The organism is Actinomadura coerulea, from assembly GCF_014208105.1.
Classification (GTDB): Bacteria; Actinomycetota; Actinomycetes; order Streptosporangiales; family Streptosporangiaceae; genus Spirillospora; species Spirillospora coerulea.
The window spans coordinates 8,089,946-8,190,213 of record NZ_JACHMQ010000001.1 but is presented as its reverse complement, the minus strand read 5'-3'; the positions used below and the strand labels follow the sequence as shown (position 1 = coordinate 8,190,213).

Below are 100,268 nucleotides of genomic sequence, written 5' to 3'. Positions count from 1 at the left end.
ACTGGTTCAAGACGGCGGTGTTCTACGAGGTGTCGGTCCGGGGCTTCGCCGATTCCAACGACGACGGGTACGGCGATCTGCGCGGGCTGATCTCCAAGCTGGACCATCTGCAATGGCTCGGCGTGGACTGCCTATGGCTGCTGCCCATCTACCAGTCGCCGCTCAAAGACGGCGGCTACGACATCGCCGAATACACGAAGATCCTGCCCGATTTCGGGGAGTTGGGCGATTTTGTCGAGCTGATCGAGCAGGCGCACGCGCGGGGTATCCGGGTCATCGCGGATCTGGTGATGAACCACACCTCCGACCAGCACCCCTGGTTCCAGGCGTCGCGGACCGATCCCGACGGCCCGTTCGGGGACTTCTACATGTGGGCCGACGACGACACCGGCTACCCCGACGCCCGCATCATCTTCGTCGACACCGAGTCCTCCAACTGGACCTACGACCCCGTCCGCGGCCAGTACTACTGGCACCGCTTCTTCGCCCACCAGCCCGACCTCAACTACGACAACCCCGACGTCCAGGACGCCATGCTGGAGAACCTGCGGTTCTGGCTCGACCTGGGCATCGACGGCTTCCGCCTGGACGCCGTCCCCTACCTGTACGCCCGCGAAGGCACCAACTGCGAGAACCTCCCCGAAACCCACGCCTACCTCAAACGCGTCCGCGCCGAGGTCGACCGCCTCTACCCCGACCGCGTCCTGCTCGCCGAGGCCAACCAATGGCCCGCCGACGTCGTGGAGTACTTCGGCGACCCCGCCGCCGGCGGCGACGAATGCCACATGGCCTTCCACTTCCCCGTCATGCCCCGCATCTTCATGGCCGTCCGCCGCGAACAGCGCTACCCCATCTCCGAGATCATGGCCCAGACCCCCAAGATCCCCGACAACTGCCAATGGGGCATCTTCCTCCGCAACCACGACGAACTCACCCTGGAGATGGTCACCGACGAAGAACGCGACTACATGTACACCGAATACGCCAAAGACCCCCGCATGAAAGCCAACATCGGCATCCGCCGACGCCTGGCCCCCCTCCTCGACAACGACCGCAACCAACTGGAGCTGTTCACCGCCCTCCTGCTCTCACTCCCCGGCTCCCCCGTCCTGTACTACGGCGACGAGATCGGCATGGGCGACAACATCTGGCTCGGCGACCGCGACGCCGTCAGAACCCCCATGCAATGGACACCCGACCGCAACGCCGGCTTCTCCACCTGCGACCCCGCCCGCCTCTACCTCCCGGTCATCATGGACCCCATCTACGGCTACCAGGCCGTCAACGTCGAGGCCCAGGCCAACAACCCCGGCTCCCTGCTGCACTGGACCCGCAAAATGATCGAGATCCGGCAGCGCCACCCCGTCTTCGGCGTCGGCTCCTACGTCGAACTGTCCGCCTCCAACCCCTCCGTCCTCGCCTTCACCCGCGAGATCAACGGCGGGGACGCCAACCAGTGGGGCGGCGCGAACACGGTCCTCTGCGTGAACAACCTGTCCCGGTTCCCCCAGCCCGTGGAACTGGATCTGCGGCGTTTCCGGGGCTCGTACCCGATCGAGTGCATGGGCGGCGTCCAGTTCCCCGCCATCGGCGAACTGCCCTACCTGCTGACCCTTCCGGGGCACGGCTTCTACTGGTTCCTGCTCCCGCCGCCGCCGGACGGGCAGGAGCCTGGAGAGGGAGTGATGTGACCGTGGCGCCGTCCGCTCCACAGCCCGACACCTCTCTCGTCCGGCTCCTGGCCGGCTGGCTGCCGCGGCAGCGGTGGTTCGGCGGCAAAGACGGCCCCATCCACGACCTCACCATCGGCACCGCCACCGAACTCCTGCACGGCGACCCCTCCCTGCACCACCTCGTCCTCGACGTCCGCCAGGACGACACCACCGACCACTACCAGCTCCTGCTCGGCGCCCGCCGCGACCTGCCCGAGCATCTCGCGCCGGTAGCGATCGGCCGGTTGGAAAGCCCCGGGCTGGACATCACCGGGTACGTCTACGACGCCGCCCACGACGCGGAGCTGACGCGCCCGCTGCTGGGACTCATGGCGGACGAGCGGACGGTCGGGCCGCTGACCTTCCGTCGCGCGCCCGGCACCGGCATCCGCACGGACCTGGACGCCGCGCCGATCCCGGGCGAGCAGAGCAACACCTCACTGATCTTCGGCGACGCCTACATCTGCAAGCTGTTCCGCCGCCTGTCCCCCGGCGTCAGCCCCGACCTGGAGGTCAACCTCGCGCTCTCCCGGCGGGGCTGCGAGCACGTCCCGAACGTGCACGGATGGATCGAGCTGCAGCCGGGCGCGCTGGGAACCGCGAACGGCTCCGCTCCGGACGCGTCCGCGGGCGGCACGGACTCCGGCGGGGACGAGCCGGTCACGCTCGCGCTGCTGTCGGAGTTCCTGCGCACCGCGACGGACGGCTGGCAGCTCGCGCTCACCAGCGTTCGCGACTGGTTCGCCCAGCCCGCGCCGCCGGGGCCGCCGGAGCCGCCGTCCGCGCCCACCACCCGCGACGCCGGGGCCGCCGGCGGGGACTTCGCCGCCGAGGCCGAGCGGCTCGGCGCGGCCACCGCCGAGGTGCACCGCGACCTCGCCGCCGCGTTCGGCGTGACGCAGGCGCCGCCCGAGCTGCTGCGGGAGATCGTCTTCGCGATGCACGAGCAGCTCGACCAGGTCAGCGCCGCGGTCCCGCAGCTGCGCCCCTACGCGCCCGCGATCCGCGAGGTGTTCGACCGGGTCGCCGCGGAGGCGGCGCCGCTGCCCTTCCAGCGCGTGCACGGCGACTACCACCTCGGCCAGGTCCTGCGCACCGACTCCGGGTGGACGCTGCTGGACTTCGAGGGCGAGCCGGCCCGCACGCCCGCCGAGCGCCGGGCGCCCGCGCACCCGCTGCGCGACGTCGCCGGGATGCTCCGCTCCTTCGAGTACGCCGCGCGGTTCCTGCTGGCCCGGGAGGGCGACCTGCCGCCGGAGGCCTCGGACGAGCTGGAGCTGCGCGCCCAGGCGTGGGCCGAGTGGAACCGGGCGGCGTTCTGCGCCGGCTACGCGGCCGCGGGCGGGCCCGACCCCGCGGCGCACGCGACGCTCGTCCGGGCCTTCGAGTTCGACAAGGCCGTGTACGAGATCCGGTACGAGGCGCGGAACCGTCCGTCGTGGCTGCCCGTGCCGCTGCGGTCCCTGGCCCGGCTGGCGGGCTGACCGGGCCGGGACCGCACCGGCCCGGCTCATACCGGCCCGGCTCGCACCGGCCTCGCTCGCACCGGCCGCGTCACAGGTCGATGGCGTAGTCGAGGACGACCCGGTCGGCGGGCAGCACGATCTCGCGGCAGACCTCCATGACGCCGGCGCGCGACAGCATGCGGCGGGTGATGGCGAGCACCGGCACCCCGCCCGCCATGTTCAGGGTCTCGGCCTCCTCGGGCGTCGGCATGCGGGAGCGGACGGCCTCCTCGACGCGGGTCGGCGGGTACCCGAGGTAGGCCAGCTGCGCGAGCGTCCCGCCGGGCCAGGGCTCGCGCGCCGGGTCGGCGACGGGCGTGTCGCCGACCACGTCCCACGGCAGGTAGTTGACGGAGATCTGCTGCGGCTCCTCGCGCGCGTAGAAGACGAACCGGCGGCGCAGCAGCTCGGTGCCGGACGGCAGCTCGAACAGCGCGCCGAGGTCGTCGTCGGCCCTGACGCGGGAGAACTCCCGGTCCAGCCGGTACTCCTCCCACGCGATCTTCTGGTCGCGGGTGAACGTGGTCTCGGGGACCGCCGCCGGCTCGGCCACCGCGCGGTAGCGCTCCATCGCCACGCGGCGCGCCGGCGGGACGGCCCGGACGAGCGTCCCTCCCCCGCGGCGGGTCTCCACCAGGCCCTCGCCGCGCAGCAGCGCGACGGCCTGCCGCACGACGATCTCCGAGACGCCGTGGAGGTCGCACAGCGCGGCGAGGGTCGGCAGCCGCGTCCCCGGCGGGAGGCTGCCGTCCCGGATCCCTTCTCGCAGGGTGTCGGCGATGCGCAGGTAGGCGGGACGATCCGGCACCGGCGTCACCTCCCTCTCCTCGGGCGCGCCCCCCGGCCTCCTGCCCGCGGCCGTGTTCGAACAGCGTTCGACGCCGCGTTCGATCCTGCTCGTCCCTCCAGTCATCCATACCTTCCAGGCGCTATCCGCGGGGGCACGGTCCGCTTACGGACAGCTTGACACCTCTCAGGCCGAGTAAGACTTTTGTATACAGAAGCGCGGCCGCGGGGAAGGGACGACCTTGATGGGCGACTTCGAGGATCTGAAGGCGGCCATCGAGGGCGAGTTTCCGGGTTGGCAGGTGTGGCGCAGCGACGCGGGCCGCTGGTACGCGACCCGCAGCGGCGACCTCACCGATGCCCAACTCCAGGCGGGATGTGCGATGACGGTGGCCGCGGACGATTCGGAGGGGCTCCGGCGGACGCTGCTCGACCAGGCGCGCGGGGAGTCAGGAGACCGGTGACGGGAGGCGGGGGAGCCAGCGCGGCCCGGTCCGCGCGCGGGGGCGGGCCGGGCTGGGACATTCCGGTACGGAAGGTACCTGTGTCGCTGAGGTGACACAGGAATGGAGCCCAGGGCGGTGGGGTCGGGGTCACCGCTGGGGCGAGGTAGACGTGGCCGCACGGACGGCACATTCGGCGCGACCCCACGACGAAGAGTCGTGCCGGCCGTGCGGCCGCAACATCCGCACCGGAATGCCGGGTTCGCGAAAACAGGTCGGCCCGTCATGTGAGAGCGCCGGTTCTCGGGGCAACCTCATGGGGTAAACGGCTCAGTGACGGGAGGCCATGACGTCATGGCACGGGTGACGCGCGCGGAGATCGATCGACTCGTCGGCGGCGACCACCATGATCCACACGGCGTCCTCGGGGCGCATCCCGGACGGGACGGGGTGACGGTGCGGGCGTTGCGCCCGCTCGCCGAGAAGGTCGAGGTCGTGCTGCCCAGCGGCGACCGGCACCCGCTCCGGCACTTCCACCAGGGGGTGTTCGCCGGGACGCTGCCCGCCGGGTCGTCGCTCGCGGGCACCGAGAAGGACCGGGCGCCCCTCGCCGTCCCCGATTACCGGCTCGCCGTCACCTACGGGGACGGGATCGAGACGATCCAGGACGACCCCTACCGGCACCTGCCGACGCTCGGCGAACTCGACCTGCACCTGATCGGCGAGGGACGGCACGAGGAGCTGTGGCGCGCGCTCGGCGCCCGCGTCCGCTCCTACGCGTCCGCGCTCGGCACGGTGACCGGGACGGCCTTCGCGGTGTGGGCGCCGACGGCGCGGGGCGTGCGGGTCATCGGCGACTTCAACCACTGGGACGGCCGCGCGTACCCCATGCGGTCGCTCGGCTCCACCGGCGTCTGGGAGCTGTTCGTCCCGGGCGTCGGCGACGGCACGTGCTACAAGTACGAGATCCTCGGGGCCGACGGCGTGTGGCGCGCCAAGGCCGATCCGATGGCGCAGGCCACCGAGCGTCCGCCCGCGACGGCGTCCCGCGTCTTCACCTCCTCCTACGAGTGGGAGGACGGCGCCTGGATGGACGCGCGCAAGGAGCACGACTGGCTGCGCGAACCCATGAGCGCCTACGAGGTGCACCTCGGGTCGTGGCGGCCTGGGCTCGGCTACAGGGAACTGGCGGAGGAGCTGACGCAGTACGTCAGCGACATGGGCTTCACCCACGTGGAGTTGCTGCCCGTCACCGAGCACCCCTACGGACCATCCTGGGGCTACCAGGTGACGTCCTACTACGCGCCCACCGCGCGTTTCGGCGACCCCGACGACTTCCGCTACCTCATCGACCGCCTCCACCAGGCCGGTATCGGCGTCATCATGGACTGGGTGCCCGCCCACTTCCCCAAGGACGAGTGGGCGCTGGCCCGGTTCGACGGCACCGCCCTCTACGAGCACGACGATCCGAAGCGCGGCGAGCACCCCGACTGGGGGACGCTCGTGTTCAACTTCGGTCGCGCCGAGGTCCGCAACTTCCTCGTCGCGAACGCGTCGTTCTGGCTGGAGGAGTTCCACATCGACGGGCTGCGCGTGGACGCCGTCGCCTCGATGCTGTACCTCGACTACTCGCGCAAGGAGGGCGAGTGGACGCCCAACATCTACGGCGGGCGGGAGAACCTCGAGGCCATCTCCTTCATCCAGGAGATGAACGCGACGGTCTACAAGCGCAACCCCGGCATCATGACGATCGCGGAGGAGTCGACGGCGTGGCCCGGCGTCTCCCGCCCGACCCATCTCGGCGGGCTCGGGTTCGGGTTCAAGTGGAACATGGGCTGGATGCACGACACGCTCGAATACCTGCGCCACGAGCCGGTGTTCCGGAACTACCACCACAACGAGATCACGTTCTCGCTGGTGTACGCGTTCTCGGAGAACTACGTCCTGCCGCTGTCGCACGACGAGGTCGTCCACGGCAAGGGCTCGCTGCTGAGCAAGATGCCGGGCGACTCCTGGCAGCAGTTCGCCGGGCTGCGGGCGCTGCTGGCCTACATGTGGTCGCATCCCGGCAAGCAACTGCTGTTCATGGGCCAGGAGTTCGGGCAGGGCGCCGAATGGGCCGAGGAGCGCCCGCTGGACTGGTGGCTGCTGGACAACGCCTCCGAGGGGGCCAACCACCTCGGGCTGCAGAAGCTCGTACGCGACCTGAACCACGCCTACCAGGCCGAGCCCGCACTGTGGACGCGCGACAGCGACCACGAGGGGTTCCGCTGGATCGACGGCAACGACGCGGGCGGCAACACCCTCTCCTACCTGCGCTACGGGACCGCGCCGGACGGCGGCGAACCGCCCGTCGTGGCGTGCGTCGTCAACTTCGCCGGGAACCCGCACGAGAACTACCGGGTGGGCCTCCCCCGTGCGGGCCGCTGGCGCGAACTCGTCAACACCGACGCCTACGAGTACGGCGGCAGCGGCGTCGGCAACCTCGGCCGGATCGAGGCGACGCCGGAGCCGTGGCACGGGCTGCCCGCGTCGGCGGAGATGCGCGTCCCTCCCCTGGGGGCGGTGTGGCTCGTTCCTGAATAGGGTGACGGGATGCGCCTGCACATAGTCCCCGGCCAGTTCATGGTGGAGCACCTCCCGCACTCGACGTTCCCGGAGGACGACGAGTGGGTCGCGCTCATCCGGGCCCCCGAGGGACTCACCGTGATCCGGGACGCCTCGCCGTTCGCCGAGACGGACCGGTGGGTCGGCTTCTACGGCGACCCGGGCGACCTCGACACGCCCGGCGTGCTCGCCGGCATTGTGGGGCCGGTGGCCGAGGCCGGCGTGCCCGTCTTCGTCGTCTCGACGTACCACTCCGACCTCGTGCTCGTCCCGGAGCACCGGTCGGAGGTGGCGGCGGGGGCGCTGCGCGACGCCGGCCACCGCGTCGAGAACTGACCCGCGCCCGGAACCGGTCTCCGCCGGTCACCGGCCGCGTGAACGGCTAGAGGCGTTCGAGCAGCCAGCGGGGGCCGGTGATGGCGGCGCCCGCCTCCTCGCAGCGGGCGCGCAGCTCCCGGTCGGCCGTGACCACCAGGTGGGCCTTGCCCGGGTCGCCCCGCCGGACGAGGTCGACGATCGCGTCGTCGCCGCTGCCGGGCGCGGCGACGACCCGCAGGCCGTCGACCGGCTCGTCGGCGACGCCCCGCGCCGCGCCCTCGACGACGAGGACGACCTCCGGGAAGCAGCGGTCATAGGGGAACAGGCCGCCCGGCAGGCCCCGCACGCCGCCGTCGAGGCGCTTCAGGTCGTCGCGGAGCCGCGCGTTCGCGCCCGCCCTGTCCTTCCACCAGCCGTCGGCGCGGGCGCCGACGACGTTCGCCGCGTCCACGACGAGGACGACCCCCCGCATCGCCTCCCGCACGCGGGGCCAGCAGCGCGCGAACGGCTCGAACAGCTTGCGGTCGGTGACCTCTTCCTCGTGCACCCATTCGGCCCCGCGCGTCTCCCGCGACGCGGGCAGCACGGTCTCGCGCTCGGACAAGGAGCCCACGACGGAGGTGAACGACCATCCGCCGTGGTCCTCCACGCTGGTCCCGTGGACGCGGACCGTTCCCGTGTCGAGCGTGCACTCCTCGGACGTCTCGCGCAGCGCCCCGGTGACGACGTCCTCGTGGCTGTGCAGCGCGCCGCCGAACATGCCCCACGTCCCGCCGCCGAGCCCCCACCACGCGCGCTGCTGGAGCAGCACCCACACCTGGCCGGAGGAGTCGCGGTGGTAGGCCAGCAGGCCCGCGGCACCGAACCGTCCCCAGTGCGTGTGCCCCAGGTCGCAGCTCGCCCAGCCGTCGCCGTCTCCCATGCGTCCGACGATAGCGCCGCGGCCCCGCGCCGAAGGGCACAGTGCCCACACCAGGCTCGCCGAATTCCGTTCGGGGTCACCGTGATCAGGGAGAGCGAGGTGAGCGTCGGGGCCCTCGACGTCGACCACCTGCGCGGCGTCCGGGCGGGTCGCCCAGGCGGCGGCCGGCGCGATCCCCCACAAGGCGTTCGCGCGCTGACCCGTCCCGCCCGGCGCGGGTGCGGCCGGGGCGCGGGAACGGCGCCAGGCGAGCGCATAGGCTGGGGCCCATGGTGGATCCCGGCACAGTCGTCAACGTGATCAAACAGGCCCGCGACCGGCGGACGGCCCCGCTGATCCTCGAACTCGACCTCACCGAGGGCATCGTCGAGACCGCGCCGGCCGACCCCGTCTCGGCCTTCCTGTCCATGCGCCGGCCGGGCCTGCGGGACGTCCTGGACGGTCTGCGCCGCGCCCGCTCCGACAGCCGGGTGCGCGCCCTCGTCGTGAAGGTCAGCGGCACCGTCGGGCTGGCGCTCGCCCAGGAGCTCCGCGAGGCCGTGCAGAGCCTGCGGGACGCGGGCAAGCACACCGTCGCCTGGGCCGAGACGTTCGGCGAGGGAGGCCGCGGCACGGTCCCGTTCTACCTGGCCACCGGGTTCGACAAGGTCTACCTCCAGCCCACCGGCGAGGTCGGGCTCACCGGCGTGGCGATCGAGGAGCCGTTCTTCGCCGGCGCGCTGGAGAAGGCGGGCGTCCGGCCGCGGTTCGCCAAGCGCTACGAGTACAAGACCATGGCGAACACGTTTATGGAGAAGACCTACACGCCCGAGCACGAGGAGTCCTCGCAGCGCCTCGTCACCTCGCTCGGCGAGCAGATCACCGCCGGGATCGCCGCCTCCCGCGGCCTGGCGGAGGAGAAGGTCCGCGAGCTCACCGACCGCGGCCCGCTGCTGGCCGCCGAGGCGCTGGAGGAGGGCCTGGTCGACGGCCTCGCCTACCGCGACGAGATCTACGGCGGCCTGCGCGAGGAGTTCGGCGAGGAGGCGCAGCTGCGCTACGTCTCCCGCTACAACCGCGCGCACGGCCTGGCCAACCGGCTCCCGCAGCCCGGAAAGCAGGACGTCGTCGCGTTCATCAACGGGCAGGGCCCGATCCGGCTCGGCCGCAGCGGCCGCGGCGGCCCGCTCCCGAACTCGGGGCCCGCGATGGGGTCGGACACGATCGGCGCCGCGTTCCGCGCCGCCGTGAAGGACGACCGGGTCAAGGCGATCGTGTTCCGCGTCAACAGCCCGGGCGGCTCCGCCGTCGCCTCCGACTCGATCTGGCGCGAGGTCGTCCTCGCCCGCCGCGCCGGCAAGCCCGTGGTCGTCTCCATGGGCAACGTCGCCGCGTCCGGCGGCTACTACGTCTCGATGGCCGCCGACACGATCGTCGCGCAACCCGGGACCATCACCGGCTCGATCGGCGTCGTGGTCGGCAAGGCCGTGGTGAACGACCTGCTGGAGCGGGTCGGCGTCGGCCTCGGCTCGGTCGCCGACGGCGACCACGCCCGCATGTTCAGCGCCACCAAGGACTTCAGCGACTCCGAGTGGGAGCGCGTCAACGCCTCCCTCGACAAGATCTACGACGACTTCACCGCGAAGGTCGCCGAGGGCCGCGAGCTGTCCCGCGAGCGCGTCCACGAGCTGGCCCGGGGCCGGGTCTGGACGGGCGCGGACGCGCGCGAGCGCGGCCTCGTCGACGAGCTCGGCGGCATCGACCTGGCCCTGGACCTCGCCCGCAAGAAGGCGGGCATGGCCTCCGACGCGCCGGTCCGGATCTACCCGCACACCTCGCCGCTGGAGCGGCTGCGCCCGCCGGAGTCCAGCGAGGACCGCACCGCCGCGTCCGCGCGCTTCGACGGCTGGGGCTCCCTCGGCGGGCTCGCCGCGCGGCTCGGCCTGCCCTCCGCCGGCCCGCTCACCCTGCCCGGCGCCTGGGAGATCCGCTGAGCGCCGACTTCGTCGAGGCCGTCGCGGCCTTCGCCACCGGCGTGGTCGTGCTGACCGTCCGCGACGGCCGCGACGACCTCGGCACCACGATCACGTCGTTCATGTCGGTGTCGCTGGACCCCCCGATGGTGCTGGCGAGCGTGGCGTCCTCGTCCTACCTCACCGAGGTGCTCGGCCGGTGCCCGCGCTGGGCCGCGACGATCCTGTCCGCGGACCAGCGCGCCCTGGCGGGCCGGTTCGCCGCCGAGGGGCGCCCGAGCGCGCGCATCCTGCTGGCGAGCGAGCCCCACCACCGCGGTGAGCACTCCGGCGCCCTCGTCCCCGACGCGGGCGTCTCGGCGCTGGAGTGCGAGACGCGCCAGACCGTCGAGGCGGGCGACCACACCCTCTTCGTCGCCGAGGCCGTCTCGACCGACTACGTCAGCGCCGGGCGCGCCCCCCTGGTGAGGGCCGCCCGGCGCTATCTGCCCGGCTAGGGCCGGCTAGGACTTCGGGAAGCGCTCCAGGAAGCCGCGCAGGTCGTCGGCGTGCTCCTCCTCCTGCGCGAGGATCTGCTCGAAGACGCGCTTGGTGGTGGGGTCGCCGTCGCCCAGCCACTGGATGATCTCGGTGTAGGACGCGATGGCGATCCGCTCCGCCACCAGGTCCTCCTTGAGCATCTCGACGAGGTCGAGGCTGGCGTTGTACTCGGCGTGGGCGCGGGTGGTGAGGGTGTCCGGGGAGAAGTCGGGCTCGCCGCCGAGCTGGACGATCCGCTCGGCCAGCATGTCGGCGTGCTGCTGCTCCTCGGCCGCGTGCTGGAGGAACTCGCTCGCGACGGTCTCGGCGTGGATGCCGGTGGCCGTGTAGTAGTGCCGCTTGTACCGCAGCACGCACACGATCTCCGTGGCCAGGGCCTCGTTGCAGACCTGGATCACGCGCTGGACGTCCGCCCCGTACGCCTCGGTGATCGGGCCTTTGTCGATCTCCTGCCGAGCACGCTCGCGCAAGGTCTTGATGTCCGTCAGGAACTCCGCCATCTAGGGGCCTCCACAGTCGACTACAGGAGGCCCTCTACCCGGCGCCCGTGCTTCCACACGGCGTGTGTCTGCGGTACGCCGGGGCGGTATGCGAGGTGGATGTAGGACGGGGCGTCGAGGACGTGGACGTCGGCGCGGGCGCCGGGCGCCAGGTGCCCCACGTCGGTGCGGCGCAGGGCGCGGGCGCCGCCCGCGGTGGCCGCCCACACGGCCTCGGCGGGCGTCATGCGCATGTCGCGGACGGCCACGGCGATGCAGAACGCCATGCTGGAGCTGTAGCAGGACCCGGGGTTGCAGTCGGTGGCGAGGGCGACGGTGGCTCCGGCGTCCAGCAGGCGGCGGGCGTCCGGGTAGGGCTGGCGGGTGGAGAACTCGACGCCGGGCAGGAGCGTCGCGACCGTCCGGGAGGACGCCAGCGCGTCCACGTCGGCGTCGCCGAGGAACGTGCAGTGGTCCGCGGACGCGGCATCCAGCTCGACCGCCAGCCGCACGGCGGGGCCCTGCGTGAGCTGGTTGGCGTGGAGGCGCGGCGACAGGCCCGCCTTGACGCCCGCCGTGAGGACCTCCCGGGCCTGGTCGGCGTCGAAGGCGCCCTCCTCGCAGAAGACGTCCACCCAGCGGGCGTGCGGGGCGCAGGCGGCGAGCATGTCGGTGGCGGCGAGGCGCGCGTACCCGGCGGCGTCGCCCGCGTACTCGGCGGGGACGACATGGGCGCCCAGGTAGGTGACCTCGTCGGCGTACTCGGCGGCGATGCGCACGGCGCGCGCCTCCTGCTCGACCGTGAGGCCGTAGCCGGACTTGCACTCCACGGTCGTGATCCCCTGCCGGGCCATCTCGTCCACGAGGCGGCGCACGTTGGCGCGCAGCTCGTCGTCGGACGCGGCGCGGGTGCGTTCGACGGTCGTGCGGATGCCGCCCGCGGCGTACTTCTCGCCGCTCATCCGGGCGGCGAACTCCTCGGCGCGCTCACCGGCGAAGACGAGGTGGGCGTGGGAGTCCACGAAGCCGGGCAGCACCGCCCGCCCGCCGGCGTCGAAGGACTCGTCGGCGGCGGGGGCCCGGGAGGACGGGCCCGTCCACGCGACCGCGCCGTCCTCGATCACCAGCGCGGCGTCGCGGACGGCGGCCAGGCCGCCGCCCCGCTGGTCGGGCATGGCGGGGTCGTTGGTGACGAGCTCTCCGATGTTGCCGATGACCGTGCTCACCGGCGAAGGATCTCACGGGGAGGCGGTGCGTCGGTGACGGCGGCGATGGAGCGGGCCAGCGCGGCGGGGACGTCCTCGACCAGCAGGTGCCGGCCGTCGTGGACGATCTGGCGGCCGGAGACCACGACGTGCCGCACGTCGGCGGCGGTGGCGGCGAAGACGGCGGCCTCGGCGGCGTGGTCCGGGGCCGCGCCCGCGGTGCGGACCGAGTCGAGGGCGACGGTGACGAGGTCGGCGTAGGCGCCGGGCTCCAGCCGTCCCGCCTCGGGCCAGCCGAGCCCGTAGTGGCCGCTGGAGGTGGCGGCGGCGAGCAGTTCGCCCGCCGTCCAGTGGCCGCGGGCCCGGGTGCGGAGCCGCTCGTCCAGCTCGACCGCGCGGGCCTCCTCGAACAGGTCGACGACGGCGTGCTGGTCGGAGCCGAGGCAGACCGGGGAGCCGGCGTCCGCCAGGTCGCGGGCGGGTCCGATGCCGTCGGCGAGGTCCCGCTCGGTGGTCGGGCACATGCACACGCCGGTCGTCGTCGTCCCGAGGAGGCCGATGTCGTCCTCGGTCAGGTGGGTCGCGTGCACGGCCGTGGTGAGGGCGCCGAGCGCACCGGCCTCGGCGAGCAGGCGGGTCGGCGTCATGCCGTAGGCGTCCTGGCAGTCGCGGTTCTCGGCGGGCTGCTCGGACAGGTGGACGTGCAGCGGCGCGCGGTGCTCCCGCGCCCACGAGGCGACGGCGCGCAGCTGCTCGCGCGGGACGGCCCTGACGGAGTGGATCGCGGCGCCGACGCGGGCGTGGGACCGTCCCGCCTTGCCGGTCTGCTCGTGCAGGCTCTCGACGCGCCGCGCCCAGTTCCCGGCGGTGCCGTCCCCGAACCGCAGCTGCGGCCCGGCGAGCGGCCTGCCGATGCCGCCGGTGAGGTAGCAGGTGTCGAGGAGGGTGATGCGGATGCCCGCGTCGGACGCGGCGTCGACCAGCGCCTCGCCCATCGCGTTCGGGTCCCCGTAGGGGGCGCCGCCCGGACGGTGGTGCAGGTAGTGGAACTCGCCGACGCAGCTGATCCCCGCGAGGGCCATCTCGGCGAACACCGCGGTCGCGAGCGCGCGGTAGGTGTCCGGTTCGAGCCGGTCGGCGACCTGGTACATCTGCTCGCGCCACGTCCAGAACGTCCCGGAGTGCGCCTGGACGCGGGAGCGCAGGGCGCGGTGGAACGCGTGGGAGTGGGCGTTGGCGAGGCCCGGCAGGGTCAGGCCGGGGAGGTGCCGGGCGCCCGGCGCCGCCGGGACTCCGGGGGTGATGCGCGTGATCCGCTCGCCGTCGGCCTCGATGAGCACGTCGGCCGCGACGCCGTCGCCTAGCCAGGCGAACTGGGCATGCCACTGCATAACGGAATCCCTACCCGCGCGCCAGGTCGTCCAGTACCGCGGCGAGGGCCTCGACTCCGGCCAGGCGGTCGGCCGGCTCGGCGAACTCCTCGGGCGCGTGCGACACCCCGGTCGGGTTCCGCACGAACAGCATCGCGGCCGGCAGCCGCGCCGACAGGACGCCCGCGTCGTGGCCCGCGCCCGTCGGCAGGACGGGGACGCCGCCGAGCACCGAGCGGACCCGGTCGCGCAGCGCCAGGTTGAAGTCGACGATCTCGGTGTAGGACTCCTCGGCGAGGTCGACGCTCACGCGGTGCGGGCGCGCCGCGATCCGCGCGGCCTCGTCGACCTCCAGCACGGTCCGGCGGACGGCGTCGTCGGCGGGGCCCCGGGCGTCCAGCCAGGCGGTGACCGCCGACGGGATCGCGTTGACGCCGTTCGGCTCGACGCGGACCTTCCCGACCGTCGCGACGGTCCCGTTGCGCTCGGCGGCCTCCCGCGCGGCGATGACCATGTGCGCGAACGGCAGCATCGGGTCGCGCCGGTCGGGCAGCCCGGTCGTCCCGGCGTGGTTGCCCTCGCCCGCGAAGTCGAACCGCCACCGGCCGTGCGGCACGATCGCGCTCGCGACGCCGACCGGCTCCTCCAGCGCCCGGCCCTGCTCGACGTGGAGCTCGACGTAGCAGGCGATCCGGCCGAGCAGGTCCTCGTCCGGGCCGATCGCGTGCGGGTCCAGCCCCGCGTTGTGGACGACCTCGGCGAAGGTGTGCCCGTCGGCGTCGGTGAGGCCGCGGGCCCGGGCCGGGTCGATCGCCCCGGCCAGCAGCCGGGAGCCGAGGCACGCGACCCCGAACCGCGCGCCCTCCTCCTCGGCGAACGCCCCGATCCCGATCGGGCGGGCCGGCCGGACGCCGCGCTCGCGGAGCAGGTCGACCGCCGCGAACGCCGACACGATGCCGAGCGGCCCGTCGAACGCTCCCCCGCCGGGCACGGAGTCGAGGTGGCTGCCGGTCAGGACGGCGCCCGTGCGGGTTCCGTCCTCCGGGTACCACCAGGCGACCATGTTCCCGTTGGGGTCGTGTTCGAGGCCGAGGCCGCGGCGGCGCGCCTCGTCGGCGAACCAGGCGCGGCACTCCAGCTCCGGCGGCGTCCACGCGAACCGGTGGTAGCCGCCGGTCGCCGCGTCCCGCCCGACGGGCAGCAGCTCGGCCCACATCTCCTCGAAGCTCATGGCCGCATCGGGACGCGCACGCCGCGCTCGTCGGCGACCTCGGCGGCCCGCTCGTAGCCGGCGTCGACGTGCCGCATGACGCCGGTGCCGGGGTCGTTGGTCAGGACGCGCCGCAGCTTCTCCCCGGCGAGGGCCGTCCCGTCGGCGACGCAGACCTGGCCGGCGTGGACGGAGCGTCCGATGCCGACCCCGCCGCCGTGGTGGATGGACACCCACGTCGCGCCGGAGGCGGTGTTGAGCATGGCGTTCAGCAGCGGCCAGTCGGCGATCGCGTCGGACCCGTCCTTCATGCCCTCGGTCTCCCGGTACGGGCTGGCGACCGACCCGCAGTCGAGGTGGTCGCGGCCGAGCACGATCGGCGCGCTGATCTCGCCGCGCGCGACCAGGTCGTTGAACACCTCGCCCGCCCTGTCGCGCTCGCCGTAGCCGAGCCAGCAGATCCGCGACGGCAGGCCCTGGAAGTGGACCTTCTCCTGCGCCATCCGGATCCACCGGGTCAGCGGCTCGTTGTCGGGGAACAGGTCGAGGATCGCCTGGTCGGTGCGGGCGATGTCCTTCGGGTCGCCCGACAGCGCCGCCCACCGGAACGGCCCCTTGCCCTCGCAGAACAGCGGCCGGATGTAGGCGGGCACGAACCCGGGGAACGCGAACGCGCGCGCGTACCCGGCGAGCTGCGCCTCGCCCCGGATGGAGTTGCCGTAGTCGAACACCTCGGCGCCCGCGTCCTGGAAGCCGACCATGGCCTCGACGTGGACGGCCATCGACGCGCGGGCCTTGGCGATGAAACCGTCGCGGTCCTTGTCGCGTTCGGCGGCCATGTCCTCGAACGCGACGCCCTGCGGCAGGTAGGCGAGCGGGTCGTGCGCGCTGGTCTGGTCGGTGACGATGTCGATCGGGGCGCCGCGCCGCAGCAGTTCGGGGACGATGTCGGCGGCGTTGCCCAGCACCGCGATCGACAGCGGCCTGCGTGCGGCCTTCGCCTCCTCGGCGAGCCGCAGCGCCTCGTCCAGCGAGCCGGCCCGCACGTCGCAGTAGCGGTGCTCGACCCGCCGCTCGATCCGGGACGGGTCGCACTCGACGCAGATCGCGACGCCGCCGTTCATCGTGACGGCGAGGGGCTGCGCGCCGCCCATCCCGCCGAGTCCGGCGGTCAGGGTGATCGTCCCGGCGAGGGTGCCGCCGAACCGCTTCTCGGCGACGGCGGCGAACGTCTCGTAGGTGCCCTGGAGGATCCCCTGCGTCCCGATGTAGATCCACGACCCGGCGGTCATCTGCCCGAACATCGTCAGGCCGAGCGACTCCAGGCGGCGGAACTCCTCCCACGTGCCCCACTGCGGGACGAGGTTGGAGTTCGCGATGAGCACGCGCGGCGCCCACTCGTGCGTCTGGAAGATCCCGACCGGCTTGCCGGACTGGACGAGCAGCGTCTCGTCCCCCTCCAGGTCGGACAGCGACCGGATGATGCCGTCGAAGGCGTCCCAGTTCCGGGCCGCCTTCCCGGACCCGCCGTAGACGACCAGCTCGTCCGGGTGCTCGGCGACCTCGGGGTCGAGGTTGTTCTGGATCATGCGCAGGGCGGCCTCCTGCGGCCACCCCTTGGCGGCGGTCAGCGAGGTGCCGCGCGGCGCGCGGACGGGACGGGGACCGGACATGTGGGACTCCTTAGGAGAGCGGGCCGGTGACGGCCTCGGCGGCGGCGACCAGTGAGCCGTCCCGGACCAGCGCGGTCGCGGCGGCGATCTCGGGGGCGAGGTAGCGGTCCGGGCCGGGCGGCGGGACGGCCTCGCGGAGCCGGGCGACCACGGAGGCGGTGGCCGGGCCCGGAAGCAGCGGGGTGCGCAGCTCCAGCGCCCGCGCGGCGGTGAGGATCTCGACGGCGACCACCTGGGCGAGGCCGTCCACGGCGCGGCGCAGCTTGCGGGCCGCGCTCCACCCCATCGAGACGTGGTCCTCCTGCATGGCCGAGCTCGGGATCGAGTCGGCGCTCGCGGGCACGGCGAGGCGCTTGAGCTCCGACACGATCGCGGCCTGCGTGTACTGGGCGATCATGTGGCCGGAGTCGACGCCCGGGTCGTCGGCGAGGAAGGCGGGCAGCCCGGCGGAGCGCCCCTTGTCGAGCATCCGGTCGGTGCGGCGCTCGGACATCGAGGCGACGTCGGCCGCCGGGACGGCGAGGAAGTCCAGCACGTAGGCGACGGGGGCGCCGTGGAAGTTGCCGTTCGACTCGACCCGGCCGTCCGGGAGGACGACGGGGTTGTCCACGGCGGACGCGAGCTCCCGTCCCGCCACGAGCTCGGCGTGCGCGAGCGTGTCGCGGGCGGCGCCGTGCACCTGCGGTGCGCAGCGCAGGGAGTAGGCGTCCTGCACGCGGGTGCAGTCGGGGCCCCGGTGCGACTCCATGATCTGCGAGTCGGCGAGCAGCGCCCGCAGGTTCGCGGCGGAGGCGGCCTGCCCGGGGTGGGGCCGCAGGTTCTGCAGGTCGGCGGCGAAGACGCGGTCGGTGCCGAGCAGCGCCTCGACGCTCATCGCGGCGGCGAGGTCGGCGGCGGTGAGCAGCCTCCGCAGGTCGTTGACGGCCAGGACAAGCATGCCGAGCATCCCGTCCGTGCCGTTCAGCAGGGCGAGCCCCTCCTTGGCGCCGAGCTTCACCGGCGTGATGCCCGCGTCCCGCAGGGCGTCGGCCGCCGGCCTCAGCTCCCCGGAGGCGTCCCGTACCGACCCCTCGCCGATCAGCGCGAGGGCGACGTGGGCGAGCGGCGCCAGGTCGCCGGAGCAGCCGAGGCTCCCGTACTCGAAGACCTGCGGGGTGATGCCGGCGTTGAGCAGGGCGGCCAGGGTCCTGGCGGTGACCGGCTGGACGCCGGTCCGTCCCGTGGCGAGCGTGCGCAGCCGGAGCAGCATCAGCGCCCGGACGACCTCCCGCTCGACCTCGGCCCCCGACCCCGCCGCGTGCGACCGGACGATGTTCAGCTGGAGCTGCGCCCGCAGTTCGGGCGCGATGTGCCGGGTGGCGAGCGCCCCGAAGCCCGTCGAGACGCCGTAGACCGGCGTCGGGCGCGCCGACAGCTCCTCGATGTGGGCCCGCGCCTCACCGATCAGCTTCAGCGCCCCGTCGGACAGCGCGACCTTGGCGCCGTCCCGCGCCACCGCCGCGACCTGCTCCAACGCGAGCGGTTCCGGCCCGACCTCGACCCCTGCGTCCCCCATACCAAAACCCATACCCACCATTGGAGCGCTTCCGGGGCCGCGTCCCCAGCCCCGGACCGCGCTCTGTGTCTCGGATACGAGACACTCGGAGCATGAGCCAGGTCCCCGCCGCCCGCCGCGCCCTCGCGGTGCTGCGCCTCCTGGCGGCCGCGCCCGGCCCCCTGCCCGCCTCGGCGATCGCCCGCGACCTCGGCATTCCCCGCTCCAGCGCGTACCACCTGCTGACCGTGATGGCCGAGGACGGCTTCGTCACCTCCATTCCCGAGGAGCGCCGGTGGGGCCTCGGCGTCGCCGCCTTCGAGATCGGCTCCGCCTACCTGCGCCACGAGCCCCTGGAGCGCCTGGCCCGCCCCCTGCTGCGCCGCCTGGTCGACCGCGTGGGCGAGATCGCGCAGCTCGGCGTCCTGCACGGCGCCGAGACCCTCTACCTGCTGAAGGAGCAGCCGCCCCGGCACGCCACCCTGGTCACCGACGTCGGCGTCCGGATGCCCGCCCAGCTCACCGCGAGCGGCCGCTCGATCCTGGCCTACCTGCCTTCCGCGCAGGTCAGGGCCCTGTTCCCCGGCCGCTTCGTGGACCGCACCGGGCGTGGCCCCTCCACCCTGCGCGACCTGCGCCGCACCCTCGCCGAGGACGCGCGCCGCGGCTGGGCGGTCGAGGACGGCCACATCACCGAGGGCTTCACGAGCATCGCCGCCTGCGCCTTCGACCACACCGGCCGCCCCACCGCCGCGATCACGGTGACGTTCCGCCGCGAGGACCACCCCGAACCGGCGTGGCCCGCGGTGGCGGCCCAGGTGCGCGCCACGGCGGCCGCCCTCACGACCCGCCTGACCGGCCGGCCCCCGTCCTGACCGCTAGGCCCCGAAGCGGTCGGCGACCAGCCGGTCGGCCCAGCGGCGGAGCGCGTCCTCCACCGGCGGATGGCTCAGGCCCGCCTCCTTGGCCAGCGCGTCGGCCGAGGAGGTGTCGTAGCGCTCCTCCGACAGGAAGGAGAGCGTCTCGGGCTCGACCCCCGTGAGCGCGCGCGGCAGCCGCCGCACGAGCCCGACCGGCAGTGTCGCCCGGGGCGGACGCACACCGAGGTGCCGCGCCAGAAGCCCGACCAGCTCGGGCAGGTGGGGCGTCGCATCGTCCAGGACCCAGTGAGCACGGTAGGGCCCCTCGTCGTACTCGGGGACGGCGGCCATGAAGCGGGCAAGGTGGTCGATGGTGACCACGGGCACGAACGTGCGCCGCGACCCGGCCAGCGCGGGCAGGCGCCCGGCCCGGAGATCCCGCACCGTCTCGGCGAGCCCGATGTACTGCCCGGCCTCCCCGGTGACCGAGTGCCCGATCACGGTCGCCGGATGCACCGCGGTGAGAGGCACGCCCTCCTCTTCCGCGACCGCGCGTACGGCGGCGTCACCTTCGAGCTTGGACGCCTCGTACGCGCCGAGCCGCCGGTACAGCGCGTCCAGTTCCCTCGCGGGCGCAGGATGGGCGAGCCTCCCGTCGGAGGCCACCCGATACCCGGACACGTGGACGAGACGCCGCAGCCGGGGAAGCGCGGCGGCCCACCGCACGACGTTCACGGCACCGTCGACGTTCGCCCGCCGCGCCTCCTCCCGTCCCAGGCCGAACCGGAACAGCGCGGCGGCGTTGAAGACGTCCCGCACGGCCTCCAGCCGGTCGCGGTCCTCGTCGTCCAGCCCCAGGTCCGGCCGCGTGATGTCGGCGCCGACGACCAGCAGCCCCTGGTCGTCGACGCCGTGCTCCCGCAGCCATCCCCGCAGCTCACCGCCGCGTCCGCTCCCGCCCCGGACGGCCACGGCGACCGTCCGCCCCCGGTTCAGCAGCTCCGCCGCCAGCCACCGCCCGACGAACCCCGCGCCCCCGACGACCAGGGCACCGCCGGTCTCACCCTCACTGAACGTCATGCGAGAGAAACTAGACCGGTCTACCTATTTTGTCGAGCGCGCGGGTCAGCGCTTCTTCTTGGGGGTGACGCTGAGGCGGTGGTCGAGCTTCCAGAAGTAGAGCGCCTTGCCCTTGCCCACGTACACGTCACGCAGGCCGACGCACTGGCTGCGCCCCATCCCGGACAGGTCGGCCATCCACGTGCCGGTCGGCTCGTACACGTCGAACTGGTAGATCTTGTAGACCCGGCCGATGTCGAGCCGGTAGTGCTTCTTCTCCGGCAACGTCGGCGTGTACCCGAGGCTCCTCTGCCACTGCTTGTTGGCCTGGTACCCGAGGGTGGCGTTGATGCTCTCGGCCGTGGCGCCGTAGGAGATGGTGACCGTGTGCCCCACCGTGTACGAGGTCGCGGCGTTCATGGTGCCGGGGCCCCAGCCCGAGACGGTCCACGGGTCCTGGTTCTCCCAGCGGGTCCAGGTCCCGGCGAAGTGCCGCTTCCCGCGCGCGACCCGTTTGTCGGTGCACTTCTGGCCCTTCTTCTGCGCCGACCCCGTTCCCGGCTGCGCGCCGAATTCCTTCTTCGCCGCGACACTCGTGGTCGACCTGGCGTCCCCGCCGGACGCCCACGTGGTCCCCACCACGGCCGCCGTGCCGAGAACGGCCACACCTGCGAGCGTCAGCCCTGCCTTCTTCATTTAAGAAACCCCTCTGAGACCCGGCCCATCCCTTGGGCCGCACGGGCCATTCTTCGGAGAAAGCCCATCCCGGAATCAGGGCCCTAGGACCCCAACCTCCCAAGGCTCGGGCCCTACCGCCCTCGAAGCCGGCGGGCAGGGCTGAACAGGTCAGCATGTCGCCCCCCGCAGGCGGCACCAAGGCTCGGCAGGGATCACGGTCTGTCATGGAAGCGGCTTCCGGCGAATGATCGTGTCGGGCCACCGGGTCCAGAGGCCGGGGAGTGCCATCATTCCCGGCGGAAATCCTCAGGTCGAGGACTCCTGGCGGCGGGCCCAGTCGGCGCGGAGGAGTTCGTATTCGACCTCGCCGTGGTCGGTGCCGGGAATGGGGTCGTCCCAATGCCGGTGGAAGGTGCGCAGGTAAACCAGGCCGGACTTCTCCATGACGCGGCGGGAGGCGGCGTTGACGGCCATGGTCTGAGCGAAGACGCGGTGGACGCCGAGGTCGGTGAACGCCTTGGCGATCAGGGCGCGGGACGCCTCGGTGGCGTATCCCCGGCCCCAACTGGCCGCGCGCAGGCAGTAGCCGAGTTCGCCCTGCCGGACGTCGCGGCCGTCGCCCGGTTCGAGGGCGAGCCAGCCGATGAAGTCGCCGGTGGAGCGCTCGACCGCGGCCCAGCGGCTGAGCGGTCCCCGCTCGTACCAGTCGAGGATCCTGGCGAGGGTCTGGTCCCTCAGGTGGGCGCGCGGGGTGGGCCTGCCGCCGGTCAGGAACCGCATGACCTCGGGGTCGCCGTCGAGCTCGACCAGGTTCTCCAGGTCGTCCTCGGTGAAGCGCCGCAGCAGCAGCCGATCGGTGGTGAGAAATACCTGCACGGAACCGAGTCCTCCGATTCGCCGGCGAAGACGGCCACGGCGTGGCCGTCCCATCCGATGGGCGTTCCCTCCTTGGAACGGTCCTTATTAGACCGGTAGTCGCGAATGATCGAAATCGTCCGGGTTTCCTCCCTACAATCTCATCCGATCGGATACCCGGACAGGGAGGTCCGTCCGTGAGTGGTGAGCACCGTCCCGAGTGGGGGGTCGATTCCGAGACGCCCAGCGTGGCCCGGATGTACGACTACTACCTCGGTGGCAAGGACAACTTCGCGGCGGATCGCGAGGCCGCCGACCAGGTGGTGGCCGCGATGCCGAACGTGCTGGAGTTCACCCGCGCCAACCGCGGGCTGCTCTCGCGCGCCGTGACGATGATGGCCGACCGCGGCATCCGGCAGTTCCTCGACATCGGCTCCGGGCTCCCGACGCAGGAGAACGTGCACCAGGTGGCCCAGCGCGCGGCCCCCGGCTCCACCGTCATCTACGTCGACAACGACCCGATCGTGCTCACGCACGCGCGGGCGCTGCTGGCCGACAACCCGCTGACCACGGTCATCCAGGCCGACTTACGCGAGCCGGAGAGCATTCTGAACGACCCCGAGGTGAAGGCCCGGATCGACTTCGACCGGCCGGTGGGCCTGCTGTTGCTGGCCATCCTGCACTTCATCCCGGACGAGGCGCGCCCGGCGGAGATCGTGGCGAGGCTCCGCGCGCCGCTGGTCCCCGGCAGCTGCGTGGCCATCACGCACGGCCACCGCGGCGAGGTCCCGGCGCTGGTCGAGGAGCAGGTCCGGGGCGCCTACGGCAGGACGGGGGCGGGCGACATCATTCCGCGCGGGATCGACGAGGTCATGACGTTCTTCGAGGGCACCGAGCTGCTCGGCCCCGGCCTGGTCCAGGTGGCCGACTGGCGGGCGGACGCCGAGCCGTCCCCGCCCGACATGTCGCGGCCGGGCTTCCTCGCCGGCGTCGGAAGGGTGAAGTGATGCTGCCGACCAATCTGCTGTTCGGCCGGGCGTTCAGCGAGGACCCGTACGCCGTGTACGCCGAGCTGCGGGCGGCAGGGCCCGTCCATCGGATCGACTTCCCTCCGGGGGCCGCGGCCTTCCTCGTCGTCGACCACGAGCACGGCCGCGCGGCGCTGAGCGATCCGCGCCTGTCCAAGGACACCGCGTACAGCGCGGTGTCCGTGAACGCCGAGCTGTTCTTCGGCGGCACGATGCTCGGGATGGACCCGCCCGACCACACCCGGATGCGCGGGCTGGTGGCCAGGGCGTTCACCGCCCGGCGGGTGGAGCGGCTGCGCCCCCGCGTCCAGGAGATCGCCGACGGGCTGCTGGACGGCGTCGCGGCCCGCGGCGGGGGCGACCTCATCGAGGACTTCGCCGTCCCGCTGCCGATCCAGGTCATCTGCGAGCTGCTCGGCGTCCCGGCGCGCGACCGGGACCGGTTCCGCGAGTGGACGGCCGTGCTGACCGTGCCGGCGCTCACCGCCGAGGCCCGCGAGCGCCGCCGCGAGGCGGCCAGGGCGTTCAACGACTACCTGCTCGGCGTCATCGCCGAGCGGCGGGCCGAGCCCGAGGACGACCTGGTCAGCGCCCTGATCAGCGCCCGCGACGGGGACGCGGCCCTGACCGGGGCGCAGATGCTCGGCACCATCGCACTGCTGCTCATCGCCGGGCACGAGACCACCGTCAACCTCATCGGCAACGGCGTGCTCGCCCTGCTCCAGGCGCCCGGGCAGCTCGAACTGCTGCGGGCGCGGCCCGAGCTGCTGCCGTCCGCGGTCGAGGAGCTGCTGCGGTTCGACGGCCCGGTGGAACGGGCGAGCCAGCGCATCGCCCTGGAGGACATGGAGATCGCCGGAACGCCCGTCCCCAAGGGCGCCTGGGTGCACGTCTCGCTCGGCGCCGCCGACCGGGACCCCGCCGTCTTCGAGGACCCCGACCGGCTGGAGGTGGCCCGCGCCCCCAAGGGCCACGTCGCCTTCGGCCACGGCCCGCACTTCTGCCTCGGCGCCCCGCTGGCCCGGCTGGAGGGGCAGATCGCCATCGGCGGCCTGCTGGACCGCTTCCCCGATCTCACCCTCGCCGCGCCGGCGGACGAGCTGCGCCACCACCGCACCGGCTCGATCGTCCGCGGCCTGGTCTCGCTGCCCGTGCGCGTCTGAGCGCCGTCCCGTCAGCCGTCGAGCCGGCGGTCGTCCCTGTGCGCGGCGTGGAAGTCGGCCTGGCGGGCCATGATCGTGCGCATCGAGGTGCCGCGGGGGACGCCGTAGACGAGGACGACGGCCCCGCCCCGGACGGCGAACGGCCGAGCCCCGGGGGGACTCGGCCGTCGGCGGCGTGCGGGGGGGTCAGGCGAGGCCGGACTTCTTCAGCCACTCCTCGGCGACCTTCTCCTGGTCGTCCTTGTCGATGGCGACGCGCTTCATCATGTCCAGGAGGTCCTGGGTGGTGAGCTTGGCGGAGACGCCGTTCAGCGCCGCCCTGGCCTTCTCGTCCACCGCCTTCGTGTTGACCAGCGGCGTGACGTTCTGGGCGGAGAAGACGTTCTCCGGGTCCTCCAGGACGACGAGCTTGTTCTGCTGGATCGTCGGGTCGGTGGTGAACAGGTCGGCGGCCTGGACCTTGTTCTCGGTGAGCAGTTTCACCAGGGTGGCCTGGGCGCCGGCGTCGAACGGCTGGAACTTCTTGAAGTCCAGGCCGTAGACCTTCTTGAGGCCGACGAGGCCCTGCTGGCGGGTCTTGAACTCCGAGGGCCCGGCGATGACGAGGTCCTTGGCGACCGGCTTGAGGTCGGCGATGGACTTCAGGTTGTACTTGGCGGCCGTCTGCGGGTTGACGGTGACCGAGTCCTTGTCCTCGGCCTTCGCCGAGTCGAGGATCTCGACGCCGGCGGGCAGCTTGGCCTTGAGCGCGGCGTTGATCTCGTCGGTGGTGGCGGCCGTGCTGGTCTTGTCGACCGAGGTGGTGAGCAGGGCGCCGTTGTACTCGGGCATCACGCTGATGCCGCCCTTGACGACCTGGTCGTAGTAGATCTCGCGGGCGCCGATGTTGAACTTGCGGGTGACCTTGACGCCCTTGGCCTCCAGCGCCTGCGCGTACAGCTCGCCGAGCAGGTTGCTCTCGGGGAAGTTCGCGCCGCCGACGGTGACGGTGCCGTTCCCGCCTCCTCCGGAGAGCGGGTTGCCGTCGTCTCCGGAGTCGCCGCTGCCGCAGGCGGACAGTGACAGGGCGGCCACGAGGCCGACGACCGCGCCCCTGATGAGTTTGTTCATGTGCTCTTCCTTCGGTGTCAGGAGGATCGGGCGGAGCCGAGCAGGCCCGGGGAGAGGAGGAGGCGGCGCAGTGCCGCGAAGGCCGCCTGGACGATCAGCGCGAGCAGCACCACCAGGACGGTGCCCCCGACGACGAGCTGGTAGTCGTTGCGGGCCAGGCCGTCGATGATGTAGCGGCCGAGCCCGCCGAAGCCGGGGTAGGCGGCGATGGTGGCGGTGGCGACGACCTGGATCGCGGACGTGCGCATCCCCAGCAGGATGAGGGGCAGCGCCATCGGCAACTCGACCCGCCACAGTACGCCCCAGCCGGTCATGCCCATGCCGCTGGCCGCGTCCTTGGCGTCGGCGTCGACCCCGCGGATGCCCTCGAAGGTGTTGACCAGGATCGGCGGGACGGCGAGGGCGACGAGCGCGACGAGCACCGGCGTGATGCTGTACTCGATCACCACGACGATCAGCACCAGGCCGAAGGTGGGGACGGCGCGGGCCACGTTCGCCAGGCTGATCGCGAGGAAGCCGCCCCGGCCGGTGTGCCCGACGAGCAGGCCGAGCGCGAGGCCGATGACCGCGGCGCACACCAGAGCCACGCCGCTGTAGTAGACGTGCTGGAGCAGGCGGTGCGGGATGCCGTCGCCGCCGTGCCACTGGGAGGACGTGGTCAGCCACGTCCAGAACAGGTCGATCTGGTTCCACAGCTCGTTCATGAGGTCATCCGGGCTCGGGCCCACGGGGTGAGCAGGCGTTGGACGGTGACCAGGATCGCGTCGGTGACCAAGGCCAGCAGGACGATCAGGACGGTGGCGGCCACGATCTGCGTCTGGAACTGGAGCTGGTAGCCGCGGATGATGTCGTAGCCGAGGCCGCCCTGGCCGATCAGCTGGCCGACGGCGACGAGGCTGATGGAGGAGACGGCGGCGACGCGCGTCCCGGCGATGACGATGGGCACGGCGATCGGCAGCTCGACCTGGAGCAGGCGCCGCAGCGGGCCGAAGCCCATCGCGGTGGCCGCCTGCCGGACGGGGTCGGACACCGACGCCAGCCCGTCCACCACGTTCGGGACGAGCACCGACAGGCTGTACAGGGTCAGCGGGATCATGACCGTGGAGGCGGTCAGCCCGGTGTACTGGATGAAGACCATGAACAGCGCGAGCGACGGGATCGCGTAGAAGATGTTCGAGACCGTCAGCGCCGGCGGGTAGAGCCAGGCCCAGCGGCGGCACAGCATGCCGACCGGCAGCGAGATGACCAGGCCGAACAGCACCGGCAGCAGCGCGAGCCGCAGGTGGATGAGGGCGTGCTCGGTCAGCGTGTCGGTGTGCTCGCCGATCCAGCCCCAGTCGATGTCCATCAGCCGGCGCCTCCGGCGTCGGCCTCCTCGGGCTCGGGCGCGGGCTCGGGCCGCTCACCGGACCCGGCGCCGTGGCGGCCGTGGGTGGGGACGGCGAGCAGGTCGGTCCCGCTGGCGGTCCCGACGACCGCGCCGGTCTCGTCGACGCCGACCGCCAGCCCGGACGGGGACAGCACGGCCGCGTCCAGCGCGGTCCGCACGGAGTCTCCCCCGACCTGGAAGGTGGGTCCGACCGGGGTGAGCTCGGCCTCGCCGAGCTTCCCGGGCGCCTGCGCCGGGCGGGCCCAGCCGAGGGGGCGCCGGTCGTCGTCGACGACGAGCACCCATTCCGTCCCGGCGGCCTCCGCGGCGTCGGTGCCCGCCGCGCGGACCGCGTCGCCGCTCAGCCGCAGGCCGCCCGTCTCGGCGAAGGACAGGGTGCGGATGCCGCGGTTCTGGCCGATGAAGCCGGCGACGAAGTCGTCGGCCGGGTGGGCCAGGATGTTCTCCGGACTGTCGATCTGGACGAGCCTGCCGCCGGTCTGGAACACCGCGATCCGGTCGCCGAGCTTGATGGCCTCGTCGATGTCGTGGGTGACGAACACGATCGTCTTGTGCAGCTCCTCCTGGAGGCGGAGGAACTCGTCCTGCAGCTCGGCGCGCACGACCGGGTCGACGGCGCTGAACGGCTCGTCCATCAGCATGATCGGCGGGTCTGCGGCGAGGGCCCGCGCGACGCCGACGCGCTGCTGCTGGCCGCCCGACAGCTGGAAGGGGTACCGCTTGCCCATCGCGGGGTCGAGCCCGACCCGCTCCATCAGCTCCAGCGCCCGCGCCCGCGCCTTCTTCTTGTTCCAGGACAGCAGGTACGGGACGGTGGCGATGTTGTCGAGGATGGTGCGGTGCGGGAACAGCCCGGCGTGCTGGATCACGTAGCCGATGCCGCGCCGCAGCTCGGCGGGCTTGCGCTCGCGGACGTCCTTCCCGTCGATCAGCACGCGCCCGGACGTCGGCTCGACCATCCGGTTGATGGTCCGCAGCGCGGTGGTCTTGCCGCCGCCGGAGGTGCCGACGAACACGGTGATGCGGCCCGCGGGGCATTCGAGGCTCACGTCGTCGAGCGCGACGGTCCCCCCGGGATAGCGCTTGGTGACACCCTCAAAGGTGATCAACGAATCACGTCCTCGCCGGGCGTCCCGCATGACGCCGATGATCGAATTCCGGTTACGAGCCAACCGTAACCAATGGGTACCGTCATCTCAGTGTCCCGGCATGCCCGGAACGTCGAGCATGAAAGCATATCTACCGGTAATGCAGGGAAAGTAGCGTGTCGCCGTGGAGAACAGCCGAATCGTTATCGACGGGACCTCGCTCACATGCGCTCAGGTGGCCCGCGCGGCCCGCGAGGATGTGACGGTCGCCATAGCCGCGGCCGGCGAACGTCGGGCGGCGGGCGCCTGGCGGGTCGTCCGCGAGGTCACCGAGGCGCAGCCGGTGTACGGGCGGACGACGGGGGTCGGCGCCAACCGCGTCGTGGACGTCGAGTGGGAGGACGCCGACGCCCACGGGCTGCGGCTGCTGCGCAGCCACGCGGCCGGGGCCGGGCCGCTGGTCGCGCCGGAGACCGTCCGGGCGATGCTGGCCGTCCGGCTGAACCAGATCGCGGCGGGCGGCTCGGGCGTGGAGCCGGGCGTGCTGCAGGCCCTGGCGGACGTGCTCAACCTCGGGCTGCTCCCGCCGGTGCCGGTGTACGGGGCGATCGGCACGGGCGATCTGACGGCGCTGGCCTCGACCGCGCTGTGCCTGCTCGGTGAGCGGCCGTGGCTGCCGGGCCCGGACGGCGGGCAGGAGCGCGGCCCCGGCTACCGGCTCCGCTCCGCCGACGCGCTGGCGTTCATCAGCTCCAACGCCGCGACGCTCGGCGAGGCGGCGCTCGCGGTTGCCGACCTGCGGGAGACGCTGCGCGCCTCGACGGTCGTGGCGGCGCTGTCGCACTTCGCCGTCCGGGGCTCGGAGGAGCCGTACGCGCAGCCGGTGCAGGACGCGTGCCCGCATCCGGGCCAGCAGCAGGCCGCGGCGGCGATGCGCGCGCTGCTCGCCTTCGACCGGCCGGCGCCGATGCGCATCCAGGACCCGTACGGCTACCGCGCGTTCCCGCAGGTGCACGGCCCCGCGCTGGAGGCGGCCGGCTACGCCGAGGAGGTCGTCACGCGGGAGATCAACGCCGCCGCGGAGAACCCGCTGGTGGACGTCCCCGGGCGGACGGTCTGGCACAACGGCAACTTCCACACCGCCTACGTCGGGCTCGCCCTGGACGCGGCCCGCGCCGCCCTGTTCCAGACCATGGCGCTGGCCGCCGCCCGCCTCGGCACGCTCGCCGAGCCGGCCTTCACCGGCCTCTACCCGTTCCAGGGGGAGACGGAGGCCTCCTCCGGGATCATGATCCTGGAGTACGTGGCGCACTCGTGCCTGGCCGACGTCAGGCGCCTCGCCACCCCCGCGGCGCTCGGCAGCGCGGTGCTGTCGCGCGGCGTCGAGGAGCACGCCGGCTTCTCGACGCAGTCGGCGCGCGCCAGCACCGACGCGGTCGCCGCCTACCGGCTCGGGCTCGGCTGCGAGCTGGTGGCCGCCGTCCGCGCGCTGCGGATGCAGGGGCGGGCGCCCTCCGGCGGGCCGCTGCGCTCGGCGTGGGACATGGCGGGTGCCGTCCTCGACCCGCGCATCGAGGACCGGCCGCTGGACGCCGACATCGCCGCCGCCGCGGACCTGCTGCCGCACCTGGCCCGGCTCCACCCCTGACCCTCAGCCCGCCGCGGTCTCTCCGGTCGAGGCGCGGACGCGCAGCGACGGCTCGCGGACGACGCGGCGCTTGCGCGGCTTGCCGTCGATGACGTCCACGATCAGCCGGACGGCGGAGTGGACGATGCCGTCGATGTCCCACTCGACGCTGGTGAGCGGCGGGGACAGCAGCGCCGACATCGGATGGTTGTCGTAGCCGCAGACGGCGACGTCGCCGGGGACGTCCAGGCCCAGCTCGCGGGTGGCGGCGTAGACGCCGTAGGCGATGGAGTCGGCGAAGCAGAAGACGGCCGAGGGGCGGTTCGGGCCGCCGAGCACGCGCAGCGCGATCTCGGTGGCCTCGGCGAGGGACTGGGGCACGACCACGACGTCCACCGACAGGCCGAGCCGCTCGGCCTCGGCGTTGACGTACACGTCGGCCGGGCGGTCGGGCGTGCTGGCGAGGGTGGGGGTGAACACGGTGAGGCGCTGGTGGCCGAGCGCCCGCAGGTGTTCCAGCGCGAGCGTCACGCCCCGCCGGTTGTCGAAGACGACCTCGCCCTGCGCCTGGCCGCCGTGCAGGGCGTCACCGATGGAGACCACGGGGATCGCGGCCGCCAGCTCCGACCACAGCGCGGCGGACGGGTCGAGCGGCTGGACGATCAGGCCGTCCACCCGCTGGTCGCGCAGCCGCCGGGCCAGGGCCAGCTCGCGCTCGGGGTCGCCGCCGGCGTCCACGATCAGGGCGTAGCGGCCGCGGGCGAGCAGCGCCCGGCCGATGCCGACCGCGAGGGACTGCTGCCAATAGTCCTCCAGCGAGCCGCACAGCAGGCCGACCTGGTCGGTGCGCCCGCTGGCCAGCGCACGCGCGATCGGGTGGGCCTCGTAGCCGAGCTCGCGCGCCGCGGCGCGGACGCGCTCCTGCGTCTCCTCGGAGGTCTGGATGCCGCGCAGCGCGTAGGAGACGGCCGCCGGCGACAGCCCCGTCGCCTGCGCCACCTCCCGGATGGTCGCGCGCTTGCGCTTCTCCGACATCCCTCCAACCCTAGAGGCCGCCACCGACAGAGCACGGCACCCGCCCTTGACGGGAGCGTCACTGAAGCGGTTCACTGAAACGGTTAACTGATGCGGTTCAGAAGTTCTGGCCTGGCCGTTCGCGCCGGGTCGCGGACGCAACGGACCGCTCCCACCCACGGTTTCGGAGAGGAGCGAACCCCGTGTCTTCCGAGGTCCTGCCCCGCCCCAGCGGCCTGGAGCGCCTGCCCGGCCGCCCCCTCGACAAGCGGGAACTGCGGGAGCTGGTCGACGACCTGGCAGAGCGGCCCGGTCTGTGGCGGCCCCACGTCGCGTTCCCCGAGGGGCGCCGCCACTACGCCTCCCTGCACAGGGACGAGCACGTCGACGTCTGGCTGCTGTGCTGGACGCCCGAGAACGACACCGGCTGGCACGACCACGACGTCTCCTCGGGCGCCGTCCGCGTCGTCGCCGGCGCCATCGAGGAGAACAACCCGCGCATGGGCGGCGAGCCCCTGCGGACCGTCATGCGCGAGGGCGCGTCCTTCTGCTTCGGCCCCGAGCACATCCACCGGCTCACGGGGGTGGAGGACGCCAGCGTCTCGATCCACGCCTACTCGCCGCCGCTGTGGCGGCTCGGCCAGTACTCCGTCGACGAGTCGGGCGTGATGCGCCGGACGCCGGTCAGCTACACCGAGGAGCTCCAGCCGTCGGACGAGGCGGCCTGACCGCCGGCAGAGCGGCCTGAGAGGCCCCGGCGGGCCCGCCCGGGGGTGGCGGGCCCGCCAGAGGCGGCGCGTCCGGTCGATGCCCGCTCACAACGGCCGGACGCCCTGTCCCTTCCAGCGCGGTCGGTCCCGAAAGTGTCACACCGCCGTCCGAAACAGCGGTCGCTGCGCCGCGTGGAACCGGGCAGGGGTCAGGTGTGCGCCGCGTCGACCGGGGCGCGATCGCGGGACTCACCGCCGTCGAGGTCAGCACCGCCCCGTCCGCCCCGATCGCCACCCATCACCGGCGTAGGCGCTTCCTCGGGCGGCCGCATGGGTTTCAACGACGCCATGAGCCGGGCCCGCATCCACGCCGCGCCGGGGCGTTCCACCAGGCGGTGCACGGCGTAGGCGGCCAGCAGCGAGGTCCCGATGACCACCGCCAGCGCCGTCCAGCGGTCGAGGCCCGGATACACCGCGTCCAGCAGGGGGAGCGCGAGCTGGGAGTGGACGAGGTAGAGGGGGTAGGTGAGCGCCCCGAGGACGGACATGCCCCGCCGGCGGAGCCGGCTCAGCCGGCCGGTGGCGACGAGGATCATCACCGCGAAGATGCCCGTGATGACGGCGCCGACCACGGTCTCGTCGGCGCCCCCGAACACGTGCTCCGCGCGCCAGGCCCCCCAGCGCAGGGCGATGAGGTAGGAGGCGGCCACGTACCCCCAGAGCAGCAGCGTCGGGCCGAACCGGTGGATCATGTACAGCGCCATGCCCGCGATGAAGTAGCAGCTCCAGGTCGGGACCAGCATCACCTGGAGGATCCTGTTGTCGGCCTCGTCGGCGAAGACGCCGCCGAGCATCCAGGCCGCCATGAAGACCAGGCACGAGCGGTAGGTGATCCCGATCCCCGCGAGGACGGCGGCGAGCACATAGAAGTGCAGCTCGACCCAGAGCGTCCAGTAGACGGCGTCCACGTTCCGCAGGCCGAGCCCGCCCTGCAGCATCGTCAGGTTGGGGACGATCAGGCCGGGGACGCCGTGCCCCATCCGGAACACCGCGTAGACGGCGGCGCCCAGCAGCACGCTCACCCAGTACGCGGGCATCAGCCGGACGAGCCGGGAGATCCCGAACTCCCCCGGGCCGCGTCCCCACGCGCTCATGAGGATCACGAACCCGCTGATGACGAAGAACAGGTCGACGCCGAGGTACCCGAACCGGGTGACCGGCGCGATCTCGGGGAAGACGTCCTGAGAGGGCGCGGGCCACGCCCCGGCGCCGCCGAAGCCCGTGAAGTGGTAGAGCACCACCGCCAGCGCGGCCGCGAAGCGCAGCAGGTCGAGTTCGCGCAGCCGTTCCCGTCGAGTCACCGCGGAACCCTCCCGCCGCCGGGTGGCCCGGTCCGATCCGCCGGATGAACGGGGGATGTAGGGAAGGACGCGATTCGTCGCCGCGGCCGGTGACGACACGGCCGCGGCGCGGTGACGGGATGGTCGCGGAGTGCGCGCGTGGGAGGCGCGAGGTCAGTAAGATGCGGAGGCGTCCCCCGATCTCGTTGGTGGTACTCCATGACATCTCGCCGCGCCCGACGCGGCGCGGCGACCCGGATGCTGTGCCTGTGCCTGGCGGCGGTCCTGTCGCTCGCCGGAAGTTCCCTGCTCACGGGGTGTTCCCTGCTCGCGGGCTCGGTGCACAAGCCGGCCGCGGCGGACGGACCGAAGGACGGGGCGCGCGGGGCGCCGCCCGTCGTGATGTTCCTCGGCGACAGTTACACGGTCGGCGACCGCGGCGTCGAGCCGGAGTCGACCTACGCCTCCGCGACCGCGCGGCTGCTCGGCTGGCAGGTCGTCGTCGGCGGACGGTCCGGGACGGGGTTCGTCCAGAAGGGCCGCGGCCCGCACGCGTTCCTCGGCCTGTTCGAGAGCCAGCTCGGCTGGCGCCCGGCGCCCGACATGCTGGTCGTGTCCGGCGGCCACAACGACTGGCGGATCCCCCCGCCGCAGGTCGCGGCGGCGGCGCACGTGCTGCTGGCGCGGGCGCGGCAGCGCTGGCCCGGTACCCGCCTGGTGCTGGTGGGCCCGCTCTGGGGGACGGGGACGCCGCTGCCCGGCGCGCTCGCCGTCCGCGACGCGCTGAAGAACCTCGCCCGGCAGCTCGGCGTCCCGTTCGTCGACCCGATCGGCGAGGGCTGGATCACGGGCGACCTGCTGACCGGCCAGGGCAACGCGCCGCGCCTCATCAAGCGGGACCGCACCCACCCGACGCCGGCGGGCCACCTGTACGTGGCGACCCGCCTGGCGGCGGACCTGAAGCGGATGGGCCTCGATCACCCCGCCCGCAAGGGCTGAACGTCAGCGGGACGCGGGGCGCGCGAGGCTGAGGGAGAAGTCGCCCGCCTCGTCCGTCCAGAACTCGGCGAGCTCCATCCCGGCGGCGCCGAGCTCCGCCTCCAGCCGCTCCCGCCGGAACTTGGCGGAGATCTCGGTGCGCGTCTCCTCCCCCTCGGCGAACGACACGTCGAGGTCGAGGCCGCCGACGCGCACGTCCTGGGCGCGCAGCGACCGCAGCCGCATCTCGATCTGCTCCTCGGCCGCGTTCCACACCGCGACGTGCTCGAACGCGCCGATGTCGAAGTCGGCGTCGAGCTCCCGGTTGATGACCGACAGGACGTTGCGGTTGAACTCGGCGGTGACGCCCGCCGCGTCGTCGTAGGCGCGCACGAGCCGCTCGGGGTCCTTGACGAGGTCGGCGCCGAGGAGGAGGAAGTCGCCCTCGTCCATGGTGGCGCGCAGGCCGCCGAGGAACCCGATGCGCTCGGCGGGCGGCATGTTGCCGATCGTCCCGCCGAGGAAGGCGATGAGGCGCCGCTCGCCGCCGGGCAGCAGGGGCAGGTGCTGCTCGTAGTCGGCGGCGACGGCCCGGACGGCCAGACCGGGGTGGTCGGCGGCGATCCCCGCCGCCGCCTGCTCCAGGAAGTCGCCGCTGACGTCCACCGGCACGTAGGTGCGCAGCGTGCCGGTCAGCGCGTCCAGCAGCACCCGGGTCTTCTCCCCCGAGCCCGCGCCGAGCTCCAGCAGCGTCCGGGCACCGGTCGCGGCGGCGATGCCGGGCGCCCGGGCGGCGAGGATCTCCCGCTCCCGCCGGGTCGGGTAGTACTCCTCCAGCCTCGTGATCTCCTCGAAGAGCGCGCTGCCGCGCTCGTCGTAGAACCACTTGGGCGGCAGGGTCTTGGGCGTGCCGGAGAGTCCTTCCCGGACGTCCTTGCGGAGCGTCTTGGCGAGGTCGTCTGCGGTCAGGAACCGGTCCACGTGGTTCTCCTTCGGAGGCTGGGCTGTCTTCGGGGTCTGGCGGTCTCGGGATCTGGCGGTCTCAGAGCGGGGAGATGCGGACGCCGGCGGCGGGCCCGGCGGTGACGAGCGAGCGGTCGGGGACGCGGCGCCACGCGGGGTCGCCGTCCAGCGGCTCGGACGCGATCCGCACCGCGTCGCCGCCCTCGCGCACGAACAGCGAGTCGCCCCAGGTCGTGGCGGCCAGGGACGTCCCGTCCGAGGCGAGCAGGTTGTAGCGGCCGGGGGCCAGCGCGGTGATCGCGGCGACGACGGCGGCGAGGCCCTCGCCGAGCGCCGCGCCCTCCCGCCAGTTCCGGACGGCGAGGGCGAACAGCGGCGCGGAGTCGACGGGAGCGCGGGCGTCGGGGACCTCGGCGACGTCCCCGGCCAGTTCCCGCAGCTTGGACTCAACGCCGCCGTAGCCCTCGACCTTCCCGTTGTGGCTGAACAGCCACGGACCGGCGCGGAAGGGCTGGGCGCACGACTCGTCCACGGGGAACCCGACGGTCGCCGACCGCAGCGCCGCGACCGCGCACGACGCCCGCACGGCTCCGGCGACCTCGCGGAACGACTGGTCGGTCCAGATGGGCTGGGCGCGGCGGAAGCGGACGGCCTCGCCGTCCTGGTACCAGCCGACGCCGTACCCGTCGGCGTTGAGGATGGCGCCCTGCGTCATGCGCGGCGCGTACGACTGGGTCTCCAGCGAGTGCTCCCCCTCGTAGATGAGGGAGTGCAGCGTCCGCTCGGGCCCCAGGTAGCCGAGATGGCGGCACATCTAGCGCGCCACCCCCGTCGCCGTCCCCGACGCCGGCTCCGCCGACCGGGCACAGCGGAACCCGGAGAAGATCTGGCGGCGGATGGGGTAGTCCCAGTTGCGGAACGAGCCGCGTATGGCGAGCGGGTGCGTCGCCCAGGACCCGCCTCTCAGCACCTTGTAGTCGGGCCCGAAGAAGACCTCCGAGTACTCCTTGTAGGGGAACGAGCGGAAGCCGGGGTAGCCGTGGAAGTCCGACGACGTCCATTCCCACACGTCCCCCAGGAGGCGCCTCACCCCGTACGCCGACGCACCGGCCGCGTAGGAGCCGGTCTCGGACGGGCGGAGCGCCCGCTGTCCGAGGTTGGCGCGACCCTCTTCGTAGACGTCGCCCCACGGGTAGCGGCGCGACCGTCCTGCGGCGGGGTCCCAGCGGGCGGCCTTCTCCCACTCGGCCTCGGTCGGCAGCCGCTTCCCGGCCCACCGCGCGTACGCGTCCGCCTCGTACCAGCACACGTGCTGGACGGGTTCGCCAGGCGGAACGGGTTCCGACCGCCCGAATCGGCGCCGCGACCACTGTCCCCCTTCACGCGCCCAGAAGGCCGGGGCGCGTTTGCCGCTGCTGTAGCGCCACTCCCATCCGGCCGGGTCCCACCAGCGGGGGTCGTCGTAGCCACCGGCCTCGATGAACGCGATGTAGGCTGCGTTGGTGACCGGTTCCACGTCGATGTAGTACGCGGGCAGGTCGACCAAATGCACGGGACGTTCGTTGTCGTGCGCCCACGGTTCGTCGGACGTTCCCATCTGGAACGGGCCCGCCTCGACGAGCACCTCTTCGGCGCCGGACGCCTCGCCAGGAACCTGAAGCGGTTCCGCCTTGGGGTCGAGCAGAGCGGGGGCACCACGGCGCAGCTGGTGGGTGGCCAGCATGGTCTCGTCGTGCATGTGCTCGTGCTGAACCACCATCCCGTACACGAATCCGCCCGACGTCAGCGGGTCCGGGGTGTCGAAGCGCACCGACGACAGCGAGTCGAGCACCTTGGAGCGGACCGTGCCGAGGTAGGACCGGGCCTCCTCGGGCTTCAGGAGCGGCAGCGCCGGCCGCTCCGCCCGGGGATGCTCGAACGCGTCGTACAGGTCGTCGATCTCTGGGCGCATCGCCTCCTGCCCGGCGGCCGCGCGCAGCAGCCACAGCTCCTCGTAGTTGCCGACGTGCGCGAGGTCCCACACGAGCGGCGACATCAGCGGCGACACCTGCGCGGTGAGGTCGTCCTCGTCGAGGACGTCGGTGGTGAGGCGCAGGCTGCGGTCGCGCACCGCGCCGAGCTCGTCGGCGATCAGTTCCTTCAGGGCCGCCTCCTCGGCGGACGGGCCGGGCGAGCTCATGTCGGATCCTCCATCGGACGTGTCGGGGGGACGCCGGCGGGCCGGTCGCCGGCGGGCCAGTCGTCGGCGGGAGTGCGGCCCCGCAGGACGTACCGGTGGGCGTACTCCTCGACCAGGGGGGCGAGGCCGGCCGCGCCGAGCCGCGCGAGCGCGTCCAGCGCCGCCGCGAAGCACGCCCGCGCGGCCGCGGCCAGGGCGGGGTCCGACAGGCCGTCGCAGGCCGCCCGCGCCCACCGGTTCGCCACCGGTTCGACCGCAGCCTCGGCGGCGCGGGAGGCGGCCGGGTCGTCCAGCAGGGCGGTGGCGACGGCGACGGGCACCGGCCAGTACGGGCCGGGCAGCGCGTCGATCATACGGAGCTCCAGCCAGCCGCGCGGCCGGACCGGCGGGAACAGCGTGGACAGGTGGTAGGCGAGGTCGTCCTCGCCGGGCTCCCCCTTGGCCAGCCACTCCAGGAAGGACATCCCGGGGGCGGGCACCCATCGGCCGTCCGGGGTGTGGACGAGCATGACCTGGGCGTCGAGCGCGTACCGCGTCCACGCCTCGGCGGGGTCGCCGTCCGCCCCGTCCCGCAGCACCGGCAGGGTGCGGCACGGGTCGAGCTCGGTCCAGATGCCCTGCCGGGACGACCGCATCCCGGTGCGGCGGCCGGCCCGCAGCGGCGAGTTGGCGAACGCGGCGACCAGCACCGGCCCGAGCGCGTGCACGAGCCGCCAGCGGCGGACCGCGTCCGCGTCGTCGGCGCCGATGTCCAGGTTCACCTGGACCGACGCGGTCGAACACATCATGGCCAGCCCCGCGTCGTGGAATCCGCCCGCGCAGAAGTAGTCGCGCATGCACGCGTACCGGGGGTGGTCGGCCTGGAACCGGGGCACGCGGACGGGGTCGACGCCGTGCCCGGCGAGCGCGAGCCCCTCCGGCGCGAGCGCGTCCCGCACGTGCGCGATGTCCCGGCCGAGCGCGGCGGACAGGTCGCCCAGCGTCCCGAACGGGGCGGAGCTGAGTTCGAGCTGGCCGCCCGGCTCGTAGGTCACCTTGCTCCCGCCGGCCGGCGGACCGGCCCCGTCCACGAGGGCCCGCACCCGCTCGGCGGGCACGTGGGCCGCCGGGTCGCCGGAGTCGACCACGAGCCACTCGGTCTCCGCGCCGACCGTCCCGGGCGGACCCGTCTTGAAGCAGACACCGCGTATGTGCTGGTAGACGTCGTCCACTGTGAGCCGGGTCACCATTGACTCCTCGGATGATTCGACAACGGGTTCGAACCTTCCCTGCTGAACCGGATCAGAAATCAGCGGTTTTTCAGGAAGTTTCTTAAATCTCCGTGAACGTCACCGTCCGCAGCACTCACTGCTACCTTCCGTGCTATTCGACGCGATGTCCGATCCCTGGCTTCTCATGGGTCAACCGGAGCCGCTAGAGTCCCCTGGCCAGCGATATGCACGTTTTGCCGGAAGTGAAACCGGACGGAGACGGGGGGCCACATGGGCGGAGACCTGGGCTCGCTCTACGACGCGCACGCCGACCGCCTGTACGCCTACTGCTGGTCGCTCGTGGGCGACCGGCTCGCGGCGGCGGCCGTCGGCGACACCTTCAGCGCGGCCGTCCACCAGCCGCCGCGCGGCGACAGCGTGCTCTGGCTCTACTCGCTCTCCCGGACGGCGTGCGCCGAGCGCGGCGCGTTCACCGGCGAGCCCGCCGTCGGCGCCGCCACGCGCGGCCCGCTGTTCGCCGACACCGACCCGCTGCTGCGCGCCGCCGGGAGCCTGCGCTCCGACCACCGCGAGGTACTGCTGCTGTGGGCGGGCGAGTGGCTCGAACCGCACGACATCGCCCGCGTCCTCGGCCTCGCGCCGGACACCGTCATGCAGCTGCTCAACGCGGCGCGGACGCGGCTGGAGCGCGCCGTCCTCGACACGCTGATGCGCGGCGCCACCGAGGCGCGGCTCGACCTCATCTCCGCGTTCGAGAAGGGACGGCTGCCGCAGCTGCTCGCCCGGCGGGCCCCGGCGCACGCGCCCGGCTGGCTGCGCGAGCAGGTCCTCGCGGCCTGCGAGGAGGAGGCCGCCCGGCCCCTGCCGAGCGTCCTGTCGCCGAGCCCGCTCGTCGTGATCGGCCCCGCGCGGGCGGACCGCCGCAGGCGCGGGGCCTCCGGCTTCGCCGCCAAGGGCCTCGGCGCGGTCGCGGGCGTCGCCGCGTCGGCCGCCGCCGTCATCGGGCTGCTGGTGTCCTGGCCCGCGGCCAAGGGCGGCAGCGCGGCCTCGCTCACGCCGACGGCGAGCAGCGGGCAGACGCACCCGGCGTCCACGTCGAGCCACGGCGTCCCGCAGGACCCGGTGCCCGGCCTGACCGGCTCCGAGCGCGCGGACGGCGGCGGGTCGCGGAACCCGGTGACCAGCGCGTACGGCTCGCCGCCGCAGCAGGCGGGCGGGTCCCCGGCCGGGGGCGCGGCGCCCGCGGCACCGGCCCCGCCCGCGACCTCGCCGTCGGAGGAGCCCGCGCGCGGGAAGCCCCCGGCGTCCAGCACCCCCGCGAAGCCGGAGAAGCCGTCCACGCCCCCGGACGACGCGACGCCGACCACTCCCCCGGACACGCCGTCCGACCCGGCGACCCCGCCGGACGACGGGCCCTCGGACCCGACGACGCCGCCGGACACCCCGTCCGACCCGCCCTCGGACCCGGGGACCCCGAGCCCGAGCCCCACGTCGAACCCGGCCCCGCAGCCGGGCGGGGAGGGCTGACCGGGGTCAGGCCTCCGCGGCTCCGGCCGCCGGAGGGGCGGCGGGCACCGCGCCGAGCGGCGCGGGCCCGCGCCGGCGTTCCAGCAGCAGGAGCAGCCACCCGGCGACCGCGCCGGTGAGCATGGCCACCAGGTGGCCGACGGCGGCGACCTCCAGCGCGAGCAGGCCGTCCAGCAGCACCGGGACGAGCGCGCACCACCAGGCCAGCGCGACCAGCCGGCGGACCCGCCCGTGCCCGTACAGGAAGGCCGCGACGAGCGCCGCGCACAGCACGTAGGACGGGCCGACGTCGGGGATCGTCCGGACGGAGTCCGAGAGCAGGCCCGCCTCCAGCCGCACCAGCGCGATGCCCTGGCTGACGAGCGTGCCGAGCACGTGCGAGGCCGCGATGAGGGCGACGGCCCGCAGGTTCCCGAACCGCCGGGTCACGGGGAACAGCCCGATGGCCGCCGCGACGAGCAGCACGCCCTGCGACCCCTCGGCGACGAACGCCGAGGCGACCATCGTCCCGACCGGGTTGACCGCGAGGTTGGCCAGGTTGGTGCTGGCCCAGGCGATCATCGCCTGCCGCGCGCCCGGAGGCAGGATCAGCACCTGGACCATCCACACGGCCGCGAACAGCCCGAGGAACGCCACCGGCACCGGATAGGACCTGAGGATCCGGCGAAGCCTCGCGAAACCCATCACACCGGCAGCCTAAACCGGGCCCTACGCGACGGCCGCGCCTTCGACCGGAGAGGTCCCCCGCCGCACCAGGAGCGCGGCGAGGACCGCGACGAGCGCGACGGCCCCCGCCACGGTCAGGGACGTCTGGAAGCCGTCCATGAACGCGAGGTGGCTCCCGGTCGTGATGGCGTCGGCCGCCTCCTTCGAGGTGCCGGGCGGGATGGGCGCCACTCCCTGCGAGACGAGCCCGCCCTGCCCTTCGAGCTGGTGAGCCGCCGCCCCGGGAAGGCCCGCGTCGGTGAGCCGCCCGAACAGCACGTCCCCGACCTTGGTCGACAGCAGCACCCCCAGCACCGACGTGCCGAGCACGCCGCCGACCTGGGAGGCGGTCTGCTGGAGGCCGCCCGCGACGCCCGCGAGGTGGGCGGGCGCGTTGCCGACGATGGCCTCGGTGCCGGCCACGATCACCATTCCGAACGCCAGCCCGACCAGCACGAACCACGGCCACAGCTGCACGTACGGGGCGTCCACCCCGATGCGCGACAGGCCGAACATCGCGGCCGCGGTGAACGCCATCCCGAGGACGAGCGGCACCCGCGGCCCGAACCGGCTGGTCAGCGCGCCCGCCACCGGGGAGGCGACGATGAACACGCCGGTCATCGGCAGCATCCGCACGCCCGCGTCCACCGGGCTCATGCCGTGCACCTGCTGCAGGTACAGGGTGATGAAGAAGATCGTCCCGAACATCCCGAAGAAGCCGAGCACGATGAGGCCGGTCGCCGCCGACAGCGACACCGACCGGAACAGCCCGAGCGGCAGCAGCGGGCGCTCCACCCGCAGCTCGTTCCAGACGAACGCGGCGAACAGCACGACGGACGCGGCGAACGACACGAGCGGGACGGTGCCGCCGAACCCGTGCTCGCCGGCCTTGATGAGCCCCCAGACCAGGGCGAACAGCGCGCCGCTGAGCAGGGCGACGCCCGCCACGTCGAACGAGCCGGCGGCCTCCTCGTCCCGGGACTCGCGGATCACCCACAGGCCGACGAGCAGCGCGACCAGCCCGAGCGGGGCGTTCAGGAAGAACACCGACTCCCAGTTGACGTTCTCCACCAGCAGCCCGGCGACGATCGGGCCGCCGGCGATGGAGATGCCGACCGTGGACCCCCAGATGCCGATCGCGGCGTTGAGCCGCTCGGCCGGGAACGTGTTGCGCAGGAGGGCCAGGCTCGCGGGCTGCAGGAGCGCCCCCGCGAACCCCTGCACGACCCGCCAGAAGATCACCATGCCGAGCCCGCCCGAGAGCCCGATCAGCACCGACGACACGGCGAAGCCGACGACGCCCGCGAGGAAGGTGCGCTTGCGGCCGAACCGGTCGGCGATCTTGCCGGCCGGGATCAGCGTGACGGCGAGCGCCAGCAGGTAGGCGTTGGTGACCCACTGCAGGCCGGACAGGCTCGCGCCGAGGTCCTTGGCGATCGCGGGGTTGGCGATGGACACGACGGTCGCGTCCAGCCCGACCATCATCACGCCCAGCGCGACCGCGATGAGCGTGAGCCAGGGATGCCCGTGCCCCGCCCTGGCGGGACGGCCGCGCGCCTGGTCGCGCGGCGGTAGGTGGACGGCGCCCGGTTCGAGGGTCTCGGCGCCACGGGATTGAGTCATCATCGACCTCCGGCTTGGCAGGGGTACAAATTGTCATGGCATGACAGTTGTCGTCAACTGCCCTTGGTCTGTATGCGACATGTTTCACTTCACGACAGAGAGGGGTCGACGGACGATCGCCGGGCGATTACAATGCGCGCATGACCGCGACCGCCCCCGAGACCGGCACGTCCGGCCCCGGTTCCCCGCCCCCGGGCAGGCGCGAACGCAAGAAGCAGCGCACCCGAGAGGCGCTCGTCGACGCCGCGTTCACCCTCTTCGCCGAGAAGGGGTTCGACGCCACCACCGTCGAGGAGATCGCCGACGCCGTGGACGTCTCGTCCCGCACGTTCTTCCGCTACTTCGCCTCGAAAGAGGACGTCGCCCTCACCTTCCAGGAAGAGCAGACCCGCGCCGTGCTGGGCAGGCTCGCCGAACGCCCCCCGGACGAGCCGATCATGACCGCGCTGCGGCACACCGTGGTGGAGATCGCGCACGCCTGCGAAGCGGGCGAGCTCGGCTTCGACCCCGGCCGCTTCGAGTGCATGCTCGCGATGATGAGCGACAGCCCGACGCTGATGGCGGGCAGCCTGGAGCACGCGCAGAAGAAGCAGGCGCTGCTCACCGAGGTCATCGCCGAGCGGATGGGCCTCGACCCCGCCACGGAGCTGCGCCCGCACGTCGTCGCCGCGGCCACCACCTGCGCGTTCCAGGCCGCCGCCGACGCCACCCGCCGCCTCGGCGGGACGTTCGCCACGCTGTCGGAGACCGTCGACCAGGCCTTCGCCATCCTGGAGAACGGCTTCGACGAGCCCGCCCCGCCGCCCGACTGACCTGCGGAGACGCGTCCACGCGTGGTGTGCGCCGCGGCGCGGCGGGTACTTGTCGTGCGGTACCGGGGGACGCCCCGTCCCCGCACGGACGAGGAGGGCGACATGGCTCCGAAGCACCCGTCCCGCCCCGGGCGCGGCGCCCGTGACCTGGAGATCAACCCGATCTTCACCCGGGAGCCGCTGTCGGTCCCGCGGTACCGGCTGCCCGCCGGGGAGATGGAGCCGTCCACCGCCTACCAGGTCGTCCACGACGAGCTGATGCTGGACGGCAACGCGCGGCTGAACCTGGCGACGTTCGTGTCGACGTGGGCCGAGCCGGAGGCGCGGCTGCTGATGGCCGAGTGCGCCGAGAAGAACATGATCGACAAGGACGAGTACCCGCGCACCGCCGAGCTGGAGATGCGCTGCGTGCGCATGCTCGCCCGGCTGTGGAACGCGGAGGACCCGCACCACGCGGTGGGCTGCTCCACCACCGGGTCGAGCGAGGCCGCGATGCTCGGCGGCCTCGCGCTCAAGCGCCGCTGGCGGGAGCGGCGGCGGGCCGCGGGCGGGACGGCGGACCGCCCGAACCTCGTCATGGGCGTCAACGTGCAGATCTGCTGGGAGAAGTTCGCGAACTACTTCGAGGTCGAGCCCCGCTACGTGCCGATGGAGGGCGGCCGCTACCACCTCGGCGCGCGGGAGGCCGTGGAGCTGTGCGACGAGAACACCATCGGCGTCGTCGCCGTCCTCGGCTCCACCTTCGACGGGAGCTACGAGCCGGTGGCCGCCATCGCGGCCGCGCTCGACGACCTCCAGGCCCGCACCGGGCTCGACGTCCCGATCCACGTCGACGGCGCGTCAGGCGCGATGATCGCCCCGTTCCTCGACCCCGGCCTGCTCTGGGACTTCCGGCTGCCCCGGGTCGCCTCCATCAACACCTCCGGCCACAAGTACGGGCTCGTCATGCCGGGCGTGGGCTGGGCGCTGTGGCGGGACGAGGACGCGCTCCCGGACGACCTCGTCTTCCACGTCAACTACCTCGGCGGCGACATGCCCACGTTCGCGCTGAACTTCTCCCGCCCCGGGGCGCAGGTCGTCGCCCAGTACTACAACTTCCTGCGGCTCGGCTTCGACGGGTACCGGCGCGTCCAGCAGGGGTGCCGGGACGTCGCGACCCGGCTCGCCGCCGAGATCGGGGGGCTCGGCCCGTACGAGACGCTCACCGACGGCGGCGAACTCCCGGTGTTCGCGTTCCGCACCCGGGAGGACACCGGCTTCACCGTCTACGACGCGTCCGCCGCGCTGCGCGAGCACGGGTGGCTCGTGCCCGCCTACAGCTTCCCTGAGAACCGCACCGACCTCGACGTCCTGCGCGTCGTGGTGCGCAACGGGTTCGGGCACGACCTCGCCGACCTGTTCATGGAAGACCTGCGGCGCACCACGTCCCGGCTGCACTCCCACGTGCACGCCCACCGCGACCCGCGGGACGCGAGCGGCTTCGCCCACGGCGCCGAACCGAAGAAGGCGCGGGCCAGGCGGGTCTGACGGCCGGGCGGCCCGACGCGGTCAGGCGGCGGACCGCCGCCTGACCCAGCTGACCCCCCGCGGCATCAGCGCGGCGCCCGGGGCAGCCCGAGGCCGATCATGGCGATCAGCTCGCGCTGGATCTCGTTGACGCCGCCGCCGAAGGTCAGCACGAGCGCGCCCTTGGCGAGCCGGTCCTGGGACTCCATGAAGTCCGCCGTCTCCGGGTCTCCCGGGTCGCCGTACCGGGCCAGGACGTCCCCGACGATCCGGCCGACCTCCTGCATCCGCTCCGAGGCGTAGATCTTGGTGGCGGACGCGTCGGCCGCGCCGAGCCAGCCGAGGTCCTGGTTCGCCGCGACCTGCCAGTTCAGGAGCTCGTTGGCGCGCAGGTAGGCGTAGACCTGCGCGACCGCGCGGCGCACGGCGGGCTCCTCGATGAGCGGGCGGCCGCCCGGACCCGTGGTCCGGCGGGCCCAGCGCGCGAACCGGACGTGGGTGTGCCCGATGTTCCCCGCCGGTCCGAGCGTGACCCGCTCGTGGTTGAGCTGGTTGACGATGAGGTCCCAGCCCTTGTTCTCCTCGCCGATCAGCATGTCGGCCGGGACGCGGACGTCCTGGAAGTACGTCGAGTTCGTGTGGTGCGCGCCGTCCATCGTGATGATCGGTGTCCAGGAGAAGCCCGGGTCCGCGCAGTCCACGATGAGCATCGAGATGCCCTTGTGCTTCTTGGCCTCCGGGTCGGTGCGGGCCGCGAGCCACACGTAGTCGGCGTGGTGCGCGCCGGAGGTGAAGATCTTCTGGCCGTTGACGACGTAGTGGTCGCCGTCCCGGACGGCGGTGGTGCGCAGCGCCGCGAGGTCGGTGCCGGCGCCCGGCTCGCTGTAGCCGATCGCGAAGTGGCACTCGCCGGCGAGGATGCGCGGGATGAACCGCTCCTTGTGCGCGTCCGACCCGTACTGCAGGATCGTCGGCGCCACGGAGTTCAGCGTGATCAGCGGGTAGGTGACCTCGGCGCGGGCGATCTCCGTGGCGAAGATCGTCTGCTCGACCGGGCCGTAGCCGCGGCCCCCGTACTCCTTCGGGAGCGCGACGCCGAGCATCCCGTCGCGGCCGAGGCGCCGGCAGTGCTCCAGGTAGGGCGGGCCGAACGGGTCGGCGCGGATGGCCGCGCGCTGCTCCGCGGTCAGGCAGTTCTCGAAGTACTCGCGCAGCTCGGCGCGCAGCCGCTTCTGCTCGTCGGTCAGGTCGATGAACATTCAGGCCTCCTGGGCGATGAGGGCGCCGAGCGCGTCGAGCCGGTCCTCGCCGCCCCCGAGCAGATGCCCGCAGTGCTTGCCCCAGGCGAAGTACCGGTGCAGCGGGTAGGTGATGTCCAGGCCGATCCCGCCGTGCAGGTGCTGGCAGGTATAGAGCGCCTTCACCACGGGGTCGCACGCGTTGTAGGCGGCGACGGTGAGGACCTCCTCGGCGTCGTCCGCGCCCTGCGCGAGGCGCCACACGCCCGCCCACACGGCCACGTCCAGCGCGCGCTTGGCGATGTAGACGTCGCCGATCTGCATCGTCACCGCCTGGAACTGCGCGAGCGCCCGTCCGAACTGCTCGCGCGTCTTCGTGTACTCCTTCGTCAGCTCCAGCGCGCCCTCGATGACGCCGGACGCGACGGCGACCGCGCCCGCGACGGCCGAGCGGCGCAGGGTGTCCCAGGCGGCGCCGTCCGCCGTCCCGCCGAGCAGCGCGTCCGCGCCGACCCGGACACCGTCCAGGGCCACCCGCGACAGCGGCTCGGACGTCGCCGACGGCTGCTCGGTGATCGTCACGGCGGCGGGCTCCACGAGGAACACCCCGACGCCGCCGCCCTCGACGCGGGCCGGGACCAGGATCAGGGACGCCTCCCGCGCGTACGGGACGAACGTCTTCACACCGTCCAGCACGTGGCCGCCGCCGTCCGCGCGGGCCGTCGCGGCGACCTCGCCTGCCGGGCCGACCTCGCGGTACGCGCCCGTCAGGACCGTCGCGCCCTCGGTGAGCGGGGCGAGCAGGGCGCGCTGCTCCGCCGTCCCGTGCGCCCCGATCGGGACGGCCGCGAGCGCGAGCGACGCGTACGCCGGGACGGGCGCGGTGCGCACCCCGACCTCCCGCAGGATCACCGCCAGCTCGACCGGACCGAGCCCGGCGCCGCCCGCGTCCTCGGGCAGGACGACGCCGAGCAGCCCCGCCTGCGCGAGCGCCTTCCACGTCACGTCGTCATAGGGCGCCCCGCTCTTCTCGAACGCCTCCAGCCGCTCCTGCGCGGCCTCCCGCGCGAGCACGTCCGCCGCGAGCCCCTTGATCTCTTGCTGGGTCTCGTCGAGGTTGAAGTCCACTCATCCGCTCCCTTCCAGCAGGTGCAGCCGGCCGCGGCGCTCGAACTCGTCCCGCAGCGCGGCCGCGTCCGCCGCGGTCATCGGGCGGTAGTCGAGGCCGCGGCCGGGCCGCCACCACACCGGGTCGTCGGCCTGCCAGGCCTCCCGGGCCAGCCGGCGCTTGAGGATCTTGTTGGAGGCGGTCGCGGGCAGCTCCCGCGCCACCCGGACGTACCGCGGGATCCACTTCGGCCCGAGGTCGGCTCGCCCGCGCAGGTAGCCGGCGAACGCGCCCGGGTCGAAGGCGTCGGCGGCGACGGCGAGCATCACCTGGTCGCCGGACGCCGCGTCCGGCACCCCGTACACGGCGAGCCGCCGGACGCCGGGAAACTCCGCCAGAACCCGTTCCACCTGGACGGCGCCGAAGTTCTCGCCGTCCACGCGGAGCCGGTCGCCGCTGCGCCCGGCGAAGAAGACGTAGCCGTCCGCGTCGGCGTAGGCGAGGTCGCCGCTCCAGAACATGCCGTCGCGGAGGCGGTCCGGGGCGTCCTCCTTGTAGTACCCGTCGAACAGCGAGCATCTCGCCCGGCACGACCACCTTCCGGTGGGTGACGCGGACGGCCCGCGGCCGGCCCGACGTCCCGGAGGTGAAGATCAGCATCAGCAGCGTGCCGGGCCCGACCGCCGAGGCGCCCGGAGGCGCGGAGCCCGCGTGGGGCGCGATCAGGTCGTGGAACGCGTTCACGTCCACGACCGGGAGCCCGAGCGCGGCGGCCTTCCCGGCGTACCGCGGCCGGGTCAGCACGAGATCGCAGTCGGCGCGCTCGGCGTCGCCCGCCAGCTCGGCGGCGCTCCGCGTCGGGTTCAGCGCCACGACCACCGCCCCCGACAGCGCCGCGCCTCCGAGGAGGAACACCACCTCGGGATCGTTGTCGAGGAGGACGCCGACGTGGACCGGCCGGTCGGGACGGGCCTCACCGGCCAGCCACGCGGCGCGCGCCGCGCATTCGGCGACGACCTCCCGCCACGTCCAGGCCCGGCCGTCGTCGGCGGACCGCAGCCCGGGGCGGTCGTCGTCCGCCCGCGCCTCCAGCAGCGCCGCGACGCTCACCGGCCCACCTCCCCGCTCCGTCCCACGGCGAAAAAGTAGAACAGATTCTACTAAGTGTCCAGGGGGTCGATCTCTCTCGCCCGCAAGCCGGTTCGCCTGGGTGTCATGGGGAACCGGAGGGGCACGGGCGGCCGGGGACGAGATCGCGATGAGCTGATCAGATAACAGGTTCTCGCGAGAGCGGTACCCTGGGAGGGACGCGTCGGGCGACCGGGCCCGCACAGAAGGGAAGGCGACCGTGACCGCAGAGCCGACAGTGACCGGGGACGAGACCCGGGGTCAGCCGGGCGGCCAGGGCGTGCGCTCCCGCAGCCAGCACCAGCGGCGCAAGCGTATCGTCCAGGCGGCCGCGGCGCTCGCATCGCGCGGCGGCATCGAGGCGATGCAGATGCGCACCGTGTCCGAGCGCGCGGGCGTCGCCCTCGGCACCCTCTACCGCTACTTCCCGTCCAAGATGGACCTGGTCGTCGCCGTCGTCAGCGAGGAGCTCGACCTCCTCGAAGGCAGCATCGAGCGCCGCCCGCCCAGCGCCGGCGGCGCCCCGGACCGCGCCGTCGAGGTGCTGATGCGCGCCACCCGCGGCCTGATGCGCGAGCCGGAGCTGGCCGAGGCGCTGATCCGCTCCCTTCTGCTGTCCGACGTCAAGACCGACTTCGGCGACCGCATGAGCGAACTGCTCCTGCGCGCCGCGTCCGGCCCGCCGGAGGCCATCCCCGCCGAGGACCCCCGCCGCCTCGTCGCGCGCGCCCTGTCCGGCATCTGGACCATGGAGATGATCGAGATGCTGCGCGGCAACGCCACCGCCGAGGAGATCCAGGCCCGCCTGGAGATCACCGCCTCGCGCCTCCTCATCGACTGAGCGGCAGCGGAGACGAACGGAGAGTCACCGCTTTCCCACGTGCCGCCCATGCCTTCCCCATTAGCCTGGGATCCGACAGGAGCCAGGACGTTGAAGGGGTGCCAGTGACCGGACAGGAACCGATCCTCAGCGACGGGGTCATCATCGAGTTCATCGATGGCAAGGACGTCCCCGTCCAGCACAAGGACTTCGGTGAGCGGGCCGTCGTCATGCGCGACGCCAAGAACCCCGAGGGCCCGATCCTCTACTTCACCGAGGCCGAGTGGGACGCCTTCATCGCAGGCGTCAAGGACGGCGAGTTCGACGACCTCCTGGAGGACCCCACCGAGGCCTTGTGACCGAGAAAACGCCCCCGGCACCCACCGGGGGCGTTCTCACCCGAAGACCGCGAACGACTCAGCCGAAGAGGTGGTCGGCGCTCTCGGCCGTTGCGGCGCGGACCAGCCACTGGTCCAACTGCTCCGGGTCGGCGCAGCCCAGGATCTGCTCCCGCACCTCCTCCGACACCGAAAGCCCCCGCGCGTCGAGCACCTTCAGCACCGACTCCGCCTCACCTTCGGCCTTGCCCTCGGCCTTGCCCTCGGCGTGCAGGCGCCGGAACGGGCTGCTCTTGTACTTGTATCCGGCGACTCCGGTGTTCACGTACCCCTCCAAGATCTCCTGGGCGGCTTTCGAGAGCACGTCCACCACCAGGTCAGTGTACTGCTTGCCGATTTCCTCGTCCTCGTTCGAGATGGTGGCGAGGGCGGCGTGCGTGATTTTCAGGGACTCCTTGTCTTTCGGGATGATGTTGGCCAGTGCGGCCAGAACGGTCATCTCAGGCATCTGCGCGGCCTGGTCGGGAGTGGTGACCAGAGGCCCCATGCCGGGGCCCAGCACGTAGGGAGCGAGATTGAAGCCCGGGTGGCCGATCTGGATCGTCTCGCGCGCCCACTCCGCCACCGAGCGACTGGGACAGATGACCAGGAGGTAGCACGGACACATGAGCTTGGCGTGCAGCGAGGTCAAGTAAAGCGGCCAACTGCCGTGCTTTCTGGGGTCCTTGGCGAGCTGGGTTTCGGCGATGACGCCGATTGTGGGTTCGGTCGATCCGGCTTCGCAGATCTCCACTACGTTGTCGGCGACGTAGGCGGCGGGGGCCAGCTGGGTACAGGTCTCACTTGTCGACCTGATGGTGGCCGCGTCCGACACAGCGATCCCGAATGCGGTATGGAGTAATTGGGCTACGACTTCCGGATTGTCCCGGATTATCTGGATGGGCCCTTCGTGTTTGGCGCTTACCATGCACGGCAAGTTACTTGACCAACACTGTTAGATGCCGTGACTATTCAATTACTGAGCGTGTGATGCGCATCACAGTCCATTATTGGCGAGTATGCGTGTTCCAGTGGGTTGTTAGGGCTTGTTCGACTTCGGGCTTTAGTGGGCCCCAGAGGCGTAGGCGGGCCAGGCCGCCGTCGGGGTAGATGTCCAGGCGGACCTTCGCTACCTCTGGGGTCTTCAGGCGGTAGCGGTGGCGGGTGTCGGGTTGCAGGCGGGTGCGCTGCAAGATGACGGTGTGGTCGCCTTGGGGGGTGGTGGCCGTTAGTCGGGCTTCGGCGGGGGCGTTAAATTTGAGGTTCGTGGTGTCGAGCTCGGCCAGTTCGATGGTGCCGGGGGCGGCCAGGGCTATTTCTGCCCAGTCGTTGCCGGTGTCGCGGCGGCGGGCTGTTTCCCAGCCTTCGGCCTGGGTGCGGGCCAGACCGGGGAACAGCATGTTGTCGGGGGACGAGTAGAAGCGGTCGGAGCAGTCGAGGACGCGGGCGCCGTTCTCCAGTGCGGCCAGGTCCACCGTCAGGCCCGTCAGGTACGCGGGGTTCGGGACGGCCCTGCCGTGGACGCGGAGCCGCGCGATGCCGCCGTCCGGAAACATGTTGAGGCGGACGTGGGTGAAGACGCGTTCTGATTCGGTGGTCGGACGAGTGTGCGCGGTGTCGCCCTTTAGGGACGTTTTCGGGACGATCTCCGTCCAGTCGGCGGCTTCCAGTTCGGCGGGGGCCGGGTAGCCCTCGGCGAAGCAGGCCTCCACCGAGGCGTGTGGGGGGTAGTTGCCCTTGAACCAGGCCGTGTCGATGACGATGCCGTGGATCTGGCCCGGGAGGCCCAGGCGGATCAGGGCCCAGTCGTGGCCGGGGGTGCGGCGGCGGGCGGTCTCCCAGCCGTCGTAGAGCTGGCCCTTCGGGCCGAAGGTCTCCGGCCGGAACGCGGGCTCCCAGGGGTTGAGCAGGTTCTCCTTCTCGGCGAAGGACTCGTCGCTGGCGGCGACGACCGAGCCGCCGAGCGTGCGGACGGCCAGGTCCGGCAGGGAGGTGAAGCCGGTCATCGTGCCTCCGCGCGGGTGAGCAGGCGTCCGGTCGGTGCGTCGCCGACGCGTGTGCCGCGCAGCCAGGTGGCGTGGACGACTCCCGTCAGCGTTCGGCCCTCGTAGGGGGTGACGGGGTGGCGGTGGTGGAGGGACGCGGGGTCGACGGTGAACGTCTCGTCGGGGGCGAAGGCGACCAGGTCGGCGTCGTTTCCGGGGGCGATGGCGCCCTTGCCGGGGACGGCGGCGAGGGCGGCGGGGGCCTCGGACATCCAGCGGACCACCGCGGCCAGGTCGTGGCCGCGGGCGCGGGCCGCCGTCCAGACGGCGGGCAGCCCGAGTTGCAGCGACGAGACGCCGCCCCACGCGGTGGCGAAGTCGCCGCGTTTCAGGTCGGGCGCGCAGGGCGAGTGGTCGGTGACGACGCAGGAGATCACGCCGGTGGCGAGGCCCTCCCAGAGCCGGTCGCGGTTGGCGGCGTCGCGGATGGGCGGGCAGCACTTGAACGAGGTGGTCCCCGCGTCGCCGTCGCAGAGGGTCAGGTAGTGCGGGCAGGTCTCGGCGGTCACCGGCAGGCCGTCCGCTCGGGCTTTGGCGAGGACGTCCAGGCAGTCGGCCGCCGAGAGGTGCAGGATGTGGGCGCGCACCCCCGTCTCCTCTGCCAGCCGGACGACCCGCTCGACGGCCCGGCGTTCGGCGGAGGGCGGGCGTGAGTCGAGGAAGGCCTGGTAGTCGCCGCCGGACGGCGGGGACAGGGAGGCCGGGTCCTCGGCGTGCACGATGACCAGGCCGCCGAAGGAGGCGATCTCGCGGAACGCCGCTTTCATCTCGGCGGGTGCCAGCGGCGGGAACTCCGGGACGCCCGAGTCGGAGGTGAAGCACTTGAAGCCGAAGACGCCGAGGTCGTGCAGGGGGCGGAGCGAGGGCGTGTTGCCGGGGATGGCGCCGCCCCAGAAGCCGACGTCCACGGCGCAGGCGCCTTCGGCGGCGGCGCGTTTGGCCTCCAGTGCGGCCGGGTCGACCGTCGGGGGCAGCGAGTTGAGCGGCATGTCGATGAGCGTGGTGACGCCGCCCGCCGCCGCGGCCCGGGTGGCGGTGGCGAAGCCCTCCCATTCGGTGCGCCCCGGCTCGTTGATGTGGACGTGGGTGTCGACGAGCCCGGGGAGCAGCGCGACGTCGCCCAGGTCCACCGAGGCGGCGGTGTCGTAGGGCGAGATCGCGGTGATGCGGCCGGCGCGGACCGAGACGGCCGCCGGTCGCTCTCCTTCGGGCAGGACGGTCCGGCGGGAACGGATGACGAGGCCGTCCCGCGTCATGGGCCGGCCACGATGTGCTCCGGGCGGACGGGGACGCGCGTCAGCGCCCTGCCCGTCGCGTCCCTGATCGCGGCGACGACGGCGGGCGTGGACGACAGCGTGGGCGGCTCACCGGCGCCGCGCAGCCCGTAGGGGGCCTCCGGGTCGGCGTTCTCCAGGATGTCCAGGCGCATCGGCGGCATGTCGAGGATGGTGGGGATCAGGTAGTCGGTGAAGGACGGGTTGCGGACCGTGCCGCCGGACACGACGATCTCCTCCATCAGCGCCAGCCCGAGGCCCTGCGCGGTGCCGCCGTGGATCTGCCCCTCCAGCGCCGTCCGGTTGAGGATCCTGCCCACGTCCTGGACGGCGGCCAGCTCGACGACCTTGACGAGGCCGAGTTCCACGTCCACGTCGACGACGGCGCGGTGCACGCAGAGCGCGAGCTGGGTGTGGCTGCGGCCCTGCCCGGTGACCGGGTCGAGCGGTGTCGTGGGGCGGTGGTGGTACTCGCGGGTCTCCTCGATGGCGGTCTCGCCGAGGACGTCCTCGATCGTGCCGAGCGTGCCCCCGGCCCGCGAGATGATCTTCCCGCCGGCGACGGTGAGGTCGGTGCGGCCGTAGCGGCGGGCGGCGAGCGCGAGGAGTTCGGCGCGGACCGCCTCGCAGGCCGCCTTGACCGCCCCGCCCGTCATGTACGACTGGCGGGACGCGCTGGAGGACCCGGCGTCGCCGACCCGGTTGTCGGCCGGGGCGATCGTGACCTTCTGGACGCCGAGCTCGGTCCGCGCGATCTGCGCCTTGATCGTGACGAGGCCCTGCCCGACCTCGGCGGCGGCGGTGTGCACGAGCGCGGTGGCCTCCCCGCCGATGACCTCCAGCCGGACGCGGGCCGTGGACAGGTCGTCGAAGCCCTCGGAGAAGCAGATGTTCTTGATCCCGACGCCGTAGCCGACGCCCCGCACGACGCCCTCGCCGTGGGTCGTCTGGGAGACGCCGCCCGGCAGGTCGCGCAGGTCGAGGCGGTCGGAGCCGGGAGGCATCGGCATGGCCTCCAGGCGGGTCAGCATGTCCGCGAGCGGCGCGGGCGACTCGATGACCTGCCCGGTAGCGAGCCTGGACCCCTGGGTGACGGCGTTGCGGCGGCGGATCTCTACCGGGTCGAGGCCGCAGGCGGCGCCGAGCTTGTCCATCATCGACTCGTAGGCGAAGCACGCCTGGACGGCGCCGAACCCGCGCATCGCTCCGCACGGCGGGTTGTTGGTGTAGACGCCGTACCCGTCGATCCTGATGTTGGGGATCTCGTAGGGGCCGACGCCCAGGGAGGCGGCGTTCCCGACGACGTTCATCGTGGACGAGGTGTACGCCCCGCCGTCCAGGACGATCTCGACGTCGGCGTAGAGGAGCCGCCCGTCGCGCGTGGCGCCGTACTCGTAGCGCATCTGCGCGGGATGCCGGTGGACGTGCCCGAAGAACGACTCGTACCGGTTGTACGACATCTTCACGGGCCGGCCGGTGTGCAGCGCCAGCATCGCGGCGTGGATCTGCATCGACAGGTCCTCGCGGCCGCCGAACGCGCCGCCGACCCCGGCGAGCGTCATGTGGATCTGGTCCTCGCGGAGCGCGAGGCACGGCGCGATCTGCTTGAGGTCGTTGTGGATCCACTGCGTGGAGACGTGCAGGTCGACGCCGCCGTCCTCGGCCGGGATCGCCAGGCCCGCCTCGGGCCCGAGGAACGCCTGGTCCTGGATGCCGACCTCGTACTCGCCGGACACCACGACCGCCGCCGCGGCCCTGGCGGCGTCCACGTCCCCGACCCGGACCGGCTGGTGGCGGGTGATGCCGCCGCGGTCCTGGACCTTCAGGCCCTCCGGGTCGGCGATCACCGCGCGCGGGTCGGTGACCGGCTCCAGCACCTCGTAGCCGACGGCGACCAGGTCCATCGCGCGCCGCGCCGTCTCGGGGTGGTCGGCGGCGACGAGCGCGACCGGCTCGCCCTGGTGACGGACCTGGTCGACGGCGAGGACGGGCTGGTCGTCGGTGTGGTCGATGCCGAACACCTTGCGGCCGGGCACGTCCTCGTGGGTGAGGACGGCGCGGACGCCGGGCAGCGCGAGGGCGGGGCCCACGTCGAGCGACCGGATCCGCGCCCGGGGGTGCGGGCTGCGGAGCGTCGCGCCCCACAGCATGCCCTCCAGCCACAGGTCGGAGGCGTAGGCGAACTCGCCGGTGACCTTGAGGGTGCCGTCGGGGCGCAGCGGGCTCTCGCCGACCCCGCCGGTCCCCTGGACGGCGGGGCGGGCCGGGCTCCTGGTCGAAGTCGTCATTCAGAGCACCTCCTCCGCGAGGCGCACCAGGCGGCGCTGGGCGTCCGCGCCGCGCCGCGCGGCCTCGTCCTGCGGGACGGTGACGAGCGTGTCGCCGTCCACGACCGTGCGCCCGCCGACGAGCAGGCGCTCCAGCGGCGGCGTCGGGCCGAACGCCAGCGCGACGACCGGGTCGTCGATCGCCGCGCGGAAGCCGTCGACGCGCCAGAGCGCGATGTCGGCGAGCGCGCCCGGTGCGAGGAAGCCGAGCTCGTCCTCGCGGCCGAGGCAGCGGGCGCCGCCGAGCGTCGCCATCTCCAGGGCCTGCCGGGCGTTCAGCGCGGTCGGCCCGTACCGGGCGCGCTGCATGTAGATCGCCTGCCGCAGCTCCCCGGCCAGCGGGACGAGTTCGGCCGACGCCGCCCCGTCCACGCCGAGGCCGACCGCCGCGCCCGCCTCCAGCAGGTGCGACACGCGGGCGATCCCGGCGCCGAGCCGGGCGTTGGAGCTCGGGCAGTGCGCGGTGCCGGTGCGGGTCTCGGCGAGCCGCTTGACGTCGGTGTCGTGAAGGTGGACGCAGTGCGCGAGCCACACGTCGGGACCCAGCCAGCCGATCGAGTCCATGTACTCGGCCGGCGTCATGCCGAACTGCTCCCGCGTGTGCTCCTCCTCGTCGAGCGTCTCGGCGAGGTGGGTGTGCAGGCGCACGCCCTTGCCGCGCGCCAGGCGGGCCGACTCGACCAGCAGGTCCCGCGTGACGGAGAACGGCGAGCAGGGCGCGACGGCGACGCGCAGCAGGGAGCCGGGCGAGGGGTCGTGGTAGCGGTCGATCGCGGCCTCGGTCTCGGCGAGGACCGTGTCGATGTCCTCGACGACCTCGTCCGGGGGCAGCCCGCCCTGCGACGCGCCGCGGTCCATCGACCCCCGGCACGGATGGAACCGGACGCCGATCTCCCGGGCGGCCTCGATCTCGGCCGCGAACAGGTCGCCGCGCCCCTTGGGGAACAGGTAGTGGTGGTCGGTGGACGTCGTGCAGCCCGACTTGGCGAGCCATCCGAGCCCGGCGGTGGCGGCGCCGGCGACGACCTCGGCGTCCATCTTCGACCACGGCTTGTAGAGGGTCGTCAGCCACTCGAACAGGGTGCCGTCGACGGCCATGCCCTGGCTGGCCCACTGGTAGAGGTGGTGGTGGGAGTTGACCAGGCCTGGGGTGGCGAGGCATCCGGTGCCGTCGATCCGCTCGGCCTCGCCCTCGCCCGCCTCCGGGGCGGGGCCGGGTCCGACGGAGGTGATCCGGTCGCCCTCGACCACGATGTGGCCGCCCGGGTACTCGTCCCCGGACACGGTGGCGACGTGGGCGTTCTCGATGACGACGCGCCTCATCCGGCGGCCGCCTGCCGCTCGGCCGCGAGGCGCACCGCGTCGAGGATCTTCTCGTAGCCGGTGCAGCGGCACAGGTTCCCGGCCAGCGCCTCGCGGATCTCCGCGTCGGACGGCGCCGGGTTCCGCTCGATCAGGTCGTGCGTCTGGACGATCAGGCCGGGCGTGCAGAACCCGCACTGGACGGCGCCCGCCTCGACGAAGGCCTCCTGGACGGGGTCGAGCCGCTCCTCGCCCGGCGGCCCCTGCGCCAGGCCCTCCACCGTGACGACCTCGCGGCCCTCGGCCTGGCCCGCCGCGACCAGGCAGGCGCACACCGGCACGCCGTCCAGGTAGACGGTGCAGGAGCCGCATTCGCCCTGCTCGCAGGCGTTCTTGGAGCCGGGCAGGCCCATCCGCTCGCGGAGCATGTAGAGCAGGCTCTCGCCCTCCCACACCTCGTCCACCGCTTCCTCGGACCCGTTGACGGTCAGGTTCACGCGCATCACGAGGCCGCCTTTCCCACGGTCGCCCTGCGGTAGTCGTCCCAGGCCCAGGTGAGCGTGCGGCGCGCCAGCACCGCCAGCGCGTGCCTGCGGTACCCGCCCGTCCCGCGGACGTCGTCGATCGGCGACGCCGCGTCCCGCACGAGCTCGCCGAAGCGCCGCGCGGCGGCGTCGGCGAGCGGGCGGCGCCCGTCCCAGTCCAGCTCGCCGGTGGCGAACGCCTCGGCCTCGGACGCGCGGCGCGGGGTCGGGGCGGCCGAGCCGAGGCCGGTGCCGACGCGGCGCTCGCCCGGGTGCAGCGCGACCGCGAACGAGCAGACGGCGATCACCATCGCGTTCCGGGTGCCGATCTTGGAGAAGTACTGCGGGCCGGACGCGGGCGGCGCCCAGAACGCGCGGATCAGCTCGTCCGGCGCGAGCGCGTTGCGCTTCACACCGGTGAAGAACTCCGCGACCGGGATCATCCGGACGCCGCGCTCGGCCGACTCGGCCTCGACCACCGCGTCCCCGGCCAGCAGCGGCGGGTGGCCGTCTCCGGCGGGCGAGGCGGCGCCGAGGTTGCCGCCGACGGTGCCGCGGTTGCGGATCTGCGGCGACCCGACCGTGCGGGACGCCTGGGCGAGGCCGGGCAGCCGCCCGCCCAGCTCGCTGATCAGCCGCGCGTAGGGGACGCCGGCGCCGACGCGGAGCCGTCCGTCCACCGTGTCCCATTCGGCGAGGGCGCGGATCCGGGTGAGGTCGAGCAGCGCCTCGGGCCGCCGCGCGTCGAAATTGATCTCGACCATGACGTCGGTGCCGCCCTGGACGGGCAGGGCGCCCGGCCGCGCGGCCCTGGCGGCGAGCGCGTCCTCCCAGGTCAGCGGTCGTAGAAAGTCCATGTCTCAGTATTCCTCCATGGCGGCGTCAGTCGAAGGCCGCCGGGGCGGCGGGCGCGTCGTCGGTGAGCACCGTCCCCTCGATGAGCCCGTAGGGACGGTCCGCCGCGAAGAAGACCTCGTTGTCGTTGTCCATGCCGAACGGCTCCAGGTCGACCGGGAAGTGGTGCCTGTTGGGCAGCGACAGCCGGACCTCGCACACCTCGGGCCGCTCGGCCAGGACGCGGCGGCCCATCTGGTAGAGCGTCTGCTGGAGCGACAGGCTGTGCGTCTCGGCGAACGCGCGCAGCAGGCCGTCGCGGGCGGCGGCGTAGGAGTCGTCCCATTCCCCGGTCGTGCTCCGGTGCCGCCACTGGGCGGTCACGGCGGTCGCGAGGATCCGGTCGTCGGTCGGTTCGAGGGTCGTGTACTCGTCCCGCGCGAAGCCGTGGAACTCGCTGCCGGTGGAGTTGAGGACGACCAGGTCGGTGAGTCCCGAGACGACCGACTCCGCCTCGGCGCCGCGGTGCACCAGCGCCGTGCGCACCTCGCCGCCGTCCCGGACGAACGAGTGGCCGCCCGTGATCCGCCGCCAGCCGTACTCGCGGATCTCCACCCGGGCATGGGTGATCGCGGGCTGGGAGCCGGTGAAGTGCCGCGCGAGCAGGAGGCCGAAGTCCTCGATCGCGCCGATGCCGTGCTTCCTCGCGAACGCGAACACGGTGTTCTTCTGGGTGTCGGTCGGCAGTACGGCCGTGTTGTCGCCGGTCAGGTGCACGTCGTCCATGGCGCCGGAGAGGGCCACGCTGACGTTCAGGTCCTTGATCCGATGGGTGCCGCCGTCCCGCGTCACGCGGACGACGCGCGTCTCCGCCTTGCCGTAGCGGTTGGGCCCGAGGACGATCGCCACTAGCTCCCCCGGTACGTCGAGTACGCGAACGGGCTGATCAGGAGCGGGACGTGGTAGTGCCGCCCCGGGTCGTCGATCGTGAACGCGACCGTGACCTCGGGGTAGAAGTCCGACAGCCCCTCGGTGGCGAACGTCAGCCGGTGCACCCCCGCGCCGGGTTCGGCGCCCCACTCCCGGACGCGGCCGTCGGCGTCGGTGCGGGCCTCGGCGAGCACCGTCCAGCCACCGACGGCGTCGCGGCGGTCCAGCCGGACGGCCACGCCCGCGGCGGGCGTCCCCTTCGCCGCGTCCAGTACGTGCGTCGAAAGGCTCACTCGTCCTCCTCCGTCATCCTGGCCAGCCGCAGGTCGACGATCTCCGCCAGCTCCCGGCGGACGGCGTCGCGTTCGGCGGCGGGGTCGTTGCCGAGCCGTTCCCGCAGCGCGGCGAGCATCTCCAGCGCGGAGCGCCCGGACGCGCGGATCAGGAACACGTGGCCGAACCGCTCCTCATAGGCCCGGTTTCCCGCGACCAGGGCGTCCTGAACGTCGGCGCCCGCGCCCGCCGCCCCGGCCTGCTCCCCGCGCGACCAGCGGGCCTCCCGCGAGCCGCGGGCCGGCCGGTCCCCGATGCGCGGATGCGCCGCGAGCGCCTCCTCGACGTCCGCCCAGTCCAGGCCGTCCAGCGCCCGCCTCGACGCGGCGCGCAGCGCGGCGAGATCGGCGTAGGGGCGCCCGGCGACCGCCGCGATCCACCGGCGTGACGCGCAGCACGCCGCCAATTGCTCGGTGCTCGGTTCCACCACGCTTGCAGTACACAAGGCCGCCCGGTGCCCGGTCGAGAGACAGGACGTCCGAACTGGAGTGCCGGTCGGGGCCGGTCTTTTGTAGCTTCCTACTATGAAGCTGCGTTCGCTGCTCGGGATGCCCGGCCTGCGGCTGGAGGTCGTCACCGGGGAGGACGAACTGGACCGGCCGATCCGCTGGGTCGTCACCACCGACCTGATCGACCCGGGCCGCTACCTGCGCGGTGGCGAGCTCGTGCTCACCGGCCTCGTCTGGCGGACGGACCCGGCCGACTCCGAGGCGTTCGTCGCGGCCCTCGCGGGCGCGGGCGTGTCCGGGCTGGCCGCGTGGGACCTCACGCTCGGCGCCGTCCCGGACGACCTCACGGCGGCGTGCCGCCGGCACCGGCTGCCGCTGTTCAAGGTCCCGGAGGACGTGGCGTTCGCGACCGTGACCGAGGAGGTCGTCCGGCACCTGTCCGGCGCCCGCGCCGCCGACCTCACCGCCCTGCTGGACCGGCACCGCCGCCTGGTCGAGGGGACCGGGCTCGGCGCCGTCCTCGACCTGGTCGGCCACTGCCACGTCCTCGCCCCGACCGGGCGCGTCGTCGCGGGCCCGCCGCCGGCCGACCCCGCCGCCCTGGCCGCCGCGTTCCTCGGCGCGCCCCGGCTGCCGCACCACGTCCCGGACCAGGACATGTCGGTCTTCGCCGTGTCCCCCGCCGACACGCCCCGGGTCGCCGACTGGTTCGTGGCGCTGGAGGGCGACGCCGCCGGCTGGCCGCCCGAACGGCACACGATGGCCGGAGAGCTCGCGGCCATCGTCGCTCTGGAACGGGCCCGGCTGCGTGCCGACGATCGCGCGTCCCAGGACATCGTCACCGCCGCCTTCTCCGGGGACGACCTCCCGGATCCGGACGGGCTCGCCCCACCGGTCGTGGCCGTCGCCGCGTCCGCGCAGGGCCCGCTGCGTCCGGGCGAGTTGCGCACCGTCCTGTCGGAGGTCGTGCCGGGGCCGCGGCCGGTGGTCGGGCTTCTGGACGGGGAGGCCGTGGCGCTCGTCCCGTCCGGCGGGCGGGACGTCGCCGCCGCCGTCCAGGACGCCCTCGGCCTCCTCGCCCCCGGTCTGGCGGGCACCCGCGTGGCCGTCGGGGTGAGCGGCGCCGCCGCGCCCGCCGGCCTGCGCGGCGCCATCGAGGAGGCCCGGCACGCCCGCCGCCTCGCCGCGACCCGTCCCTCCCCGGTGTGCGTCGTCCGGCACGAGGAGCTCGCGACCCATGTGCTGCTGCTCGCCAGCGTGCCGGACGACGTCCGCCGGATGTTCCGGGTGCGCCTCCTGGACCCGCTGCACTCCTACGACGAGGCTCACGGCGCCGACCTCGTCCGGACGCTGGAGACGTTCCTGCGCAACTCCGGTTCCTGGACGCGCTGCGCCGAGGAGCTCCACCTCCACGTCAACTCGGTCCGCTACCGCGTCCAGCGCATCCAGGACCTGACCGGCCGCGACCTGTCCCGGATGGAGGACCGCGTCGACTTCTTCCTCGCCCTCCTCGTCTGACGGCGCCGGGTCCCCGTCAGGCCGTCGTGTGCCGCAGGAGAGCGGGGACGACCGTGTCCCAGGTGCGGCGCGGGAGCTCGTTGCCCGTGCCGGGCAGGACGACCAGTTCGGCGGACGGGATCTCGGCGGCCAGCGCCCTGCCGTTGCCCAGCGGGAAGAAGGGGTCGTCCTCGCCGTGGACGACGAGGGTCGGGGCGGTGATCTCGGGAAGGCGCTCGCGCCAGCGGTCGCCGGTGTCCAGGGCCGCGAAGACGGTCCCCATCTGGTTCGCCCGGTGCGCCTTGCCGGGGTCGGCCCCGGTCACCGTGCGGTCGAAGATCCGCTCGATGTCCGCGCGGGCCTCGGCCTCGTCGAAGGACCCGCCCGACATGTGGCGGACGTTCCCGACCTGGAAGGCGACCACCGACTCCCGGTCGGTCCAGTCGACCCGCGGCCGCTCCGTGAAGCGGGCCATCAGCTCCGGGGCGTGGTCGGGCAGGTCGGCGTCGGCCGGTCCCGGGGCGGTGGGCCTGGTCGCGATGAGGGTGAGGGTGGTGACGCGGGCGGGGTGGTCCAGGGCGAGGAGCTGGGCGATCCAGCCGCCGACGCCGAAACCGGCGACGTGCGCGGACGGCAGCCCGAAGGCGTCGAGGACTCCGGCGGCGTCGGCGACGAGGTCGCGCAGCGTGTAGCGGGGGGCCTCGGGGTCGGCGGTCTCGGACCGGCCCGTGTCGCGCTGGTCGTAGCGGACGACGAACCTGCGCGTCCCGGCGAGGCGCTCGCACAGGTCGTCCGGCCACGTGAGCATCGTGTTGCCGATCAGCAGGACCGGCGGGTCGGACGGTTGACCGAACGACTCCGCGCACAGTTCCACCCCGTTGGCCTTGATGAGTTTCTCCATGGAGGGGTGGACCGTGCGCGGAGCCGGAACTCATCGCTTCACGGTGCGTCCGTCTTGGCGGCGATGGCCTCCAGTACCGCGGTGATGTTCGCCTCGGCGGCCGCCTTGTCGACGCCCGCGCCGGAGAGGACGCCCGTGCCGTCCTCGAACTCCAGCAGGGCGAGCAGGAGGTGCTCGGTGCCGATGTAGTTGTGGCCGAGGCGCAGGGCTTCGCGGAACGTCAGTTCGAGGGCCTTCTTGGCGTCCTGGCCGAAGGGGATGAGCTCGGGGAGATCCCCTTCCGCCTTCGGGGGAAGCGCCGCCGTGGCGTCCTGCCGGACGGTGTCCAGCGGGACGCCCTGGGCGAGGATCGCCCTGGCGGCGAGCGCCTCGGGCTCGGTGAGCAGGGCGAGGACGAGGTGGGCCGGGGTGATCTCGGCGTTGCCGGCGGCGCGGGCCCCGCTCATCGAGGCCACGACCACCTTGCGGGCGCGCTCGGTGTAGCGGGAGAAGCCCTGCGAGGGGTCGAGGTCGGGCTTCTCGCCCTTCGCGACGAAGCGCTTCTGCGCCGCCTGCTTGCTGACGCCCATGCTCTTGCCGATCTCCGTCCAGGACGCGCCGGAGCGGCGGGCCTGGTCGACGAAGTGGCCGATGAGGTGGTCGGCCACGTCGCCGAGGTGCTCGGCGGCGAGGACCGCGCTGGTCAGCTGTTCGAGGGCGTCGGTGTGGACCTTCTTGATGCCGTTGATCAGGTCGTCGAGGCGGACCTGGACGGGCGGCCGCTGCGGTTCGGTCATGCGTCAACCATAGGTTGACGATCCCCCGATCGTCAACCTTGGGTTGACGATCACCAGGCGGCGGCCCCGGCGAAGGACGTCGGGGCGGGGTCGTAGCCGAGGGCCTCCCGGGCGGCGGTGGTGTCGAAGGTGCGCTCCAGCGCGAGATGGCTGATCGCGTAGCGGGTGAGGCGCGGCGGTCCGGGACGGCGGGCCAGCAGGAACGCCCCCTCGGCGACGGCGGCGAGCGGGCGGGCGGCGCGGGCCGGGACGTACACCGGGCGCGCCCGGACGCCGCGCTCGCGCAGGATCGCGCGGAACGCGTCGTCGATCGCGACCGGCGCCGCGTCCGCGACGTTGAAGACGCCGGAGGCCGCGGGACCCGTCGCGGCCAGCACGCACGCCTGGACGAGGTTCCCGACCGAGGTCAGGCTGACGCGCTGGCGGCCCGTCCCGACGGCGGGCAGGACCGGGCCCCGCACGGCCGACAGGACGCGCGGCAGGAGCGTCGTGTCGCCGGGCCCGTAGACGGCGTGAGGCCGCAGGACGATCGCGCCGGCGCCGGCGGCGGCCCGTTCGGCGGCGGCCTTCGAGGCCCCGTAGGCGTTCATGTAGCGGCGCACCGGGGCCTCGTCCTCGCGCGCCATGACGCTCGGTGCGTACGGGTCGTACACGCTGGCCGTGCTGACGTGCACGAACCGGGCTCCCGGGAAGCTCGCCAGAGCGTTGCGGGTGCCGGTGAGGTTGGCGGCGAAGAGGGCGGCGGCGGGCCCCCAGTCGGTGACGCTGCCCGCGCAGTGGACGACCGCGTCCACCGCGGGCGCGTCCGGAAGCGGGCCCCGCGTCAGGTCCCAGGACCGGTAGCGCGCGCCGCCCACGTGGGCGGAGGCCGCCGCCGGGCGGCGGCCGAACGCGAGCACGGTGATCCCCTCGGAGGCGAGCGTGCGGCACACCGCGCCACCGACGAACCCCGACGCTCCCGTCACCGCGATCCTCATGGCGCCACCAGTTCGCGGAGCCTGTCCCGGTCGAGCTTGCGGGTGCGGCCGGAGCGGGGCAGCTCGTCCAGGACGACGATGCGGTCCGGGAGGGCGTCGTGGTCGAGGACGTCCGGGAGCGTCCGGCGCAGCCGGTCGGGCAGGTCGCCGGGGCCGACCACCGCCAGGACGACCTCCTCGTCCCCGGTCCGCGGGTCCGGCACGCCCACGATGGCGGCCTCGGCCACGCCGGGCAGCGCGGCGATCGACGGCTCGTACAGGCCGGGGTAGAGGTTGAACTTGCCGCGGATCAGCATGTCCTTCTTGCGTCCGGTCAGGACGAGGCGGCCGCCGTCCAGCCGCGCGAGGTCGCCGGTCGGCAGCTCCGCGACGGGGTCCGCGCCGAGGTAGCCGCGGCAGAGGTTGGGACCGGACAGCAGCAGCTCCCCGTCATCGGCCAGCCGGGCGCCGACGCCGGGCAGCGGCGCGCCGAGCAGGTCGCCGGGCCCGTCGTGCGCGAGCTTCTCCCGCGCCGACGCGATCGCCACGGGGAGGATCTCCGTCATCGCGTACACCGACAGGACCTCCGCGGCGGGGGCGGCCTCGATCGCCTGCCGGAGCACGGCCGCGGGCGCGGGAGCCGCACCGAGCAGCACGTAACGGACGGACGGCGGCAGCTCGCGGCACGCGTCCAGGATCTCGGCCAGGTGGACCGGGACGCAGAACGTGTGCGTGGCCCGCCGCTCGCGCATCAGCCGCGCGAAGTCGGCCGGGCCGCAGAACAGCGGCGGCATCGACCAGCGGGCGCCCGCGATCAGCGTCGGCAGGCCGAGCATGAGCTGGTCGGTGTGGACGACGTCCCCGGGCCCGAGGGGCAGCCGGGACCGGAACAGGTCGAGCGCCGCCGCCAGCGACGCCTGCGTGTGGACGACCGCGCGGGGGTCCGCCGTCGTCCCCGACGTGAAGATCACGGCGGCGGGCGCGTCCGGATCGGCCTCGCGGTCGGGCTCGGGGGCCTCGCCCCGCGCCAGGCGCGCGAAGGACAGCGCTCCCCGGGGCACACCCGGCAGCCGGCGGCCCACGTGGACGTGCCGCATCGGCCCTTCGCCCGGGATCCGCAGGTCGGCGAGGTTCGGCAGGAGCAGCCCGCGCCGCCGGGCGTACGCCCGGACGGGCCGGAGCCTGCTCCCCGCGTACAGCACCGACTCGGCCGCCGACCAGCGGGGGCGGGCCAGCCGCAGCCGCGCGGTGAACATCTCCGGCCCGGCCCCCGGGTCGGCGAACACGACGACTCCCCCGGCCGCGACCACCCCCAGCGCCAGGACGAGCGACTCCGGCGAGGGGCGCACCGAGAACAGCACGCCGTCGCCCGGGGCCAGCCCGCCGGACAGGAGCCCGTGCCGGACGGCGAGCACCTGCCGCCGCAGGTCGCCGTAGGTCAGCTCCGCCCCGTCCCCGGCGATCAGGGCGACGGCGGCGGGCGTCCGCGCCGCCTGGTCGAGGAGCCGCCGGACCAGCGTCATGCCGCCCTCGCCTTCGGGGAGCACCCGGACCGGACGGCCAGGTGGCGGTACGTCGGGATCAGCACGTTCCGGGCGGCGGCGCGTCGCGTGACCGTGAGCGGCGCGGCGGCGAGCAGCGTCCGGGCGACCAGGCGGATCTGCGCCATGGCCAGCGGATACCCGATGCAGAAGTGCGGCCCGGCGCCGAACCACAGGCGGCGCAGCTCGGGCGGGTGCGGCCGGTCCAGGTCGAACGGGCCGTGGGCGCGGCAGCAGTTGTGCGTGGCGATCAGCACCCGGTCGCCGGGGCGGATCGCCGCGCCCCCGACCGCGGCCGGGCGGTGCACGCTGCGCAGCATGACCGGCGTCGGCGTCGCGACCCGCAGCGCCTCCTCGACGGCCCGGTCCAGGAGGGCGGGGTCCTCGGCGACGCGGTCGAGCTGCCCGTGGTCGGCGAGCAGGGCGATCAGGCGCGGCAGCAGCGTGGCGACGGTCTCGGTGCCGGTCAGGAAGAACGCGCCGGCGGCGCCGCGCGCCTCGTCCCGCGACAGGCCGAGGGCCCGCATCCGTCCCATGACCGTGGACCCGTCCCCCGCCAGGTAGGACTTCTCGGCGATGTCGCCGAGCGGGTCGAGCACCGCGCGGGCGCGGCGGAGCTGGGACGGGGAGAGCCGCCGGGTGCGCAGCGACACCATCGAAACGATCTTCTCCCCCTGCTCGAACAGGTCCCGGTAGGCGGCCTCGGTGCCGCCTTCGAGCCCGATGACCTCGCCGATCACGGTTCCGGCCATGACCCGCGCCGCGTCCACCAGGTCGACGGCCGCGCCGCGTCCGAGGCGGTCCGACAGCGCGGCCAGCGGCTCGGCCAGCACGCGGGCGCACAGCGCCTCGGTGGAGGACGGGGTGAACAGGTCGGTCAGGCGGCGGCGGAGGGCGCGGTGGGCGTCGCCCTCCATGTTGAGCAGGACGGACGGTCCGAGAAGGGGCGTCCAGAGCTCGCCGGGCGAGCCGGGGCCGTCCTTGCGGAACGTCTCGCCGTCCATGAGGATCTCGCGGGCCAGGGCGGCGTCGTTCACGACCACCCCGACCCCCGGCACGCGCACGATCGGCCCGCGCCGCGCGACGCCGCGCAGCAGGGGGTAGGCGACCGGGTGCGCGGTCAGGTAGAGCCGCGTCTCCCAGTTCACCGGACGTCCCCCGCGTTCAGCCTGACGTCCACGACGTCGGGGCGGTAGCGGTGGTCGGCGTACCAGCCGAGCGTCCTGACGAGGCCGAAGGCGCGGAGCCGGCGGACGGACCCGTACACGACGACGTCCTCGCGCAGCCCGTAGGCGTCGGTCACGTAGCGGACGCGGTTGACCAGCGCGCGGTCCTCGTGGACGTCCTCGATGCGGGTGCGGGGGAAACCGCCCGCCCGCCGGTACAGGCCGGCGGTGATCGCGAGGTTGCAGCCCGGCATCATCACGTACGGCCCGAGGTACAGCGGGTCCTGGTTGCCGGGGCGGAACCGCCCGAACAGGGCGGCGAGGTCGATGACGGCGGGCAGCAGGCGGCGCTCCCAGAACCTCAGCGGGAACTCGTCGGTGCGCGGCAGCAGCGGCCCGGACACCATCTCCAGCCCCTCGCCGAACGCCCGCTTCACCGCCGCGACCCAGCCGCGGTGGGGCAGGCAGTCGGCGTCGGTGCGGGCGACGTGCGTGGCGCCCGCGCCGATCGCGTGGCGGAAGCCGGTGTCGGCGGCGGCGCCCGTCCCCTTCTCCGGCTCGTGCACGATCCGGACGTCGAACGCCTCGGCGCCCGCGGCGAACTCCTTGACGGCGGTGGCGGTCGCGTCGGTGCTGCCGTTGTCGACCACGACGAGCGTGAAGCCGGTGTCGGTCTGCTCGGCGAGGCGGCGCAGCGTCGCGCCGATCGAGCGCTCCTCGTTGTAGGCGGGGACGACGATCCACAGGTTCATCGTCACAGCTCCGCGAACATGACGCCGAGGCTGACGCCGCCGGCGAGCCCGATCAGCGCGATCCGGTCGCCGGGCCCGCAGCGCCCCTCGGCGAGCGCGGTGGCGATCTGCAGCGGGAGGCTCGCGGACGCGACGTTGCCGTGGTCGGGCAGCGTGACGACGAGCCGGTCGGGCGGGACGCCGAGGATCGCGCGCAGCGTCTCCAGGTACGGCAGCGTCACCTGGTGGACGCCGACGACCGCGAAGTCGTCCCAGGTCAGCCCGGTCTTGGTGAGCGCGGTGGTGAAGATCTCCGGGCCGGTCGCCAGGAAGGCGTCCTTCAGCCGCCGCCCGTCCCCGCTGAAGTAGGTGAACTCGGGGTCCCGCGGGTGCATCGAGCCGCCGCCCGGGAGCGTCCCGACCTCCCACGCGGCGGAGACGGCGGCGAAGTCGCGGTAGAAGATCCCGCCGTCCGGGGCGGCCTCGACGAGCATCGCGGCGCCGCCGTCGGAGAGGGTGTAGCCGGCGAACGCGTCCACGAACTGGGCGCGGTCGCGCACGTTCCAGCGGATCGCGCGGGACGGGCTCTCGCCGGTGCAGACCAGGACGCGCTCGTGCTGCCCGGTGCGGATCAGCGCGTCCGCCATCTGGAGCCCGTTGAGGAAGCTGTTGCAGGCGTTCTTGACGTCGAAGACCGGGCAGGTCGCGCCGAGCTTGGCGGCGACGATGTGCGCGGTGGCGGGCTCCACGAGGTCCTGCGAGGCCGACCCGAAGACCAGAAGGTCGAGGCCCGCGGGCTCGACCGCGCGGTCGGCGAGGACGCGGCGGGCCGCGGCGACGGCGAGGTCGGACGCCTGCTCGTCGTCGCGCATGACATGCCGGGCGCGGATGCCGGTCATCCGCTCCACGATCGTGGGGTGGGGCCGGTACCCGGCGCTCTCGGCCGCGACGCGGGCCTCGACCTCGGCGCTGCTGACCGTGCGGTCCGGCAGGTGCGCGGCGGCGGCGGTGATGCGGGCTCTCATGGCTCGGGTCCCCCGGTTCCTCGTGCTCGGTGTCCGGCCAGCCTCTCCGGCCTCGGGCGCTCCCGGTCAGAGGAACCCTACGCATCCCGGACCGGGCGTTGTACCCGGTACGTCGTGAGTACTGCCACTTAGCCCGGTTTGAGGGATAGGGCGTTTTCCTCCGGGCCGCCGAACCGCCAGAATCGGCGGGTGACCAGCATGAAGACCGACCGAGCGGCGCGGCACGAGGCGCGACTGCTGTGGACGGCGAATCCCGGACTGTTCGCCCTCCTGGAGGCGGCGCGCCACACCGGCCCCATCGCCCGCGTGCCGAGGCTCGGGTGGGTGGTGACCGACCCCGTCCTCGCGCGGCGGGTCCTCAACGACCACGCGAGCTTCGGCATGAACGGCGAGGGCGGCGTCGGCCACCTGTGGACGCAGCTGTTCGGGGACGAGATGGGGCGGTTCTTCGGCGGGGCGACGCACGCCGAGGTCCGCACCCGCGCCCGGGACCTGTTCACCGAGGACGCCGCGCGTGCCCTGGTGGAGCGTTCCCAGGGCCGGACCCACGCCGCGCTCGCCGCCCGCCTCGCCTCCGGCGCGGCCGTCGACGTCGCCGACGCGGCCCGCGTCCTGGCCGGACGCATGGTCGCCGACCTGCTCGGCCTGCCCGCGGACCGGACCGACGCGGCCTACCGAGCGCTCTTCTCCTCCGGGGAACGGCTCGCCCGGCTCGCGCTCGGAACGACCGCGTCCACCGACCTGGATCCGGCGGTCGTCGCGCGGGCCCGCGCGATCGTGGACGAGATCACCGCCGGTGTCCCGCACGCCTACCGGACGGCGGGACCGGACACCCTCCTCGGCCGCTGCCGGGAGATGGGCCTCGGCCTGCCCCTCGCCCGCGGCCTGGCGACCCTGCTGGTGATCGCCGGGACGGAGACCGGGGCGTCGGGGACCGTGCGCACCGCGGCCCTGCTGCACGACACCGGAAGCCAGCGGGCGCTGCTGGACGACCCGTCCCTCATGGACAACGCGGTGCGCGAGGGCCTGCGCGTCGCCGCCCCCGCGCCGGTGATCGGGCGGCACGTCTCCCGCGACGCCGCGCTCGGCGGGCGGCGGCTCCGCGCGGGCGACCGGGTCCTGCTGCTGACCTACCGGGCGACGGGCGGAGCCGGGCCGTTCGACGTCCGCCGCGCGTACGTGCCCGAGACGCGGCAACTGTGGTTCGGCGGCGGGCGCCACCTGTGCCTCGGCGCCGCCGTCGCGCGCGTCCAGGTCGCCCGGATGCTGGAGACGCTGCTGTCCTCCGGCCGCCCGTACCGGGTCTCCGCCCGCCGTCCGGCCCGCCGCGTCCTCGTCCCGTCGTACGCCGAGCTGCGCGTGCGGCTCGCCTAGGGCCCCCGCGACGGCGGCCCGGGCCGTCAGACCTCGGGGATCTCCGTCGGCGGGGTCCCCGGGGCGTCCGGGGCCGGGGCCGTCGGGGTCGGGGCGGGCGCCGGGGAATGCGTGATCGCGGGGCCGACCGGCCGCGCCGGCCGCTCGTCGCGGGACCCGGAGTTCCACCACCAGAGCGCGATGGAGATCGCGAGCAGCACCAGCACGCCGCCGATCACCTGGAGCACCGCCGTCCGGGGGCTCGGCTCGCGGCCGCGGCGCCGCGGGGCGAAGCGCCCGCCCGCGGCGCGCCGCGGGGCGCGCCGCGACCGCCGCCGCTCACGCCGGGACGGGGGGCGGGCTCGCTCGCGCGCGGACGGCTCGGTGAAGACGGCGCTCCTGACGAAGTCCTCGTCGAACACGGGCTCGTCGAAATCTGCGGCCATGGGACTCTCCGGCGCGGGGGGATCGTCGTGCGCCCCAGGCTAGTAGACGCGGCCGACACCCCTGCCGGGCGGCGAGGGACGCGGCTCCGGATCCCTCTCACCGGGACCGGCCTTCCCCGACAAAGTTAGAACACGTTACAGTCAAAGGCGAATCGTGTTCTAGAAGGAGACCGCATGGGTACCCCGGTGATCGTCGAGGCGGTGCGCACGCCGCTCGGCAAGCGTGGCGGCTGGCTCGCGGGCCTGAAGCCGATGGCCGTCCTCGCGCACGCCCTGAACGCCGCCGTCGAGCGCTCCGGCATCGACGCCGCCGAGGTGGAGCAGGTCTTCGCGGGCTGCGTCACGCAGGCCGGCGAGCAGGGCGGGCACGTCGGCCGCTACTCCTGGCTGTACGCCGGTCTGCCATGGCAGGCGGGCGTCACCACCATCGACGCCCAGTGCGGCTCCTCCCAGCAGGGCGTCCACCTGGCCGCGTCCCAGATCGCCGCCGGGGTCGTGGACGTCGCAATCGGCTGCGGCGTCGAGGTGATGAGCCGCGCCCCGCTCGGCAGCAACGTCATGCCCGCCAACCCGCGGCCCGACGACTGGTCGCTCGACATGCCGAACCAGTTCGAGGCCGCCGAGCGGATCGCCGCCCGGCGCGGCATCACCCGGGCCGACCTCGACGCGTTCGGCGCCCGCTCCCAGCAGCTCGCCGCCAAGGCCTGGGCGGACGGCCGCTTCGACCGCGAGATCGCCCCGATCACCGCGCCCGTCCTGGACGCCGAGGGCGCCGTCACCGGCGAGACCCGCGAGGTCACCCGCGACCAGGGCCTGCGCGAGACGACCGCCGACGGGCTCGCCCGGCTCAGGCCGGTCCTCGGCCCCGACGCCCTCCACACGGCGGGCACCTCGTCCCAGATCTCCGACGGCGCCGCCGCCGTCCTGCTGATGTCGGAGGACAAGGCCCGGGCCCTCGGCCTGCGCCCGCGCGCCCGCATCCGCACGCAGGCCCTCGTCGGCGGCGAGCCGTACTACCACCTCGACGGTCCCGTGCAGTCGACCGAGCGGGTCCTGCGGCGCTCCGGCATGGCCATGGGCGACATCGACATCACCGAGATCAACGAGGCGTTCGCGTCGATCGTGCTGTCCTGGGCGTCGGTCCACAAGCCGGACATGGACCGGGTCAACGTCAACGGCGGCGCCATCGCCCTCGGCCACCCCGTGGGCGCCACCGGCGCGCGGCTGATCACCACCGCGCTGCACGAGCTGGAGCGCCGCGACGCCGGGACCGCCCTGGTCACGATGTGCGCGGGCGGCGCCCTGTCCACCGCCACGATCCTCGAAAGGATCTGACCGGCAGGCATCCCGGAGGGCGGGACAGGGCAGGACAGTGCAGGAACTCGGGGCCCCGGTCGCAGCGGCCGGGGCCTTCGGACCATGACAGGCGCGAAAGGCGGTCTCGGTGCAGCCGGAACCTGAGGACCTCGGCGGCGGGCTGTGGAGCGTCCCCGTCCCGATCCCGAACAACCCCCTGTCGTACACGCTGGTGTACGCGGTGGAGAGCTCGCGGGGCCCCGTCCTGATCGACGCGGGCTGGCAGCACGAGGACGCCTGGACGGCCCTGCGCGACGGGCTCGGCACGTTCGGTATCGACGTCGCCGACGTCTACGGCGTGGTCGTCACGCACTTCCACCCCGACCACGCGGGCCTCGCCGGGCGCGTCCGGGAGACGTCCGGCGCCTGGATCGCCATGCACCACTCCGACGCCGGGATCGTCCGGCTGTTCAACGAGGTCGGCCAGGGCGGCCGCCGCTCGTTCGAGCTGACCGCGCTGCGCCGCGCCGGCGCGGCCGAGTCGGACCTGACCGGGCCGGCCCAGCAGACCCGGGTCTCGCCGCCCGCGATCCCGGACCGCGAGCTGTCCGACGGCGACCTCGTGGACGTCCCCGGGCGCCGGCTCCAGGCCGTCTGGACCCCCGGGCACACGCCCGGCCACATCTGCCTGCACCTGGAGGACGGCGACCGCATCTTCACCGGCGACCACGTCCTGCCGCGCATCACCCCGCACATCGGCCTCTACCCCTACGACACCCCGGACGTGGACCCGCTGAGCGACTTCCTCGGCTCGCTCGACAAGGTGTCGGCCATGACCGTGGGCGAGGTCCTGCCCGCCCACCAGCACCGCTTCCGCGGCCTCGGGGACCGCGCCCGCGAGATCATCGCCCACCACGAGGAGCGGCTCGCGGAGGTGGCGGCGCTGCTGTCGTCCAGCCCCATCACGCTGTGGGACCTCACCGCCGGCCTCACCTGGCGCCACCCGTGGGACGAGATGGCGCAGCAGGCGCGCCGCATGGCCGCCGCCGAGGCCGCCGCCCACCTGCGCACCCTGGAGACCCGCGGCGTGGCCCGCCGCGACGGCGCCGACGACCCCCTCCGGTACGCCCTGCGCTGACGTCGCCGATCCACCGCCGGTGTCGTCAGGGGGCGTTAGCGCGATCTGGGGCTGTGACCCTCCTTCCGGGGTGCGACGCAGATCACTCTCACGGGCGGGACTCTTGATGAGACTGGAGTCTCATGTTAGAACCTGTTCTAGGTATTTGCGCCAGGCAGGCGTTCACTGCGGCCTGCTCGCCTCGTGTGGTCTCCACCCCGGCACGAAGGATCTTCCATGGCACTCGCGACGTCCCCCGTCTCCGCCGCCCGGGCCTTCCGGGCACCCGAGATCGACATCATCGATCCGGGCGTCTACGAGCGCGGGGGGATCCCGCACCGCCAGTTCCAGTGGCTGCGCGACAACGACCCCGTCCACTGGCACCAGGACCCGAACGACGGGGTGCCGGGCTTCTGGGCCATCACGCGGCACGAGGACGTGGTGTCGGTGTCGCGGCGCGCCGACCCGTACTCCTCGCACGAGCGCACCTCGATGTTCGAGGAGTTCTCCAGCGACGACATCGCCATGTACGGGCAGATGATGCTCTTCCAGGACCCGCCGGACCACACCCGGCTGCGCTCCATGGTCAACAAGGGCTTCACCCCCCGGATGATCGGGCGGCTGGAGGAGCACATCCGCAAGATCTGCAACGAGCTGATCGACGAGGCGGCGCCGCTCGGCGAGTGCGACTTCGTCGAGCGGTTCGCCGCGCCGCTGCCGCTGTACACGATCTGCGAGCTGCTCGGCGCCCCGATGGAGGACCGGGAGAAGATCTTCCACTGGTCGAACAAGCTCGTCGCGTTCAACGACCCCGAGTTCATCGGGGGACGCGAGGAGTCGACCCTGTGCGCCGCCGAATTCGCCGAGTGGGGCGGGCGGCTCGCCGCCGCGCGCGAGTCCACGCCGCGCGACGACATCGTGACCAAGCTGCTGACGCCCGACGCCGACGGCAACCGGATCAGCCTGGAGGAGTTCCAGCTGTTCGTGATCATGCTGTCGATCGCGGGGAACGAGACCACCCGGACCGCCACCGCGGGCGGCATGATCGCTTTCTTCGAGCGGCCGGACCAGTGGGCCCGGCTGCGGGAGGACCGGAGCCTGCTGCCGACGGCGGTCGAGGAGATCGTCCGCTGGGTCAGCCCGATCAACCAGTTCCGCCGGACGGCGCTGGTCGACACCGAGATCGGCGGCAAGCAGATCAAGGCCGGCGACAAGGTCGTGATGTTCTACGGCTCCGCGAACCGCGACGAGCGCGCCTTCGACAACCCGTTCGCCTTCGACGTGGCGCGCGACCCGAACCCCCACATCGGCTTCGGCGGCGGCGGCCCGCACTACTGCCTCGGCACGCACCTCGCGCGCATGAACCTGCGGATCATCTTCGAGACGATCCTGGAGCGCATGCCCGACATCCGGCTCGCCGGGGAGCCGCGCCGCTTGCGGTCCAACTTCGTCAACGGCTACAAGGAGATTCCGGTGCGTTTCGCGCCATCGGCCCCACTGGGAGGTTGACGGCGCCCATCACTCCGGACGAGGAGGTTCGAGGCGATGACCACCACCCCCGACATCGAACTGGTCGACCCCGGCGCGTACGAGCACAGCGGCGTCCCGCACGGGCAGCTGGCATGGCTGCGCGAGCACGAGCCGGTGTACCGCCACCACGGCGACCCGGCCCTCGGCCACCCGCCGTTCTGGGCGGTCACCCGGCACGAGGACGTCGTGCACGTCTCGCGGCACCCGGAGCTCTTCTCGTCCTGGCAGCGGCTGGCGCTGTTCCACGAGACGCCGGAGGACCAGCTCGTCCTCCAGCGGATGATGATGCTCAACCAGGACCCGCCGGAGCACTCGCGCAAGCGGAGCATCGTCAACCGGGGCTTCACCCCGCGCGCGATCGGCGCCCTGGAGCAGCACATCCGGGACATCTGCCGGCGCCTGGTGGCCGAGACCGCCGGGCGCGGGCAGGAGGCCGACTTCGTCCGCGACCTGGCGGCGCCGCTGCCGCTGTACGTGATCTGCGAGCTGCTCGGCGCCCCGCCCGAGGACCGGGAGAAGATCTTCCACTGGTCGAACACGCTGATCGGCGGGGACGACCCGGACTTCCAGCGGACGCCGGAGGAGGGTCAGCGGGCGGCGACCGAGCTGTACGCCTACGCCAACGAGCTGGCGGCGGCCCGGAGGGAGAACCCGCGCGAGGACATCGTCACCCGGCTGCTCCAGCCGGACGCCGACGGCGAGGTGCTGACCGGGGACGAGTTCGAGCTGTTCGTGCTGCTGCTGTCGGTCGCCGGGAACGAGACGACCCGCAACGCGGCCTCCGGCGGCATGCTCGCGCTCCTGGAGCACCCGGAGCAGTGGGAGCGGATGAAGGCCGACCCGTCGCTGGCCCGGACGGCTGCGGACGAGATCGTCCGCTGGGTCACCCCGGTCAACATGTTCCGGCGCACCGCCGTCCGGGACACCGAGATCGGCGGCCGGGCGATCGCCGAGGGCGACAAGGTCGTGGTGTTCTACTCCTCGGCCAACCGCGACGGGGCGGTGTTCGACGACCCGTACCGCTTCGACGTGGGACGGGACCCGAACCCCCATCTGGGCTTCGGCGGCGGCGGCCCGCACTTCTGCCTGGGCTCCCATCTCGCCCGGCTCGAGCTGAGTGTGCTCTTCGAAACACTCTTGGACACCATGCCCAATATTGAACTCAACGGTAACGTTCGCAGGCTAAGGTCTAGTTTCATCAACGGCGTAAAGGAGATGCCGGTACGGGTGCGTCCGGCGTCCCTCGACTGACGGGAGTGGTGCGTGGGCAGGGGATGGCGTGGGTGAGGCAGGCGGGACCGACGGTCCGCTGCGGGTGGCCCTGCTCTCGTACCGCAGCAAGCCGCACTGCGGCGGCCAGGGCGTCTACCTCCGGCACCTGACCCGGGAGCTGGTCGACCTCGGGCACGCCGTGGAGGTCGTCTCCGGCCAGCCGTACCCGGAGCTCGACCGCGAGGAGATCACCCTCACCAAGCTGCCGAGCCTGGACCTGTACCGGGACGAGGACCCGTTCCGCACCCCGGCCCTCGGCGAGTTCCGCGACTGGCTGGACGTCCTGGAGTTCGCGCACATGAAGACCGGCGGCTTCCCCGAGCCGCTGACCTTCAGCCTGCGCGCGCTGCGGCTGCTGCGGGAGCGCCGACGCGACTTCGACGTCGTGCACGACAACCAGGTCCTCGGCGTCGGCAACCTCGGCATCTCCCGGGTGGGGCTGCCGCTGGTGACGAGCATCCACCACCCGATCAGCGTCGACCGGCGGATCGAGATCGAGGCCGCCCGCGGCCTCAAGCAGAAGCTCGGCAAGCGCCGCTGGTACGGGTTCGTCGGGATGCAGTCGCAGGTGTCGCGGCGCATCGGGCCGGTACTGACGGTGTCGGAGTCCTCCAAGGTCGACATCGTCAAGGACTTCAGGGTCGACCCGCGCGACATCGACATCCTCCCGCTCGGCGTCGACACCCGGATCTTCCACCCGCGCGGCGAGCGCGTCCCCGGCCGGATCGTGGCGATGGCCAGCGCGGACGCGCCGATCAAGGGCGTGGACGTGCTGCTGCGCGCGGTCGCCAAGCTCGCGACCGAGCGCGACGTCCACGTGATCGTGGTCAGCCGGCCGCAGAAGGACGGCCCGACCGAGCGGCTCGTGCGCGAGCTCGCGCTGGGCGAGCGGGTCAAGTTCGTCAGCGGCATCAGCGACGCCGAGCTGGGCGAGCTGCTGGCGTCCGCGGAGACCGCCGTCGTGCCGTCGCGCTACGAGGGGTTCTCGCTGCCGGCCGTGGAGCACATGGCGTCCGGGACGCCGCTGGTGGCGAGCCGCGCCGGCGCCCTGCCCGAGGTCGTGGGCGACGCCGGGATCCTGGTCGCGCCGGGTGACGTGGAGGAACTGGCCGCGACCCTGCACCGCCTGCACGACTCCCCCGAGGAGCGTGCGCGGGTGGGAGCCGCCGGCCTCGCACGCGTCCAGGAGCGGTTCGCCTGGCCCGCCGTGGCGCAGGCCACCGTGGAGCACTACCGGGCCGCCATCACCCAGCAGAACTACCGGCGCCTAGCCGCGCGCAAGGGCAAGTGAGGGAACGTCCAGCGGACGCCCTCTGATCGGAAGGAGCACGACCCTGCTGACCGTGGATTTCCAGCGGTTCCGCGTCTCCCCCGGAGACCGCGTCCTCGACATGGGATGCGGCGCCGGACGGCACGCCTTCGAGCTGTACCGACGGGGTGCGCACGTCGTGGCCTTCGACCAGGACGCCGGTGAGCTTTCCGGCGTGGACAAGATGTTCGGGGCGATGCGCCTCGAAGGCCAGGTGCCCGAGGACGCGACCGCCGAGACCGTGCAGGGCGACGCGCTGGACCTGCCGTTCCCCGACGACCACTTCGACGCGATCGTCGCGTCGGAGGTGCTGGAGCACATCCCCGACGACATGCGGGCGATGCGCGAGCTGCTGCGCGTCCTCAAGCCGGGCGGCAGGCTCGCGGTGACGGTGCCGAGCTGGCTGCCCGAGCGGGTCTGCTGGGCCCTGTCGGAGGACTACCACACCGCCCCCGGCGGGCACGTGCGGATCTACACCCGCGCGGAGCTGGAGGCCAAGCTGAAGTCGGTCGGCTTCCGGGTCGGCGGCCACCACCACGCGCACGGGCTGCACGCCCCCTACTGGTGGATCAAGTGCGCGGTGGGGGTGGACAACGACGGCAACCCGCTCGCCAAGGCCTACCACCAGATCCTCGTCTGGGACATCATGAAGCGGCCGCTCGCCACCCGGCTGGCCGAGCGCGTCATGAACCCGCTGATCGGCAAGAGCGTCGTCGTCTACTTCGCCAAGCCCGCCGCGCCGGACGCGCCGGCGGCCCCGGCCAAGGAGACGGTGGATGCGGTCTGAGACCGCCCCGCCCTCGGTTCCCGGAGTCCTGACCGCCGACGACGTCCTCGCCACGGCGCGGAGCATCGCCGCGCAGCAGGAGGCCTCCGGCGCGATCCCGTGGTTCTCGCCGACGCACGGGGTTCCCGGCCACGTGGACGCCTGGAACCACGTCGAGGCGGCGATGGCGCTGTCGGTCGCCGGGCTCGGCGCCGAGGCCAGGCGGGCCTACGAGTGGCTGCGCGGCGTCCAGCGCCCGGACGGGTCGTGGCCCGCGAAATGGGTGCTGGGCGAGGTCACCGAGCCGGGCGGGGAGTCCAACCACGCCGCCTACGTCGCGGTCGGCGTCTGGCACGAGCTGCTGACGACCGGGGACGAGGACTTCGCCCGGCGCATGTGGCCGGCGGTCCGGCGGGCGATCGACTTCACGCTCGGGCTGCAGACCGGGCGCGGCGAGATCATCTGGATCCGGCACGAGAGCGGCGAGCCGTCCGACCACGCGCTGCTGACCGGCTGCTCGTCGATCTACCAGTCGCTGCGCTGCGCGGTCGCGCTGGCCGAGCGGCTCGGCGAGCACCAGCCGGACTGGGAGCTCGCCGCCGACCAGCTCGGGCACGTGGTGGCCGCGCATCCGGAGGCGTTCGCCGACAAGAGCCGCTGGTCGATGGACTGGTACTACCCGGTGCTCGGCGGTCCCGTGCGCGGCGCCGACGCGGCGCGCCGCTTCGACGAGGCCTGGGACACCTTCGTCGTGCCGGGTCTCGGCTGCCGCTGCGTCTCGGACCAGCCGTGGGTGACGGCGGCGGAGAGCTGCGAGCTGGTGCTGGCGCTGGACGCCTCGGGCGACCGCGACCGGGCGCTGGAGCTGTTCACCACCGTCCAGCACCTGCGGCACGAGGACGGCTCGTACTGGACGGGCTGGCAGTTCGAGAACGAGCGGCACTTCCCCGGGGACCGTTCCACCTACACGGCGGCGGCGGTGATCCTGGCGGCGGACGCGCTGGCGGACGCCTCCCCCGGCTCCCGGCTCTTCAAGGAGATCGCGGGACGGCCGCTCGGGCCGTCCGAGGCGTCCGACCCGCTGGCGTGCGGCTGCGCGCTCGTCGCGGCCGCCAACCGCGCCTGACCGGGCTCCCCCGGTCAGGCGCGCCGGCTCGGGCCGGTCAGGCGGGCGAGAGCGGGTCGGCGTCGTTGACGCGTTCCAGGACGCGCAGCGAGCCCTCCGCCCGGCGCTCCTCGAAGACGCCGCTCGCGAGCGCCCGCAGGTAGAGGTCGTAGGGCGGCCGCCCGCCGTCCCGCGGGTCGGGGAAGACGTCGTGGATCACCAGGGCCCCGCCGACCGCGACGTGCGGCGTCCAGCCCTCGTAGTCCCCCTGCGCGTGCTCCTCGGCGTGGCCTCCGTCGATGAACAGCAGCGCCAGCGGCGTCCGCCAGAACGCCGAGACGGTGCGGGACTGCCCCACGATCGCGACGACCTCGTCCTCCAGCCCGGCGGCGGCCATCGTCTTGCGGAACTTGGGCAGGGTGTCCATCCGGCCGGTGCTCGGGTCGACCAGGGACGGGTCGTGGTGCTCCCAGCCCGCCTGGTTCTCCTCCGAGCCGTGGTGGTGGTCGACGGTGACCAGGACGGTCCCCGCCGCCCTGGCGGCGGCCCCCAGGTACACGGCGGACTTGCCGCAGTAGGTGCCGACCTCCAGCATGGGCCCGGTGCCGGCCAGGCGGCCGCCGTAGTCCAGCCCCGTCTCGTACAGCGCGAGGCCCTCGCCGTCCGGCATGAAGCCCCTGGCGCCGCGCGCGGAGCGCAGCAGTTCGGCGGGCATCGGCGTCGCCGCCGGCGGTGCGCCTTCGCTGGTCGTCCCCGGTCCGGTGGACGCCTTGGTGTGGGTCATGATCTCCTCCGTCCGGGCACCATATCCGACATCGCCGGGATGAGACGCGAGTCTCACGCGGAGTCTTGCCGCAGCAGACTGGAACGTGTTCTACTTTCGAGGCGAGCCACCCGTTTCCGAACGTTATTCGGTAGGTTGACGGGTGAGTCCCCCGAACGGAGCAGAGCGATGAGAGTACGAGTCGACCCTCTGGTGTGCGAGGCGAACGCCGTGTGCGTCGGGCTCGCCCCCGAGGTCTTCGACCTCAACGACGATGACGAGCTGCAGATCCTGCGGCCGGACGTCCCGCCCGAGGAGCAGGACCGCGTCCGCCACGCGGTTCGGTCGTGCCCGAAGGCCGCGCTGGCGCTGGAGGAGTAGCCGGACGGCTGCCCCCGGTCCCCGTTCACCCACCCCAAGACCCCCGGCAACAGCTCAGGCACAGTGGAGGCAGCCATGGCACGCGCCGCGGTACTGCATGCGGTCGGCGACAAGGAACTCGACCTGCGCGACGACGTCTCGACGATCGATCCGGGTCCCGACCAGGTGAAGGTCAAGATCAAGGCGACCGGGGTCTGCCACTCGGACCTGTCCACCATGACCGGCGTGCTGCCGTCGGCGATGCCGACGGTCATCGGCCACGAGGGCGCGGGGGTCGTGGCGGAGGTCGGCGACCGGGTGACCGGCGTCCGGCCGGGCGACCACGTCGTCGTCAACTGGACGCCCGACTGCGGCGAGTGCCCCGAGTGCCTGCGCGGCGAGCCGTACCTGTGCATGACCTACCTCGCGCAGTCGTTCTCCGAGCCCGGCTTCACGCTCGGCGACGGCAGCCCCGCGTTCGGCATGGCGGGCACCGGCACCTGGGCGGAGGAGATCGTGCTCCCCCGGCGCGGCGTCATCAAGATCGCCGAGGACATCCCGTTCGAGTACGCGGCCCTGCTCGGCTGCGGCATCCCGACCGGCGTCGGCGCCGTCGTCAACACGGCGAAGGTGACGCCGGGCTCCACGGTGGCGGTGGTCGGCGCCGGCGGCGTCGGGCTCTCCGTCATCCAGGGCGCCAGGATCGCGGGCGCGTCGACCATCCTGGCGATCGACCCGAACGAGACCAAGCACCCCATCGCCAAGCGGTTCGGCGCGACCCACACCGCCACGCTGGACGACCTGGAGCAGACCAAGGGCCTCCTCACCGGCGGCGCGGGCTTCGACTACACCTTCGAGGTCGTCGGCAAGTCCGCGGCGATCGCCACGGCGTGGAACACGACCCGGCGCGGCGGCGACGTCATCGTGGTGGGCGCGGGGGCCGCCGACGACCACTGGAGCCAGACCGCGTTCGCGCTGCTGTTCGACGGCAAGAGCCTGAAGCCGTCCCTCTACGGCGGCTGCGACCTCAAGCGCGACATCCCGATGTTCGTCGACCTGTGGCGCGCCGGGAAGCTCGACATCGACAGCCTCATCACCCGCCGGATCGGCTTCGAGGACCTCAACGACGCCGTCCGCGCCCTCACCAACGGCGAAGTCATCCGCCAGGTAGTCGTATTCGACTGATCCCCTGAGACTGCGGCGTGCCGTCCCGCAACCGCGCCCATCCGGGACGGCACGCCGCATGGTCGCGGACGCGTATCATCCTTGTCTGTTCGGGTCGGGCGGCGAGTCGTCATGGAGCGCGGTTGGTGCACGGTCTGCGGAGGCTCCCGGCCACGGCGGCGATCACGGCGGTGCTCCTCGGGCCCCTTGCCCAGGGGCCGGTGGCGCACGCCGCCCCGCGAGCCGTCCGCATTCACGACATCCAGGGCGCGGCGCACATCTCGCCGCTGAACGGCGCCGCGGTCGCCCGGGTTCCGGGCGTCGTGACGGCGCTGACCTCCAACGGCTTCTGGATGCAGGACCCGCGTCCCGACAGGAGCGCCGCGACGTCCGAGGGCGTCTTCGTCTTCACCCGGAACCGCCCGCAGGCGGCGGTCGGCGACGCGGTCCGGGTCGACGGCCGGGTCAGCGAGTTCCGGCCCGACGGGGGCGCGTCCGGCGGGCTCACCCGGACCGAGATCGACGCCACCGCGACCACGGTCGACGCGCACGGGACGCGGCCGCCGCCCGCCCTCGTGCTCGGCGCCGGCGGGCTCAGGCCGCCGGGCGTGATCGACCACGGGCTGGGGAACGTGGAGCGCGGCGGCGCCTTCGACCCCCGCCGCGACGCCCTGGACTTCTACGAGGCCCTCGAAGGCATGCGGATCGAGCTGCGCGACGCCGTCGCGGCCGGGCCCTCCCGCTACGGCGAGCTGCCCGTGCTGCCCGGCGGCGGCGCCGGCACCGGGCCGCGGACGGCGCGCGGCGGCATCCTGCTGCGCGACGGCGACGCCAACCCCGAGCGCGTCATCCTCGACGACGCGCTCGCCCCGCTGCCCGCCATGGACGTCGGCGACCGGCTGCCCGGCGCGAACGCCGGGGTCCTCGACTACTCCTACGCCGACTACAAGCTGCTGCTCACCGCGACCCCGCGGCGCGCCGCCGGCGGGCTCGCGCGCGAGGCGACCCGGGCGCAGCGCCCCGGCGAGCTCGCCGTCGCCACCGCCGGGCTGGGCGGGCTCAGCCCCGACGCCCCGCCCGCGCGCTTCGACGCCGCGGCGCGCGACATCGTGGAGGGCCTGCGCTCCCCCGACCTCCTCGCGGTCAGCGGCCTCGGCGACAACAGCGGCGCCGGCGACGACGGCACCGTCGCCGACGACCAGAGCGTCGCGCAGCTGGTCACGGCGATCAGCGCGGCGGGCGGCCCCGCCTACGACTGGCGCTCGATCGACCCGCGCGACAACGCCGACGGCGGGCGCAAGGGGGCCAACGAGCGGGTCGGGTTCCTGTTCCGCACCGACCGCGGGCTCTCGTTCGTCGACCGCCCGTCGCTGGCCGACCCCGTCCCCGACGCCCCGCCCGCACGGCCCGATCCGGCCGTCACGCCGGTCAGGGCCGTCCCGCGCGGCGGCGCGGCGGGGCTCACGCTGAGCCCCGGCCGGATCGCGCCCGGCGACGCCGCGTGGGCCGGCGCCCGCAAGCCGATCGCCGGGGAGGTGACCTGGCGGGGCCGCCGCATCATCGTCGTCGCGAACCAGTGGTTCCCCCGCACCGCCGACGACCAGCCGCTGTTCGGGCGCCGCCAGCCGCCCTCCCAGCCCACCCAGTGGCGCCGGGACGCGCAGGCCCGCGTGGTCGCGGGCTTCGTGAACTCCGTCCGGAAGGTGGACGCCCGGGCCCGCGTGATCGTGGCGGGCGACCTCGGCGACCGCGGGACCTCCGCCCCGGTCCGCACCCTCGCCCAGGGCGCGGGTCTCGCAGACCTGCCCGCCGAGCTGCCCGCGGGCGACCGCTACACGGCGGTGACCGGCGGCAACGCCGAGGACCTCGACCACATCCTGCTGAGCCCGGCGCTGCGCGCGAACCGGCACGAGTTCGACGTGGTGCACCGCGGCGCGGAGTTCGCCGACCGCGCCGGGGACCGCGACCCCACGGTCGTCCGCATCGCGGTGACCGGCCGGTAGCGCCCGCGGGCCGGGCGGCCGATAGCGTCCCCGGATTTGGGAGATGCCGAAAGTAGCGTCACGGTTAGGTCCGAATCACCTCCGGGTTTTTCTCCTGACCGGCGGGGCAGCGTCCGATCGGCACAACCCCCCACCGGGAGGAGACGCCTTCCATGGCGACCCGATATCGGCCGCACATCAGCCTGCTCGGCCTCATCTACCTGATCATCGGCGTGTTCATCGCCTGGGACCGCGGCTACATCGACGAGGGCCTGGTCGAGAAGATCGTCAGCGCGGTGCTGGCCGTCTTCCTCTGGATCCTCGTCCTGCTCGGCGTGGACTTCCATATCAACTTCTGAGTCTCGCGTCCCCCCGAACCGGGCACGGGCCGTCCCTCCTCCCCCGCGGAGGGACGGCCCGCGTCCTTGCCCGCGTCCTTGCCCGTGTCCTCGCCGACAGGTGCCCATCGCCACCCGGTCATAGACGACAAGTGCCGCAAAGGTTACTTTCCGCTCATGACGAAAAAAGACTGCAGTTGCGGACATGGCGGCGGATGCTCGTGCTCGAAGGGCTGCTCCTGCGGCTGCAACGGCTGACCGCCGGGCACCCCCGCTCAGCCGAGGGCGGGGGCGGGGGCGCGCCAGAGGATCGGGGCGTCGCCGTCGGCGCCCGCCGCCAGGACGGTGGAGCCCGCGGCGGTCAGGGCCGTGAGGCGCTGGTCGCCGGGGCCCGTGAGGCCGGGAACGGCGACGCGCCGCCAGCGCACACCGTCGGGTGACGTCAGAACCGCCGCGTCGTCCTTCACCGAGGCCGCCGCGACGAAGCCGCGGGGCGTCGCCGCGAGGGCGGTGGCGGTCAGGCCGGGGCCGAGGTCGCGCCGCGTCCACGTCGCACCGGCGTCGGTGGACACCAGCGCGGCGGCGTTTCCGGCGATCGCGACGAGGGTGCCGCCCTTGGCCGCGACCTGGGTGAGCGGAGCGGTGAGACCGGCCGGAAGCCTGGCGGCGGTCCACGTGAGGCCGTCCGGGGACGTCCAGGCCGCGGGCACCTTGCCGCGCCCGCCGACCGCCGCGTAACCCCTGCCCGTGGCGGCCACGTCGGCCGGGGCGCCGTCGAGGCCCACGCGGCTCCAGGTGCGCAGGTCGGCCGAGCGCCAGGCCACGCCCGTCCCGACCGCGACGTAGCCGGACGGCCCGGTGGCGGCGGCCACGGGCGGCGGGCCCGCCGGGAACACGGGCTTCTGCCAGCTGACGCCGTCCTGCGAGGTCAGCGCGAGAGGGCCGGGGGACGTTCCCGAGACGCGGCCGACGGCCAGCCAGCCGCGCCCGCCGCGGACGGCGTCGGACAGCAGGCCGGCCGTGGCGGGGAACCCGGCGCGCCTCCACGCGCGGCCGTCGGGGGACGTCCAGATCGCGGCGTTGCCGTTGGTGCTGCCCACCGCGACGGAGGCGCCCGGCCCCGCGGCCAGCGACCTGACCGAGCGCTCGGGGTGGACGGCGCCCGGGACGGTGCGCAGGTCCACGCCGAACAGGTAGCCGTCGCCGCCCTGCCGCCCGGAAACGTTGATCTTCCCGTCGGCGACCGTCAGGCCGCTGCCGCGCACCGGCGCGGGGATGGTGCCGCCCGGCTGCCAGGTGCGGCCGTCCGCGCTGCGCAGGACGGTGCGCGCGCCCTTCACGCCCTGGACGATGACGGCGAGGCCCGAGGGGGTGCCGTCGAAGCGCTCGATGCCGGCGCCGCCGAACCGGCCCGCGGCCTTCCACCCGCCGCCGTCCGCCGAGGTGAACAGGACGCCGAAGCGCGTCGTCCTGCGGTGCTTCTTGCGGCCGGTCGTCCGCCTGCCCTCGCGGACGGTCGCGAACCCGCCGGGCCCGACCGCCAGGCCCTTCGTGGGCCCGTACGAGCCCTGCGCCTGCGGGACCGCGACGAGCGCCCACGTCCGGCCGCCGTCGGTGGTCCGCCAGAGGCCGTCGGTCCGCACGGTCCGGGTGACCTTCTTCCCGCCCCGCTTCCCGGTGACCTTCCTGCCGTACGTCCCGTGCGCCACGACGACGTCGCCGGACGCCGCGACGCGGTCGAGGGCGATGATCCCCGGGATGCCGTCGACGCGCTGCCACGCGCGGCCGTCCGCCGAACTCCAGGCCACCGCGCGGCCGCCGGACGCGCCCACGGCCACGAAGCCCTGGCGGGTGCGGGCCAGGTCGTTCACCTGGTCGGACGGGGTGAAGCCCGCGGCGGGCGGGCGGCGCGTCCAGGTCGCGGCGTCCTCGCTCGTCCACGCCGTCACGCCCCCGGCGGAGGAGCGGCCGAGCGCAGCCCAGCGTCCGGCGCCGCCGTCGAGGAGGCGCGGGGTGTCGCCGGGCGGGACGGCGGAGCCGTCCGCCGTGCGCAGCGCCGCGAGCGACCAGGCGTGCCCCGCGTCGGCGGAGACGAGGAAGCGGGCCCGCTCCCGGCCGGGGACGCCGTCGCCCTCGGTGCCCGCCGCGACGACGGTCCCGCCCGCGGAGGCGATGGTCGTGAGGTCCTGGACGAGGCCGTCGCTCGTGGCGGCCGGGTCGGGGGCGAACAGCCGGTCCGCCGCGACCGGCCCGGGGACGCCCTGCTCCGCCGGCCCGTCGCCGCCCCGGGACACCGCGTAGACCGCGCCGCCGGCGACCACGGCGAGCCCGGCCGCGACCGCGGCCCGCGCGCGCAGCCGCCGCGTCGGCCCGGACCGCATCGCCGGCCGGGGCACCGGCCGGGGCGGGCCGGCGACCCGGACGTCGTGCGGGTCGGGGCTCACCGGGCGCGGCGGCGTTCCGCGCGGTGCGGCGGCCCGCGGCGGAGACTGCGCCGGGGACTTCACGCGGACGGCGCCGCGGCTCGCGGGCCGCGGCGCGGCCTCCCGGGGCGGGGCGCCGTGGCCCCAGTCCAGCCCGGCGGACCGCCACGCCTCGTAGGCGCGCTGCCAGGGCGACCGCGCGGCCGGCATGTCGGCGAGATCGCCCGCGACGCCGAAGGTGAGGCGCCGGCGCACGTGGCGGGAGTCCGCCGGGCCCTCCTCGGCCGTCCGCCGGGCCTCGTGCTGCTCCGGGGTCCTCGCCGTCACACGCGCTCCTTCACGGTCCCTGTCGAGTCACCATCAAATCGCGCCACGGGCGGCCTTGTACTGACATCCGCGTGAACGGCGGCCGATGGGGGCCGCGGGAGCGTTCTATCACCTCACGCCCGAGATATCCGATCTTTCGCTTCGATCTCTCCCTTGTAGGCGTAGCCCTTGACGCGCAGGACCGGCGCCCCGGCCCGAGGGGCGCCGTGCACCTCGGCGGACACGCCCACGCCGTCCGCCTCCACGCGCACTCCGGGCGGCACGACGATCTGCACGGTCGACTTGTAGGCGAGCACCCACAGGGTCGTGACCTCCCCGTCCAGGTCGGCCTCGCGGAGGTCGAGCAGGCCCGTCCCCTTGTAGACGACGGTCGCGAACCGCTCGGGCAGCCGCCAGCGCCCGGCCCTCGCCACCGACCCCTTGTAGGCGACCTGGAACCGGCCGGCGGGCGCCCTCCCGGCCTCCTCGTGGGCGGCCCGCCCGGCCGGCAGGTCGGCGGCCAGCGCGCCCAGGTCGTCGTAGGTGCGCGCGGCCAGGGCCAGGTCGATGCGCTCGTCCAGCTCGGCTTCGCTCAGCCGCCCCTCGGCGAAGGCGGTGTGGAGCCGGACGAGCATCTCCTCGCGGTCGCGGTCCGAGGCGCGCACGGCGGGCGCGGCCCTGTCTTGCTCGACGCTCATCGCATCTCTCCTTCGGGCGTCTCCGCCTCGACAGCCTGGCCCCTCCAGCGGCGGGAGGGTCAAGACGCGATGTATCTTAACTCCCCGCCGCTCGGCTTTCGAGACATTCGTCCGCATCCCGACGCGCGATCATGGCTGCGCCCTTTCCGGACGGCCGTCCACTAGATTCGGATCAGCCCGTTCATCGAGGTCAGGGGGACATTCCATGGGCGGCACGGTCGGCCGTGCGCACGGTCCGTACACGCTGTACGACCTGGACGCGCTCCCCGAGGAGGGCCGCCGCTACGAACTGGCCGACGGCTGGCTCAACGAGCTGCCCGGCGACCTGTGGCACGACCACGCGGCCGAACAGCTCAAGACCGTCCTGAAGGAGGCGGCCCGGCAGGCGGACGCCGACGTGCACGTCGCCGGAGCGCCTCAGGACGTCACGACCCCGGCGGGCGTCCGCAAGCCGGACGTCTTCGTCGTCGCCCGCGACGTGGCCCGCGCCGCGCTCGAACGCCAGACCCGCACCTACTACGGCCCCGACCTCATCCTGGTCGCCGAGGTCATCACGCCGCGCACGGTCAACGAGCAGACCGACCGCGTCCGCAAGGTGGACGAGTACGCCGCGACCGGCATACCGCATTACTGGCTCGTCGACCTGGAACCGCGTCCCGCCCTCACCCTGCTGGAACTCCGCGACGGCCGCTACGAACTCGTCGGCAAGGCGCGCTCCGGGGAGACCCTCACCCTGGACCACCCGTACCCGATCACCTTCGACCCGGCCCGCCTCTCCGAAATGGACTGACCGGCGGGCACCGGCGAGATCGTGCTGACGGTCTAGGCTCGGAGGGTGCTGCTGCTCACGTCGCTCGACGCATGGCGGGCCCAGCCCGGTCCCCGTTTCGTCCTGGAGGAGGCCGGGGCCGTGTGGGCGCCCGACGACGAGCCCGGGCTGCTGTCCCTCGCCGACCAGGAGTCCACCGGCGGCCCGCTCGTCGCCGTCACCCTGGACCCCGCCCCCGGCGCCGTCCCGGCGCGCGGCGTCATCGACCGCACGACCGCGTCCCGCGTCCGCTACCTGCGGCGCGGCCCCGACGGCCGGCACGTCGCGGCCCTGGACCGGCCGGCGACCGCCGAGGCGCTGGACCTGCTGCCGCATCCCGAGGGCGGCTGGTACCGCGAGACATGGCGGTCGGACGCGGCGTTCACACCGGACGGCTACCCGGGCGAGCGGGCCGCCGCCACCGCCATCTACTTCCTGCTGCCGCCCGGCGAGGAGTCGATCTGGCACGTCGTCCGGTCGGCGGAGCTGTGGCTGTGGCATTCCGGCGGCCCGCTGACGCTGCTCCTCGGCGGGGACGGCGACCGCCCGTCCCCGGAACCCGAGCCCGTCACGCTGGGCGCGGACGTCGCGGGCGGCCAGGTGCCGCAGGCCCTCGTCCCGCCCGGCGCCTGGCAGGCCGCCCGCCCGGCCGGGAACGAGGAGGTCCTGGTCAGCTGCGTCGTCTCCCCGGGCTTCGACTTCGCGGACTTCCGCGCCCTCCCCTGACCGCCGGGCCCCTCACCGCGCCCGCTTTTGTCGACGATGGAGGGCCGCCAAGCCCGAAGGAGGAGAAGAAGCTATGTGAACGCCGAGTCGAACGACGTCGTGGGGGGTTCCATGATGTTGAGAGCGCGGACGAATTCCAGGGCCTCGGGGGCGCCCTGGAGGCGGTCCATTCCGGCGTCCTCCCATTCGACGGAGATCGGGCCGGCGTAGCCGATCGCGTTGAGGGCGCGGAAGACGTCCTCCCACGGGACGTCGCCGCGGCCGGTGGAGATGAAGTCCCAGCCGCGCCGCAGGTCGCCCCACGGCAGGTGGGACGACAGGCGCCCGCGGCGGCCGTCGCCCGTGCGGACCTTCGTGTCCTTGCAGTCGACGTGGTAGATCCGGTCGCGGAAGTCGAGCAGGAAGCCGACCGGGTCTAGCTCCTGCCATACGAAGTGGGACGGGTCGAAGTTCAGCCCGAACGCGGGGCGGTGCCCGATCGCCTCCAGCGTCCGGACGGTCGTCCAGTAGTCGTAGGCGATCTCGCTCGGGTGCACCTCGTGCGCGAACCGGACGCCGACCTCGTCGAACACGTCCAGGATCGGGTTCCAGCGCTCGGCGAAGTCGGCGTAGCCGCGCTCCACCATCGATTCGGGGGTGGGCGGGAACATCGCGACGGTGTGCCAGATCGAGGAGCCGGTGAACCCGACCACCGTGTCGACGCCGAGGCGCGCGGCGGCCCGGGCGGTGTCCATGATCTCGGCGGCGGCGCGGCGCCGGACGCCCTCGGGCTCCCCGTCGCCCCAGATCCGCTCGGGCAGGATCGCCCGGTGCCGCTCGTCGGGGTCGTCGCAGACGGCCTGCCCGACGAGGTGGTTGGAGATCGCCCACACCTTGAGGCCGTGCTCGGCGAGCGTCTCCAGCTTGCGCGGGACGTAGCCGTCGTCGGCGAGGGCCTTGTCGACCTCGAAGTGGTCGCCCCAGCAGGCGATCTCCAGGCCCTCGTAGCCCCAGCCGGACGCCAGCCGGCAGACCTCCTCGAACGGCAGGTCCGCCCACTGGCCCGTGAACAGCGTGACCGGTCGTGTCATGATGCGCTCCCTTCGACGTCGACCCAGCACCGGGCCTCCGCGCTGCCGGCGATCGCGGCGAGGACGCGCTGCACCTGGAGGCCGTCGGCGAACGACGGGCGCGGGTCGGTGCCGTCCGCGATCGCGGTGAGCAGGTCGGCGGCCTGGTGGGTGAACGTGTGCTCGTAGCCGAGGAGGTGGCCGGGCGGCCACCACCGGTCCGCGTACGGGTGGACGGGCTCGGTGACGACGATCCGGCGGAAGCCGGCGGTCGCGCCGTCCTCCGCGCGGTCGTGGAACCACAGTTCGTTCAGCGACTCCAGGTCGAACGCCAGGGCGCCGGAGGAGCCGCTGACCTCGATCCGCAGCGCGTTCTTGCGGCCGGTGGCGAACCGCGTGGCCTCGAACGAGGCGAGCGCGCCGCCGTCGGTGCGCCCGACGAACAGGGCCGCGTCGTCCACGGTGACCGGCGCCGTCCCGCCGCCGGGGACGGGGCGTTCCGGGACGAACGTGTCCAGCAGCGCCGACACCCCGACGAGGTTCTGCCCGGTGATGAACTGCGCGGTGTCGATGATGTGCGCGCCGATGTCGCCGAGCGCGCCCGTCCCGGCCCGGTCGCGGTCCATCCGCCAGGTGAACGGCGCCTCCGGGTCGGCCAGCCAGTCCTGGAGGTACTGGGCCCGGATGTGGCGGATCGCGCCGATGCGCCCCTCGTCCACCAGCCTGCGGGCCAGGGTGACGGCGGGGACGCGCCGGTAGTTGAACCCGACCATCGACCGGACGCCGCGCTCGCGCGCCCGGTCCGCGGCGGCGGCCATCGCCTCGGCCTCCGCGACGGAGTTGGCGAGCGGCTTCTCGCACAGCACATGCTTGCCCGCGTCGAGAGCGGCGACCGCGATCTCGGCGTGGCTGTCGCCCGGCGTGCAGATGTCGACGAGCTGGACGTCGTCGCGGCGGAGCAGCTCCTTCCAGTCGGTCTCCACCGACGCCCAGCCGAGCGCGTCGGCGGCGGCGCGGGCGCGCTCGGCGGAACGTCCCGCCAGGGCGGTCATGACGGGCGTCAGCGGCGGCCCGAAGAACGGCCCCACGCTGCGCCACGCCTGGGAGTGGGCGCGTCCCATGAACGCGTGCCCGACCATCCCGACTCCGACGGTCGTCATGTTCTGCTCACCTCTCTGTGTCGTCTTCCGGGGGCAGGCCCCGGCCCCCGGGCCGGGGCTCCCGCCCCGCCCGGGAGGCGGGCGGGAGCGCCGGCGCCCCCGCCGCTCAGGACTCGAAGCCGAGCGGCATGTAGGTGTCGACGTTGTCCTTGGACACCGTCTCGGAGGCCAGCGTGATCGACTGGGGCACCTGGAGCTCGACCAGGTCGGCCATGCCCTTGCCCTGCGCGATGAGCCGGCCCAGCTTGATCGCGGACGCGGCCATCGTGGGCGGGTAGGTGACGGTGGCCTCCAGCACGCCGCCGCCGGTCTTGATCTCGCGCATCGCGTTGGCCGAGCCCGCGCCACCGACCATGAAGAACTCCTTGCGGCCGGACTGCTTGATCGCGGCGAGCACGCCGACGCCCTGGTCGTCGTCGTGGTTCCACAACGCGTCGATCTTCTTGTGCGCCTGCAGCAGGTTGGAGGCGACCTGGTTGCCGGACTCCACGGTGAACTTGGCGTCCTGCTTCGCGGTGACGGTGAAGCCGTAGGACTTCAGCGCGTCCGCGAAGCCCTTGCTGCGGTCCTGCGTCAGCGGCAGCGTCGCGATGCCCTGGATCTCCAGGATCACAGGGTTCGAGGCGTTCTTGGCCTTCAGCTTCTTGCCGATGTAGTGGCCGGCGGAGACGCCCATGCCGTAGTTGTCGCCGCCGACCCACGTCCGGTACGACAGCTTGTCGGGGAAGACGCGGTCGAGGTTGACGACCGGGATGCCGGCGTCCATCGCCTTGCGGGCGACCTGGTTCAGCTGCTCGCCGTCGTTGGGCAGGATCACCAGGACGTCGACCTTCGCGCGGATCAGCGACTCGACGGCGGAGATCTGCTGGTTGATGTCGTTGGTCGGCTCGACCGGCTTGAACGTCACGTCCTTGTACTTCTTGGCCTGCCCCTCGGCGTTCTTGGCGATCGCCGCGATCCAGCCGTGGTCCGCGGCGGGCGCGGAGAACCCGATGGTGACCTGCTTTCCCGGCTTGTCGTTGTCGCCGGCGAGCGAACCGGCCTGCGCCGCCGGGCTCGGGTCGTCCTTCTCGCTGTTGCTCGTGCAGGCCGCGGCGAGGCTGCCCGCCGCGACGACGGCGCCGCCGAACAGGACGCCTCTGCGGGTGGGACGGGGGCTCTGATCACGCATGACGTGCTCCTGATCAAGGGATGGGGCGTCCCCCGCCGCGCGTTCCCCGGGACGCGCGGCGCCGGACGTGGGGTGGGGGTGTCGGGCGGTGTCCTCAGGTGGGCGAGCGGAGCCCGCGGCGCTGCAGCAGCACGGCGATCACGATGATCGCGCCCTTGGCGATCAGCTGGTCGCTGGTCTGCAGGCCGTTCAGGATGAACAGGTTGGTGATGAGCGTGAACACCAGCACGCCGAGGATCGACCCGGCTATGGTGCCGCGCCCGCCGGTGAGCAGCGTCCCGCCGATGATGACGGCGGCGATCGCGTCCAGCTCGTACAGGTCGCCGTGGGTGCTGGAGCCGGTGGTGGTGCGGGCCATGATGATGAGCGCGGCGACGCCGCAGCAGAAACCGGACAGCGCGTACAGCGTCAGGGTGTGCCGGCGGACGTCGATGCCGGCCAGGCGCGCCGCCTCGGGGTTGCCGCCGACCGCGAACGTCCGGCGGCCGAACGTGGTGCGGTTGAGCACCAGCCATCCGGCGGCGGCGACCGCGGCGAAGATGTACACGACGAGCGGGAGCCCGAGCACCTTGGTGGTGGACAGCGCCTCGATCGCGTCGTTCTCCGGCCGGACGAGCTGGGTCCTGCGGTCCGACATCCGCTGCGCCAGCCCGCGCGCCGCGACGAGCATCGCGAGGGTGGCGATGAACGGGACCAGCCGCCCGTAGGAGATCAGCAGCCCGGTGAGGACGCCCGCGCCGGTGCCGACGAGGACCGCGCACAGCGCCATCACCGCCGGGCCGTAGGACTGCGTCGCCACCGTCGTCGCCCACACCGACGCCAGCGCCATGACCGACCCGACGGACAGGTCGATCCCGCCGCCGATGATGACGAACGTCTGGCCGACGGTGATCACGCCGATGGTGGCGGCGAGCGCGAGGATGCCGACGACGTTGCCCGACGTCGCGAAGTTGCCGGGCTCGGTCACCAGGCCGACGACCGCCAGCAGCACCAGCGCGGCGACGAGCCCGAGGTGGTGGACCTCGCGGCTCCCCGCGGCGCCGCCCCGCCCGAACGGCAGCCGCGGCTTCCCGCTCCCGCCGGCGGGGCGGGCGAGCGCCCCGCCGCGCTCGCCCGTGTTCTTCTCGGTCCGGGGGGCCGACCCTCCGGAGTGAAAGGTGCCGGTCACAGGGCACTCCCCTCCATGATCATGTTGAGCACGGCGGCCTCGTCGAGGTCGCGGGCGTCGCCGGTGTGCACGACGCGCCCCTCCCGGACGACGAGGACGCGGTCGGCGAGCCCGAGCACCTCGGGCACCTCGCTGGACACCAGCAGCACCCCGATCCCGCGCCCGGCCAGCTCGCGGATCACGGCGTACAGCTCGGCGCGGGCGCCGACGTCCACGCCGCGGGTGGGCTCGTCGAGGATCAGCAGCCGCAGCCCGGCCGAGCCGAGCAGCCAGCGGGCCAGCACGACCTTCTGCTGGTTGCCGCCCGACAGCGTCACGACCGGGCGGCGCGGGTCGGGCGGCCGGATGTCCAGCGACTCGATCTGGCGCCGCACGTCGGCGAGCTCGCGGCGGCGGCTGAGCCAGCCGAACGAGGCATAGCGCGGCAGCGAGGCGACGCTGACGTTCGCGGCGACGGTCTCGTTCAGCAGCAGCGCCTGGCTCTTGCGCTCCTCGGGCGCCATGCCCATGCCGCGCCGCACCGCCGCGCCCGTGTCGCCGGGGCGGACCGGGCGGCCGTCCACGAGCACCCGTCCCCGCGCGGGGCGCCGGGCCCCGTAGACGGTCTCCAGGATCTCCGAGCGCCCGGACCCGACCAGCCCGGCGAGCCCGACGATCTCGCCCGCGTGGACGGTGAGCGACACGTCCTCGAACGCGCCGGGCAGCGCGAGCTCCTCGACCCGGAGCACCTCGGGGCGGCCGTCCTCGGGCTCGGGCCGCGGGGGGAACACGTACTCCACGTCCCGGCCGGTCATCAGCGACACGATCTCGTCGGTGGAGGTGCCCCGCGCGGGCAGCCCGCCCGCGACCGACCGGCCGTCCTTGAGGACGGTGACCCGGTCGCCGATCTCGCGGATCTCCTCCAGCCGGTGCGAGATGTAGACGACCGCGACGCCGGCGGCGGTCACCTCCCGGATGATGCGGAAGAGGTTGGCGACCTCGTCGTGGGCGAGCGCGGCGGACGGCTCGTCCATCACGATGAGGCGGGCGTCGTGCGACAGGGCGCGGGCCATGCTGACGACCTGCTTGCCCGCCGCCGGCAGCCGCCCGACCTCGCGGCGCGGGGGTATCTCCCCGTGCCCGAGCCGCCCGAGCAGCTCCCGCGCCGCCCGCTCGGCCTCGCCGCGGCGGGTGAAGCCGAAACGAGCCTTCTCGTGCCCGAGGAAGATGTTCTCGGCGACCGACAGGCCGTCCACCAGGTCCAGTTCCTGGTAGATCGTGGCGATCCCGGCGCGCATGGCGGCGGTGGGCCCGGCGAGCCGCACCGGCTCCCCGCCGAACACGATCTCGCCCTGGTCGGGCTGGTGCGCGCCGGCGAGCACCTTGATGAGCGTGGACTTGCCGGCGCCGTTCTGGCCGAGCAGGCAGTGCACCTCGCCGGGGCGGACGTCGAGGTCGACGCCGTCCAGGGCGCGGACGCCGGGGAACTGCTTGACGATGCCGCGCATCCGCAGCAGCGGTTCGGGTTCGGGCGGGCCCATCGGGCCTCCTCGGGGCCGGAGAGGGGGTCAGGACGCGGAGAAGACGTGGTCGCTGATGAGCCGGGCGCCGCCGACCACGCCGGCGGCGCCGGCGAGCTCGGACAGCACGATCGGGAGGTTGCCGGTCGCGAGCGGCGCGGACCGCCGGTACACGACGCTGCGGATCTCGGCGAGCAGCGCGTGGCCGAGACCCGCGACGCCGCCGGCGATGATGACGAGGCCGGGGTTGAAGAAGCTGACGAGCCCGGCGAGGACCTGGCCGACGTGCCGGCCGCCCTCCCGGATGATCTGCACCGCGCTCGGGTCGCCCGCGGCGGCCGCCTCGCCGACGTGCTCGGCCGTCAGCGCCCCGTGGGTCTCCAGCAGGGCCGCGAGCGCGGGCGAGCGGCCGGACCGCGCCGCCGCCTCGGCGTCCCGCGCGAGCGCCGCGCCGCCGAAGAACGCCTCCAGGCACCCGGCGTTGCCGCAGGCGCAGGTCGGGCCGTCGTCGTCGACCCGGATGTGGCCGATGTCCCCCGCGCTGCCGGACACGCCGCGGTAGATGGCGCCGTCCACGACGATGCCGCAGCCGATCCCGGTGCCGATCTTCACGAGCAGGAAGTCGTCCACCGACCGGGCGAGTCCGGCGTGCAGCTCGCCGAGGGCCATGAGGTTCACGTCGTTGTCGACGAGCACCGGGCAGCCGAGCTCCTGGCCGATCGCGTCCCGCACCGGGAACCGGTCCCAGCCGGGCATGATCGGCGGGACGACCGGCATGCCGTCGCGGAAGCTGACCGGCCCCGGCACCCCGATGCCCGCCCCGTGCACCTGCGGGATCAGGCCCTCGTCGCGCAGCTTGCCGAGCAGGTCCAGCGCCCGCTCCAGCACCACGGTCGCGCCCTGCCGGACGTCGCACCGCTCGCTGACGTGCCCGAGGACCTCCAGCTCTCCGTCGGTCACCGCCACGTCGATCGAGGTCGCCCCGATGTCGAAGGCGACGAACCGCAGCCGCGGCGAGAGCCGGACGATCCCCGACCGCCGCCCGCCCCGGGAGGCCGCCAGCCCGGCGCCCTCCACGAGGCCGAGCTCGACCAGCCGGTCCAGCTCGACCGCCAGCTTGGACCGCGACAGCCGGACGACGTCGCCCAGCTCGGCGCGCGAGCGCGGCCCCTCGTCACGCAGCAGCCGCAGCAGGCGTGCCTGGTGCACGTTCTGCGGGCGAGCCGACATGCGCATCACGCCGTCCTCTCGGGATCGGACCGGCGCCGTGTGACGCCGGTCTCATGGCCGAGACCGTAACCCGCTTTCGCCGCCTTGAGAAGACCTTTCCCCCAAATCCCTCAAACTTTCCCCACTCAGAGGACAAAGCCGCACACACGAAACGACCCCGCCCAGCGCGCACAGCGCACCAAGCGGGGTCGCTCCCCTCTACACGCCTACCTCAGCCCCACCGCAACCCCGCGACGACCTCACCCCCCGTGATCGCGTCCGAAGGCAGGTTCGAGCGGAGCGAGAACCTGATCGCGCAGCGAGCCGCCAAGGCGAGACGGAGCGATGCCAGCGATCGCCGCAGTGCCCGACGATGGAGGGCCCTCCGGGCCCGAAGGAGGAGAGCACTGCAATAGGCACAGCAGGGCCGCCAGGCCCGAGGGAGGAGATAAAACTAATAAGACACAGTCTGTCGTCCCGTGCTCATGGTTCGCATGATGTGTTCGACGAGGCTGATGAGGACGCGCTTGGCGTCCTCGCGGTCGCGGACGTCGCAGGAGATCACGGGGATCTCGGGGGCCAGGTCGAGGGCGTCGCGGACCTGGTCGGCCGAGTGCTGCCCGGCGCCGTCGAAGCGGTTGACCCCGATGATGAACGGGACGCCGCGGCGTTCGAAGTAGTCGACCGAGGCGAAGCAGTCGGCGAGGCGGCGGGTGTCGACGAGGACGACGGCCCCGAGCGCGCCCTTGGCCAGTTCGTCCCACATGAACCAGAAGCGGTCCTGACCGGGGGTACCGAACACGAACAGCACCAGGCCGTTGGGCAGGGTGATGCGCCCGAAGTCCATCGCCACGGTCGTGGTGGTCTTGGACGCGACGGCGGTGGTGTCGTCGATCCCGATGCTCTTCTCGGTCAGCGCCTCCTCGGTGCGCAGCGGGCGGATCTCACTGACCGCGCTGACCAGGGTGGTCTTGCCGACGCCGAAACCGCCGGCGACGAGGATCTTTACCGTCAGCGCCGAGTCGCCCTGCTGGGCGGCCGCGTCAGAGCGCACGGATTCCATCGATCACTTCCTTGAGTACGCGCTCGCTGGGGAACTGCGCCACCGGCGCGGGGCGCCGGACCTGTATCAGCGAGTGGTCGAGCAGGTCGCCGAGCAGGACACGGACGACCCCGAGGGGAAGTTCCAGATCCGACGCTATCTCGGCGACCGACAACGGGGTGCGGCAAAGCTCCAGGATCATGTCATGTTCGGGCTCCGGCGCCCATGGGGTCGCCGGGAGTGCGTGGGCGTCCTCCGCGGGCTCGGGCGGGTCGGCCGCGACGATCAGCGCGACCAGGTCGAACTCGACGCCGTCGTAGTGCGTGCGGCCTCGGGTGAGCGCGTACGGGCGCACGACGGGGCCCGCCGCGTCGTCGTACCAGGCCGTGCCGCCCACCTCACGCTCCGCCGGACTCGGCCGCGACGACGCGCGGGTTGGCCGACAGGTGCTGGCCGACCCGGGTGACCAGCATCGCCATCTCGTAGGCGATGATCCCGAGGTCGGCCTCGGCGTCGGCGAGGACGGCCAGGCAGGCGCCCCGGCCGGCGGCGGTGACGAACAGGAACGACGACTCCATCTCCACGATCGTCTGCCGGACGGGCCCGCCGCCGAAGGACTCCCCGGCCCCGCGCGCGAGGCTCTGGAAGCTGGCGGCCACCGCGGACAGGTGGTCGGACTCCTCACGGGCCAGCCCGCTGGACGCGGCGATCCGCAGCCCGTCGCTGGACAGCACGACGGCGTTCTGCACCGGGGCGACCCGCTGGACGAGGCTGTCCAGGAGCCAGTTGAGCTCACCTCCGGCTCCGCCCGGGACCTCCGCGCCGGAGTGCTGGGGCTGTGTCATGGGGCGTCGTCCTCCTGGTCGCCTACGTTTCCAGCGGCCTCCGCGTCGGCCGCGTCCTGCCTGCCGCGCTGCCAGCCGCGCTGCATGCTGGACAGCATCGTTCGCATCGACTCGGGCGAGCGGGCGGCGCCGCCGTCCGGGTCCTCGCCCGCGGGAGCGGTCCCGGCCGCGTCGCGGCCGGCCCCGTCCGCGGGAGCGTCCATGGGGACGGGCGCGGCGAGCGGCGTCCCCTCCGGCTCCGGGGCCGGCGGCGCCGGGGGCGCGGCCGGTTCCGGAGCCGGCGGCGGGGCCTGCCCCTGCGCGGCGAGGTGCGCGTCCACCCGTTCCTTGAGCTGGGGCGCGAGGTGCTGCTGCCGCCTGCGCCTCGGCAGCTCTCCGTCCCGCGGTGGCGGGGCGGGCTCCGCCGGCGCCTCGGCCGGGGCGGGCGCCGGCGGCTGCGCCGGCCGTACGGGCGGCGTCGCGGCCAGCGCGGGCGCCGGCTCCTCGGCCGGGCGCGCCGGCTCGGGCCTGTAGGGCTCGGCCTCGGCGACGAGCCGGACGAACCCGCCGGACTCGCCGCCCCGGGACTCGGCCGCCGGGCGGGCCGACGCCGGGAGCGCCGCGGCGGGGCTCGGCAGTTTCGGCATGGGCCCGGTGGCGCGGCGCACGGCGGCGTGCTCCGGCTCGGCGCTCTCCACGATGAGCGAGCTCGGGATCAGCGCGATCGCCGTCGTGCCCCCGTACGGGGACGGGCGGAGGGTGACGGTGATGTCCTGTCTCTCGGCCAGCCGGGCGACGACGAACAGCCCGAGCTGGGCGCTGTCGGACGGGTCGAACTCTGGCGGGTGGGCGAGCCGCTCGTTGGCCCTGCGCAGCGCCTCCTCGGTCATCCCGAGGCCGCGGTCCTCGACCTCGATCGCGAACCCGCTGGCGACCGCGTGGCCGCTGACCCGCACCGGCGACTGCGGCGGCGAGAACGTGGTGGCGTTCTCCACCACCTCGGCGAGCAGGTGGATGACGTCGGCGACCGCGGAGCCGAGCAGCGAGACGCGCGGCAGCGGCTGCACCCGCACGCGCGGGTAGTCCTCGACCTCGGCGACCGCGCCGCGCACCACGTCCACCAGCGGGACGGGACGGCGCCAGCCGCGCCCGGCGGTCTTGCCCGCCAGGATGACGAGGCCCTCGGCGTGCCGGCGCATGCGCGTGGCGAGGTGGTCGAGGCGGAACAGGTCCGACAGTTCCGAGGGGTCCTCGGTGCGGCGCTCCATGGTGTCGAGCAGGCTGAGCTGCCGGTGCAGCAGCGCCTGGTTGCGGCGCGCGAGGTTGACGAACACCTCGCTGATGCCGCGCCGGGCCGCGACCTCGCCCTCGGCGGCGACGAGCACGGCCTCGCGGGCGCGGTCGAACGACTCGGCGATCTGCCGGATCTCGGTGATGCGGTAGTCGATGTCGGGCGCGGCCTCGGGCTCGACGGGGGCGCCGGCGCGGATCTGCTCGGCCAGCAGCGGCAGCCGCATGCGGGTGAAGTCCACGACGCCGGAGGCGAGCGTGCGGCACTCCTCCAGCAGCCGCCGCGACACCCGGACCGCGAGCAGCGCCGACAGCACGATCGCGAGAAGGCCGACGCCGCCGGCGAGGGCGAGGCGGGTGAAGGCGCCGATCGCGATGCGCTGCCCGTGGTCGACGACGTCGTCGAGGACCCTGTTCTCCAGCTCGAACAGCCGGCCGTTGGCGGTGTCGGCGAGGGACCGCCAGATGGCGGGCTCGATGACCGGCGTGTGCGGGGCGCGGGCGGCGGTCTGCCCGGTGCGGGCGCCCGCTGCGGGCCGGGTGCCCGTCTCGCGGGTCTTGCGCACGGTGGCGCGCGGCGGTTCGGCGCCGCGGATGACCTGGTCCTCCAGCGTCCGCAGCTGGACGAACGGCGGTGACGCCGCGAGCCGCTCGTAGCGTTCGTAGTCGTGGTGCAGGTTGGGCGCGTTGTCGGCGTACAGCATCCGCTGGGCGCCGACGAGCTGCGCGAACTGGCCCCGCTCGGCGGTCGTGATGTGCCCGGCGGCCAGGGCGCCGGACAGCAGGGCGTCCTCGCGCGACATGAACTCGCGGGCGCGTCCGAACGACGCGAGCGTGCGGGCGTGCGCGGTGATGGACCCGTCCCCCGGCGTGGTCGCGTTGTAGACGGCGAAGCCCGCGTCGATGATGTCGCTGTACTCGCGCAGGACGCGTTCGCGGTCGGCGACGCGCTGGTCGATGCCCTGGCGGACGCCGCGCAGCGTGTCGATCCGCTTCACGAAGGCGCCGAGCCGGTCGGCGACCTGGGGCAGGATCGAGCCGCGCAGCCCCTTGTCGCGCGCGCCCTCGCGGACCTTCTCGGCCGCGTCGTCGGTGGTCTGCCGCTGCGTCCGCATCACGCCGGCGTCGGGGCGGGCGCCGCCGAGCTCGGCCATCGTCAGCCGCCGCTCCTTCTGCAGCGCGTCGATGAGGTGCTGCGTCGGCAGCACGGTCTTCTCCTGGAACTCGCGGCTCCGCAGCAACTGGTTCGCGTCGCCGTAGGTGAAGCCCGTGAGGAACACCCACAGCGAGGCGAGGGCCAGCAGCGGCACGAGGACCAGCAGGCTGATCCTCGCCCGGATGGAGGAGAAACGGGGGCCCATCACGGCTGGCGGACCCTGCTCACGTGTGTCGCGGTCGGCATTGGGGGGCGGGACATGCGGGGGAAACCTCCCGATGCGTGGAGTACGGGGGTGTGCGGGAGCCTACTACGTCGCGGGTTCACGATGATCGGACTTCCGGCCGCCGGGTGCCTGGTCCTCGTCGTCCGGCCAGCTCAGCACGTGCTCCATCAGCGCGACGAGCACCTCCTTGGACGACTCCCGGCGGCGCGCGTCGCACAGCACCACCGGGACGCCGGGGTCCAGGTCGAGCGCGATGGCGATGTCTCGGGGCCGGTGCGTCCGCTCGCCGTCGAAGCAGTTCACGGCCACCACGAACGGGACGCCGCGGCGCTCGAAGTAGTCGATCGCGGGGAAGCAGCCGGTCAGCCGGCGCGTGTCGGCGAGCACGACGGCGCCGATCGCGCCCGCCGCCAGCTCGTCCCACATGAACCAGAACCGCTCCTGGCCGGGCGTGCCGAACAGGTAGAGCAGCAGCTGGTCCGAGAGCGTGATCCGGCCGAAGTCCATGGCGACGGTCGTGGTCGCCTTCGCGGCGACGCCCGCGACGTCGTCGACCCCGGTGCCGCGGTCGGTCAGAGGCTCCTCGGTGTGCAGCGGCCGGATCTCGCTGACCGAGCCGACCATGGTGGTCTTGCCCGCGCCGAACCCGCCCGCGATCAGGATCTTGGTGGTGATCGGCGGCCGGGCCGCGAAGCCCGGCCCGGCCGCCGCCCGGTCATAGCGCGCGGAGTCCATTGAGCACCTCCCTCAGCACCCCGGACGAGGGCCGCCGGCCCTCGGCCGGGCGCGCCTCGTCCACCACCGCGATCAGCCCCTTGTCGCGCAGGTCGCCGAGCAGCACCCGCACGACGCCGAGGGGCAGGCCGAGGTCGGCCGCGAGGTCGACCACCGTCACCGGCCGCGCGCAGCCGCGCAGCACCCGCGCGTGGTCGGGGCTGTAGCGCAGCCGGTCGCCCGGGGGGACGCCGGTGGCCGCGACCACCGCGATCAGCTCGAAGCCCGCGCCCTCGGGACGGGTCCGTCCCCGGGTCATCGCGTAGGGGCGCACGAGCGGACCGGCCTCGCGGTCCAGCCAGCGCTCTCCCGGCGGGGTCATCGGTCAAAAGCCCCGCGGCGCGGACCCCCCGGCGCCTCCGAACCCCTGACCGCCCGCCTCCGCCCCGAACCTCGGGCTCGCCTGCAGGTGCTGGCCGACCCGCTTGACCAGGACCGCCATCTCGTAGGCCACCAGTCCGGCGTCGGCCTCCGCCTCGGCCAGCACCGCCAGGCAGGTGCCGTCGCCCGCCGCCGTCACGAACAGCAGCAGCGCGTCCATCTCGATGATGGTCTGCCGGACGTTGCCGCCCGCGAAGTGCCGCCCGGCGCCGCGCGCGAGGCTCTGCACGCCGGACGCCAGCGCCGACAGGTGCTCGGCGTCCTCGCGGGCGAGCTCGTTCGAGGCGGCCACGGCCAGCCCGTCGCGCGACAGGATCACCGCCTGCCGCACCGTCGTGACCCGCTGGGCGAAGTCGTTGAGCAGCCAGTTCAGCTCACCGGTCACGGTGTTGTGCATCATCGGGTCCCCTCATCCCCCATGCCGGACGCGCGTCCGCGCCGCCATCCCTGCTGTATCGATGCCATCAGCGAGCGTGCCTCCTCGGGCGAGCGTGCGACGGCCCCGGTCGCGCCTCCGCCGGCCGGCGGAGGCGACGGGGGCCCCTTGCGCAGTTGCGGGGCCAGGTTCCTCTGCCTGACGCGGCGGGGCAACC

94 protein-coding genes and 1 pseudogene (1 of these 95 cut by a window edge) are annotated in these 100,268 nt (G+C 73.6%); 33 read left to right on the top strand and 62 right to left on the bottom strand.

Annotated elements, in window-relative coordinates; all coding sequences use genetic code 11:
* Together treS and BKA00_RS38110 are read left to right on the top strand one after the other, a co-directional pair.
* Positions 1-1,691, top strand: a 1,691-nt coding sequence (gene treS, locus BKA00_RS38115) for a maltose alpha-D-glucosyltransferase (RefSeq protein WP_185033461.1), incomplete at its 5' end; no start/stop codon positions are given.
* Complete coding sequence (locus tag BKA00_RS38110) at positions 1,688-3,196, top strand: maltokinase N-terminal cap-like domain-containing protein (RefSeq protein WP_230298758.1); 1,509 nt, start codon at positions 1,688-1,690, stop codon at positions 3,194-3,196. The genes treS and BKA00_RS38110, both read left to right, overlap by 4 nt.
* Positions 3,197-3,266: 70 nt before the next feature.
* Here the strand turns inward: BKA00_RS38110 and BKA00_RS38105 are convergent, their stop codons facing one another.
* Positions 3,267-4,034, bottom strand: coding sequence for a GntR family transcriptional regulator (locus BKA00_RS38105; protein WP_230298757.1), 768 nt, complete (start codon positions 4,032-4,034; stop codon positions 3,267-3,269).
* A 214-nt stretch (positions 4,035-4,248) separates the two neighbouring features.
* On the opposite strand from BKA00_RS38105, the gene BKA00_RS38100 reads away from it, so the two are divergent.
* From BKA00_RS38100 to BKA00_RS38090, 3 genes are all read left to right on the top strand, one after another.
* The gene (locus BKA00_RS38100) at positions 4,249-4,467 is read left to right on the top strand and encodes a hypothetical protein (RefSeq protein ID WP_185033459.1); all 219 of its coding nucleotides are present in this window, start codon (positions 4,249-4,251) and stop codon (positions 4,465-4,467) included.
* Between the two features lie 333 nt (positions 4,468-4,800).
* Positions 4,801-7,032 (top strand): 1,4-alpha-glucan branching protein GlgB, encoded by a 2,232-nt coding sequence (glgB, locus tag BKA00_RS38095; RefSeq protein WP_185033457.1) that lies wholly within the window; start codon positions 4,801-4,803, stop codon positions 7,030-7,032.
* A 9-nt stretch (positions 7,033-7,041) separates the two neighbouring features.
* The gene (locus tag BKA00_RS38090) at positions 7,042-7,389 is read left to right on the top strand and encodes an ACT domain-containing protein (protein ID WP_185033454.1); all 348 of its coding nucleotides are present in this window, start codon (positions 7,042-7,044) and stop codon (positions 7,387-7,389) included.
* Positions 7,390-7,435: 46 nt separating this feature from the next.
* On the opposite strand, the gene BKA00_RS38085 is transcribed toward BKA00_RS38090, so the two are convergent.
* Positions 7,436-8,293 carry an NUDIX domain-containing protein gene (locus tag BKA00_RS38085; RefSeq protein WP_185033452.1) on the bottom strand — a complete coding sequence of 286 codons (858 nt, stop codon included), beginning with the start codon at positions 8,291-8,293 and terminating at the stop codon, positions 7,436-7,438.
* 269 nt (positions 8,294-8,562) lie between these two features.
* Between BKA00_RS38085 and sppA the strand changes: the two genes are divergently transcribed.
* On the top strand, positions 8,563-10,266 hold the full coding sequence (gene sppA / locus BKA00_RS38080; protein WP_185033450.1) for a signal peptide peptidase SppA: 1,704 nt from the start codon (positions 8,563-8,565) through the stop codon (positions 10,264-10,266).
* Positions 10,251-10,742 (top strand): flavin reductase family protein, encoded by a 492-nt coding sequence (locus BKA00_RS38075; protein WP_185035369.1) that lies wholly within the window; start codon positions 10,251-10,253, stop codon positions 10,740-10,742. The genes sppA and BKA00_RS38075 overlap by 16 nt, the downstream gene beginning before the upstream one ends.
* Before the next feature lie 6 nt (positions 10,743-10,748).
* Here the strand turns inward: BKA00_RS38075 and BKA00_RS38070 are convergent, their stop codons facing one another.
* Genes BKA00_RS38070 through hutH form a run of 6 tightly spaced genes read right to left on the bottom strand, consistent with a single transcriptional unit; the run spans position 10,749 to position 18,277 of the window.
* Positions 10,749-11,285, bottom strand: a complete 537-nt coding sequence (locus BKA00_RS38070; RefSeq protein WP_185033447.1) for a ferritin-like domain-containing protein — start codon at positions 11,283-11,285, stop codon at positions 10,749-10,751.
* A gap of 20 nt (positions 11,286-11,305) precedes the next feature.
* On the bottom strand, positions 11,306-12,439 hold the full coding sequence (hutI, locus tag BKA00_RS38065) for an imidazolonepropionase (RefSeq protein WP_221494450.1): 1,134 nt from the start codon (positions 12,437-12,439) through the stop codon (positions 11,306-11,308).
* 47 nt (positions 12,440-12,486) lie between these two features.
* Positions 12,487-13,860 carry a formimidoylglutamate deiminase gene (locus BKA00_RS38060; RefSeq protein ID WP_185033443.1) on the bottom strand — a complete coding sequence of 458 codons (1,374 nt, stop codon included), beginning with the start codon at positions 13,858-13,860 and terminating at the stop codon, positions 12,487-12,489.
* Between the two features lie 10 nt (positions 13,861-13,870).
* Positions 13,871-15,070: an allantoate amidohydrolase gene (locus BKA00_RS38055; protein ID WP_185033441.1), complete on the bottom strand. Its 1,200-nt coding sequence runs from the start codon at positions 15,068-15,070 to the stop codon at positions 13,871-13,873.
* On the bottom strand, positions 15,067-16,722 hold the full coding sequence (hutU, locus tag BKA00_RS38050; RefSeq protein WP_185033439.1) for a urocanate hydratase: 1,656 nt from the start codon (positions 16,720-16,722) through the stop codon (positions 15,067-15,069). Before hutU ends, BKA00_RS38055 begins: the two co-directional genes overlap by 4 nt.
* Before the next feature lie 10 nt (positions 16,723-16,732).
* Positions 16,733-18,277, bottom strand: a complete 1,545-nt coding sequence (gene hutH / locus BKA00_RS38045; protein WP_185033437.1) for a histidine ammonia-lyase — start codon at positions 18,275-18,277, stop codon at positions 16,733-16,735.
* A gap of 92 nt (positions 18,278-18,369) precedes the next feature.
* Between hutH and BKA00_RS38040 the strand changes: the two genes are divergently transcribed.
* Positions 18,370-19,131: an IclR family transcriptional regulator gene (locus BKA00_RS38040; protein ID WP_185033436.1), complete on the top strand. Its 762-nt coding sequence runs from the start codon at positions 18,370-18,372 to the stop codon at positions 19,129-19,131.
* A 3-nt stretch (positions 19,132-19,134) separates the two neighbouring features.
* On the opposite strand, the gene BKA00_RS38035 is transcribed toward BKA00_RS38040, so the two are convergent.
* The 3 genes from BKA00_RS38035 to BKA00_RS38025 all read right to left on the bottom strand — a co-directional run bounded on the left by BKA00_RS38035 (position 19,135) and on the right by BKA00_RS38025 (position 21,729).
* Complete coding sequence (locus tag BKA00_RS38035) at positions 19,135-20,196, bottom strand: SDR family oxidoreductase (protein WP_185033434.1); 1,062 nt, start codon at positions 20,194-20,196, stop codon at positions 19,135-19,137.
* A 45-nt stretch (positions 20,197-20,241) separates the two neighbouring features.
* The gene (locus BKA00_RS38030; protein ID WP_185033432.1) at positions 20,242-20,871 is read right to left on the bottom strand and encodes a hypothetical protein; all 630 of its coding nucleotides are present in this window, start codon (positions 20,869-20,871) and stop codon (positions 20,242-20,244) included.
* A gap of 288 nt (positions 20,872-21,159) precedes the next feature.
* Complete coding sequence (locus BKA00_RS38025) at positions 21,160-21,729, bottom strand: GNAT family N-acetyltransferase (RefSeq protein ID WP_230298755.1); 570 nt, start codon at positions 21,727-21,729, stop codon at positions 21,160-21,162.
* Between the two features lie 176 nt (positions 21,730-21,905).
* On the opposite strand from BKA00_RS38025, the gene BKA00_RS38020 reads away from it, so the two are divergent.
* Together BKA00_RS38020 and BKA00_RS38015 are read left to right on the top strand one after the other, a co-directional pair.
* Positions 21,906-22,715, top strand: coding sequence for an SAM-dependent methyltransferase (locus BKA00_RS38020; protein WP_185033428.1), 810 nt, complete (start codon positions 21,906-21,908; stop codon positions 22,713-22,715).
* The gene (locus tag BKA00_RS38015; RefSeq protein WP_185033426.1) at positions 22,715-23,899 is read left to right on the top strand and encodes a cytochrome P450 family protein; all 1,185 of its coding nucleotides are present in this window, start codon (positions 22,715-22,717) and stop codon (positions 23,897-23,899) included. The genes BKA00_RS38020 and BKA00_RS38015 overlap by 1 nt, the downstream gene beginning before the upstream one ends.
* A 186-nt stretch (positions 23,900-24,085) precedes the next feature.
* Here the strand turns inward: BKA00_RS38015 and BKA00_RS38010 are convergent, their stop codons facing one another.
* From BKA00_RS38010 to BKA00_RS37995, 4 genes are read right to left on the bottom strand one after another with little or no spacing between them, the layout of a single operon-like run.
* Positions 24,086-25,009, bottom strand: a complete 924-nt coding sequence (locus BKA00_RS38010) for an ABC transporter substrate-binding protein (RefSeq protein ID WP_185033424.1) — start codon at positions 25,007-25,009, stop codon at positions 24,086-24,088.
* Between the two features lie 17 nt (positions 25,010-25,026).
* Positions 25,027-25,713 carry an ABC transporter permease gene (locus BKA00_RS38005; RefSeq protein ID WP_185033422.1) on the bottom strand — a complete coding sequence of 229 codons (687 nt, stop codon included), beginning with the start codon at positions 25,711-25,713 and terminating at the stop codon, positions 25,027-25,029.
* Complete coding sequence (locus tag BKA00_RS38000; RefSeq protein WP_185033420.1) at positions 25,710-26,357, bottom strand: ABC transporter permease; 648 nt, start codon at positions 26,355-26,357, stop codon at positions 25,710-25,712. The genes BKA00_RS38005 and BKA00_RS38000 overlap by 4 nt, the downstream gene beginning before the upstream one ends.
* Positions 26,357-27,508, bottom strand: coding sequence for an ABC transporter ATP-binding protein (locus BKA00_RS37995; protein ID WP_185033417.1), 1,152 nt, complete (start codon positions 27,506-27,508; stop codon positions 26,357-26,359). The genes BKA00_RS38000 and BKA00_RS37995 overlap by 1 nt, the downstream gene beginning before the upstream one ends.
* A 163-nt stretch (positions 27,509-27,671) precedes the next feature.
* On the opposite strand from BKA00_RS37995, the gene BKA00_RS37990 reads away from it, so the two are divergent.
* Positions 27,672-29,135, top strand: coding sequence for an aromatic amino acid ammonia-lyase (locus BKA00_RS37990; protein WP_185033408.1), 1,464 nt, complete (start codon positions 27,672-27,674; stop codon positions 29,133-29,135).
* 3 nt (positions 29,136-29,138) lie between these two features.
* On the opposite strand, the gene BKA00_RS37985 is transcribed toward BKA00_RS37990, so the two are convergent.
* A complete protein-coding gene (locus tag BKA00_RS37985) occupies positions 29,139-30,149 on the bottom strand; it encodes a LacI family DNA-binding transcriptional regulator (RefSeq protein ID WP_185033406.1) in 1,011 nt (336 codons plus the stop codon).
* Between the two features lie 182 nt (positions 30,150-30,331).
* Between BKA00_RS37985 and BKA00_RS37980 the strand changes: the two genes are divergently transcribed.
* Complete coding sequence (locus BKA00_RS37980) at positions 30,332-30,856, top strand: cysteine dioxygenase (protein WP_185033404.1); 525 nt, start codon at positions 30,332-30,334, stop codon at positions 30,854-30,856.
* A gap of 191 nt (positions 30,857-31,047) precedes the next feature.
* Here the strand turns inward: BKA00_RS37980 and BKA00_RS37975 are convergent, their stop codons facing one another.
* Positions 31,048-32,199 (bottom strand): acyltransferase family protein, encoded by a 1,152-nt coding sequence (locus BKA00_RS37975; protein ID WP_185033402.1) that lies wholly within the window; start codon positions 32,197-32,199, stop codon positions 31,048-31,050.
* Between the two features lie 198 nt (positions 32,200-32,397).
* Between BKA00_RS37975 and BKA00_RS37970 the strand changes: the two genes are divergently transcribed.
* A complete protein-coding gene (locus tag BKA00_RS37970) occupies positions 32,398-33,177 on the top strand; it encodes an SGNH/GDSL hydrolase family protein (protein ID WP_230298754.1) in 780 nt (259 codons plus the stop codon).
* A gap of 3 nt (positions 33,178-33,180) precedes the next feature.
* Here BKA00_RS37970 and egtD read toward each other — a convergent pair whose 3' ends face one another.
* From egtD to egtA, 4 genes are all read right to left on the bottom strand, one after another.
* On the bottom strand, positions 33,181-34,137 hold the full coding sequence (egtD, locus tag BKA00_RS37965; RefSeq protein WP_185033400.1) for an L-histidine N(alpha)-methyltransferase: 957 nt from the start codon (positions 34,135-34,137) through the stop codon (positions 33,181-33,183).
* A gap of 61 nt (positions 34,138-34,198) precedes the next feature.
* Complete coding sequence (gene egtC, locus BKA00_RS37960) at positions 34,199-34,933, bottom strand: ergothioneine biosynthesis protein EgtC (RefSeq protein ID WP_185033398.1); 735 nt, start codon at positions 34,931-34,933, stop codon at positions 34,199-34,201.
* Positions 34,934-36,298 carry an ergothioneine biosynthesis protein EgtB gene (gene egtB / locus BKA00_RS37955; protein ID WP_185033396.1) on the bottom strand — a complete coding sequence of 455 codons (1,365 nt, stop codon included), beginning with the start codon at positions 36,296-36,298 and terminating at the stop codon, positions 34,934-34,936. It lies immediately after the preceding gene.
* Positions 36,295-37,524 (bottom strand): ergothioneine biosynthesis glutamate--cysteine ligase EgtA, encoded by a 1,230-nt coding sequence (gene egtA / locus BKA00_RS37950; RefSeq protein ID WP_185033394.1) that lies wholly within the window; start codon positions 37,522-37,524, stop codon positions 36,295-36,297. The genes egtB and egtA overlap by 4 nt, the downstream gene beginning before the upstream one ends.
* Before the next feature lie 255 nt (positions 37,525-37,779).
* On the opposite strand from egtA, the gene BKA00_RS37945 reads away from it, so the two are divergent.
* Entirely contained in the window at positions 37,780-39,036 is a 1,257-nt protein-coding gene (locus BKA00_RS37945) for a hypothetical protein (RefSeq protein ID WP_185033392.1), read from the top strand.
* Between the two features lie 6 nt (positions 39,037-39,042).
* Here the strand turns inward: BKA00_RS37945 and BKA00_RS37940 are convergent, their stop codons facing one another.
* Complete coding sequence (locus BKA00_RS37940; protein ID WP_185033391.1) at positions 39,043-39,720, bottom strand: rhomboid-like protein; 678 nt, start codon at positions 39,718-39,720, stop codon at positions 39,043-39,045.
* Between the two features lie 24 nt (positions 39,721-39,744).
* Complete coding sequence (locus BKA00_RS37935; RefSeq protein WP_185033389.1) at positions 39,745-41,364, bottom strand: MFS transporter; 1,620 nt, start codon at positions 41,362-41,364, stop codon at positions 39,745-39,747.
* A gap of 140 nt (positions 41,365-41,504) precedes the next feature.
* Between BKA00_RS37935 and BKA00_RS37930 the strand changes: the two genes are divergently transcribed.
* Positions 41,505-42,176, top strand: coding sequence for a TetR family transcriptional regulator (locus tag BKA00_RS37930; RefSeq protein ID WP_185033387.1), 672 nt, complete (start codon positions 41,505-41,507; stop codon positions 42,174-42,176).
* 102 nt (positions 42,177-42,278) lie between these two features.
* Positions 42,279-43,703, top strand: a complete 1,425-nt coding sequence (gene gad, locus BKA00_RS37925) for a glutamate decarboxylase (protein ID WP_185033386.1) — start codon at positions 42,279-42,281, stop codon at positions 43,701-43,703.
* A 65-nt stretch (positions 43,704-43,768) separates the two neighbouring features.
* Here gad and BKA00_RS37920 read toward each other — a convergent pair whose 3' ends face one another.
* The 4 genes and pseudogenes from BKA00_RS37920 to BKA00_RS39595 form a co-directional block, all read right to left on the bottom strand.
* Positions 43,769-44,941 (bottom strand): acyl-CoA dehydrogenase family protein, encoded by a 1,173-nt coding sequence (locus BKA00_RS37920; RefSeq protein ID WP_185033384.1) that lies wholly within the window; start codon positions 44,939-44,941, stop codon positions 43,769-43,771.
* Complete coding sequence (locus BKA00_RS37915) at positions 44,942-46,048, bottom strand: acyl-CoA dehydrogenase family protein (protein WP_185033382.1); 1,107 nt, start codon at positions 46,046-46,048, stop codon at positions 44,942-44,944. It lies immediately after the preceding gene.
* Positions 46,049-46,549 carry an AMP-binding enzyme gene (locus BKA00_RS39600; protein WP_230298753.1) on the bottom strand — a complete coding sequence of 167 codons (501 nt, stop codon included), beginning with the start codon at positions 46,547-46,549 and terminating at the stop codon, positions 46,049-46,051.
* 130 nt (positions 46,550-46,679) lie between these two features.
* Positions 46,680-47,138: pseudogene (locus BKA00_RS39595) on the bottom strand (AMP-binding protein); the annotation flags it as partial.
* A gap of 238 nt (positions 47,139-47,376) precedes the next feature.
* Between BKA00_RS39595 and BKA00_RS37905 the strand changes: the two are divergent.
* Together BKA00_RS37905 and BKA00_RS37900 are read left to right on the top strand one after the other, a co-directional pair.
* Positions 47,377-47,997, top strand: a complete 621-nt coding sequence (locus BKA00_RS37905) for a TetR family transcriptional regulator (protein ID WP_230298752.1) — start codon at positions 47,377-47,379, stop codon at positions 47,995-47,997.
* A 104-nt stretch (positions 47,998-48,101) separates the two neighbouring features.
* On the top strand, positions 48,102-48,335 hold the full coding sequence (locus tag BKA00_RS37900) for a DUF397 domain-containing protein (RefSeq protein WP_185033380.1): 234 nt from the start codon (positions 48,102-48,104) through the stop codon (positions 48,333-48,335).
* A 58-nt stretch (positions 48,336-48,393) separates the two neighbouring features.
* On the opposite strand, the gene BKA00_RS37895 is transcribed toward BKA00_RS37900, so the two are convergent.
* From BKA00_RS37895 to uraD, 10 genes are all read right to left on the bottom strand, one after another.
* Positions 48,394-49,281: an RpnC/YadD family protein gene (locus tag BKA00_RS37895; protein WP_185033378.1), complete on the bottom strand. Its 888-nt coding sequence runs from the start codon at positions 49,279-49,281 to the stop codon at positions 48,394-48,396.
* 79 nt (positions 49,282-49,360) lie between these two features.
* Positions 49,361-50,359, bottom strand: coding sequence for an allantoicase (gene alc, locus BKA00_RS37890; RefSeq protein ID WP_185033376.1), 999 nt, complete (start codon positions 50,357-50,359; stop codon positions 49,361-49,363).
* Positions 50,356-51,654, bottom strand: coding sequence for an allantoinase AllB (allB, locus tag BKA00_RS37885; protein ID WP_185033374.1), 1,299 nt, complete (start codon positions 51,652-51,654; stop codon positions 50,356-50,358). Before allB ends, alc begins: the two co-directional genes overlap by 4 nt.
* Positions 51,651-53,960, bottom strand: a complete 2,310-nt coding sequence (gene pucD, locus BKA00_RS37880; protein ID WP_185033372.1) for a xanthine dehydrogenase subunit D — start codon at positions 53,958-53,960, stop codon at positions 51,651-51,653. Before pucD ends, allB begins: the two co-directional genes overlap by 4 nt.
* Positions 53,961-55,322, bottom strand: coding sequence for an 8-oxoguanine deaminase (locus BKA00_RS37875; protein WP_185033369.1), 1,362 nt, complete (start codon positions 55,320-55,322; stop codon positions 53,961-53,963).
* Positions 55,319-55,804: a (2Fe-2S)-binding protein gene (locus BKA00_RS37870; protein WP_185033367.1), complete on the bottom strand. Its 486-nt coding sequence runs from the start codon at positions 55,802-55,804 to the stop codon at positions 55,319-55,321. Before BKA00_RS37870 ends, BKA00_RS37875 begins: the two co-directional genes overlap by 4 nt.
* Entirely contained in the window at positions 55,804-56,682 is an 879-nt protein-coding gene (locus BKA00_RS37865) for an FAD binding domain-containing protein (protein WP_185033364.1), read from the bottom strand. The genes BKA00_RS37870 and BKA00_RS37865 overlap by 1 nt, the downstream gene beginning before the upstream one ends.
* Before the next feature lie 25 nt (positions 56,683-56,707).
* Complete coding sequence (pucL, locus tag BKA00_RS37860) at positions 56,708-57,568, bottom strand: factor-independent urate hydroxylase (RefSeq protein WP_185033362.1); 861 nt, start codon at positions 57,566-57,568, stop codon at positions 56,708-56,710.
* Positions 57,568-57,882, bottom strand: a complete 315-nt coding sequence (gene uraH / locus BKA00_RS37855; protein ID WP_185033361.1) for a hydroxyisourate hydrolase — start codon at positions 57,880-57,882, stop codon at positions 57,568-57,570. Before uraH ends, pucL begins: the two co-directional genes overlap by 1 nt.
* Positions 57,879-58,352 carry a 2-oxo-4-hydroxy-4-carboxy-5-ureidoimidazoline decarboxylase gene (gene uraD / locus BKA00_RS37850; protein WP_230298751.1) on the bottom strand — a complete coding sequence of 158 codons (474 nt, stop codon included), beginning with the start codon at positions 58,350-58,352 and terminating at the stop codon, positions 57,879-57,881. Before uraD ends, uraH begins: the two co-directional genes overlap by 4 nt.
* A 94-nt stretch (positions 58,353-58,446) precedes the next feature.
* Between uraD and BKA00_RS37845 the strand changes: the two genes are divergently transcribed.
* Entirely contained in the window at positions 58,447-59,889 is a 1,443-nt protein-coding gene (locus BKA00_RS37845; protein ID WP_185033358.1) for a PucR family transcriptional regulator, read from the top strand.
* Positions 59,890-59,905: 16 nt separating this feature from the next.
* Here the strand turns inward: BKA00_RS37845 and BKA00_RS37840 are convergent, their stop codons facing one another.
* Genes BKA00_RS37840 through BKA00_RS37810 form a run of 7 tightly spaced genes read right to left on the bottom strand, consistent with a single transcriptional unit; the run spans position 59,906 to position 66,964 of the window.
* Complete coding sequence (locus tag BKA00_RS37840) at positions 59,906-60,769, bottom strand: alpha/beta fold hydrolase (RefSeq protein ID WP_185033354.1); 864 nt, start codon at positions 60,767-60,769, stop codon at positions 59,906-59,908.
* A 38-nt stretch (positions 60,770-60,807) separates the two neighbouring features.
* Positions 60,808-61,545 (bottom strand): Clp protease N-terminal domain-containing protein, encoded by a 738-nt coding sequence (locus tag BKA00_RS37835; protein WP_185033353.1) that lies wholly within the window; start codon positions 61,543-61,545, stop codon positions 60,808-60,810.
* Positions 61,546-61,595: 50 nt separating this feature from the next.
* Positions 61,596-62,522 carry an NAD-dependent epimerase/dehydratase family protein gene (locus BKA00_RS37830; protein ID WP_185033350.1) on the bottom strand — a complete coding sequence of 309 codons (927 nt, stop codon included), beginning with the start codon at positions 62,520-62,522 and terminating at the stop codon, positions 61,596-61,598.
* Entirely contained in the window at positions 62,519-64,024 is a 1,506-nt protein-coding gene (locus BKA00_RS37825; RefSeq protein ID WP_185033348.1) for a class I adenylate-forming enzyme family protein, read from the bottom strand. Before BKA00_RS37825 ends, BKA00_RS37830 begins: the two co-directional genes overlap by 4 nt.
* Complete coding sequence (locus BKA00_RS37820; RefSeq protein WP_185033346.1) at positions 64,021-65,190, bottom strand: cytochrome P450; 1,170 nt, start codon at positions 65,188-65,190, stop codon at positions 64,021-64,023. Before BKA00_RS37820 ends, BKA00_RS37825 begins: the two co-directional genes overlap by 4 nt.
* A complete protein-coding gene (locus BKA00_RS37815) occupies positions 65,187-65,960 on the bottom strand; it encodes a glycosyltransferase family 2 protein (RefSeq protein ID WP_185033344.1) in 774 nt (257 codons plus the stop codon). Before BKA00_RS37815 ends, BKA00_RS37820 begins: the two co-directional genes overlap by 4 nt.
* A gap of 2 nt (positions 65,961-65,962) precedes the next feature.
* Positions 65,963-66,964 (bottom strand): 3-oxoacyl-ACP synthase III family protein, encoded by a 1,002-nt coding sequence (locus tag BKA00_RS37810; protein WP_185033342.1) that lies wholly within the window; start codon positions 66,962-66,964, stop codon positions 65,963-65,965.
* A gap of 198 nt (positions 66,965-67,162) precedes the next feature.
* Between BKA00_RS37810 and BKA00_RS37805 the strand changes: the two genes are divergently transcribed.
* The gene (locus BKA00_RS37805; protein ID WP_185035363.1) at positions 67,163-68,338 is read left to right on the top strand and encodes a cytochrome P450; all 1,176 of its coding nucleotides are present in this window, start codon (positions 67,163-67,165) and stop codon (positions 68,336-68,338) included.
* 26 nt (positions 68,339-68,364) lie between these two features.
* Here the strand turns inward: BKA00_RS37805 and BKA00_RS37800 are convergent, their stop codons facing one another.
* Positions 68,365-68,763, bottom strand: a complete 399-nt coding sequence (locus BKA00_RS37800; protein ID WP_185033340.1) for an SCO2583/SCO2584 N-terminal domain-containing protein — start codon at positions 68,761-68,763, stop codon at positions 68,365-68,367.
* A 174-nt stretch (positions 68,764-68,937) separates the two neighbouring features.
* Between BKA00_RS37800 and BKA00_RS37795 the strand changes: the two genes are divergently transcribed.
* From BKA00_RS37795 to BKA00_RS37765, 7 genes are all read left to right on the top strand, one after another.
* Positions 68,938-70,098 (top strand): steroid 3-ketoacyl-CoA thiolase, encoded by a 1,161-nt coding sequence (locus BKA00_RS37795; RefSeq protein ID WP_185033338.1) that lies wholly within the window; start codon positions 68,938-68,940, stop codon positions 70,096-70,098.
* A 109-nt stretch (positions 70,099-70,207) separates the two neighbouring features.
* The gene (locus BKA00_RS37790) at positions 70,208-71,197 is read left to right on the top strand and encodes an MBL fold metallo-hydrolase (protein WP_185033328.1); all 990 of its coding nucleotides are present in this window, start codon (positions 70,208-70,210) and stop codon (positions 71,195-71,197) included.
* A 216-nt stretch (positions 71,198-71,413) separates the two neighbouring features.
* Positions 71,414-72,685: a cytochrome P450 gene (locus BKA00_RS37785; RefSeq protein WP_185033326.1), complete on the top strand. Its 1,272-nt coding sequence runs from the start codon at positions 71,414-71,416 to the stop codon at positions 72,683-72,685.
* 36 nt (positions 72,686-72,721) lie between these two features.
* Entirely contained in the window at positions 72,722-73,957 is a 1,236-nt protein-coding gene (locus BKA00_RS37780) for a cytochrome P450 (protein WP_185033323.1), read from the top strand.
* A gap of 28 nt (positions 73,958-73,985) precedes the next feature.
* A complete protein-coding gene (locus BKA00_RS37775; RefSeq protein WP_185033321.1) occupies positions 73,986-75,269 on the top strand; it encodes a glycosyltransferase family 4 protein in 1,284 nt (427 codons plus the stop codon).
* 43 nt (positions 75,270-75,312) lie between these two features.
* On the top strand, positions 75,313-76,074 hold the full coding sequence (locus BKA00_RS37770) for a class I SAM-dependent methyltransferase (RefSeq protein WP_185035361.1): 762 nt from the start codon (positions 75,313-75,315) through the stop codon (positions 76,072-76,074).
* Positions 76,064-77,179: a glycoside hydrolase family 15 protein gene (locus BKA00_RS37765; RefSeq protein WP_185033319.1), complete on the top strand. Its 1,116-nt coding sequence runs from the start codon at positions 76,064-76,066 to the stop codon at positions 77,177-77,179. Before BKA00_RS37770 ends, BKA00_RS37765 begins: the two co-directional genes overlap by 11 nt.
* A gap of 37 nt (positions 77,180-77,216) precedes the next feature.
* Here BKA00_RS37765 and BKA00_RS37760 read toward each other — a convergent pair whose 3' ends face one another.
* Positions 77,217-77,873 (bottom strand): class I SAM-dependent methyltransferase, encoded by a 657-nt coding sequence (locus tag BKA00_RS37760; RefSeq protein ID WP_185035359.1) that lies wholly within the window; start codon positions 77,871-77,873, stop codon positions 77,217-77,219.
* Positions 77,874-78,110: 237 nt separating this feature from the next.
* On the opposite strand from BKA00_RS37760, the gene BKA00_RS37755 reads away from it, so the two are divergent.
* The 4 genes from BKA00_RS37755 (at position 78,111) to BKA00_RS37740 (ending at position 81,786) form a co-directional block, all read left to right on the top strand.
* Positions 78,111-78,302, top strand: coding sequence for a ferredoxin (locus BKA00_RS37755; protein WP_185033317.1), 192 nt, complete (start codon positions 78,111-78,113; stop codon positions 78,300-78,302).
* A gap of 75 nt (positions 78,303-78,377) precedes the next feature.
* Positions 78,378-79,466, top strand: a complete 1,089-nt coding sequence (locus BKA00_RS37750; protein WP_185033315.1) for a Zn-dependent alcohol dehydrogenase — start codon at positions 78,378-78,380, stop codon at positions 79,464-79,466.
* 125 nt (positions 79,467-79,591) lie between these two features.
* Positions 79,592-81,448, top strand: coding sequence for an endonuclease/exonuclease/phosphatase (locus BKA00_RS37745; protein WP_230298750.1), 1,857 nt, complete (start codon positions 79,592-79,594; stop codon positions 81,446-81,448).
* Between the two features lie 152 nt (positions 81,449-81,600).
* Positions 81,601-81,786 carry a hypothetical protein gene (locus tag BKA00_RS37740; RefSeq protein WP_185033313.1) on the top strand — a complete coding sequence of 62 codons (186 nt, stop codon included), beginning with the start codon at positions 81,601-81,603 and terminating at the stop codon, positions 81,784-81,786.
* A gap of 254 nt (positions 81,787-82,040) precedes the next feature.
* Here the strand turns inward: BKA00_RS37740 and BKA00_RS37735 are convergent, their stop codons facing one another.
* A complete protein-coding gene (locus BKA00_RS37735; protein ID WP_185033311.1) occupies positions 82,041-84,515 on the bottom strand; it encodes a hypothetical protein in 2,475 nt (824 codons plus the stop codon).
* A gap of 113 nt (positions 84,516-84,628) precedes the next feature.
* A complete protein-coding gene (locus BKA00_RS37730; protein WP_185033309.1) occupies positions 84,629-85,192 on the bottom strand; it encodes a DUF1707 SHOCT-like domain-containing protein in 564 nt (187 codons plus the stop codon).
* A gap of 205 nt (positions 85,193-85,397) precedes the next feature.
* Here BKA00_RS37730 and BKA00_RS37725 point away from each other — a divergent pair, with 205 nt between their 5' ends.
* Both BKA00_RS37725 and BKA00_RS37720 read left to right on the top strand, forming a co-directional pair.
* Positions 85,398-85,982: a Uma2 family endonuclease gene (locus BKA00_RS37725; RefSeq protein WP_185033307.1), complete on the top strand. Its 585-nt coding sequence runs from the start codon at positions 85,398-85,400 to the stop codon at positions 85,980-85,982.
* 45 nt (positions 85,983-86,027) lie between these two features.
* Positions 86,028-86,726, top strand: a complete 699-nt coding sequence (locus BKA00_RS37720; RefSeq protein WP_230298749.1) for a cupin domain-containing protein — start codon at positions 86,028-86,030, stop codon at positions 86,724-86,726.
* 71 nt (positions 86,727-86,797) lie between these two features.
* Here the strand turns inward: BKA00_RS37720 and BKA00_RS37715 are convergent, their stop codons facing one another.
* The 14 genes from BKA00_RS37715 to BKA00_RS37650 all read right to left on the bottom strand — a co-directional run.
* Entirely contained in the window at positions 86,798-87,796 is a 999-nt protein-coding gene (locus BKA00_RS37715) for a sugar phosphate isomerase/epimerase family protein (protein ID WP_185033305.1), read from the bottom strand.
* The gene (locus tag BKA00_RS37710; protein WP_185033303.1) at positions 87,793-88,935 is read right to left on the bottom strand and encodes a Gfo/Idh/MocA family protein; all 1,143 of its coding nucleotides are present in this window, start codon (positions 88,933-88,935) and stop codon (positions 87,793-87,795) included. The genes BKA00_RS37715 and BKA00_RS37710 overlap by 4 nt, the downstream gene beginning before the upstream one ends.
* A 106-nt stretch (positions 88,936-89,041) precedes the next feature.
* Complete coding sequence (locus tag BKA00_RS37705) at positions 89,042-90,106, bottom strand: ABC transporter substrate-binding protein (protein WP_185033301.1); 1,065 nt, start codon at positions 90,104-90,106, stop codon at positions 89,042-89,044.
* Positions 90,107-90,200: 94 nt separating this feature from the next.
* A complete protein-coding gene (locus BKA00_RS37700; RefSeq protein ID WP_230298748.1) occupies positions 90,201-91,274 on the bottom strand; it encodes an ABC transporter permease in 1,074 nt (357 codons plus the stop codon).
* A complete protein-coding gene (locus BKA00_RS37695) occupies positions 91,271-92,794 on the bottom strand; it encodes a sugar ABC transporter ATP-binding protein (protein WP_185033298.1) in 1,524 nt (507 codons plus the stop codon). The genes BKA00_RS37700 and BKA00_RS37695 overlap by 4 nt, the downstream gene beginning before the upstream one ends.
* Before the next feature lie 27 nt (positions 92,795-92,821).
* Complete coding sequence (locus BKA00_RS37690; RefSeq protein ID WP_221493460.1) at positions 92,822-94,009, bottom strand: ROK family transcriptional regulator; 1,188 nt, start codon at positions 94,007-94,009, stop codon at positions 92,822-92,824.
* Positions 94,010-94,436: 427 nt separating this feature from the next.
* Complete coding sequence (locus BKA00_RS37685) at positions 94,437-95,045, bottom strand: GTP-binding protein (RefSeq protein ID WP_185033296.1); 609 nt, start codon at positions 95,043-95,045, stop codon at positions 94,437-94,439.
* Complete coding sequence (locus BKA00_RS37680; RefSeq protein WP_179833175.1) at positions 95,026-95,421, bottom strand: DUF742 domain-containing protein; 396 nt, start codon at positions 95,419-95,421, stop codon at positions 95,026-95,028. The genes BKA00_RS37685 and BKA00_RS37680 overlap by 20 nt, the downstream gene beginning before the upstream one ends.
* A 1-nt stretch (position 95,422) precedes the next feature.
* The gene (locus BKA00_RS37675) at positions 95,423-95,869 is read right to left on the bottom strand and encodes a roadblock/LC7 domain-containing protein (protein ID WP_185033294.1); all 447 of its coding nucleotides are present in this window, start codon (positions 95,867-95,869) and stop codon (positions 95,423-95,425) included.
* Complete coding sequence (locus BKA00_RS37670) at positions 95,866-98,499, bottom strand: sensor histidine kinase (RefSeq protein ID WP_185033292.1); 2,634 nt, start codon at positions 98,497-98,499, stop codon at positions 95,866-95,868. The genes BKA00_RS37675 and BKA00_RS37670 overlap by 4 nt, the downstream gene beginning before the upstream one ends.
* A 105-nt stretch (positions 98,500-98,604) precedes the next feature.
* Positions 98,605-99,255 carry a GTP-binding protein gene (locus BKA00_RS37665; RefSeq protein ID WP_185033291.1) on the bottom strand — a complete coding sequence of 217 codons (651 nt, stop codon included), beginning with the start codon at positions 99,253-99,255 and terminating at the stop codon, positions 98,605-98,607.
* On the bottom strand, positions 99,236-99,616 hold the full coding sequence (locus BKA00_RS37660) for a DUF742 domain-containing protein (RefSeq protein ID WP_185033289.1): 381 nt from the start codon (positions 99,614-99,616) through the stop codon (positions 99,236-99,238). Before BKA00_RS37660 ends, BKA00_RS37665 begins: the two co-directional genes overlap by 20 nt.
* A gap of 3 nt (positions 99,617-99,619) precedes the next feature.
* A complete protein-coding gene (locus BKA00_RS37655) occupies positions 99,620-100,075 on the bottom strand; it encodes a roadblock/LC7 domain-containing protein (RefSeq protein ID WP_378188546.1) in 456 nt (151 codons plus the stop codon).
* On the bottom strand, positions 100,072-100,268 hold the end of the coding sequence (locus tag BKA00_RS37650; protein ID WP_185033287.1) for a sensor histidine kinase. Its footprint extends 2,326 nt past the window's final position; only the last 197 of its 2,523 coding nucleotides appear in the window; its start codon lies off the right edge, out of view; it ends in the stop codon at positions 100,072-100,074. The genes BKA00_RS37655 and BKA00_RS37650 overlap by 4 nt, the downstream gene beginning before the upstream one ends.

Excerpts from the sequence above, each read along its gene's own strand:
- BKA00_RS38100 (WP_185033459.1), top strand. The coding sequence starts at position 4,249 with ATGGGCGACTTCGAGGATCTGAAGGCGGCCATCGAGGGCGAGTTTCCG.
- glgB (WP_185033457.1), top strand. The coding sequence starts at position 4,801 with ATGGCACGGGTGACGCGCGCGGAGATCGATCGACTCGTCGGCGGCGAC.
- BKA00_RS38090 (WP_185033454.1), top strand. The coding sequence starts at position 7,042 with ATGCGCCTGCACATAGTCCCCGGCCAGTTCATGGTGGAGCACCTCCCG.
- BKA00_RS38085 (WP_185033452.1), bottom strand. The coding sequence starts at position 8,293 with ATGGGAGACGGCGACGGCTGGGCGAGCTGCGACCTGGGGCACACGCAC.
- sppA (WP_185033450.1), top strand. The coding sequence starts at position 8,563 with ATGGTGGATCCCGGCACAGTCGTCAACGTGATCAAACAGGCCCGCGAC.
- BKA00_RS38070 (WP_185033447.1), bottom strand. The coding sequence starts at position 11,285 with ATGGCGGAGTTCCTGACGGACATCAAGACCTTGCGCGAGCGTGCTCGG.
- hutI (WP_221494450.1), bottom strand. The coding sequence starts at position 12,439 with ATGCCCGACCAGCGGGGCGGCGGCCTGGCCGCCGTCCGCGACGCCGCG.
- BKA00_RS38060 (WP_185033443.1), bottom strand. The coding sequence starts at position 13,860 with ATGCAGTGGCATGCCCAGTTCGCCTGGCTAGGCGACGGCGTCGCGGCC.
- BKA00_RS38055 (WP_185033441.1), bottom strand. The coding sequence starts at position 15,070 with ATGAGCTTCGAGGAGATGTGGGCCGAGCTGCTGCCCGTCGGGCGGGAC.
- hutU (WP_185033439.1), bottom strand. The coding sequence starts at position 16,722 with ATGTCCGGTCCCCGTCCCGTCCGCGCGCCGCGCGGCACCTCGCTGACC.
- hutH (WP_185033437.1), bottom strand. The coding sequence starts at position 18,277 with ATGGGGGACGCAGGGGTCGAGGTCGGGCCGGAACCGCTCGCGTTGGAG.
- BKA00_RS38040 (WP_185033436.1), top strand. The coding sequence starts at position 18,370 with ATGAGCCAGGTCCCCGCCGCCCGCCGCGCCCTCGCGGTGCTGCGCCTC.
- BKA00_RS38035 (WP_185033434.1), bottom strand. The coding sequence starts at position 20,196 with ATGACGTTCAGTGAGGGTGAGACCGGCGGTGCCCTGGTCGTCGGGGGC.
- BKA00_RS38030 (WP_185033432.1), bottom strand. The coding sequence starts at position 20,871 with ATGAAGAAGGCAGGGCTGACGCTCGCAGGTGTGGCCGTTCTCGGCACG.
- BKA00_RS38015 (WP_185033426.1), top strand. The coding sequence starts at position 22,715 with ATGCTGCCGACCAATCTGCTGTTCGGCCGGGCGTTCAGCGAGGACCCG.
- BKA00_RS38010 (WP_185033424.1), bottom strand. The coding sequence starts at position 25,009 with ATGAACAAACTCATCAGGGGCGCGGTCGTCGGCCTCGTGGCCGCCCTG.
- BKA00_RS38005 (WP_185033422.1), bottom strand. The coding sequence starts at position 25,713 with ATGAACGAGCTGTGGAACCAGATCGACCTGTTCTGGACGTGGCTGACC.
- BKA00_RS38000 (WP_185033420.1), bottom strand. The coding sequence starts at position 26,357 with ATGGACATCGACTGGGGCTGGATCGGCGAGCACACCGACACGCTGACC.
- BKA00_RS37985 (WP_185033406.1), bottom strand. The coding sequence starts at position 30,149 with ATGTCGGAGAAGCGCAAGCGCGCGACCATCCGGGAGGTGGCGCAGGCG.
- BKA00_RS37970 (WP_230298754.1), top strand. The coding sequence starts at position 32,398 with ATGACATCTCGCCGCGCCCGACGCGGCGCGGCGACCCGGATGCTGTGC.
- egtC (WP_185033398.1), bottom strand. The coding sequence starts at position 34,933 with ATGTGCCGCCATCTCGGCTACCTGGGGCCCGAGCGGACGCTGCACTCC.
- egtB (WP_185033396.1), bottom strand. The coding sequence starts at position 36,298 with ATGAGCTCGCCCGGCCCGTCCGCCGAGGAGGCGGCCCTGAAGGAACTG.
- BKA00_RS37945 (WP_185033392.1), top strand. The coding sequence starts at position 37,780 with ATGGGCGGAGACCTGGGCTCGCTCTACGACGCGCACGCCGACCGCCTG.
- BKA00_RS37940 (WP_185033391.1), bottom strand. The coding sequence starts at position 39,720 with ATGGGTTTCGCGAGGCTTCGCCGGATCCTCAGGTCCTATCCGGTGCCG.
- BKA00_RS37935 (WP_185033389.1), bottom strand. The coding sequence starts at position 41,364 with ATGACTCAATCCCGTGGCGCCGAGACCCTCGAACCGGGCGCCGTCCAC.
- BKA00_RS37930 (WP_185033387.1), top strand. The coding sequence starts at position 41,505 with ATGACCGCGACCGCCCCCGAGACCGGCACGTCCGGCCCCGGTTCCCCG.
- gad (WP_185033386.1), top strand. The coding sequence starts at position 42,279 with ATGGCTCCGAAGCACCCGTCCCGCCCCGGGCGCGGCGCCCGTGACCTG.
- BKA00_RS37920 (WP_185033384.1), bottom strand. The coding sequence starts at position 44,941 with ATGTTCATCGACCTGACCGACGAGCAGAAGCGGCTGCGCGCCGAGCTG.
- BKA00_RS39600 (WP_230298753.1), bottom strand. The coding sequence starts at position 46,549 with ATGTTCTGGAGCGGCGACCTCGCCTACGCCGACGCGGACGGCTACGTC.
- BKA00_RS37895 (WP_185033378.1), bottom strand. The coding sequence starts at position 49,281 with ATGGTAAGCGCCAAACACGAAGGGCCCATCCAGATAATCCGGGACAAT.
- alc (WP_185033376.1), bottom strand. The coding sequence starts at position 50,359 with ATGACCGGCTTCACCTCCCTGCCGGACCTGGCCGTCCGCACGCTCGGC.
- allB (WP_185033374.1), bottom strand. The coding sequence starts at position 51,654 with ATGACGCGGGACGGCCTCGTCATCCGTTCCCGCCGGACCGTCCTGCCC.
- pucD (WP_185033372.1), bottom strand. The coding sequence starts at position 53,960 with ATGACGACTTCGACCAGGAGCCCGGCCCGCCCCGCCGTCCAGGGGACC.
- BKA00_RS37875 (WP_185033369.1), bottom strand. The coding sequence starts at position 55,322 with ATGAGGCGCGTCGTCATCGAGAACGCCCACGTCGCCACCGTGTCCGGG.
- BKA00_RS37870 (WP_185033367.1), bottom strand. The coding sequence starts at position 55,804 with ATGCGCGTGAACCTGACCGTCAACGGGTCCGAGGAAGCGGTGGACGAG.
- BKA00_RS37865 (WP_185033364.1), bottom strand. The coding sequence starts at position 56,682 with ATGGACTTTCTACGACCGCTGACCTGGGAGGACGCGCTCGCCGCCAGG.
- BKA00_RS37845 (WP_185033358.1), top strand. The coding sequence starts at position 58,447 with ATGAAGCTGCGTTCGCTGCTCGGGATGCCCGGCCTGCGGCTGGAGGTC.
- BKA00_RS37840 (WP_185033354.1), bottom strand. The coding sequence starts at position 60,769 with ATGGAGAAACTCATCAAGGCCAACGGGGTGGAACTGTGCGCGGAGTCG.
- BKA00_RS37835 (WP_185033353.1), bottom strand. The coding sequence starts at position 61,545 with ATGACCGAACCGCAGCGGCCGCCCGTCCAGGTCCGCCTCGACGACCTG.
- BKA00_RS37830 (WP_185033350.1), bottom strand. The coding sequence starts at position 62,522 with ATGAGGATCGCGGTGACGGGAGCGTCGGGGTTCGTCGGTGGCGCGGTG.
- BKA00_RS37825 (WP_185033348.1), bottom strand. The coding sequence starts at position 64,024 with ATGACGCTGGTCCGGCGGCTCCTCGACCAGGCGGCGCGGACGCCCGCC.
- BKA00_RS37815 (WP_185033344.1), bottom strand. The coding sequence starts at position 65,960 with ATGAACCTGTGGATCGTCGTCCCCGCCTACAACGAGGAGCGCTCGATC.
- BKA00_RS37810 (WP_185033342.1), bottom strand. The coding sequence starts at position 66,964 with ATGAGAGCCCGCATCACCGCCGCCGCCGCGCACCTGCCGGACCGCACG.
- BKA00_RS37805 (WP_185035363.1), top strand. The coding sequence starts at position 67,163 with ATGAAGACCGACCGAGCGGCGCGGCACGAGGCGCGACTGCTGTGGACG.
- BKA00_RS37800 (WP_185033340.1), bottom strand. The coding sequence starts at position 68,763 with ATGGCCGCAGATTTCGACGAGCCCGTGTTCGACGAGGACTTCGTCAGG.
- BKA00_RS37795 (WP_185033338.1), top strand. The coding sequence starts at position 68,938 with ATGGGTACCCCGGTGATCGTCGAGGCGGTGCGCACGCCGCTCGGCAAG.
- BKA00_RS37785 (WP_185033326.1), top strand. The coding sequence starts at position 71,414 with ATGGCACTCGCGACGTCCCCCGTCTCCGCCGCCCGGGCCTTCCGGGCA.
- BKA00_RS37780 (WP_185033323.1), top strand. The coding sequence starts at position 72,722 with ATGACCACCACCCCCGACATCGAACTGGTCGACCCCGGCGCGTACGAG.
- BKA00_RS37765 (WP_185033319.1), top strand. The coding sequence starts at position 76,064 with ATGCGGTCTGAGACCGCCCCGCCCTCGGTTCCCGGAGTCCTGACCGCC.
- BKA00_RS37760 (WP_185035359.1), bottom strand. The coding sequence starts at position 77,873 with ATGCCCGCCGAACTGCTGCGCTCCGCGCGCGGCGCCAGGGGCTTCATG.
- BKA00_RS37755 (WP_185033317.1), top strand. The coding sequence starts at position 78,111 with ATGAGAGTACGAGTCGACCCTCTGGTGTGCGAGGCGAACGCCGTGTGC.
- BKA00_RS37750 (WP_185033315.1), top strand. The coding sequence starts at position 78,378 with ATGGCACGCGCCGCGGTACTGCATGCGGTCGGCGACAAGGAACTCGAC.
- BKA00_RS37740 (WP_185033313.1), top strand. The coding sequence starts at position 81,601 with ATGGCGACCCGATATCGGCCGCACATCAGCCTGCTCGGCCTCATCTAC.
- BKA00_RS37730 (WP_185033309.1), bottom strand. The coding sequence starts at position 85,192 with ATGAGCGTCGAGCAAGACAGGGCCGCGCCCGCCGTGCGCGCCTCGGAC.
- BKA00_RS37725 (WP_185033307.1), top strand. The coding sequence starts at position 85,398 with ATGGGCGGCACGGTCGGCCGTGCGCACGGTCCGTACACGCTGTACGAC.
- BKA00_RS37715 (WP_185033305.1), bottom strand. The coding sequence starts at position 87,796 with ATGACACGACCGGTCACGCTGTTCACGGGCCAGTGGGCGGACCTGCCG.
- BKA00_RS37710 (WP_185033303.1), bottom strand. The coding sequence starts at position 88,935 with ATGACGACCGTCGGAGTCGGGATGGTCGGGCACGCGTTCATGGGACGC.
- BKA00_RS37705 (WP_185033301.1), bottom strand. The coding sequence starts at position 90,106 with ATGCGTGATCAGAGCCCCCGTCCCACCCGCAGAGGCGTCCTGTTCGGC.
- BKA00_RS37695 (WP_185033298.1), bottom strand. The coding sequence starts at position 92,794 with ATGGGCCCGCCCGAACCCGAACCGCTGCTGCGGATGCGCGGCATCGTC.
- BKA00_RS37690 (WP_221493460.1), bottom strand. The coding sequence starts at position 94,009 with ATGCGCATGTCGGCTCGCCCGCAGAACGTGCACCAGGCACGCCTGCTG.
- BKA00_RS37685 (WP_185033296.1), bottom strand. The coding sequence starts at position 95,045 with ATGGAATCCGTGCGCTCTGACGCGGCCGCCCAGCAGGGCGACTCGGCG.
- BKA00_RS37675 (WP_185033294.1), bottom strand. The coding sequence starts at position 95,869 with ATGACACAGCCCCAGCACTCCGGCGCGGAGGTCCCGGGCGGAGCCGGA.
- BKA00_RS37670 (WP_185033292.1), bottom strand. The coding sequence starts at position 98,499 with ATGGGCCCCCGTTTCTCCTCCATCCGGGCGAGGATCAGCCTGCTGGTC.
- BKA00_RS37665 (WP_185033291.1), bottom strand. The coding sequence starts at position 99,255 with ATGGACTCCGCGCGCTATGACCGGGCGGCGGCCGGGCCGGGCTTCGCG.
- BKA00_RS37660 (WP_185033289.1), bottom strand. The coding sequence starts at position 99,616 with ATGACCCCGCCGGGAGAGCGCTGGCTGGACCGCGAGGCCGGTCCGCTC.
- BKA00_RS37655 (WP_378188546.1), bottom strand. The coding sequence starts at position 100,075 with ATGATGCACAACACCGTGACCGGTGAGCTGAACTGGCTGCTCAACGAC.